Annotated in this window: 114 protein-coding genes, 1 tRNA gene, 1 other RNA gene, 2 pseudogenes and 1 riboswitch (1 of these 119 cut by a window edge); of the genes and pseudogenes, 39 read left to right on the top strand and 79 right to left on the bottom strand. The window is 39.5% G+C overall.

Going from position 1 to position 115,343, the window contains the following annotated elements:
- Both secD and secF read left to right on the top strand, forming a co-directional pair.
- Window positions 1-928, top strand: the 3' portion of a protein-coding gene (gene secD, locus HMPREF3263_RS03370; protein WP_070852961.1) for a protein translocase subunit SecD. 923 nt of this gene lie to the left of the window's left edge; only the last 928 of its 1,851 coding nucleotides appear in the window; its start codon lies beyond the left edge, outside the window; the stop codon is at window positions 926-928.
- 10 nt (window positions 929-938) lie between these two features.
- The gene (secF, locus tag HMPREF3263_RS03365) at window positions 939-1,913 is read left to right on the top strand and encodes a protein translocase subunit SecF (protein WP_005697896.1); all 975 of its coding nucleotides are present in this window, start codon (window positions 939-941) and stop codon (window positions 1,911-1,913) included.
- An 82-nt stretch (window positions 1,914-1,995) separates the two neighbouring features.
- Here the strand turns inward: secF and HMPREF3263_RS03360 are convergent, their stop codons facing one another.
- The 7 genes from HMPREF3263_RS03360 to HMPREF3263_RS03330 form a co-directional block, all read right to left on the bottom strand.
- Complete coding sequence (locus HMPREF3263_RS03360; protein WP_070852960.1) at window positions 1,996-3,036, bottom strand: AI-2E family transporter; 1,041 nt, start codon at window positions 3,034-3,036, stop codon at window positions 1,996-1,998.
- Complete coding sequence (glnB, locus tag HMPREF3263_RS03355) at window positions 3,036-3,374, bottom strand: nitrogen regulatory protein P-II (RefSeq protein ID WP_005697836.1); 339 nt, start codon at window positions 3,372-3,374, stop codon at window positions 3,036-3,038. The genes HMPREF3263_RS03360 and glnB overlap by 1 nt, the downstream gene beginning before the upstream one ends.
- Before the next feature lies 1 nt (window position 3,375).
- Window positions 3,376-3,969 (bottom strand): molybdopterin adenylyltransferase, encoded by a 594-nt coding sequence (gene mog / locus HMPREF3263_RS03350; RefSeq protein ID WP_049376158.1) that lies wholly within the window; start codon window positions 3,967-3,969, stop codon window positions 3,376-3,378.
- Window positions 3,970-4,081: 112 nt separating this feature from the next.
- Entirely contained in the window at window positions 4,082-6,652 is a 2,571-nt protein-coding gene (gene clpB / locus HMPREF3263_RS03345; protein ID WP_070852959.1) for an ATP-dependent chaperone ClpB, read from the bottom strand.
- A gap of 135 nt (window positions 6,653-6,787) precedes the next feature.
- On the bottom strand, window positions 6,788-7,360 hold the full coding sequence (locus HMPREF3263_RS03340; RefSeq protein ID WP_070852986.1) for a 5-formyltetrahydrofolate cyclo-ligase: 573 nt from the start codon (window positions 7,358-7,360) through the stop codon (window positions 6,788-6,790).
- 26 nt (window positions 7,361-7,386) lie between these two features.
- A non-coding RNA gene (ssrS, locus tag HMPREF3263_RS03335) (6S RNA) lies at window positions 7,387-7,584 on the bottom strand.
- Window positions 7,585-7,675: 91 nt separating this feature from the next.
- Window positions 7,676-8,467, bottom strand: a complete 792-nt coding sequence (locus tag HMPREF3263_RS03330) for an outer membrane protein assembly factor BamD (RefSeq protein ID WP_049376160.1) — start codon at window positions 8,465-8,467, stop codon at window positions 7,676-7,678.
- 109 nt (window positions 8,468-8,576) lie between these two features.
- On the opposite strand from HMPREF3263_RS03330, the gene rluD reads away from it, so the two are divergent.
- Both rluD and pgeF read left to right on the top strand, forming a co-directional pair.
- Window positions 8,577-9,551: a 23S rRNA pseudouridine(1911/1915/1917) synthase RluD gene (gene rluD, locus HMPREF3263_RS03325; protein ID WP_049376161.1), complete on the top strand. Its 975-nt coding sequence runs from the start codon at window positions 8,577-8,579 to the stop codon at window positions 9,549-9,551.
- A gap of 1 nt (window position 9,552) precedes the next feature.
- Window positions 9,553-10,290, top strand: coding sequence for a peptidoglycan editing factor PgeF (gene pgeF / locus HMPREF3263_RS03320; protein ID WP_070852958.1), 738 nt, complete (start codon window positions 9,553-9,555; stop codon window positions 10,288-10,290).
- A 48-nt stretch (window positions 10,291-10,338) separates the two neighbouring features.
- Here the strand turns inward: pgeF and ruvX are convergent, their stop codons facing one another.
- The 4 genes from ruvX to fadR are packed head-to-tail and all read right to left on the bottom strand — an operon-like array spanning window position 10,339 to window position 12,839.
- Window positions 10,339-10,758 carry a Holliday junction resolvase RuvX gene (gene ruvX / locus HMPREF3263_RS03315; protein ID WP_005695457.1) on the bottom strand — a complete coding sequence of 140 codons (420 nt, stop codon included), beginning with the start codon at window positions 10,756-10,758 and terminating at the stop codon, window positions 10,339-10,341.
- Window positions 10,758-11,318, bottom strand: coding sequence for a YqgE/AlgH family protein (locus tag HMPREF3263_RS03310; RefSeq protein WP_070852957.1), 561 nt, complete (start codon window positions 11,316-11,318; stop codon window positions 10,758-10,760). Before HMPREF3263_RS03310 ends, ruvX begins: the two co-directional genes overlap by 1 nt.
- Entirely contained in the window at window positions 11,318-12,052 is a 735-nt protein-coding gene (rsmE, locus tag HMPREF3263_RS03305; RefSeq protein ID WP_070852956.1) for a 16S rRNA (uracil(1498)-N(3))-methyltransferase, read from the bottom strand. The genes HMPREF3263_RS03310 and rsmE overlap by 1 nt, the downstream gene beginning before the upstream one ends.
- A 58-nt stretch (window positions 12,053-12,110) precedes the next feature.
- A complete protein-coding gene (gene fadR / locus HMPREF3263_RS03300; RefSeq protein WP_070852985.1) occupies window positions 12,111-12,839 on the bottom strand; it encodes a fatty acid metabolism transcriptional regulator FadR in 729 nt (242 codons plus the stop codon).
- Between the two features lie 134 nt (window positions 12,840-12,973).
- On the opposite strand from fadR, the gene nhaB reads away from it, so the two are divergent.
- Together nhaB and dsbB are read left to right on the top strand one after the other, a co-directional pair.
- Window positions 12,974-14,512 carry a Na(+)/H(+) antiporter NhaB gene (nhaB, locus tag HMPREF3263_RS03295; RefSeq protein WP_049371602.1) on the top strand — a complete coding sequence of 513 codons (1,539 nt, stop codon included), beginning with the start codon at window positions 12,974-12,976 and terminating at the stop codon, window positions 14,510-14,512.
- Window positions 14,513-14,531: 19 nt separating this feature from the next.
- Window positions 14,532-15,065 (top strand): disulfide bond formation protein DsbB, encoded by a 534-nt coding sequence (gene dsbB / locus HMPREF3263_RS03290; RefSeq protein WP_049371601.1) that lies wholly within the window; start codon window positions 14,532-14,534, stop codon window positions 15,063-15,065.
- A gap of 74 nt (window positions 15,066-15,139) precedes the next feature.
- Here dsbB and HMPREF3263_RS03285 read toward each other — a convergent pair whose 3' ends face one another.
- The 8 genes from HMPREF3263_RS03285 to HMPREF3263_RS03250 form a co-directional block, all read right to left on the bottom strand.
- Window positions 15,140-15,415, bottom strand: coding sequence for a DUF1294 domain-containing protein (locus tag HMPREF3263_RS03285; protein WP_049371600.1), 276 nt, complete (start codon window positions 15,413-15,415; stop codon window positions 15,140-15,142).
- Window positions 15,415-16,677, bottom strand: a complete 1,263-nt coding sequence (glyA, locus tag HMPREF3263_RS03280; protein WP_070852955.1) for a serine hydroxymethyltransferase — start codon at window positions 16,675-16,677, stop codon at window positions 15,415-15,417. The genes HMPREF3263_RS03285 and glyA overlap by 1 nt, the downstream gene beginning before the upstream one ends.
- A 116-nt stretch (window positions 16,678-16,793) precedes the next feature.
- On the bottom strand, window positions 16,794-17,363 hold the full coding sequence (locus tag HMPREF3263_RS03275; protein ID WP_049371598.1) for a hypothetical protein: 570 nt from the start codon (window positions 17,361-17,363) through the stop codon (window positions 16,794-16,796).
- A gap of 63 nt (window positions 17,364-17,426) precedes the next feature.
- Window positions 17,427-18,650: a DUF711 family protein gene (locus tag HMPREF3263_RS03270; RefSeq protein ID WP_070852954.1), complete on the bottom strand. Its 1,224-nt coding sequence runs from the start codon at window positions 18,648-18,650 to the stop codon at window positions 17,427-17,429.
- Between the two features lie 24 nt (window positions 18,651-18,674).
- On the bottom strand, window positions 18,675-19,964 hold the full coding sequence (purD, locus tag HMPREF3263_RS03265) for a phosphoribosylamine--glycine ligase (RefSeq protein ID WP_070852953.1): 1,290 nt from the start codon (window positions 19,962-19,964) through the stop codon (window positions 18,675-18,677).
- Between the two features lie 97 nt (window positions 19,965-20,061).
- Window positions 20,062-21,660 carry a bifunctional phosphoribosylaminoimidazolecarboxamide formyltransferase/IMP cyclohydrolase gene (purH, locus tag HMPREF3263_RS03260; RefSeq protein ID WP_065243058.1) on the bottom strand — a complete coding sequence of 533 codons (1,599 nt, stop codon included), beginning with the start codon at window positions 21,658-21,660 and terminating at the stop codon, window positions 20,062-20,064.
- 172 nt (window positions 21,661-21,832) lie between these two features.
- Window positions 21,833-22,231, bottom strand: a complete 399-nt coding sequence (locus HMPREF3263_RS03255) for a DoxX family protein (RefSeq protein ID WP_005695441.1) — start codon at window positions 22,229-22,231, stop codon at window positions 21,833-21,835.
- A gap of 116 nt (window positions 22,232-22,347) precedes the next feature.
- Entirely contained in the window at window positions 22,348-24,114 is a 1,767-nt protein-coding gene (locus HMPREF3263_RS03250) for a protein-disulfide reductase DsbD (RefSeq protein WP_070852952.1), read from the bottom strand.
- 180 nt (window positions 24,115-24,294) lie between these two features.
- Between HMPREF3263_RS03250 and arcA the strand changes: the two genes are divergently transcribed.
- The 4 genes from arcA (at window position 24,295) to ykgO (ending at window position 26,177) form a co-directional block, all read left to right on the top strand.
- On the top strand, window positions 24,295-25,008 hold the full coding sequence (gene arcA, locus HMPREF3263_RS03245; RefSeq protein WP_005695439.1) for a two-component system response regulator ArcA: 714 nt from the start codon (window positions 24,295-24,297) through the stop codon (window positions 25,006-25,008).
- A gap of 112 nt (window positions 25,009-25,120) precedes the next feature.
- Window positions 25,121-25,603, top strand: a complete 483-nt coding sequence (smpB, locus tag HMPREF3263_RS03240) for an SsrA-binding protein SmpB (protein ID WP_014064114.1) — start codon at window positions 25,121-25,123, stop codon at window positions 25,601-25,603.
- Window positions 25,604-25,763: 160 nt separating this feature from the next.
- Window positions 25,764-26,030, top strand: a complete 267-nt coding sequence (locus tag HMPREF3263_RS03235; RefSeq protein WP_005695437.1) for a type B 50S ribosomal protein L31 — start codon at window positions 25,764-25,766, stop codon at window positions 26,028-26,030.
- A gap of 9 nt (window positions 26,031-26,039) precedes the next feature.
- On the top strand, window positions 26,040-26,177 hold the full coding sequence (gene ykgO / locus HMPREF3263_RS03230; RefSeq protein ID WP_005695435.1) for a type B 50S ribosomal protein L36: 138 nt from the start codon (window positions 26,040-26,042) through the stop codon (window positions 26,175-26,177).
- Window positions 26,178-26,226: 49 nt separating this feature from the next.
- Here the strand turns inward: ykgO and cgtA are convergent, their stop codons facing one another.
- From cgtA to rplU, 4 genes and pseudogenes are all read right to left on the bottom strand, one after another.
- Window positions 26,227-27,399, bottom strand: coding sequence for an Obg family GTPase CgtA (gene cgtA, locus HMPREF3263_RS03225; RefSeq protein WP_070852951.1), 1,173 nt, complete (start codon window positions 27,397-27,399; stop codon window positions 26,227-26,229).
- Between the two features lie 27 nt (window positions 27,400-27,426).
- Window positions 27,427-28,343, bottom strand: a pseudogene (locus HMPREF3263_RS03220) (DMT family transporter).
- 176 nt (window positions 28,344-28,519) lie between these two features.
- Entirely contained in the window at window positions 28,520-28,777 is a 258-nt protein-coding gene (rpmA, locus tag HMPREF3263_RS03215; RefSeq protein ID WP_005539872.1) for a 50S ribosomal protein L27, read from the bottom strand.
- 20 nt (window positions 28,778-28,797) lie between these two features.
- Window positions 28,798-29,109 (bottom strand): 50S ribosomal protein L21, encoded by a 312-nt coding sequence (gene rplU / locus HMPREF3263_RS03210; protein WP_005695431.1) that lies wholly within the window; start codon window positions 29,107-29,109, stop codon window positions 28,798-28,800.
- Between the two features lie 230 nt (window positions 29,110-29,339).
- On the opposite strand from rplU, the gene ispB reads away from it, so the two are divergent.
- Window positions 29,340-30,329 carry an octaprenyl diphosphate synthase gene (ispB, locus tag HMPREF3263_RS03205; RefSeq protein ID WP_049380004.1) on the top strand — a complete coding sequence of 330 codons (990 nt, stop codon included), beginning with the start codon at window positions 29,340-29,342 and terminating at the stop codon, window positions 30,327-30,329.
- Window position 30,330: 1 nt separating this feature from the next.
- Window positions 30,331-31,071 carry an epoxyqueuosine reductase QueH gene (locus HMPREF3263_RS03200; RefSeq protein ID WP_049379906.1) on the top strand — a complete coding sequence of 247 codons (741 nt, stop codon included), beginning with the start codon at window positions 30,331-30,333 and terminating at the stop codon, window positions 31,069-31,071.
- A gap of 48 nt (window positions 31,072-31,119) precedes the next feature.
- Here the strand turns inward: HMPREF3263_RS03200 and HMPREF3263_RS03195 are convergent, their stop codons facing one another.
- Window positions 31,120-31,425 carry a cell division protein ZapA gene (locus tag HMPREF3263_RS03195; RefSeq protein ID WP_049372795.1) on the bottom strand — a complete coding sequence of 102 codons (306 nt, stop codon included), beginning with the start codon at window positions 31,423-31,425 and terminating at the stop codon, window positions 31,120-31,122.
- 160 nt (window positions 31,426-31,585) lie between these two features.
- On the opposite strand from HMPREF3263_RS03195, the gene polA reads away from it, so the two are divergent.
- The 5 genes from polA (at window position 31,586) to HMPREF3263_RS03170 (ending at window position 37,472) form a co-directional block, all read left to right on the top strand.
- Complete coding sequence (gene polA / locus HMPREF3263_RS03190; protein ID WP_070852950.1) at window positions 31,586-34,384, top strand: DNA polymerase I; 2,799 nt, start codon at window positions 31,586-31,588, stop codon at window positions 34,382-34,384.
- 11 nt (window positions 34,385-34,395) lie between these two features.
- Window positions 34,396-34,710, top strand: a complete 315-nt coding sequence (locus HMPREF3263_RS03185; RefSeq protein ID WP_070852949.1) for a cupin domain-containing protein — start codon at window positions 34,396-34,398, stop codon at window positions 34,708-34,710.
- Between the two features lie 18 nt (window positions 34,711-34,728).
- A complete protein-coding gene (locus tag HMPREF3263_RS03180) occupies window positions 34,729-36,033 on the top strand; it encodes an L-cysteine desulfidase family protein (RefSeq protein ID WP_070852948.1) in 1,305 nt (434 codons plus the stop codon).
- Between the two features lie 164 nt (window positions 36,034-36,197).
- Entirely contained in the window at window positions 36,198-37,241 is a 1,044-nt protein-coding gene (locus HMPREF3263_RS03175) for a YeeE/YedE family protein (protein ID WP_070852947.1), read from the top strand.
- Window positions 37,242-37,250: 9 nt separating this feature from the next.
- The gene (locus tag HMPREF3263_RS03170) at window positions 37,251-37,472 is read left to right on the top strand and encodes a sulfurtransferase TusA family protein (RefSeq protein WP_005631077.1); all 222 of its coding nucleotides are present in this window, start codon (window positions 37,251-37,253) and stop codon (window positions 37,470-37,472) included.
- A 67-nt stretch (window positions 37,473-37,539) separates the two neighbouring features.
- Here HMPREF3263_RS03170 and nanQ read toward each other — a convergent pair whose 3' ends face one another.
- The gene (nanQ, locus tag HMPREF3263_RS03165) at window positions 37,540-38,007 is read right to left on the bottom strand and encodes an N-acetylneuraminate anomerase (RefSeq protein ID WP_070852946.1); all 468 of its coding nucleotides are present in this window, start codon (window positions 38,005-38,007) and stop codon (window positions 37,540-37,542) included.
- A 242-nt stretch (window positions 38,008-38,249) separates the two neighbouring features.
- Here nanQ and pnp point away from each other — a divergent pair, with 242 nt between their 5' ends.
- From pnp to HMPREF3263_RS10730, 5 genes are all read left to right on the top strand, one after another.
- Window positions 38,250-40,388: a polyribonucleotide nucleotidyltransferase gene (gene pnp / locus HMPREF3263_RS03160; protein WP_005695417.1), complete on the top strand. Its 2,139-nt coding sequence runs from the start codon at window positions 38,250-38,252 to the stop codon at window positions 40,386-40,388.
- Window positions 40,389-40,452: 64 nt separating this feature from the next.
- On the top strand, window positions 40,453-41,394 hold the full coding sequence (gene nlpI / locus HMPREF3263_RS03155; RefSeq protein ID WP_070852945.1) for a lipoprotein NlpI: 942 nt from the start codon (window positions 40,453-40,455) through the stop codon (window positions 41,392-41,394).
- A gap of 76 nt (window positions 41,395-41,470) precedes the next feature.
- A complete protein-coding gene (locus tag HMPREF3263_RS03150) occupies window positions 41,471-43,309 on the top strand; it encodes a DEAD/DEAH box helicase (RefSeq protein ID WP_070852944.1) in 1,839 nt (612 codons plus the stop codon).
- 95 nt (window positions 43,310-43,404) lie between these two features.
- On the top strand, window positions 43,405-44,799 hold the full coding sequence (gene mltF / locus HMPREF3263_RS03145) for a membrane-bound lytic murein transglycosylase MltF (RefSeq protein WP_005697863.1): 1,395 nt from the start codon (window positions 43,405-43,407) through the stop codon (window positions 44,797-44,799).
- A 55-nt stretch (window positions 44,800-44,854) separates the two neighbouring features.
- Entirely contained in the window at window positions 44,855-44,998 is a 144-nt protein-coding gene (locus HMPREF3263_RS10730; RefSeq protein ID WP_005697833.1) for a hypothetical protein, read from the top strand.
- A 46-nt stretch (window positions 44,999-45,044) separates the two neighbouring features.
- Here the strand turns inward: HMPREF3263_RS10730 and hpf are convergent, their stop codons facing one another.
- From hpf to HMPREF3263_RS03125, 4 genes are all read right to left on the bottom strand, one after another.
- Window positions 45,045-45,368 (bottom strand): ribosome hibernation-promoting factor, HPF/YfiA family, encoded by a 324-nt coding sequence (gene hpf / locus HMPREF3263_RS03140; RefSeq protein ID WP_005697849.1) that lies wholly within the window; start codon window positions 45,366-45,368, stop codon window positions 45,045-45,047.
- 241 nt (window positions 45,369-45,609) lie between these two features.
- Window positions 45,610-46,983: an alanine/glycine:cation symporter family protein gene (locus HMPREF3263_RS03135; protein ID WP_032804030.1), complete on the bottom strand. Its 1,374-nt coding sequence runs from the start codon at window positions 46,981-46,983 to the stop codon at window positions 45,610-45,612.
- A gap of 87 nt (window positions 46,984-47,070) precedes the next feature.
- A riboswitch (glycine riboswitch) is annotated at window positions 47,071-47,192 on the bottom strand.
- A 308-nt stretch (window positions 47,193-47,500) separates the two neighbouring features.
- Complete coding sequence (gene tkt, locus HMPREF3263_RS03130) at window positions 47,501-49,498, bottom strand: transketolase (protein ID WP_005697845.1); 1,998 nt, start codon at window positions 49,496-49,498, stop codon at window positions 47,501-47,503.
- Window positions 49,499-49,583: 85 nt separating this feature from the next.
- Entirely contained in the window at window positions 49,584-50,261 is a 678-nt protein-coding gene (locus HMPREF3263_RS03125; RefSeq protein WP_032804031.1) for a YtjB family periplasmic protein, read from the bottom strand.
- A 68-nt stretch (window positions 50,262-50,329) separates the two neighbouring features.
- On the opposite strand from HMPREF3263_RS03125, the gene serB reads away from it, so the two are divergent.
- The 3 genes from serB to HMPREF3263_RS03110 all read left to right on the top strand — a co-directional run bounded on the left by serB (window position 50,330) and on the right by HMPREF3263_RS03110 (window position 52,421).
- The gene (gene serB, locus HMPREF3263_RS03120; protein ID WP_005697857.1) at window positions 50,330-51,274 is read left to right on the top strand and encodes a phosphoserine phosphatase; all 945 of its coding nucleotides are present in this window, start codon (window positions 50,330-50,332) and stop codon (window positions 51,272-51,274) included.
- 20 nt (window positions 51,275-51,294) lie between these two features.
- Window positions 51,295-51,786 (top strand): YajQ family cyclic di-GMP-binding protein, encoded by a 492-nt coding sequence (locus HMPREF3263_RS03115; protein ID WP_005697922.1) that lies wholly within the window; start codon window positions 51,295-51,297, stop codon window positions 51,784-51,786.
- Between the two features lie 119 nt (window positions 51,787-51,905).
- Entirely contained in the window at window positions 51,906-52,421 is a 516-nt protein-coding gene (locus HMPREF3263_RS03110) for a hypothetical protein (RefSeq protein WP_141762782.1), read from the top strand.
- A gap of 28 nt (window positions 52,422-52,449) precedes the next feature.
- Here the strand turns inward: HMPREF3263_RS03110 and HMPREF3263_RS03105 are convergent, their stop codons facing one another.
- A complete protein-coding gene (locus HMPREF3263_RS03105) occupies window positions 52,450-53,061 on the bottom strand; it encodes a hypothetical protein (RefSeq protein ID WP_070852942.1) in 612 nt (203 codons plus the stop codon).
- Window positions 53,062-53,263: 202 nt separating this feature from the next.
- Between HMPREF3263_RS03105 and HMPREF3263_RS03100 the strand changes: the two genes are divergently transcribed.
- Window positions 53,264-53,740 (top strand): hypothetical protein, encoded by a 477-nt coding sequence (locus HMPREF3263_RS03100; RefSeq protein ID WP_256337381.1) that lies wholly within the window; start codon window positions 53,264-53,266, stop codon window positions 53,738-53,740.
- Between the two features lie 58 nt (window positions 53,741-53,798).
- Here HMPREF3263_RS03100 and argH read toward each other — a convergent pair whose 3' ends face one another.
- A complete protein-coding gene (gene argH / locus HMPREF3263_RS03095; protein ID WP_005695394.1) occupies window positions 53,799-55,172 on the bottom strand; it encodes an argininosuccinate lyase in 1,374 nt (457 codons plus the stop codon).
- Window positions 55,173-55,403: 231 nt separating this feature from the next.
- Between argH and rho the strand changes: the two genes are divergently transcribed.
- Entirely contained in the window at window positions 55,404-56,666 is a 1,263-nt protein-coding gene (gene rho, locus HMPREF3263_RS03090) for a transcription termination factor Rho (protein ID WP_005695393.1), read from the top strand.
- Between the two features lie 60 nt (window positions 56,667-56,726).
- On the opposite strand, the gene rplS is transcribed toward rho, so the two are convergent.
- The 14 genes from rplS to HMPREF3263_RS03020 all read right to left on the bottom strand — a co-directional run bounded on the left by rplS (window position 56,727) and on the right by HMPREF3263_RS03020 (window position 69,762).
- Window positions 56,727-57,077 (bottom strand): 50S ribosomal protein L19, encoded by a 351-nt coding sequence (rplS, locus tag HMPREF3263_RS03085; RefSeq protein WP_005697000.1) that lies wholly within the window; start codon window positions 57,075-57,077, stop codon window positions 56,727-56,729.
- A gap of 36 nt (window positions 57,078-57,113) precedes the next feature.
- A complete protein-coding gene (gene trmD, locus HMPREF3263_RS03080) occupies window positions 57,114-57,854 on the bottom strand; it encodes a tRNA (guanosine(37)-N1)-methyltransferase TrmD (RefSeq protein WP_005697001.1) in 741 nt (246 codons plus the stop codon).
- 37 nt (window positions 57,855-57,891) lie between these two features.
- Window positions 57,892-58,419 (bottom strand): ribosome maturation factor RimM, encoded by a 528-nt coding sequence (rimM, locus tag HMPREF3263_RS03075; protein ID WP_049375798.1) that lies wholly within the window; start codon window positions 58,417-58,419, stop codon window positions 57,892-57,894.
- A gap of 44 nt (window positions 58,420-58,463) precedes the next feature.
- A complete protein-coding gene (gene rpsP, locus HMPREF3263_RS03070; RefSeq protein ID WP_049375799.1) occupies window positions 58,464-58,709 on the bottom strand; it encodes a 30S ribosomal protein S16 in 246 nt (81 codons plus the stop codon).
- Window positions 58,710-58,935: 226 nt separating this feature from the next.
- Window positions 58,936-60,285, bottom strand: coding sequence for an NADP-specific glutamate dehydrogenase (gene gdhA, locus HMPREF3263_RS03065; RefSeq protein WP_049375800.1), 1,350 nt, complete (start codon window positions 60,283-60,285; stop codon window positions 58,936-58,938).
- Between the two features lie 233 nt (window positions 60,286-60,518).
- The gene (gene hemB / locus HMPREF3263_RS03060; RefSeq protein WP_049363661.1) at window positions 60,519-61,541 is read right to left on the bottom strand and encodes a porphobilinogen synthase; all 1,023 of its coding nucleotides are present in this window, start codon (window positions 61,539-61,541) and stop codon (window positions 60,519-60,521) included.
- Window positions 61,542-61,597: 56 nt separating this feature from the next.
- Window positions 61,598-62,392, bottom strand: a complete 795-nt coding sequence (tatC, locus tag HMPREF3263_RS03055; protein ID WP_070852941.1) for a twin-arginine translocase subunit TatC — start codon at window positions 62,390-62,392, stop codon at window positions 61,598-61,600.
- 9 nt (window positions 62,393-62,401) lie between these two features.
- Window positions 62,402-63,007: a Sec-independent protein translocase protein TatB gene (gene tatB, locus HMPREF3263_RS03050; RefSeq protein ID WP_070852940.1), complete on the bottom strand. Its 606-nt coding sequence runs from the start codon at window positions 63,005-63,007 to the stop codon at window positions 62,402-62,404.
- A 2-nt stretch (window positions 63,008-63,009) separates the two neighbouring features.
- Complete coding sequence (tatA, locus tag HMPREF3263_RS03045; protein WP_070852939.1) at window positions 63,010-63,240, bottom strand: twin-arginine translocase TatA/TatE family subunit; 231 nt, start codon at window positions 63,238-63,240, stop codon at window positions 63,010-63,012.
- A 222-nt stretch (window positions 63,241-63,462) separates the two neighbouring features.
- Window positions 63,463-63,945: a hypothetical protein gene (locus tag HMPREF3263_RS03040; RefSeq protein WP_005699987.1), complete on the bottom strand. Its 483-nt coding sequence runs from the start codon at window positions 63,943-63,945 to the stop codon at window positions 63,463-63,465.
- A 28-nt stretch (window positions 63,946-63,973) separates the two neighbouring features.
- Complete coding sequence (locus tag HMPREF3263_RS03035; RefSeq protein WP_005700026.1) at window positions 63,974-65,065, bottom strand: IS1595 family transposase; 1,092 nt, start codon at window positions 65,063-65,065, stop codon at window positions 63,974-63,976.
- Window positions 65,066-65,694: 629 nt separating this feature from the next.
- Window positions 65,695-67,158: a restriction endonuclease subunit S domain-containing protein gene (locus HMPREF3263_RS03030; RefSeq protein WP_005698724.1), complete on the bottom strand. Its 1,464-nt coding sequence runs from the start codon at window positions 67,156-67,158 to the stop codon at window positions 65,695-65,697.
- An 11-nt stretch (window positions 67,159-67,169) separates the two neighbouring features.
- The gene (locus HMPREF3263_RS03025; RefSeq protein ID WP_005698725.1) at window positions 67,170-69,299 is read right to left on the bottom strand and encodes an HsdM family class I SAM-dependent methyltransferase; all 2,130 of its coding nucleotides are present in this window, start codon (window positions 69,297-69,299) and stop codon (window positions 67,170-67,172) included.
- Between the two features lie 130 nt (window positions 69,300-69,429).
- On the bottom strand, window positions 69,430-69,762 hold the full coding sequence (locus HMPREF3263_RS03020; RefSeq protein ID WP_032827365.1) for a helix-turn-helix domain-containing protein: 333 nt from the start codon (window positions 69,760-69,762) through the stop codon (window positions 69,430-69,432).
- 131 nt (window positions 69,763-69,893) lie between these two features.
- Between HMPREF3263_RS03020 and HMPREF3263_RS03015 the strand changes: the two genes are divergently transcribed.
- Together HMPREF3263_RS03015 and HMPREF3263_RS03010 are read left to right on the top strand one after the other, a co-directional pair.
- Entirely contained in the window at window positions 69,894-70,931 is a 1,038-nt protein-coding gene (locus HMPREF3263_RS03015) for an IS1595 family transposase (protein ID WP_005699614.1), read from the top strand.
- A 4-nt stretch (window positions 70,932-70,935) separates the two neighbouring features.
- The gene (locus HMPREF3263_RS03010) at window positions 70,936-71,358 is read left to right on the top strand and encodes a hypothetical protein (protein ID WP_005699622.1); all 423 of its coding nucleotides are present in this window, start codon (window positions 70,936-70,938) and stop codon (window positions 71,356-71,358) included.
- Window positions 71,359-71,386: 28 nt separating this feature from the next.
- Here the strand turns inward: HMPREF3263_RS03010 and HMPREF3263_RS03005 are convergent, their stop codons facing one another.
- From HMPREF3263_RS03005 to HMPREF3263_RS02945, 13 genes are all read right to left on the bottom strand, one after another.
- A complete protein-coding gene (locus HMPREF3263_RS03005; RefSeq protein ID WP_005699609.1) occupies window positions 71,387-71,884 on the bottom strand; it encodes a hypothetical protein in 498 nt (165 codons plus the stop codon).
- A gap of 124 nt (window positions 71,885-72,008) precedes the next feature.
- Entirely contained in the window at window positions 72,009-74,036 is a 2,028-nt protein-coding gene (locus HMPREF3263_RS03000) for a BCCT family transporter (RefSeq protein ID WP_005698056.1), read from the bottom strand.
- A 273-nt stretch (window positions 74,037-74,309) separates the two neighbouring features.
- A complete protein-coding gene (locus HMPREF3263_RS02995; protein WP_005699612.1) occupies window positions 74,310-75,128 on the bottom strand; it encodes a hypothetical protein in 819 nt (272 codons plus the stop codon).
- Window positions 75,129-75,210: 82 nt separating this feature from the next.
- Window positions 75,211-76,362: a tRNA 2-thiouridine(34) synthase MnmA gene (gene mnmA, locus HMPREF3263_RS02990; protein ID WP_005698113.1), complete on the bottom strand. Its 1,152-nt coding sequence runs from the start codon at window positions 76,360-76,362 to the stop codon at window positions 75,211-75,213.
- A gap of 120 nt (window positions 76,363-76,482) precedes the next feature.
- Window positions 76,483-76,743: a (Na+)-NQR maturation NqrM gene (gene nqrM, locus HMPREF3263_RS02985; protein WP_005697994.1), complete on the bottom strand. Its 261-nt coding sequence runs from the start codon at window positions 76,741-76,743 to the stop codon at window positions 76,483-76,485.
- 2 nt (window positions 76,744-76,745) lie between these two features.
- Window positions 76,746-77,786 carry an FAD:protein FMN transferase gene (locus HMPREF3263_RS02980; protein ID WP_005698110.1) on the bottom strand — a complete coding sequence of 347 codons (1,041 nt, stop codon included), beginning with the start codon at window positions 77,784-77,786 and terminating at the stop codon, window positions 76,746-76,748.
- A gap of 132 nt (window positions 77,787-77,918) precedes the next feature.
- Window positions 77,919-79,154, bottom strand: coding sequence for an NADH:ubiquinone reductase (Na(+)-transporting) subunit F (gene nqrF / locus HMPREF3263_RS02975; RefSeq protein WP_005698140.1), 1,236 nt, complete (start codon window positions 79,152-79,154; stop codon window positions 77,919-77,921).
- Between the two features lie 10 nt (window positions 79,155-79,164).
- Window positions 79,165-79,761 (bottom strand): NADH:ubiquinone reductase (Na(+)-transporting) subunit E, encoded by a 597-nt coding sequence (nqrE, locus tag HMPREF3263_RS02970; protein ID WP_005695377.1) that lies wholly within the window; start codon window positions 79,759-79,761, stop codon window positions 79,165-79,167.
- Between the two features lie 3 nt (window positions 79,762-79,764).
- Window positions 79,765-80,394 (bottom strand): NADH:ubiquinone reductase (Na(+)-transporting) subunit D, encoded by a 630-nt coding sequence (locus HMPREF3263_RS02965; protein ID WP_005698154.1) that lies wholly within the window; start codon window positions 80,392-80,394, stop codon window positions 79,765-79,767.
- On the bottom strand, window positions 80,394-81,185 hold the full coding sequence (locus HMPREF3263_RS02960; RefSeq protein WP_005698023.1) for a Na(+)-translocating NADH-quinone reductase subunit C: 792 nt from the start codon (window positions 81,183-81,185) through the stop codon (window positions 80,394-80,396). Before HMPREF3263_RS02960 ends, HMPREF3263_RS02965 begins: the two co-directional genes overlap by 1 nt.
- Window positions 81,178-82,413 (bottom strand): NADH:ubiquinone reductase (Na(+)-transporting) subunit B, encoded by a 1,236-nt coding sequence (locus tag HMPREF3263_RS02955; RefSeq protein ID WP_005698039.1) that lies wholly within the window; start codon window positions 82,411-82,413, stop codon window positions 81,178-81,180. The genes HMPREF3263_RS02960 and HMPREF3263_RS02955 overlap by 8 nt, the downstream gene beginning before the upstream one ends.
- A gap of 2 nt (window positions 82,414-82,415) precedes the next feature.
- On the bottom strand, window positions 82,416-83,759 hold the full coding sequence (locus HMPREF3263_RS02950; RefSeq protein WP_070852938.1) for a Na(+)-translocating NADH-quinone reductase subunit A: 1,344 nt from the start codon (window positions 83,757-83,759) through the stop codon (window positions 82,416-82,418).
- A 399-nt stretch (window positions 83,760-84,158) separates the two neighbouring features.
- Window positions 84,159-84,470 (bottom strand): BolA family protein, encoded by a 312-nt coding sequence (locus HMPREF3263_RS02945; RefSeq protein ID WP_014064159.1) that lies wholly within the window; start codon window positions 84,468-84,470, stop codon window positions 84,159-84,161.
- Window positions 84,471-84,554: 84 nt separating this feature from the next.
- On the opposite strand from HMPREF3263_RS02945, the gene HMPREF3263_RS02940 reads away from it, so the two are divergent.
- The 7 genes and pseudogenes from HMPREF3263_RS02940 to holA all read left to right on the top strand — a co-directional run bounded on the left by HMPREF3263_RS02940 (window position 84,555) and on the right by holA (window position 91,658).
- Entirely contained in the window at window positions 84,555-85,154 is a 600-nt protein-coding gene (locus HMPREF3263_RS02940; RefSeq protein WP_070852937.1) for a YajG family lipoprotein, read from the top strand.
- A 312-nt stretch (window positions 85,155-85,466) separates the two neighbouring features.
- Window positions 85,467-86,414, top strand: coding sequence for a magnesium/cobalt transporter CorA (gene corA, locus HMPREF3263_RS02935; RefSeq protein WP_070776148.1), 948 nt, complete (start codon window positions 85,467-85,469; stop codon window positions 86,412-86,414).
- A pseudogene (locus HMPREF3263_RS02930) lies at window positions 86,414-86,958 on the top strand (YggT family protein). Before corA ends, HMPREF3263_RS02930 begins: the two are co-directional and overlap by 1 nt.
- 77 nt (window positions 86,959-87,035) lie before the next feature.
- A complete protein-coding gene (yggU, locus tag HMPREF3263_RS02925) occupies window positions 87,036-87,323 on the top strand; it encodes a DUF167 family protein YggU (RefSeq protein WP_049371702.1) in 288 nt (95 codons plus the stop codon).
- Window positions 87,324-87,441: 118 nt separating this feature from the next.
- Entirely contained in the window at window positions 87,442-90,030 is a 2,589-nt protein-coding gene (leuS, locus tag HMPREF3263_RS02920; protein WP_070852936.1) for a leucine--tRNA ligase, read from the top strand.
- 87 nt (window positions 90,031-90,117) lie between these two features.
- Window positions 90,118-90,621 (top strand): LPS-assembly lipoprotein LptE, encoded by a 504-nt coding sequence (gene lptE, locus HMPREF3263_RS02915; protein ID WP_049379879.1) that lies wholly within the window; start codon window positions 90,118-90,120, stop codon window positions 90,619-90,621.
- The gene (gene holA / locus HMPREF3263_RS02910) at window positions 90,621-91,658 is read left to right on the top strand and encodes a DNA polymerase III subunit delta (RefSeq protein ID WP_065285571.1); all 1,038 of its coding nucleotides are present in this window, start codon (window positions 90,621-90,623) and stop codon (window positions 91,656-91,658) included. The genes lptE and holA overlap by 1 nt, the downstream gene beginning before the upstream one ends.
- A 30-nt stretch (window positions 91,659-91,688) precedes the next feature.
- On the opposite strand, the gene HMPREF3263_RS02905 is transcribed toward holA, so the two are convergent.
- From HMPREF3263_RS02905 to secM, 4 genes are all read right to left on the bottom strand, one after another.
- Window positions 91,689-93,353 (bottom strand): sulfatase-like hydrolase/transferase, encoded by a 1,665-nt coding sequence (locus HMPREF3263_RS02905; protein WP_065285572.1) that lies wholly within the window; start codon window positions 93,351-93,353, stop codon window positions 91,689-91,691.
- A gap of 22 nt (window positions 93,354-93,375) precedes the next feature.
- A complete protein-coding gene (gene mutT, locus HMPREF3263_RS02900) occupies window positions 93,376-93,780 on the bottom strand; it encodes an 8-oxo-dGTP diphosphatase MutT (RefSeq protein WP_005695359.1) in 405 nt (134 codons plus the stop codon).
- Between the two features lie 86 nt (window positions 93,781-93,866).
- Entirely contained in the window at window positions 93,867-96,563 is a 2,697-nt protein-coding gene (gene secA / locus HMPREF3263_RS02895; protein ID WP_005698148.1) for a preprotein translocase subunit SecA, read from the bottom strand.
- 73 nt (window positions 96,564-96,636) lie between these two features.
- Window positions 96,637-96,954, bottom strand: coding sequence for a secA translation cis-regulator SecM (gene secM / locus HMPREF3263_RS02890; RefSeq protein WP_005698080.1), 318 nt, complete (start codon window positions 96,952-96,954; stop codon window positions 96,637-96,639).
- A gap of 72 nt (window positions 96,955-97,026) precedes the next feature.
- Here secM and HMPREF3263_RS02885 point away from each other — a divergent pair, with 72 nt between their 5' ends.
- Complete coding sequence (locus HMPREF3263_RS02885; protein WP_005698014.1) at window positions 97,027-97,347, top strand: DciA family protein; 321 nt, start codon at window positions 97,027-97,029, stop codon at window positions 97,345-97,347.
- Window position 97,348: 1 nt separating this feature from the next.
- On the opposite strand, the gene HMPREF3263_RS02880 is transcribed toward HMPREF3263_RS02885, so the two are convergent.
- From HMPREF3263_RS02880 to HMPREF3263_RS02820, 13 genes are all read right to left on the bottom strand, one after another.
- A complete protein-coding gene (locus HMPREF3263_RS02880) occupies window positions 97,349-98,203 on the bottom strand; it encodes a Dam family site-specific DNA-(adenine-N6)-methyltransferase (protein ID WP_005698050.1) in 855 nt (284 codons plus the stop codon).
- Between the two features lie 14 nt (window positions 98,204-98,217).
- The gene (gene aroB, locus HMPREF3263_RS02875; RefSeq protein WP_005698121.1) at window positions 98,218-99,306 is read right to left on the bottom strand and encodes a 3-dehydroquinate synthase; all 1,089 of its coding nucleotides are present in this window, start codon (window positions 99,304-99,306) and stop codon (window positions 98,218-98,220) included.
- A gap of 9 nt (window positions 99,307-99,315) precedes the next feature.
- On the bottom strand, window positions 99,316-99,858 hold the full coding sequence (gene aroK / locus HMPREF3263_RS02870) for a shikimate kinase AroK (RefSeq protein ID WP_005698062.1): 543 nt from the start codon (window positions 99,856-99,858) through the stop codon (window positions 99,316-99,318).
- A gap of 307 nt (window positions 99,859-100,165) precedes the next feature.
- Window positions 100,166-101,833, bottom strand: coding sequence for an anaerobic C4-dicarboxylate transporter (locus HMPREF3263_RS02865; RefSeq protein WP_005698043.1), 1,668 nt, complete (start codon window positions 101,831-101,833; stop codon window positions 100,166-100,168).
- A gap of 282 nt (window positions 101,834-102,115) precedes the next feature.
- Entirely contained in the window at window positions 102,116-102,346 is a 231-nt protein-coding gene (gene acpP, locus HMPREF3263_RS02860) for an acyl carrier protein (RefSeq protein WP_005544465.1), read from the bottom strand.
- 218 nt (window positions 102,347-102,564) lie between these two features.
- A complete protein-coding gene (gene fabG, locus HMPREF3263_RS02855; RefSeq protein ID WP_005695317.1) occupies window positions 102,565-103,293 on the bottom strand; it encodes a 3-oxoacyl-ACP reductase FabG in 729 nt (242 codons plus the stop codon).
- A gap of 13 nt (window positions 103,294-103,306) precedes the next feature.
- Window positions 103,307-104,245, bottom strand: coding sequence for an ACP S-malonyltransferase (gene fabD / locus HMPREF3263_RS02850; RefSeq protein WP_005698031.1), 939 nt, complete (start codon window positions 104,243-104,245; stop codon window positions 103,307-103,309).
- Window positions 104,246-104,337: 92 nt separating this feature from the next.
- Window positions 104,338-105,288 (bottom strand): beta-ketoacyl-ACP synthase III, encoded by a 951-nt coding sequence (locus HMPREF3263_RS02845; RefSeq protein ID WP_005698064.1) that lies wholly within the window; start codon window positions 105,286-105,288, stop codon window positions 104,338-104,340.
- An 18-nt stretch (window positions 105,289-105,306) separates the two neighbouring features.
- Window positions 105,307-106,326 (bottom strand): phosphate acyltransferase PlsX, encoded by a 1,020-nt coding sequence (gene plsX / locus HMPREF3263_RS02840; protein ID WP_005698022.1) that lies wholly within the window; start codon window positions 106,324-106,326, stop codon window positions 105,307-105,309.
- Window positions 106,327-106,347: 21 nt separating this feature from the next.
- A complete protein-coding gene (gene rpmF, locus HMPREF3263_RS02835; protein ID WP_005544470.1) occupies window positions 106,348-106,518 on the bottom strand; it encodes a 50S ribosomal protein L32 in 171 nt (56 codons plus the stop codon).
- Between the two features lie 22 nt (window positions 106,519-106,540).
- Window positions 106,541-107,065 carry a 23S rRNA accumulation protein YceD gene (yceD, locus tag HMPREF3263_RS02830; protein ID WP_005698071.1) on the bottom strand — a complete coding sequence of 175 codons (525 nt, stop codon included), beginning with the start codon at window positions 107,063-107,065 and terminating at the stop codon, window positions 106,541-106,543.
- A 133-nt stretch (window positions 107,066-107,198) separates the two neighbouring features.
- Entirely contained in the window at window positions 107,199-109,043 is a 1,845-nt protein-coding gene (locus HMPREF3263_RS02825) for an ABC transporter ATP-binding protein (protein ID WP_005698126.1), read from the bottom strand.
- A gap of 77 nt (window positions 109,044-109,120) precedes the next feature.
- On the bottom strand, window positions 109,121-110,011 hold the full coding sequence (locus HMPREF3263_RS02820) for a cupin domain-containing protein (RefSeq protein ID WP_005698099.1): 891 nt from the start codon (window positions 110,009-110,011) through the stop codon (window positions 109,121-109,123).
- 103 nt (window positions 110,012-110,114) lie between these two features.
- On the opposite strand from HMPREF3263_RS02820, the gene HMPREF3263_RS02815 reads away from it, so the two are divergent.
- The gene (locus HMPREF3263_RS02815) at window positions 110,115-110,459 is read left to right on the top strand and encodes a carboxymuconolactone decarboxylase family protein (protein WP_005698020.1); all 345 of its coding nucleotides are present in this window, start codon (window positions 110,115-110,117) and stop codon (window positions 110,457-110,459) included.
- Between the two features lie 70 nt (window positions 110,460-110,529).
- Here the strand turns inward: HMPREF3263_RS02815 and HMPREF3263_RS02810 are convergent, their stop codons facing one another.
- Window positions 110,530-111,585 carry a glycosyltransferase family 9 protein gene (locus HMPREF3263_RS02810; protein ID WP_005698111.1) on the bottom strand — a complete coding sequence of 352 codons (1,056 nt, stop codon included), beginning with the start codon at window positions 111,583-111,585 and terminating at the stop codon, window positions 110,530-110,532.
- Between the two features lie 77 nt (window positions 111,586-111,662).
- Here HMPREF3263_RS02810 and HMPREF3263_RS02805 point away from each other — a divergent pair, with 77 nt between their 5' ends.
- Window positions 111,663-112,388 carry a 3-deoxy-D-manno-octulosonic acid kinase gene (locus HMPREF3263_RS02805; RefSeq protein WP_005698160.1) on the top strand — a complete coding sequence of 242 codons (726 nt, stop codon included), beginning with the start codon at window positions 111,663-111,665 and terminating at the stop codon, window positions 112,386-112,388.
- Between the two features lie 53 nt (window positions 112,389-112,441).
- Here the strand turns inward: HMPREF3263_RS02805 and HMPREF3263_RS02800 are convergent.
- The 3 genes from HMPREF3263_RS02800 to HMPREF3263_RS02790 form a co-directional block, all read right to left on the bottom strand.
- A tRNA-Ile gene (locus HMPREF3263_RS02800) sits at window positions 112,442-112,518 on the bottom strand.
- A 91-nt stretch (window positions 112,519-112,609) separates the two neighbouring features.
- Window positions 112,610-114,775 carry a glycine--tRNA ligase subunit beta gene (gene glyS / locus HMPREF3263_RS02795; RefSeq protein ID WP_005698044.1) on the bottom strand — a complete coding sequence of 722 codons (2,166 nt, stop codon included), beginning with the start codon at window positions 114,773-114,775 and terminating at the stop codon, window positions 112,610-112,612.
- A gap of 46 nt (window positions 114,776-114,821) precedes the next feature.
- Window positions 114,822-115,292, bottom strand: a complete 471-nt coding sequence (locus HMPREF3263_RS02790; RefSeq protein WP_005698093.1) for an OsmC family protein — start codon at window positions 115,290-115,292, stop codon at window positions 114,822-114,824.
- Between the last annotated feature and the right edge of the window lie 51 nt (window positions 115,293-115,343).

Below are 115,343 nucleotides of genomic sequence, written 5' to 3'. Positions count from 1 at the left end.
TCAAGGTCGACCTGTTGCGCTTTACAAACGTGCGGTATTGGGTGGTGAACACATTATCAACTCAAGCTCGGGCTTAGACCAACACACCAGCACGCCACAAGTAAGTGTAACCTTGGATAGCGAAGGCGGCGAAATCATGTCGCAAACTACCAAGAAATACTACAAAAAACCAATGGCAACCTTGTATGTAGAATACAAAGACAATGGTAAAAAAGACGAAAATGGCAAAACCATTTTAGAGAAAAGTGAAGAAGTGATTAACGTTGCTACCATTCAGGGTCGCTTCAGTTCTAACTTCCAAATTACAGGCGTAAGCAGTTCTGCAGAAGCACAAAACCTTTCTATGTTATTAAAATCAGGTGCTTTAATCGCGCCAGTGCAAATTGTTGAAGAACGTACAATCGGTCCTTCTCTTGGTGCACAAAACGTAGAACAAGGTATCAATGCAAGCTTCTGGGGCTTAATTGCCGTTATTGTCTTCATGCTGATTTACTATAAAATCTTCGGTATCATCGCAAGCTTTGCCTTGGTGATTAATATCGTTTTATTAGTCGGTTTGATGTCTATCCTACCAGGTGCAACACTCACCATGCCGGGGATTGCGGGTATCGTATTAACCCTGGGGATGTCGGTGGATGCCAACGTACTTATTTTTGAGCGTATCAAAGAAGAAATTCGTAATGGTCGTCCAATCCAGCAAGCCATTAACGAAGGTTATAACGGTGCATTCACCTCCATCTTCGATGCGAACTTAACCACAATTTTAACGGCAATCATTCTTTATGCAGTAGGTACCGGCCCAATTCAAGGCTTTGCGGTAACGCTTGCATTAGGTGTGGCAATTTCAATGTTTACAGCAATTACCGGAACACGTGCTATCGTGAACTTCCTATACGGCGGTAAACGTCTTGAAAAATTATCAATTTAGGTAGGATAAGATGAGATTATTTGCAAAAGATAAAAACGGACATTTTATCCGTGAAGTGAATGGGATTAAATTGCCATTCCCTCTCACTGAGTTTATGAAAGTGAGATTTGTGGGATATGCATTTTCTGCGATTTTAATGGCGATTTCCCTCTTCTTCATTGTGACAAAAGGCTTCAACTGGGGCTTGGATTTTACCGGTGGTGTGGTGTTTGATACGCACTTCTCACAACCGGCTGATTTAGAGAAAATCCGTGGCACATTAAATCAAAATGGTATTGCAAGCCCAATTGTACAAACAACCGGTTCTGTACAAGACGTGATGATTCGCTTACCGGCTGACAATAACGATTCTGCTATTGGTGATCACGTAAAAAGCATGCTCCAAACGATTGATCCAAATATTCATATTAACAGTATCGAATTTGTGGGTCCAAACGTCGGTGAAGAACTGGCTCAAGGTGCGGTTTATGCCACCCTTGCGACTTTGGCAATGATGTTAATTTACGTTGGCTCACGTTTTGAATGGCGTTTAGGTTTTGGTGGTATTGCCTCACTTGCGCATGATGTGGTGATTACACTCGGTGTATTCTCTGCATTACAAGTCGAAATGGATTTAACCTTCGTGGCAGCAATTCTTTCCGTTGTAGGTTATTCCATCAACGATAGTATCGTGGTATTCGACCGTGTGCGTGAAAACTTCCGCAAAATTCGCCGTGTAGAAACCATTGATATTATTGATATTTCCCTAACGCAAACCTTATCGAGAACCATCATGACATCTCTCACAACGCTTCTTGTTGTGATTGCCTTGTTCTTCTTTGGTGGTCCATCAATTCATAACTTCTCATTAGCGTTATTAATTGGTATCGGTTTTGGTACTTACTCATCAATCTTTATCGCGATTGCGATTGCTTATGATATCGGCCTACGCCGCGAACATATGATTCCACCAAAAGTGGATAAAGAAGTCGATGATTTACCTTAACCTATCGAACACAAGATAAAAAGAAAGCCACCATAGCGGTGGCTTTTTTATTGCTAAAATAATGTCATTTTATGACCGCACTTTATTCGTTTACATCACCTAATAAAGCCGCATATTTCTTCGTTGATTCGGAACTTTCCAGGGTAATTTTAAACGCCATTGTCAGCGGCACAGAAAGTAACATACCTACATTACCAAGTAACCATCCCCAGAAAAGTAATGAAAAGAATACGACCAAGGTGGAAAGGCCTAAGGTTTTACCCATCATCTTCGGTTCAATAACATTACCGAACACAATATTTAATGCAATAATACCGACGGTTACGCCCATTCCTACACCAAATCCATTCAGCAATAACGCTTGAACAATAATAGGCACTGCTGCAATAATCGAACCAATATTCGGAATATAATTTAATAGGAAGGTTAAGGTTGCCCATAAAATCGCATATTGCACACCCGCTACGTCCAACAAAATCCAAGTCGAGATACCGGTAAGCAAACTAATCACTGTTTTCACGCCAAGATAACTAATCACACCGTCTAAAATACGATCAATATGATGTTCTTCCGCGACAACATCATTTTCATTGTCACTTAACACTAAAGCAAGTTTATGCTTCATCGTCGGTGCTTCAAGTAGCATAAAAATCACTGCTAAAATCAGCATAAAAACATTCGTCACCACACCAGAAAAGTTTAATAACAAACGGCTCACAAAGTTCATAATCACACTCGGATCAAAATGCTCCATAATGGCTTCGCGAGAAATCACAATTGGCAATTTCAGTTTTTGAGCTAACGCCATGATGTCATTTATACGCTCCGAAAGCAGCACTCTATATTGCGGAATAGAGCGTGTAAATTCTTGCACACTGCTGTTAATTAATCCCGCCAGGAAAAAGAAGACAATTAAAATTAAGATAAACAACAAGGCAATAGCAATACCATGTGGCACTTTGCGTTGTATCATTGCTTTAATCACTGGCGAACAAATAATGGCGATAAATAATGCCAATAAAAAAGGCACGACAATCTCCGCCGCCAATTTAATTCCCGCAAACACAATCACTAAAGCCGCCATAGCGACTACAGTGCGGTTAAAATTTAAGTTTTTTTCCACTAAATGGCTTCCTCATTTTCTTCACCTGTACGAACGCGGATCACGCGTTCTACATCATAAACAAAGATCTTCCCATCACCGATTTTCCCTGTTTGGCAAGTTTCAACAATGGTTTCAAGACATTGTTCAAGTAAATCATCCGGCACGACAATTTCCATTTTCACTTTAGGTAGAAAATCCACCATATATTCCGCACCGCGATAAAGCTCTGTATGCCCTTTTTGACGACCAAAACCACGAACTTCAGTTACTGTCATGCCACTGATACCGATATCAGATAAATTTTCACGCACATCGTCTAATTTAAATGGCTTAATAATGGCTTCGATTTTTTTCATCTTATTTCTCCAAATTTTCACGGCGTGCGGCTTTCGGGCGGAAGCTTGTAATCACTTCAGGCTTGGTATCAATATAAATACCATCGATTAATTGCAAGCAGTAAGGCACTGCGCTAAAAATCCCTTTCACTAAGACGTTGCCTTGCTCATCTTTTACGCCTTCTAACGTTTCTTTGATGGCTTTTGGCTGACCCGGTAAATTCAAGATTAGGCTATTTTTACGAATCACGCCAACTTGACGAGATAAAATCGCTGTAGGCACAAAATGTAAACTCACTTGACGCATTTGCTCACCAAATCCAGGCATTTCACGATCAGCTACCGCTAACGTTGCATCAGGTGTCACATCACGTTTTGCCGGCCCTGTACCACCCGTTGTAAGCACTAAATGACAATGATGCTCATCCACTAATTCTTTCAAGGTTTGTTCAATTAATGGCTGCTCGTCTGGAATTAATCGAGTTTCCACTTCAAAAGGATCCACCAACGCTTGTTCTAACCATTGTTGTAATTCGGGAATCCCTTGATCTTGATACACACCACTTGATGCACGATCTGATACTGAAACTAAACCTATTTTTAAAAGTGCAGTCATTTTTTTCCTCATTTTTATACACAATAAATAGCGTCATTCTACCCTATTTTATCTTTTACCAAAGCATAAAAAAGCCATTTAGCTTTCACTAAATGGCTTTTCATTTTATAGCTTATTGTCTCGCTTGAACTTTGCCGTCAGTATAATCAACGGTTACCACTTTACCTGGTAATAATTGACCAGATAGAATTTGTTGTGCCAAGCTATTTTCGATCTCTTGTTGAATCGCACGTTTCAATGGACGCGCACCATAAATTGGGTCATAACCCACTTCAGCAATGAAATCTAATAAAGCGTCGGTAAACACTAATTCGTAGCCACGAGTTTCCATACGTTTTGCTAAGCGTTCTAATTGGATGCTTGCAATCGCACGGATGTTGTCTTTACCAAGTGGGTGGAATACCACTGTTTCATCAATACGGTTGATGAATTCCGGACGGAAATGTTGGCTCACCACAGACATCACTAAGGCTTTCATTTCACCATAGCTTTCATCTTTGCTACCTTGGATTAAATCAGAACCCAAGTTAGAGGTCATAATCACGACTGTGTTACGGAAGTCCACAGTACGACCTTGACCATCAGTTAAACGGCCATCATCCAACACTTGTAATAAGATATTGAATACATCCGCATGGGCTTTTTCCACTTCATCTAACAAAATCACTGAATATGGACGACGACGTACCGCTTCAGTTAAGTAACCACCTTCTTCATAGCCTACGTAGCCTGGAGGTGCACCCACTAAACGAGATACGCTATGTTTTTCCATAAACTCTGACATATCAATACGCACCATCGCATCTTCGCTGTCAAAGAGGAATTTCGCCAACGTTTTGCAAAGCTCAGTTTTACCTACACCAGTTGGACCTAAGAATAAGAAAGAACCAATTGGGCGGTTAGGATCAGAAAGCCCTGCACGGCTACGACGAATTGCGTTTGCGACGGCATCAACGGCTTCTTCTTGACCGATCACACGTTTGTGCAATTCTTCTTCCATACGTAAGAGTTTTTCTTTCTCACCTTCCATCATTTTAGAAACTGGAATGCCTGTTGCTTTAGAAAGCACTTCCGCAATTTCTTCATCAGTCACACGATAGCGCAATAAGGTCATTTCTTTGCCTTCACCAGTTTCAGCGGCAGCAAGTTGTTTTTCCAATTCTGGAATACGACCGTATTGAAGCTCAGACATTTTACTTAAATCGCCAGCACGACGCGCTTGTTCCATTTCAGTTTTCGCTGCATCTAACTCTTGTTTGATGTGTTGTGAACCTGAAAGAGTCGCTTTTTCTGATTTCCAAACTTCTTCAAGTTCAGCATATTCACGTTCTTTATCAGCAAGCTCTTTTTCTAACATATCTAAACGCTTACGGCTTGCTTCGTCTTCTTCTTTTTGTAATGCCTGTTGTTCCAATTTTAATTGGATAATACGGCGTTCAAGACGATCAAGCGGCTCTGGTTTAGAGTCAATTTCCATACGGATGCTTGAAGCAGCCTCATCGATTAAGTCGATGGCTTTATCCGGCAATTGACGATCGGAAATATAACGATGTGAAAGTGTTGCCGCTGCCACGATTGCTGGGTCAGTAATATCTACATGGTGATGGATCTCATAACGCTCTTTCAAACCACGTAAGATCGCAATGGTATCTTCTACACTTGGTTCATCTACAAAGACTTTTTGGAAACGGCGCTCAAGTGCTGCATCTTTCTCGATATATTGGCGATATTCGTCTAATGTGGTCGCACCCACACAGTGTAATTCACCACGTGCTAGACTTGGTTTTAATAAGTTACCTGCATCCATCGCACCGTCAGTTTTACCTGCACCAACCATGGTATGGATTTCATCAATAAAGAGGATCACTCGACCTTCTTCTTTTGCAAGTTCATTTAATACCGCTTTTAAACGTTCTTCAAATTCACCACGATATTTAGCACCTGCAATCAAGGCACCCATATCTAAAGAAAGGACACGTTTGTTTTTCAAGCCTTCCGGTACTTCACCATTGACAATACGTTGTGCCAAACCTTCTACAATAGCGGTTTTACCTACACCAGGCTCACCAATTAATACAGGGTTGTTTTTGGTACGACGTTGTAATACTTGAATGGCTCGACGAATTTCTTCATCACGACCAATAACCGGGTCGAGTTTGCCACTTTCAGCACGAGCTGTTAAATCAATCGTATATTTTTCAAGAGCTTGTCTGCTTTCTTCTGCATTTTGATCGTTCACGCTTTGTCCTCCGCGAATATGTTGAATCGCTTGTAAAATTTGTTCTTTTTTCGCACCACATTTTTTCAAAATGTCATTTAATGCACCACGCTCTTCAAGCGCCGCCAATAAGAACAATTCACTGGAAATAAATTTATCTTGTTTTTGTTGTGCTAATTTGTCACATAAATTCAATAAGTTGAGTAATTGACGAGAAATTTGCACGTCTCCGCCATTACCTGACACTTGTGGCAATTTATTCAATTCTGCGTTTAATTCATTACGTAATAACGCGACATTCACGCCACTTGCTGTCAAAATCGGTGCAATTGAACCGTCTTGTTGATTTAAAAGTGCGGCCAATAAATGCACTGGTTCGATAAACTGATTATCTTTACCAAGCGCTAATGACTGTGCTTCACTAAGTGCTTGTTGGAATTTAGTGGTAAATTTTTCAATATTCATATCTTATCTTCTCCTGCATAAAATCCTTGGGGTCATCCCCTTTATGAGTAATTAAATAAGACCCTTTTTTGGTATTTCAAGAGAAAAAATAGACTATTTTTAATTTTTTCTATCAAATTTTACTTCTTGATAGGTTTAAGCAACTAAAATTTGATGAAGTGGCACGTCCCACGCTTCTGTGGGAAGCTGTTCGACTTGCTGACATTGATGGGCTAATCCCACAGGGATAAAAGAAGAATTTCGCCAATTTTGTAAGGTACGATCATAAAAACCCCCTCCCATGCCAAGGCGATTACCTTGTTTATCAAAAGCGACAAGTGGTGTAAAAAGAATATCTAATTCCTCTAAAGGCAATACGCTCTGAACATTGAGTTTTGGCTCCCAAATGCCAAATTTATTTTTCAGCATCGGTGTATCTGGCAAATAACGTAAAAACAAAAGATGATTCGGATTGAAAGGGTGTAATACCGGCAAATAAACCTGTTTACCTTGCGCCCAAAGGATTTTGATGAGTTTATCCGTGGAGATTTCTCCATCAAAGGAAAGATACAAAGCAATATGCTGCGCATTTCGTTCTTCAATTAACGCAAGTGCTTGTTGAGTGATAGAATCTTCCGCCTGTTGCTGCTGAAGAGCGGTCAAATTTGCTCGTGTTTTACGAATTTGTTGACGGAGTTGATTGCGAAGCGTTTGCTGTGTTGATTTCATTCGATTGGAAAGAATGGATTTTAAAGGAAGGTCCCAGAGTGCCGCTACGAGTAGTAGTCCTTGAACCCGACGGTCCAAGGAAACCGGTAAGGCCATTTTTAGGTTTCTTTAGTCCAATGACAAAGTCAAAGGTCAAGCCTACACACCAATGGCGGGAAACCGATTTATAAAGTTCTAAGTATCGGCTCAGGGACATAACCCATCCACGAACACCCCAGGAAATCTTTTAAATTTATACTAGCTCAATTTGATTAGTTTGACTAGCCTTTATTTGAATAATTTTGCTTATTCAAGCACGTCCCACAAGGGACGGGATTATTTTTTAACCGGTTGAATTAAATCAGACTCTTCCGGTTTTTTCACGTCCGCAAATTGTTTATCTTTATTCGCATCGATGACTTGTTGAGTTTGACTCGCTAATTGTTGTAAACCCATTTTTTCATAGGCTTCTTTCATTAAGAATAAACCTTCGTAAGTCGCTTTGGCATCTGGATATTGTTGTAACATACCCACTACACGGTTTGCTACAGCTACCCATGCATCACGTTTTGCATAGAATTTTGCAATTTCTAATTCATGACGAGCTAATGAATCTTTGATGTATGCCATACGTGCTACTGCATCTTGTGAATATGGGCTATTTGGGAACGCACGCACTAAGCTTTGGAAGTTTGAAAACGCCGTTTTCATTGAAGTGGTTTCACGCGTTGCACGATCGATACCAAAGAAATCTTGGATCATGTTATCGGCCGTTGCTAAGTTTGTTAAACCCGCCATATACACTGCATAGTCACGGTTTGGACTTTGTGGGAATTGGTGTAAGTAGTTATCTACGGTTACCAACGTTGAGGTGTAATCTTGCGTTTTATAGTTTGCATAAATTAAATCAAGCATTGCTTGCTCTTGGTAAGTACTACCAGGGAAACGCTCTGTTGCTGCTTTTAAATAACGAATCGAGTCAGAATAGCTTCCTTCTTGTAATGCAGCCGCGCCTTTTGCATAAAGGTCATCAACAGAAGCTTGTTCCACTTCTTTATTACCACTGCTACAAGCTGCAATCGCGAATGAGGTCAATGCAATTAGTGCAAGAGATTTTATTTTACGCATTCTTTTTTCCTTAATTTTTACGAAAATCAATAAATAAGTTACAATTAACGAATATTGTATAGAACATTACACAATAAGCCAACTTTTTAAATTTTTAGATGGATTTTTTATGCCACAAATTACCTTAACGGCTGAAATTCAGCCCGAACAAATGGGACAGCGTTTAGATCAAACCCTAGCAGAGTTGTTCCCAGAATATTCCCGTTCGCGTTTAAAAACCTGGATTGAAGCAAAACAGGTAAAAATGAACGGTGAAATTGCCGATATTCCACGTGCAAAAGTTTATGGCGGAGAGCAAATTGAAATTTCGGTAGAAGTAGAAGATGAAAACCGTTTTGAGCCACAAAATATTCCACTTAATATCGTTTATGAAGATGACGATATTATCGTGATTAACAAACCTAAAGATCTCGTGGTTCATCCCGGTGCAGGCAATCCGGATGGCACGGTACTTAACGCACTACTCTATCACTATCCACCTATTGCCGAAGTACCACGCGCAGGGATTGTGCATCGTTTAGATAAAGATACGACGGGTCTCATGGTTGTTGCTAAAACGATCCCCGCACAAACTAAGCTCGTGCGTGACTTACAAAAACGTAAGATCACTCGTGAATACGAAGCTGTCGCAAGTGGCATTATGACCAAAGGTGGTACAGTAGATCAGCCAATGGCTCGTCATGCGACAAAACGCACATTGATGGCGGTTCACCCAATGGGTAAACCAGCTGTGACACACTATCGCATCATGGAAAACTTCCGTAATTACACACGTTTACGCTTACGTTTAGAAACAGGCCGTACTCACCAAATTCGTGTGCACATGGCACATATCGCACATCCATTATTAGGTGATCAAACCTACGGTGGTCGTCCTCGTCCACCTAAAAATGCAAGCGAAGCCTTCAATGAGGTTCTGCGTAATTTTAAACGCCAAGCCTTACATGCGGTTATGTTGCGTTTAGCTCACCCAATTACAGGTGAAATGATGGAATGGTATGCGCCATTGCCGGATGACTTTATTGAATTACTGCATGCCTTAAAAGCGGATTACCTCGAACACAAAGACGAATTGGATTATTAAGATGAAAACCATTGTTCCAAACTGGAATGTTCCACCACATATCCAAGCTTTTACAACCACAAGAGAAGGTGGCGTAAGCCTACCGCCTTTCGAGAGTTTCAATTTGGGTGATCATGTCGAAGATGATAAAAGTGCGGTCAAAACTAACCGCACTTTATTGGTCAAAAAATTTAATCTGCCGCACTTTCCATTGTTTTTAACTCAAACACACAGTACTCGTGTGATTACAGTACCTTATGAAGGCAATAATTTTGAAGCTGATGCAGTTTACGCCAACCAACCTAACCAAGTCTGTTTGGTGATGACAGCTGATTGTTTACCGGTTTTATTCACCAATAAACAAGGCACTGAAGTGGCTGCAGCACATGCGGGCTGGCGTGGACTCTGTGATGGTGTATTAGAGGAAACCGTGAAATGTTTCCAATCAGCCCCCGAAGAGATTATTGCGTGGTTTGGACCTGCTATCGGCCCCAATGCATTCCAAGTTGGCAAAGAAGTGATTGCGCAATTTATGGCTTTTGACCCGATTGCAGAAACGGCTTTTCGACCCGATCCGAATGTGGCAGGAAAATACCTCGGCAATCTTTATCAAATCGCCACACAACGCCTCAATAAATTAGGTATTACCCAAATTTACGGCAGTGAACATTGCACATTCACAGAAAAAGAGACCTTTTTTTCCTATCGTCGAGATGGTAAAACAGGCCGAATGGCGAGTCTGATTTGGATAAAAAAATAAACTTATAAATACAACAAACCGCACCTTAAAGTGCGGTTTATTTTTGGCTTATTCTGAATAACTTTCGAACCAACTTTCCAAGATTAAGCAAGCAGAGATCCCATCGACTTTACCTTTATTGAGAGCGCGATAACCACCACGCTGAAAAATTTCATCGCGAGCAGAAACTGTTGTTAAACGTTCATCTTGCAATTCTACTTTGATACCGAAACGACCATTTAAGCGATTGGCAAATTTTTTCGCACGAAGTGTTAAATCTTGCTCGGTACCATCCATATTTAAAGGCAATCCCACCACAATGACATCGGGCTTCCAGTCTTTTAAGCATTTCTCAATAGCATCCCAGTTTGGAATCCCATCTTGCGCTTTAAATGCAGGCAAGGCTTGCGCTGTCCCCGTAATACTTTGCCCGACCGCACAACCGATACTTTTTGTGCCAAAATCAAACGCAATTGCCGTGATGCCCATTAACTATGTCCCACTTGTGAAAAGATGAAATTATGAGGATTAATCCCTAATAATTGATTTGCTGCAGGATAACGATCTTCATAAATGGTTTCAAACAAAATGGTGTCTGACGCTGGCGCGACCAGCCACGCATTATCTGCAATCTCTTGTTCAAGCTGCCCGGCTGTCCAACTTGCACAACCGAGCGCAACAAGATATTTCTCGGGCGCATCCGCTGAACCAAAGGTTTCCACAATATCTGCCGAAGTGGTGAGATACATCTCATCGGTAATTTTATAGCTGTGTTCAAATTCTTTCGCGGTTTTCTTATGAAGAATAAAACCTCGCTGAGAATGTACTGGACCACCTGCAAGTACAAGTTCATTGCTAAAAGTGCGGTCATTTTTCATCATAAAATTCATTTTTGAATACAGTTCAGCAATGCTTAAATCAGTAGGTTGATTAATCACTAAGCCCATTGAGCCTTGTTCATTATGCTCACACATATACACCACGGTATTTTGGAAATAATCCTCTAACTGTGGCATCGCAATTAAAAATTCCCCTTGTAAATCCATCATTATCCCAAATCTCCAAAACAAATTTGTAACGCACTGATCGCTGCCAAAGAGGCAGTTTCTGTACGCAATACTCGCTTTCCTAATAAAATTTCAGTAAATCCTTGTTGTTCAGTTTGAGCGATTTCTTGAGGTGATAAACCACCTTCTGAACCAATAAGCAAACGAACACCTTCTTTTGGAATTGAAGGTAAGGTTTTAATTGAATATTGAGCTCTTGGATGTAAATTCAATTTCAGCGCGCCATCATTTTCTGCACACCAATCTTGTAATTTCATTAACGGACGAATTTCTGGCACAACGTTACGGCCACATTGTTCACAAGCCGCAATGGCAATTTTTTGCCATTGTTGGATTTTCTTATCCATGCGTTCGCCGTCTAGCTTCACGCCACAGCGTTCTGACCACAATGGTGTAATCACGTTAACGCCCAACTCTACAGATTTCTGAATGGTGAATTCCATTCGATCACCACGTGAAATAACTTGTCCTAAATGAATCGATAAATTTGACTCTTTATCACTCCATTCACACCCCAAAATCTCCACTTTAACGGCTTTTTTACTCGCTTCAATAATTTTGGATGGATAAATATGATTACTTCCATCAAATAATTCGATTTGTTCGCCTTCTGTCATCCGCAGTACACGTCCTACGTGATCAGTCGCATCTTCTGAAAGCTGGCAAGTGGATTGTTCTTTAAGGGATTCTGGATGATAAACTCTTGGAATACGCATAATGTTAAATCTTTAATATAAGGAAAAAGTGCGGTCATTTTCAACCGCACTTTTCATATTATTCTGTAGCTAGATCTCTTGGCAAGCTTTCTAAAATCGCTCGCCAGTAAGTAGAGGTCACTTGCTTGTGTTTGCGAATACAACCTACTACTAAATCAGATTGACCACTTTCACAAATATCGCGCAATTCTACATAGAAATCATAAGTAACTTGGCGATGTTTTTCTTCACTGAAAAACAATAAGCCAATTTTATGATAAACCCCACGTAAGCTATTAAAAATTAAACGATAGAAAGGTTTATTAGCCATTACTGTAAACTGACGGAATAAGGCATAGTCAAATTCCATATAGCTCTCTGCCGTATTTTCTAATGAATCCAACCCTTTAAACAAAGCAACTGAAGCTTTAGGTGAGTTTTTGATGGCTTCATAAATATAAGATTCAGACATGCGACTACGCAATGAGAGCATATTTTCAATGATTAATGGCGCACTTTGACGATCTAAGGTAATTAAGGTTTCAATAATGCTTGGACCTGCTGTATCCCAAATATCATTAACTTTTGTTGGCTTGCCGTGTTGAATGGTAAGCCATCCATCGCGTGCTAAACGCTGCAATACTTCGCGTAATGTGGTGCGTGTTACACCAATTTTATCAGCTAAATCACGCTCAGAAGGAAGATTGGTGCCTGCGGGAAATACATTATCCCAAATACTTCTAACAATATATTCTTCGGCAAGAGCGGCTGGGCTTTGTGCCCGTAAAAGGGTATTATCTGTTTGCATAAATATAAAATAAATATAAAAAAGCTTAAAAAGATCAAAAAAATGTGATTTATTCAATAAATCTTTAACTGGTCTATTATCCTTTAAAGCAGTATATATTACAATGACAAGACTATAAAAAAACGGAGTTCGATATGACTTACACACAAGCATTTATGAAAAACTTTCTGGGCGCAAGTCCAGATTGGTATAAATTAACCATTATTGCCTTCTTGGTAATTAATCCAATTTTATTCTTTTTCGTCAGCCCATTTATTGCTGGCTGGCTACTCGTAGCTGAGTTTATTTTCACCCTAGCCATGGCATTAAAATGCTACCCTCTTCAACCAGGTGGTTTATTAGCATTTGAAGCCATTGCCATTGGCATGACGAATGCCGAACACGTTAAAGCGGAGATCGTGGCAAACTTTGAAGTGGTTTTACTTTTAATCTTCATGGTGGCCGGTATTTATTTTATGAAGCAACTTTTGCTTTATGTTTTCACCAAATTATTAGTGCGTATTCGTTCTAAAATCGTTCTCTCTTTAGCATTCTGTTTTAGTGCTGCATTTCTTTCAGCTTTCTTAGATGCACTAACTGTTGTAGCAGTTATCATTAGCGTTGCCATGGGTTTCTATGGGGTTTATCACAAAGTCGCATCAGGAAAAAACCTACAGGATGCAGTTGATATTACCGATGATAACAAAATCAAAAATCATGAAACTTTAGAAAAATTCCGTTCTTTCTTACGTAGCTTAATGATGCATGCAGGTGTGGGTACCGCTCTCGGTGGTGTCATGACCATGGTGGGGGAACCTCAAAACTTAATCATTGCAGAACAAGCTAAATGGAATTTCATTGAATTTTTCTTCCGTATGGCACCAGTGACAGTCCCTGTATTTATCTGTGGATTACTCACTTGTATTTTAGTCGAAAAATTTAAATTATTCGGCTATGGTGAAAAACTACCGGAAGAAGTATGGCAAGTCTTAGCGGATTTAGATCGTGAAAACGCACAAAAAATGTCTAAACAAGATAAGATTCGTCTTTCTGTTCAAGCAGTTATCGCAGTTTGGTTAATCTTAGGTTTAGCTTTCCACTTAGCGGCCGTAGGCTTGATTGGTTTAAGCGTAATCATTCTTGCGACAACCTTTACTGGTGTAACCGATGAACACGCAATTGGTAAATCATTCCAAGAAAGTTTACCTTTCACTGCACTATTAGTGGTGTTTTTCTCTGTCGTTGCAGTGATTATCGATCAAAAACTCTTTGCGCCAATTATTCACTTTGTATTAAGTTCTGAAGAGAAAACACAGTTAGCATTATTCTACTGTTTCAACGGTTTACTGTCTGCGATTTCTGATAACGTATTCGTAGCAACAGTTTATATCAATGAAGCGAAACATGCCCTTGCGACAGGCGCAATTGCACCGCACCAATTTGAATTACTTGCAGTAGCAATCAATACAGGTACAAACTTACCTTCTGTCGCTACACCAAACGGTCAAGCAGCATTCTTGTTCTTATTAACATCATCGCTTGCACCGTTAATTAAACTTTCTTATGGTAGAATGGTCTACATGGCATTGCCTTACACTATCGTATTAACGCTAGTTGGTTTCCTTGCAATCGAATTTATTCTACCTGAAATGACCATTTGGCTTGCAAACCTTGGCTTAATTCTTCCAATTTAATGAAGCATAAGGAGAAAGAATGCTCGACTTTTTTAAGCAATTATCCCTTAAACGTTCAGCGTGGTTCTTTTTGGCATTTACCGCATTTGCCTTAGAATCGACCGCACTTTACTTTCAATACGGCATGGGTTTACAACCTTGCGTACTTTGTGTTTACGAACGTTTAGCTATGGTAGGGTTATTTATTGCTGGTTTTATCGGCGCCTTAGCCCCTAGTTCGCTTATTGTCCGCATTCTTGCTCTTATTGTGGGTTTATTTAGTGCAATCAAAGGATTAATGATCTCCATTCGTCACCTTGATTTACAAATGAATCCAGCCCCATGGAAACAATGTGAATTTATACCAAACTTTCCGGAAACGTTACCATTCCATAAATGGCTACCTGCTGTGTTCAATCCAACAGGTAGCTGTAATGAAAGCCAATGGTCACTTTTCGGCATCACGATGGTGCAATGGTTGGTATTTATTTTCGCTGTCTATGTTATTGTGTTGGGATTAATTACCCTTTCACAAGTGAAGAAAAGTCGAAATCGACGCCTTATTTTTAAATAGTCTAATCACATACTAAAAAGCCTAGAGATATTCTCTAGGCTTTTTTATTACTGAAAGTCATTCTGTACTCAACATTATTCAAGAAAGAAATACCAATAAGACATTAAGATCAACCAAATAAAGGCACTGAGAATAACAACAAATTTAAAACTGAAGTGTTTGGTTTTATGACGAAAGCGTATCATCCCGCAATAAACACCAATAAACCCACCAAGCAGGCTTAATAGAAAGAAAGTATGTTCAGAAAATCGCCAGCCATGGCGAACCGCGCGGACTTTGTCTTTCCACATTAAAAAATAAGCGGCGATATTTACCGCCGCTAACATCACAAATAAAAGCTGAATCAGCATTATGCATAAACTGGAAGACGTTTGCAGATTGCCAATACTTTTTCTTTAGTTGCTGCAATCACTTGTTCTTCGTTTTCTTTGCCTAATGCATCCAATACATCACACATCCAACCGGCTAATTCACGACAGTCTTGTTCGTTAAAACCTCGACGAGTCACTGCTGGTGTACCTACACGGATACCAGAGGTCACAAATGGTTTTTGTGGATCATTTGGTACGGAGTTTTTATTCACCGTGATATTCGCTTTACCTAACGCGGCATCTGCTGCTTTACCGGTTAAACCTTGTTTGATGAAACTGACTAAGAATAAATGGTTTTCTGTGCCATTTGAAACCACGTCATAACCACGTTGTTTAAACACTTCTACCATTGCTTTCGCATTTTTAATCACGTTTGCTTGGTATTCTTTATAAGCAGGCTCTAATGCTTCTTTGAAACATACTGCTTTCGCCGCAATAATGTGAACTAATGGACCACCTTGGTTTGCAGGGAAAACAGAAGATTGTAAGCGTTTATAAAGCTCTTCATCACCACAAGAAGAAAGGATTAAACCACCACGTGGACCACCTAAGGTTTTATGGGTGGTCGTTGTTACAACATGTGCGTATGGCAATGGGTTTGGATATAAACCTGCTGCAATTAAACCTGCAACGTGAGCCATATCCACAAATAAATACGCGCCTACTTCATCGGCGATTTCACGCATTTTTTTCCAATTTACCACTTGAGAATAAGCAGAGAAACCTGCCACGATCATTTTTGGTTTGTTTTCTAATGCTTTTTGACGCACATCTTCATAGTCGATTAAACCATCAGCAGTGATACCATAAAGTACAGAATTATAGATTTTACCGGAGAAGCTCACTTTCGCCCCGTGGGTTAAGTGACCACCGTGTGCTAAATCCATCCCTAAGATGGTATCGCCCGCATTGATTAATGCACCATATACCGCCGCATTAGCTTGTGAACCAGAATGTGGTTGTACGTTTACATAATCCGCACCAAACAACTCTTTAGCACGATCAATCGCTAACTGCTCGACAATGTCTGCGTACTCACAACCGCCGTAGTAACGTTTACCTGGGTAGCCTTCAGCATACTTGTTAGTAAACTGTGAACCTTGCGCTTCCATTACGCGTGGGCTTGCATAGTTTTCAGATGCGATAAGCTCGATATGCTCTTCTTGACGACGATTTTCGCCCTGAATGGCTTGCCAGAGAACCGGATCGTAATCAGCGATGTTCATACTTTTTTTAAACATTGTGTTTTCCCTCGTTGTTTGAATTATTTGTGTATAGTTTACCTGTTTCCAAGTAAAAACTTAATCAAAAATTTCGATCATATTTTTCATTATTACAATGAAAAACATTCATTTATCTAAATCGAGCCTTTTTCTTTCACTAATTTCTCAATTAGTTTAACTTCTTTTGTTTTCTCGCCAGCTCCCAGTTTACGGCATTGGCTGGTTTCTTTCGTATACGTATTAAAATTTGTCATCCTTGTTGGGCTTTTCATTTTAATCTTCATATCCAAATGATTACCGCAGTTATTACAAGGTGAAACAAATTCCTTATCTAATTCTTTAAATTCTGGAGATTGTTCAATAATTTTCGCAACTTGTGGTGAATGCGCAATTTTAAATAGACGATCTGTAAAGTCATAACTTAACTTGCCCTCATTCGCCTGCCATTTGGCTTTAGCTTGCAATAAATAACGCATCCAGCCTTCTTTTGTATCAATCTGTGAAATACCACGTAGAAGCACAGTTTGATCTGCGTGATAGGTGACATAATCAAAATGCTCAACAGGTAAAGGGGATTTTGCCGCTGGTTTCACATGACAAATCCAATCGCCGACTAAGGCTTGTTCTTGTCCAGTTTGCTGATGAGCTACCGTACACCCTGAGAATAATACAGCAACAAAACCACCCAATATTAATTTTCTCATGAGATATTCCTTTTATTGACAGTAGAGATAACATTCATCAATACAAAGTAGGGAAAAATTTTTTTAATCCGGAATATGTAAAAGGCGGCAGTTACATAAATCATCACTCTCAAATTCGGATATTTCACCTGCAACCTTATTCGGAATTGGGAATAAACGCACAGTTAGCGGTTTATTTAAGCGAAATGCCATCGTTCCCGTATCACGCATAATAGCCGCTATACTTTCAGCCTTAGCATTTCCCGCCACAGGAACCGTATCTAAACCGATACCACATACGGCGCTATAAGTCAGTAAAGCGCGAATATCAAAATATTGTTTTTGTGTCCCTTCGGCTAAACCCAAATCTTCTGTCACCGCCAACATTAATCCGGAAAACCCAACCAATGGCACACGTTGGATTGATTTAAACACTTTTGTCAGTAACGCAGAAACCTCTACTGAACCAGCTGCACCAAAATAAGGTAATCCCATTAATTCATAGATTTTTGTTATGGATGAACAATTTTTTGATGGTGCCGCTGAACTATCAATGCCTGCAAATTCAAATTTTCCCGACAATTTGACCGCACTTAACATCTCTAATACTTGATCTACATGATATTGCAGAGCCTGCAACATAGCTCGATAGCAATCAGCATAAAATTGACTATGAGGAGATTTTGGCACAGATTTTAATACTTCTACCAATAGATCTGGTGTTTCTAAACCAATGACAAAACTGTTCGGCAAATGACTTAGATGATAACCTGCTGGGAAATAAGGAATAAATGGCTTGCAGTTAAAATTCACAGTAAAGTTAAAATTACCTTCGCCACGCGGAGTTATATTTGCAATTCGTTGTACGGCATAAACAGATTGCTCGATAAGTTCATTATCTAACACGCCATTTTCATCTAATGGCACATTAACACAAGCATTACACAAGTCGCCATAAGCTGCGATTAACTCTGGCAATAACGCGATTTCCTCTTTATTTCTTGCTGCGCCTATTGCAAATCGAAGACGAATTCCACTTTCATTAAATTTATTCAATAATTCCGTTAAATACTGCAAATCTGCTTTTGCTGTCTGCAAATTGGTTAAATCTAAATATTCACCAAAAGGATTGGTAATCACTCGAATCGATTGCAAGGTATAACCTGCCTTCTGTACAGCTGGTAATAACAAATCCACATCACGTTTAACTGAATAAAGGGTGTCTTCCCATTGCGTTTTATCTTTATGTAACGTTAGAAAAAAACTGATTGTGCGAAGACGACATAATTCTTTATTTTTATAATCCATTCGATCCCTTAACATTAAATGTAGTTATTTTTGCTGCTCACGTTCAACAGCACGGTAACCAATATCTCGACGATAAAAACGTCCAGTCCATTGAATTTGCTCAGCGAGTTTTAATGCTTTTTGTTGCGCTTCAAATACGCTTTCGCCTAACGCAGTAGCACAAAGCACGCGGCCACCGTTGGTGACTAACTTGCCCGCTTTCGCTTCTACGCCTGCCAAAAAAACTTTCTCATTTTCGACCGCACTTTGAGGTAAGCCGCTGATTTCATCGCCTTTACGATAATCGCCTGGATAGCCTTCCGCGGCTAACACAATACCTAAGGACGCTTTTGGATTCCATTGGGATTTCACTTCATCCAATTTTCCCTCGCAAGCTTTAAGGCAAAGCTCAACGAGATCTGATTCAAGGCGTAGCATAATTGGCTGTGTTTCTGGATCGCCAAAACGGCAGTTAAATTCAATTACTTTCGGCTGACCATTTGGCATGATCATCAAACCGGCATACAAGAAACCGGTATAAACATTGCCTTCTGCAGCCATGCCGTTGACCGTTGGATAGATCACCTCACGCATCACCCGATCATGAATTTCAGGTGTCACCACTGGCGCAGGAGAATAAGCCCCCATACCGCCAGTATTCAAACCTGTATCATTTTCGCCCACGCGTTTATGATCTTGGCTGGTAGCCATAGGTTCAACGTTTTTACCGTCCACCATGACAATAAAACTGGCTTCCTCACCATCTAGAAACTCTTCAATCACCACTCGGCTACCCGCTTTGCCAAAGGCATTGCCCGAAAGCATATCACGTACAGCGTCTTCCGCTTCTTGCAATGTCATTGCAACGATTACGCCTTTCCCCGCCGCTAAACCATCCGCTTTAACGACAATTGGCGCGCCTTTCTCACGCAAGTACGCTAATGCAGGCTCAACTTCGGTGAAGTTTTGATATTCTGCCGTTGGGATTTTATGACGCGCGAGGAAATCTTTGGTGAATGCCTTTGAACCTTCCAATTGCGCAGCCGCTTGCGTTGGGCCAAAAATTTTCAGTCCAGCCTCACGAAATGCATCAACCACACCAATCACTAACGGGGCTTCCGGCCCCACAATTGTGAGCCCGATTTGCTTATCTTGAGCAAATTTCACCAATGCAGGAATATCTGTTGCAGAAATATTCACGTTTTCTACTTTATGTTCCAATGCGGTACCTGCATTGCCTGGGGCAACAAAAACTTTATCTGTTAGTGGAGATTGTACTGCTTTCCAAGCCAAGGCGTGTTCACGACCGCCATTTCCGATGATGAGGATGTTCATAATGCTCCTTGTATCTTTTTGAATTCAATCCCCTCTTTAGCAAAGAGGGGGAGGAATAAGTAAAAAAGTCGCTCATTGAGCGAAGTTACGACATAAATTAATGTCTAAAATGTCTCATTCCAGTTAATACCATCACCATATTATGTTCGTCCGCTGCGTCAATGACTTCTTGATCGCGCATTGAACCACCTGGATGGATAACACATTGAATCCCTACTTTCGCCGCTGCATCAATACCGTCACGGAATGGGAAGAATGCATCAGATGCCATCACACAACCGGCTACGGTTAAACCTTCATCCTGTGCCTTAATCCCTGCAATCTTCGCAGAATATACGCGGCTCATTTGGCCAGCACCGATGCCAATAGTTTGATTATCTTTAGCATAAACAATGGCATTCGATTTCACAAATTTTGCTACTTTCCAGCAGAATAGTAAGTCTTTTAGTTCTTGTTCAGTTGGCTGACGTTTACTTACCACTTTTAAATCATCCACACCAACCATGCCTAAATCTGCATCTTGTACTAATAAACCACCGTTTACACGTTTAAAATCTAGACGTTCAGAACGTGAAGTCCATTCACCACATTCAAGTAAACGAACATTTTTCTTACGTTTCACGACTTCTTGCGCTTCAGTTGATACTCTCGGTGCAATAATCACTTCAACAAATTGACGTTCCACAATTTCAGTCGCGGTTTTTTCATCTAATTCACGGTTGAAGGCAATAATGCCGCCAAAGGCTGAGGTTGGGTCTGTTTGATAGGCTCGGTTGTAGGCGTCTAAAATGTCTTTGCCTAAAGCCACGCCGCATGGATTTGCATGTTTAACGATCACACAAGCCGGTTCATCAAATTCTTTCACACATTCAAGTGCCGCATCGGTGTCTGCAATATTATTGTAAGACAAGGCTTTACCTTGTAATTGATGAGCGGTAGCTACGCTTGCTTCTTTCACATTTAAATCAACATAGAAAGCAGCATTTTGATGAGCGTTCTCCCCATAACGCATGGTTTGTTTACGCACGAAGTTAAGGTTTAAAGTACGTGGGAATTGACCGCACTTCGCATTGGCATCTTCTTCCTCTGCCACATGATACGGTTTCACCATTTGTCCAAAGTAGTTAGCAATCATAGAATCATATTGAGCGGTATGTTCAAATGCTTTGATGGCAAGATCAAAACGGGTTTCAAGAGTTAAGCTGTTGTGGTGTTTATCCATTTCAGCAAGAATGGCATTAAAATCATGATTATTCACTACAATCGCCACATCTTTATGGTTTTTCGCTGCAGAACGTACCATGGTTGGCCCACCGATATCTATATTTTCTACCGCATCAGCCAATGTGGAATCTGGTTTAGCCACGGTGGCTGCAAATGGATATAAATTCACGACGACCATATCAATGCCTTCAATGCCATGTTGCTGCATGATCGCATCATCTGTACCACGACGCCCAAGAATCCCGCCATGCACTTTTGGATGTAAGGTTTTTACACGACCGTCCATCATTTCAGGGAATCCCGTATAATCAGACACTTCAGTCACCGGCAAACCATGTTGCTCCAACAATTTTGCAGTACCGCCTGTGGAAAGTAGTTTTACACCACGCTGTACTAAGCCTTGAGCAAATTCTACGATACCGGCTTTATCAGAAACACTCAGTAAAGCCTGACGAATTGGACGATCTGTCATTATATTTTCCTTTCATTAAATGGTTAAAATAAGCGGGATAAATTATAGCGCAAACGTTTGCGTTTATATAGAAAAAATTTTACTGGTAAGCCACACTTAAAAGTGTGTGATTTATTTAATTGATTAAAAAAAAGCCCGCAAAATGCGGGCAATAAATTAATGAAATAATTGATTAACGTTTGCGGTTGTCTAGAGAAAATGCGCCGGCACCAGCAAACACAAAATAGAAGAACACTAAAGAATAAAATAAAGCAAGTTCACCACCGTTCGCGATTGGGAAGAACAAATTCCCTTTACCTGCTACATGCATGAAGAAATATGCATAAGCCATTTGACCTGAAAGGATAAATGCCGCTGGGCGAACAAATAAACCTAAAATTAATAAGATTGAACCTACAATCTCAATTATCCCACCAACGATCATTAGTGGATCGCCCACCGCACCATTACCACCAGTCATTGACACTGGGAATTCCCAGAATTTCGCTGTACCGTGCAAGATAAACATATAGGCAGCGATGATACGTAATAAAGCTAAAACATACGGAGAATATTTTTCTAAGTTTTTCATAAAGTTTACCTCATAAAAATAAAAAGTGATTTGAGAACGGGGTGTATATTAATGATTAACTTAACACTAAACAATACCTTAAATCGAAAAGGACTTTTTACGATTAAGAAATAATTTTATGGTTTACTGATTTTCTCAATCCATTGTAGAAACTCAACAGGCGGCATGAATCCGTTAACACGACTCCCCTCGATTTCTTTTCCATCTTGATTAAAGAACAAAATAGTCGGTAAACCTAGCACTTTATATTTTGTCATTAAAGCACGGTTTTCTTCAGAGTTTTTTGTCATATCAACTTGAAGGAGCAACATATCGCCAAAGGTTTTTTGTATACGAGGATCGCTAAATGTTTCTTTTTCAAACTCTTTACAAGCCACACACCAATCCGCATAAAGATCGAGCATCACCAGTGATTTGTTATTTTCCGCCAGTGCTTGTTGCAATTCAGCTTCACTTTTCACTTGTTTAAATTCAACATGAGAAACCAATTTATTTTCGACTGCACTTTGTGCAGAGCTTTCACCCCAAACCCATGCTTGAAGCGGTTTCACACTAATCATCGCTGCCACTAAAAATAGAATTCGGAATAGCCAACCTGTACCATTCTTCGGCATTTGGAAAGCAAACCAAATAAAAAATGCAGTGCCGAGCATCGCCCATAATCTTGGTGTCCATTCATCTGGTAAAATACGAGAAATTAAGAATACCGGTAATGCGAGCATCACAAAGCCAAAGAGCTTTTTGACCGTTTCCATCCACATACCTGATTTAGGCAGGATTTTATTACCGAATAAGGTGATTAAAATAAGTGGTACGCCCATCCCTAATGCGAGCAAATAAAGCGTAATCGCACCAGTGAATAAATCGCCACTCTGCGCCACATAAAGCAAGGCCCCTGAAAGCGGTGCTGATGTACAAGGTGAAGCGACAAGTCCCGCAATCATTCCCATTAAGAACACTCCACCAAAGGCACCGGCTTTTTGCTGTTGACTAAGTAAAGATAGTTTTGTTTGTAATGAGCTTGGAAGCTGTAAGGTAAATACCCCGAACATCGACAAAGCTAACAAAACAAAGATGATTGATAACCCAATCATCACATAAGGATGTTGCAACGCCACTTGGAATGGCAAACCAATTGCAGCTACAATCAAGCCTAGTAAGGTATAAGTCAGCGCCATCCCCTGCACATATACAAAACTTAATGCGAAAGCACGCCACATATTAGGGCGTTGATTTTGACCAATTACTATCGCTGAAAGCAATGGTAGCATTGGCAACACACAGGGGGTAAAAGCCAAACCTAAGCCCAATAAAAAGAAACCAAATACGGCATATTTGCTATTAAATAAACTTTCCGCTAAACGGTCTTGCTCTGCTTTAGGTTGTGCTGAAAGTGCGGTCGATTTTTCCGATGTTTTTTTAGTATCGGTAACCTGGACAATAGGCAAATCCGCCACTTTAATTTCTTTCACTTCAGGGGGATAACAAAAGCCCTCAGTACAACCTTGGTAAGCAATTTCAATCACATCTTCTGCTTTTAATGGCGGCTGGCTTGCTTTAAAAATAGCTTGTACCGGCTTTTTGAAAATCTTCATTAAGCCAAAATAAGGATCGTTATAATCTTCAGGTGAAATAGAAAATGTCGGCACATCAAAGGATGGGGTTTCCGCTTGGTTAAGTTTCACGGAAATTTTCTCTTGATAGAGATAATACCCTTCTGCAATTGACCACTTGACGATCACATTTTCTTGATTATCGCTTTTCGCAGCTGAAAATTGAAAAGCGTCATCCACAGGTAAGAAAGCTGATTTTTTATCAAAAAGACCGGCTTGAGTGGAAAGTGCGGTAAAAATAAAAAATAAAAAAAGAAGAATTCGCTTCATCATAAAGTTCCATTTGTTGTTCCTGTTAAAATTCTAGCATAGATGAACAGAATGTTAAGAATTTATGACTTAGATCATAAAATTAAATGTAATTTAAAAAAATGACCATACTTTTCTGTTGTTACAGCAATGTTACAATTATAGAATATACTCATAATAAAGTATAACAAGGAGCAATGAATGGCTACCCCAAAAATCCTCATCGTGGAAGATGAAGCGGTAACCCGTAATACATTAAAAGGAATTTTCGAAGCTGAAGGCTATGACGTATTACAAGCACAAGATGGTGCAGAAATGTATCGTCAGCTAAATTCAGAAACGGTTAATCTCATTGTATTAGATATCAACTTACCTGGTAAGAATGGTTTATTACTAGGTCGTGAATTACGTGAAAAAACACCTATCCCTTTGATTTTCCTCACTGGGCGAGATAATGAGGTCGATAAAATTTTAGGTTTAGAAATCGGAGCCGATGATTATCTTACAAAGCCATTTAACCCTAGAGAACTTACTATTCGTGCACGAAATTTATTACATCGCACGATGACATTAAATGGTAAAGAAGCCCATTTACAACGTGAGAACTATCGTTTTAATGGTTGGACGCTGGATTTAAATAGCCATAATTTAATTACACCAGAAGGCGTTGAATTTAAATTGCCTCGTAGTGAATTTCGTGCCATGTTGCATTTCTGTGAAAACCCAGGCAAATTGCAAACACGTGAAGAATTATTGCAAAAAATGACAGGGCGTGAATTAAAACCACAAGATCGTACTGTAGATGTAACAATTCGTCGTATTCGTAAGCATTTTGAAGATCATCCTAATACACCAGAAATCATTGCTACCGTGCATGGTGAAGGCTATCGTTTCTGTGGTGAATTAGAAGAGTAATCTATCATTAAGTAATAAAAGGCTGAGTCAAATCAGCCTTTTGTTTTTTGCTATCCACGGCGAGATTCGGTAAAATCAACGCCAATTTACGATTAATGAACAACGGATAACAATGACCAAGAAGAAAGTCAAAGTCGGCTCCAATACCATTGCGTTAAACAAACGAGCTAGACATGAATATTTTATTGAAGATGAGATTGAGGCCGGCCTTGAATTACAAGGTTGGGAAGTCAAATCAATGCGCGCGGGTAAAGCCAATATCAGCGACAGCTATATCATTTTTAAAAACGGTGAAGCCTATTTATTTGGTGCAACCATTCAACCATTAAGCTTAGCCTCAACTCACGTAGTTTGCGATCCGACGCGTACACGTAAACTTTTATTGAATAAACGTGAACTGGATAATCTTTTCGGTAAATCAAGCCGTGATGGTTTTACCATTGTTGCCCTTTCTCTTTATTGGAAAGGCCCTTGGGCGAAGATCAAAATCGGTCTCGCGAAAGGTAAAAAACAACATGATAAACGTGATGATATTAAAGAACGTGAATGGAAAGTGGCGAAAGAGCGTATTATGAAAAACGCGCATCGTGGATAACTCTCCCTCCAAACAGACAAAATGCCTTTCAACCGAAAGGCATTTTTCTTTTTCTCAATATGAAAAAAATTCTCATTGTTATGAATAAAAATACATTGATAATCATTCTCTTTTAAATTAGTATCTTCGCCCAATTATTTCCGTCATATAAGGAGTTCTAATGAAAAAAGGTATTCATCCTGAAAATTATCGTACCGTTTTATTTTACGATTCCAATGCGAAACAAGGCTTTCTCATCCGTTCTTGCGCTAAAACTAACAACACCATGAAATGGGAAGATGGTAACGAATACCCTGTATTTATGTGTGATACCTCATCTGCATCTCACCCGTTTTATACCGGTAAAACCCGTCAAATTGGGAATGAAGGTCGTGCAAGTGAATTTGCAAACCGCTATGGTAAATTTGGTGCATTTAAATCAAAATAGGAATATTCAATGAAAGTATTATCTTCGCTAAAAAGTGCTAAAAACCGTCCTGGCTGCAAAATTGTTCGCCGCCACGGTGTCGTTTATGTCATTTCGAAAACCAACCCTCGCTTTAAAGCGCGTCAAGGTGGTAAAAAGAAAGGTTAAAGGCAATAAAAAAGAGCGGTCAAATTTCCGCTCTTTTTTCATTTAGGCATTAAGGTTTATAAATAAACTCAACGCCTTCTTCATCTTCTTCGTCCCAATCATCCCAGTCGTCATCTTCATCATCAAATTGATGTTCAGCGAGCTGTTCTTGATGGTAGTCTTCCCATTTGAATTTCACTTCTTCCGGTTTATTTTCTTCTACTTCTGCATCACGTGGATTGGCTTCAATGAAATCCATAATATCACGACAAAGTGGTGGCACATTTTTACCCGTTGCGGCAGAAATAAGGTGATAGCCTTCTTCCCAACCAAGACGTTCCGTAATCTCCTGTGCTCGTTCATGCGCCTCTTCTTCAGTCATCGTATCAATTTTATTAAAGACCAACCAACGAGGTTTATCTGCCAATTTTTCGCTATATTGGAATAATTCTGACTCGATGATCGAAATATTATCAGCAGGATCGGATTCATCAATTGGGTTAATATCTACTAAATGAATTAACACACGACAACGTTCTAAGTGTTTTAAGAAACGAATCCCTAAACCCGCACCATCCGATGCACCTTCAATCAATCCAGGAATATCTGCCACCACAAAGCTATGGCTCTCATCCACTTTCACTACGCCTAAACTTGGCACTAAAGTAGTAAATGGATAATCTGCAACTTTTGGTTTTGCAGCTGAAACCGCACGGATAAAGGTCGATTTACCTGCATTCGGCAAACCAAGCATCCCGACATCCGCAAGAAGCATTAATTCTAATAATAAATCGCGTTTTTCCCCTGGTGTCCCCATGGTTTTTTGGCGAGGAGCACGGTTTACTGAAGATTTAAAACGCGTATTACCTAAACCATGATAACCACCTTTCGCCACTAACATTTTGGCACCATGCTTTGTTAAATCGCCAAGCACTTCTTTGGTGTCATTATCAATTGCACGCGTTCCCACTGGTACACGTAATGTAATATCTTTACCTCGGCGACCGGTACAATCTGAGCTATGTCCGTTCTCACCACGCTCTGCGGCAAAACGTTTTGTAAAGCGATAATCGATCAAAGTATTTAAGTTTTCGTCTGCAACCAAATAAACATCACCGCCATCGCCACCATCGCCACCATCTGGGCCGCCTTTAGGGATAAATTTTTCACGGCGGAAACTTACACAACCGTTTCCACCATCCCCTGCTTCCACACGAATCAAGGCTTCATCAATAAATTTCATAAAAACTCTCCAATATTTAACCGCACTTTATTTTGATTGCGGTAATAACTTATGTCCGATTGCCGACAAAATTGCTCCGCATACTACAACAAACGCCCCAATATAGCTAATCATATTTAATTCTGGTGCGGCAAAATTCTCAGGGCTCACTAATGGGCAAGATAGGCAAAGAAAATGGTAAAGAGTGGTACTAAGGTTATCACTACACTTACTTTAGAAACCTCCCAACGATTAAGCGCCTCAGCATAAGCCCCATAACCAAATAAGGTATTTAAGCAGCAATAAACAAAACAACCGAATGCAAACGGGGTGAGGTTACTCACTTGTGAGAATTCAGCTACAGGTATAAAGACTAAAAGACAGCCGAAATACATCATTAATAAAATTTGTTGCGAACTAAAACGACGGAGCATAAGCTTTTGTGCCATACCATAAGCCACCCAAACTAATGAAGCAGTCAGGCTGAGTAAGACACCTGTTAAATAACCACTCTCTCCTTTAAACACATCAAGCTTGTCATTGAAGAAAAGCACCAACCCAGCCAATAAAAGACCTAAACCAATCTTTTGATGTAATCCGAGCTTTTCTTTAAAGACAAAAATACCGCAAATTAACATACCAAAAGAAGAAAAATGAATAAAAATTTGGGCTGAAGAAGGATCGATAAACTTAAGTGAGCTATTAAATAAAAAGAAATTACCCGCTAATCCTGCTACACCTATGAGTACAAGCCAAATGAAACGACCACCTTTCGAAAATTGTGGCAATTTTTTCTTGTAACCTAACAGAATCAATAGTGCAAGAGAAGCTACCGCAAATCGATACCAGACGATCGTTTGTGGTGTCATCACTGATAGAACCTGTTTTAACGCAATAGGTAAAGATCCCCACGCCATCGCCGTAATTAAAGCGAAGAGAAAACCTAAAAGCGGTTGTTGTTTCATGATATCTTCCTTTATTTTACTAAAGTGCGGTTAGGAATTAAGATAAATTTCGACTAAGAAATATCAAGATAAGCAATAGTGCCAGAATAACAAATGTGATTGATGATTGTAAATTACAGATAAAAAAGAAAACGCCCCACAGATAATGCGGGGCGTTTATCAAATCAGATGTAAAATTATTCAGTTACAATACTTACGTATTTACGGCTTTTCTCGCCTTTAACTTCAAATTTTACTTTACCGTCAGCGGTAGCAAATAAGGTGTGGTCACGACCCATACCTACGTTGTTACCTGCGTGGAATTTAGTACCACGTTGACGTACAATGATGCTACCTGCTAATACAGATTCGCCACCGAAACGTTTAACACCAAGGCGTTTAGCTTCAGAATCACGACCGTTACGAGTTGAACCACCAGCTTTTTTAGTTGCCATCTACTTGATCTCCTCTGAAATTATGCTTGAATCCCAGTGATTTTCACTTCTGTGAACCACTGACGATGACCTTGTTGTTTACGGCTGTGTTTACGACGACGGAACTTAACGATTTTAACTTTATCGCCACGACCTTGTGCCACAACTTCAGCCACTACTTTCGCGCCAGCTACTACTGGTGCACCAATTTTAACATCTTCACCATTAACGACCATTAACACTGAGTCGAACTCAACTGTTGCGCCAGTTGCAAGTTCAAGTTTTTCTAAACGAACGACTTGACCTTCGCTCACACGGTGTTGTTTACCGCCACTTTGGAAAACTGCGTACATAAATACTCCGCTATAATTGTGCTTCTCCGTTACTATTTTTCGGTCCGCACTTCAAAATTCATATAAATAGGTCGCAAATTCTACGGAAAAAACAACTCGATCGCAAGCACTTATTTGCAATAAAATAAAAAAAAGCGCTTTTCCTCGAGTTTAATTTCAGAAACCTTGAAAAATCGGGTAAAATTCACCGCACTTTTCTTTTATATACACAACCATCGAACCAAATGAAGATGAACAAACAAGATTTAATGGATATGCATGCCATCCAAGCATTAACAGATGCGGATATGCAGAAAGTCAACCAAGCCATTTTAGCACAAATTAACTCCGATGTGCCGATGGTTAATCAGCTTGGTTTTTATATTGTACAAGGTGGCGGAAAACGTATTCGACCACTTATTGCGGTTTTAGCGGCACGTGCATTAGGCTATGAAAGCGATAAAGTGGCCACTTGTGCTACCTTTGTAGAATTTATTCACACCGCTTCTTTATTACATGATGATGTGGTAGATGAATCGGATATGCGTCGTGGTCGCGCAACGGCAAACTCAGCCTTTGGTAATGCCGCTAGCGTATTAGTAGGTGACTTCATTTATACTCGTGCATTCCAATTAGTGGCGCAGTTACAATCGCTAGATATTCTTCGTATTATGGCGGACGCCACTAACGTATTGGCTGAAGGTGAAGTTCAACAACTAATGAACGTGAACGATCCCGATACCACAGAAGAAAGCTATATGCGTGTGATTTATAGTAAAACAGCACGCTTATTTGAAGTGGCAGCACAATCTGTTGCGATTGTTGCGGGTGCTGAAAAATCAATTGAAACCGCATTTCAAGAATATGGTCGCTATCTTGGTACCGCATTCCAATTAGTAGATGACGTGCTAGATTACAGTGCTAATGCGGCTGCATTAGGTAAAAATGTGGGTGATGACCTCGCTGAAGGTAAGCCTACTCTTCCTTTATTACACGCAATGCGTCACGGCAACCCACAACAAGCCGCGCTTATTCGCGAAGCCATTGAACAAGGCGGAAAACGTGATGCGATCGATGACGTACTTGCGATCATGGCTGAACATAAATCCCTTGATTACGCAATGGATCGCGCGAAACAAGAAGCCCAAAAAGCGGTTGATGCCATTGCCTTATTACCTGAAAGCGAATACAAAAAAGCCTTAATTTCACTGGCTTATTTATCGGTAGACCGAACTTATTAATATGACTGAAGAACAAATTCAACCGCAAAGTGCGGTCGATTCTCAACCTAAATTTCAAAAACCACGCAAACAAAAAGTGCGCAAGGATCCCAATGCGCCTTTTATTCGTGAAAAACTCGAATTACCTGAAGGGCATAATAAGCTACTTCTCCACTCTTGCTGTGCGCCTTGTTCGGGTGAAGTGATGGAAGCCATTTTGGCCTCAGGTATTGAGTTTACGATTTATTTTTACAATCCGAATATTCATCCATTAAAAGAATATTTAATTCGTAAAGAAGAAAACATCCGCTTTGCCCAAAAATTCGGGATTCCATTTATCGATGCAGACTACGATCGCCAACAATGGTTTGATCGCGCAAAAGGTATGGAGTGGGAGCCAGAACGTGGCATCCGTTGCACCATGTGTTTTGATATGCGTTTTGAAAAAGCCGCTGAATATGCTCATGAACATGGCTTCCCTGTATTTACCAGCTGCCTTGGTATTTCTCGCTGGAAAGATATGGATCAAATTAATGGTTGTGGTCACCGTGCGGCTGAAAAATATGATGATGTGATTTATTGGGATTACAACTGGCGTAAAGCTGGCGGATCGCAACGCATGATCGAAATTAGTAAACGTGAACGTTTTTATCAACAGGAATATTGTGGCTGTGTTTATTCTTTACGAGACAGCAATAAATGGCGTGAAGAAACAGGACGACAAAAAATTGAAATTGGTAAACTCTATTACACACCCGATTAAAAATACATAAAAAAAGAACCGCACTTTTAATATGCGGTTCTTTTTTTATTAATCCACAATGGAACGGCCACCTAATGCATTCTCTAAAGAATGATCTAACTGCTGAATTCGCGTACATAACACGTTTTCAATCTGGGCATTTTTATTCTTTTCTTGGGTTAATTCAAAACTTAAATTCAAGGCAACAATAGAAAGCACTCGGTCTAATTGCAATAACCCTGTACGTTCTTTCATTTCAGACACTTGAAGATCTAAATTACGCGCCGCTTGACGCAAAATCTCTTCTTGTTCAGCAGGGACATTCAAGCGCAACACTTGCCCTAATACAACAACTTCAACCAGTTTTAATGACATATTATTCCCTTATGTTGAATGCTCAAGTACTCCTATTATGCCACAGCCAAATGCCTTCGTCATAATTTTTACGTTTAATTGACCGCACTTTATCCGTTCGCCCCATTTCGCAATTTACGCTATAATGCGACACTTTTCATTATTTTTGAACGGAATATTTATGCTAACTATCGCTCCTAATCCATTAGTCCTAGTGGACGGTTCATCTTATTTATATCGTGCTTTTCATGCTTTTCCACCGCTCACCAATTCTGCTGGCGAACCGACAGGCGCCATGTACGGTGTATTAAACATGCTTAAAAGCCTGATTTCACAAGTGCAACCGAGCCATATTGCAGTGGTCTTTGATGCAAAGGGCAAAACGTTCCGTGATGAAATGTTTGAACAATATAAATCCCATCGTCCACCGATGCCAGACGACCTACGCAAACAAATTCAGCCGTTACACGATATTATCCGAGCCCTTGGCATTCCTCTTTTAGTTATTGAAGGTGTAGAAGCCGATGATGTCATCGGTACTCTAGCGGTAGCGGCTTCCAAAGCGAATCAAAAAGTTTTGATCAGTACCGGCGATAAAGATATGGCACAGCTAGTGGATGACAACATTATGTTGATCAACACCATGAATAACACCTTATTAGACCGCGATGCTGTGATTGAAAAATACGGTATTCCGCCAGAACTCATTATTGATTACTTAGCGCTAATGGGCGATAGTGCTGATAATATTCCAGGTGTAGCGGGTGTCGGTGAAAAAACCGCACTTGGTCTCTTGCAAGGTATCGGCAGCATGGCAGAGATTTATGCCAACTTAGACAAAGTGGCTGAGTTGCCAATTCGTGGGGCAAAAAAATTAGGGGATAAATTATTGGCTGAAAAAGAAATGGCCGATTTATCCTATCGCCTTGCCACGATCAAAACCGATGTCGCTCTCGATATCACTCCGGAACAACTTACCCTTGGTGCAAGCAATAACGAGCAACTTACCGAATATTTCGGTCGTTATGAATTTAAACGTTGGCTCAATGAAGTGATGAATGGCGCTGATTCCATCACCAATAACAACGAACAACCAACCAAGATTAATCACTATCAAGTTACACCAGTGCCCGCTCAAGACAATAGCGATGAAGCATTGCCGGCAATTCAAATTGATCGCAGCCGTTATGAAACCTTGCTCACTGAAGCAGATTTAAATCGTTGGGTGGAAAAACTCAATCAAGCCAAACTTTTTGCCTTGGATACAGAAACCGATAATTTAGATTATATGGCTGCCAACTTGGTGGGTATTTCCTTTGCGTTAGAAAACGGTGAAGCCGCTTATTTACCGCTACAATTAGATTATTTAGGCGCACCAAAAACTCTCGAAAAAACAACCGCACTTACGTTGTTAAAACCGATTTTAGAAAATCCTACTATTCAAAAAGTCGGGCAAAACTTCAAATACGATCTCACCATCTTCGCCCGTAATGGCATCGATGTGCAAGGTGTGGCTTTCGACACTATGCTTGAATCCTATGTACTCAACAGCACAGGCCGTCATAATATGGACGACCTGGCGAAACGTTATTTAGGGCATCAAACCATCAGCTTTGAAGAGATTGCAGGCAAAGGTAAAAATCAGCTGACCTTTAACCAAATTCCGTTGGAAAAAGCCGCCGAGTACGCAGCGGAAGATGCTGATGTAACAATGAAACTGCAGCAAGTGCTATGGGAAAAACTCTCCAAAGAACCCACTCTGGAAAAACTCTTTAAAGAAATGGAATTGCCGTTGTTAGGCGTGCTATCCCGTATGGAACGTCGCGGTGTTTTAATTGATAGCGATGCGCTATTCCTACAATCTAACGAAATTGCTAACCGTTTAAGTGAATTAGAAGAACAGGCCTATGTCTTGGCGGGGCAACCATTTAATTTAGCTTCCACCAAACAATTACAAGAAATTTTGTTTGATAAATTAGGTTTGCCGGTTATTCAAAAAACACCAAAAGGTGCGCCATCCACCAACGAGGAAGTGTTGGAGGAACTCGCATTTAGTCATGAATTACCGAAAGTGTTGGTAGAACATCGTGGTCTCAGCAAACTAAAATCCACCTACACCGACAAATTACCGCAAATGGTGAATCCGCAAACGGGTCGAGTGCATACTTCCTACCATCAAGCGGTGACCGCCACCGGTCGTCTTTCATCAAGCGATCCGAATCTGCAAAACATTCCGATTCGTAATGAAGAAGGCCGCCGTATTCGTCAGGCATTTATTGCGTGCGAAGGCTTTACTGTTGTGGCAGCTGACTATTCGCAAATCGAGCTGCGCATTATGGCACACCTATCACAGGATCAGGGCTTAATTAACGCCTTTACTCAAGGCAAAGATATTCACCGCTCTACTGCGGCAGAAATCTTTGGTGTCGCACTGGATGAAGTGACGTCAGAGCAACGCCGCAATGCCAAGGCAATTAATTTCGGTTTAATTTACGGCATGTCAGCCTTTGGCTTATCGCGTCAACTCGGTATTGGCCGTGCCGATGCCCAAAGCTATATGGATTTGTATTTCAAACGCTATCCGGGCGTACAAACTTTTATGCACGATATTCGTGAAAAAGCCAAAGCCCAAGGCTATGTGGAAACCCTATTCGGCCGTCGTTTATATTTACCTGATATTAATTCTAGCAACGCAATGCGTCGTAAAGGGGCTGAACGTGTCGCGATCAATGCACCAATGCAAGGTACAGCCGCAGACATTATCAAACGTGCCATGATTCAATTGGATCAAAAACTGCAAAACGATCCCGATATTGCGATGATTATGCAGGTGCACGATGAATTGGTGTTTGAAGTGCGGTCAGAAAAAGTCGCGTTTTATAGCGAACTCATCAAAACACAAATGGAAAGCGCGGCTGATTTAGTGGTGCCACTGATTGTAGATGTGGGGCAAGGCACTAACTGGGATGAGGCTCACTAACAAATTTAGTCATGAATAAAGTTATTAGAAGTCACCTCTTTACGGCAGAACGCGCTTGGGGAGCTCTTGATATTACCAATATGAATGGCATTTCCGTGCGCCTGCACTGGACAGATAAACCTTACAAATGGCATATCAATGACGGTGAAGAAGTCTTTGCTGTCATGGATGGTAAGGTGGAAATGCGCTACAAGGAAGAGGGCCAAGAGAAAGCCGTATTGCTCCATACGGGTGATATTTTTTATGCGAGTATCGGTACCGAACATGTTGCTCATCCACAAGGCGAAGCGCGCATATTAGTCATAGAGAAAGAAGATAGCATTTAACAGATTAAAAAGAATTTTATGAATCAAGAAAGACTCAACGAAATCGAAAAACCATTAATTCAAATTGTAGAACGTGATGTGGTTCCCGCACTTGGCTGTACTGAACCTATCTCTTTAGCGCTTGCTGCAGCAACGGCAGCCAAATATTTAGGCAAAACACCGGAGCGTATTGAAGCCAAGGTGTCGCCAAACTTAATGAAAAATGGATTGGGCGTTGCAGTGCCAGGAACCGGCATGGTGGGTTTACCTATTGCCGCAGCGATTGGTGCTTTAGGCGGTGACCCAGAAGGTGAATTGGAAGTATTAAAACACATCACGCCAGAGCAAGTTTCCCAAGCCAAGGCAATGCTTGATAAAAAACTCGTTAATATCGATATTCATCAAACTGAGCATATTTTATATTCGGAAGCCGTGTTGTTCGCCGATAACGACCGAGTGAAAGTAGCCATTCAAGATCAACATACCAACATCATTTTGATTGAAAAAAATGGTGAAATTATTTTTAAGAAAGAACATGATGAATGTGCTGATTGCGATCCTTATGATATTTTTAAACAGGTGAGCTCACGTGAAATCTTTGAATTTTCTTGTGAAGTCGAACTCGATAAAATCCGCTTTATCGGACAAGCTGCCGCGCTCAACCGCGCGCTGTCTAACGAAGGATTGCGCGAAAATTATGGTTTACATATTGGCAGAACGTTACGCAAACAAGTTGGTAGTGGCTTAATGTCAGATGATTTACTCAGTAAAATCATGATTGAAACCACCGCAGCCTCCGATGCGCGTATGGGGGGAGCCACATTACCAGCGATGAGTAATTCAGGTTCAGGTAACCAAGGTATTGCCGCCACTATGCCCGTGGTTGTGGTCGCCGATTATTTAAACGTGAGTGAAGAAAAACGTCTCCGTGCCCTCTTCTTATCACACTTAATGGCCATTTATATCCACAGTAAATTACCCAAACTGTCAGCCCTTTGTGCGGTAACAACCGCATCGATGGGAAGCTGTGCGGGTATCGCCTATTTACTTACGGGTAAATTCGAAACCGTGAGCATGGGGATTTGCAGCATGATTGGTGACATCAGCGGAATCATCTGCGATGGCGCATCCAATAGCTGTGCAATGAAAGTGTCCACCAGTGTGGCATCTGGCTATAAATCAGTTCTCATGGCAATGGATGAAACCCATGTTACGGGTAATGAAGGTATCGTTGAACACGATCTCGATCGCACTATCGACAATCTATGTTCGATTGCATCTAAGAGTATGCACCACATCGATCGCCAAGTAATTGAAATTATGGTAAGTAAACCCTGCCCTTAATATCGTGATAACTTACGATAAAGTGCGGTCAGAAAAATATATAAATTTCTGACCGCACTTTTTTATATCAAAAAAACATATTTTCTAGCTAAAAGTTATTGGCGTTATCTTCTTCTTTTTTTAGAAAATACTGCCCTACTTAGTTCTAAAAGAAAGGAATAGTTATGCTTTTAACCGGATTACTTTGCGGAATTTTACTCGGATTTGTCATGCAGCGTGGACGCTTTTGTATTACTGGTGCATTTCGCGATATGTATGTCACCAAAAATAACAAAATGTTTGTAGCCCTTCTATTGGCGATTACCGTGCAATCCATCGGTTTCTTCCTCTTAAAAGAAATCGGTGTATTAAATGTCGATCCAGCTGAAAATTTTGCCTTTTTAGCGGTGATTATCGGTGCCTTTGTGTTTGGTATCGGCATTGTTCTTGCTGGCGGTTGTGCGACAGGTACATGGTATCGTGCTGCAGAAGGCTTAGTCGGCAGTTGGGTTGCTTTATTCACTTATATGTTGTTAAGTGCCATCATGCGTACTGGTCCATTAGGGGAATTCAATAAAACTTTACGCAGTATCAATATCGAACAACGCAACATTTACGATACATTCGGCATTTCACCTTGGTGGTTAGTCACATTATTAACTTTAGTGACAGCTTTCTATGTGTACAAATATCTCAGTAAACCAAGCGTAAAAGTCGCGGCATTAAAACCAAAGAAAACAGGACTTGCCCACTTATTATTTGAAAAACGCTGGCATCCATTTTTCTCTGCTGTGTTAATCGGATTAATCGCGCTTGCGGCTTGGCCACTCAGTGTTGCTACTGGCCGTGAGTTTGGACTTGGGATCACTGGTCCATCAGCTAATATCATGCAATTCCTCGTTACTGGCGACGGTAAATTTATTAACTGGGGCGTATTCTTAGTTTTAGGGATTTTTATTGGATCATTCATCGGCGCTAAAGCAAGCAATGAATTCCGTGTCCGTGTACCGGATGCCACTACGATTCTACGCAGCGGACTCGGCGGTATTCTTATGGGTATTGGTGCAACGCTTGCGGGTGGCTGTTCTATCGGTAATGGCTTAGTCGAAACCGCCTTTTTCTCTTGGCAAGGCTGGGTCTCATTGCCATTGATGATTCTCGGTACTTGGGTGGCCGCCTACTTCACCATTATCCGTCCACAATGTTTAAAATTAGCAAAAGCATCATAAGGAGCTTATATGATCGTTAAATTACCAACACTTGGCCTTGTTTGCCCATTTCCTCTCGTTGAAGCTAAGGAAGCCATGGCTAAGTTAAATAAAGGCGATGGCCTAGAAATTGAATTCGACTGCACACAAGCCACTGAAGCCATTCCTGCTTGGGCTGCAGAAGAAGGCTATGAAGTCACAAACTTCGAGCAAATTGACGATGCCAAATGGTCAATTACGGTGATTAAATAATAAAAAAGTGCGGTCAGAAAAATACATAAATTTCTGACCGCACTTTTGCTTTAATGAATCGAAATAATTAAATCAATTCTACTGGTACTTTCACCACCAGTTTTTTCACAAAACTTGATTTGCCGTTTACGGTGCAACCTGGTTTATGTGGCTCATAAGGGAAAAAGACGGCGAACATTTTTGGTAAAAGTGTCACGGTGCTTTTATCTTCAATTTGCGGGGTAAGTTGGTAGTCATCGGCATCACGATATTCATCGTATAAGCTGAGGTTTGGATAGCTAGCACTTACTTCAACATTCTCTTCACCACGAATAAGTAATTGAATATCCAAATATTTATGGTGAAGTTCAGCTTGTTTGCTATCCGCTTCAACCGTATCAAATTCCATGACATTCATATAAACTTGCTCGCTTAAATCATGACGGCCATTTTCTAATGCTTCAAGATCTAAGGTATTGAGATGATCGCAAATGTCCGCGATAACTTTTGGTAAACCCACTTTGAAATTTGGGTTATTTAATGCACTGATAATCATAGTGTCTCCTTACGTATGTATTTGTATGAGAATATGATAACAAGTTGCTTATATTAAATAAAGTTACCAATAAATTTAAAACTCTGTATAATAAGCGAGCTTTATTTTCTGCATTAGCGTGCGGCTATCAAAAGAGATTTTTAAACGCCCAAAGTGCGGTCATTTTCTCGAAAGATTTCTTTTGCTAGTCGCAATCTGGAAAATAAAGCTTTGTTTTAAATATTATTTTGAAGGAAAACATTGTGAATCCAATTGTTAAACAATTTAAATACGGTCAACATACCGTTACTCTAGAAACCGGCGCAATTGCACGTCAAGCAACTGCTGCGGTTATGGCAAGCATGGACGATACCACGGTATTCGTGACTGTTGTGGCTAAAAAAGATGTGAAAGAAGGTCAAGACTTCTTCCCATTAACCGTAAACTACCAAGAGCGTACTTATGCAGCAGGTAAAATCCCTGGTGGTTTCTTCAAACGTGAAGGTCGTCCATCTGAAGGCGAAACCTTAATCGCACGTTTAATCGACCGTCCAATTCGTCCATTATTCCCAGAAGGTTTCTTCAACGAAATCCAAGTTGTGGCAACTGTAGTTTCTGTAAACCCACAAATCAGCCCTGACTTAGTGGCAATGATCGGTGCTTCTGCAGCATTAACCTTATCTGGTGTACCTTTCAATGGCCCTATCGGTGCAGCGCGCGTTGGTTTTATCGACAACCAATTCGTATTAAACCCAACTATGGCCGAACAAAAACAAAGCCGTTTGGACTTAGTGGTTGCAGGTACTGACAAAGCCGTATTAATGGTTGAATCTGAAGCTGACATTTTAACTGAAGAACAAATGTTAGCGGCAGTGGTATTCGGTCATCAACAACAACAAGTTGTAATTGAAGCAATCAAAGAATTTGCCAAAGAAGCAGGCAAACCACGTTGGGATTGGGTTGCGCCACAACCAAACACAGATTTAATCAACAAAGTAAAAGCGATTGCTGAAGCACGTTTAGGTGATGCATACCGCATTACTGAAAAACAAGCACGTTATGAACAAATCGATGCAATTAAAGCAGATGTAATTGCACAAATCACAGCTGAAGATGAAGAGATCAGCGAAGGTAAAATCGTGGATATTTTCACCGCACTTGAAAGCCAAATCGTTCGTGGTCGTATCATCGCCGGTGAACCACGTATTGATGGTCGTACCGTTGATACCGTTCGTGCATTAGATATTTGCACTGGTGTATTACCACGTACTCACGGTTCTGCAATTTTCACCCGTGGTGAAACGCAAGCATTAGCCGTAGCGACTTTAGGTACTGAACGTGATGCACAAATCATTGATGAATTAACAGGTGAACGTCAAGATCACTTCTTATTCCACTACAACTTCCCTCCATACTCTGTAGGTGAAACGGGTATGATCGGCTCACCAAAACGTCGTGAAATCGGTCACGGCCGTTTAGCAAAACGTGGTGTCGCTGCGGTTATGCCAAGCCTTGCAGAATTCCCGTATGTAGTACGTGTTGTATCTGAAATCACTGAATCTAACGGTTCTTCTTCTATGGCATCTGTATGTGGTGCGTCTTTAGCATTAATGGATGCGGGTGTTCCAATCAAAGCCGCTGTTGCGGGTATCGCAATGGGCTTAGTGAAAGAAGAAGAGAAATTCGTGGTGCTTTCAGATATCTTAGGTGATGAAGACCACTTAGGTGATATGGACTTTAAAGTAGCAGGTACACGTGAAGGTGTCACTGCACTTCAAATGGACATCAAAATTGAGGGTATCACCCCTGAAATTATGCAAATTGCATTAAACCAAGCGAAAGGTGCACGTATGCACATTCTTGGCGTAATGGAACAAGCAATCCCTGCACCACGTGCGGATATTTCTGACTACGCGCCGCGTATTCACACCATGAAAATTGATCCGAAGAAAATCAAAGATGTTATCGGTAAAGGTGGTGCAACTATCCGTGCATTAACTGAAGAAACCGGTACTTCTATTGATATCGATGATGATGGTACAGTGAAAATTGCTGCAGTAGATAGCAGTGCAGCTAAAAATGTGATGGTACGTATTGAAGAAATTGTTGCTGAAGTTGAAGCGGGTGCAATTTACAAAGGTAAAGTGACTCGTCTTGCTGATTTCGGTGCATTCGTGGCTATCGTAGGAAATAAAGAAGGTTTAGTTCATATTTCTCAAATCGCAGAAGAACGCGTAGAGAAAGTGAGTGATTATCTTCAAGTTGGTCAAGAAGTGACGGTTAAAGTGGTTGAAATCGATCGCCAAGGTCGTATCCGCTTAACCATGAAAGATCTTGCACCAAAACAAGAAACTGAAGCAGAATCTGCACCTGCAGAAGACATTTCAGAAGAACAAGAATAATCTCACAGGGTGTGTGAATTCAATTTACACACCCGTTTTGATTATCAAGCTAACTTATAAAACAATGCAATATTTTCGGTTCTTCCGTTTTCTAGTTTCGTTATCTAGCCTAAGTCTGACTTTATTTATTTCCGGTTGTGTACAATCGGGAAACGTGTTTGTCGCGCCAAATAAAGTCGTACTAGCAGATCAAACACCGAATAGTCATTTCGAACAAGAAGTGATGATTACCCGAATCAGCCAAGTTTTATTAGTTGGAAAAATGAGTAATGAAGAACGAGCGACGCTTCACTTTGAACGTGGCGTTTTATATGATTCCCTCGGTTTGTGGGGCCTCGCACGTTATGACTTTACACAAGCCCTCTCGTTACAGCCAAAGATGGCTTCCGTTTACAATTATCTAGGGCTTTACTTACTGCTTGAGGAAGATTACGACAGCGCATTAGAAACCTTTAATGCGGTGTTTGAATTGGATCCAAGTTATGACTATACCCACCTTAATCGTGGTTTAAATTTTTATTACGTCGAACGCTATAATCTTGCTGAAGACGATTTGATGAAGTTTTATGAAACCGATACCAAAGACCCTTATCGTGTACTCTGGCTCTATTTGAACGAACAAAAATTAAAACCACAAGAAGCCCATGCCAACCTTGTTGAACGAGCTAAAGGGCTATCTAAGGACTTCTGGGGGACAAATATCGTTCAATACTATTTAGGTAATATTTCTGTGGGCGAGTTGCAAGAACGGGCAACTAAATTTGCAGAAAACTCACAGCAATATGCAGAAATATTAACTGAAACCTACTTTTATCTAGCAAAACAAAAACTCAATTTGGGGCAAATTGATGAGGCTGCGGCTTTATTCAAACTTGCTATTGCGAATCAGGTGTATAACTTTGTTGAGTATCGTTTTGCCGTGTTAGAGCTGATGAAATTGAAACCGGCTCAAACTGACGACGAAAAAGAAGAAAAAAGTGCGGTCACAAAAACAGCTGTTTTTTAGACTTGCCTCTTTCTTTATGTAACAAATAAACCTGAAAGCGAAATTGAGCTTTCCTTACTTACATTCGAGTATTTTAATGACAGACAAAATCACTTTTAATGATTTAGGCTTGCCTGAATTCATTCTAAAAGCCGTTTCTGACCTTGGTTTTGAAACACCTTCGCCAATCCAACAAGCTTGTATTCCTGCTCTTTTAGAAGGCAGAGATGTACTTGGTATGGCACAAACTGGTAGTGGTAAAACTGCCGCATTCTCTTTACCTATTTTGGCTAAAATTGATCCTGCCGCAAAACATCCACAATTATTGGTGATGGCACCAACACGCGAGCTTGCTATTCAAGTTGCGGATGCTTGTGAACACTTCATGAAATATGCAAAAGGCATCAATATCGTGACACTTTATGGTGGTCAACGTTATGACATCCAATTACGCGCATTAAAACAAGGAGCACAAGTTGTTGTGGGTACACCGGGTCGTATTTTGGATCACATCCGTCGTAACACATTAAATCTATCTGAATTAAAAGCAATCGTACTTGATGAAGCAGATGAAATGCTTCGTATGGGCTTTATTGATGATGTAGAAACCGTTATGGCTGAATTACCGGAAGAGCACCAAACTGCGCTTTTCTCAGCAACTATGCCTGAGCCAATTCGTCGCATCACAAAACGCTTCATGAATAATCCACAAGAAGTGAAAATCAAAGTAAATAATGATAATGCACCTGATATTGAACAAAATTGTTGGTATGTTCAAGGTTTCCGTAAAAATGATGCGTTATTACGTTTCTTGGAAGTAGAAGAGTTTGATGCGGCAATCATTTTTACTCGCACTAAAACGGGCACACTTGATGTGACTGAATTATTAGAAAAACACGGTTTCCGTGCTGCGGCATTAAACGGTGATATGACTCAACAATTACGTGAGCAAACCTTAGATCGCTTACGTAATGGCAGTCTTGATATCGTCGTTGCAACCGATGTGGCTGCGCGTGGTATCGATATTGAACGAATCAGCCTTGTGGTGAACTATGACATCCCACTTGATGCAGAGTCTTACGTTCACCGTATCGGTCGTACCGGTCGCGCAGGTCGTTCTGGTCGTGCATTATTATTCGTTGAACCACGTGAACGCCGTTTACTTCGTAATATCGAACACTTGATGAAAAAACCAATCAATGAAGTTGAATTGCCAAATCATGAAGTGTTACAAGCTTGTCGTCGTAAGAAATTCCAAGACAAGATTACCAAGCAATTGGAACATCACGATCTCGAAATGTATCGCAGCTTATTGGAAGATTTATTCACCGCTGATCAAGATCAAGAAGATATTGCTGCAGCGATGTTAATGTTGCTTCAAGGAAAACAAAAACTGATTCTTCCACCTGATCCTCCGATGGATAAACGCCGTGGTGACCGTAATGATCGCGGTGATCGTCGTGAAAATCCACGTTCGGCTGAACGTCGTGGTGAACGTAAAGGCTACGGCACACCACAACCGATGGATTTATATCGTATCGAAGTGGGTCGTGCGGATGGCGTAGAAGTACGTCATATCGTAGGTGCAATCGCAAATGAAGGTGATATTAACAGTCGTTATATTGGTCATATCAAACTTTATGATGACTACTCTACCGTTGAATTACCACAAGGTATGCCAAAAGAATTGCTCCAACAATTCGGTAAAACGCGCGTTTTAAATAAACAAATGCAAATGAGCTTTATGGGCGCAGCACAGTCAGACAATAGACGTGGTGGCAATGACTTTGGTGGAAAAGGTCGCCGTAATGAACGTGGAGACCGAGGCCAAGATCGCTTCCGTGGTGAACGTAACGGCGAACGTCGTCAACGTAAATTTAACGATAAAAACGACCGCACTTTTAATGAACGTGGTCGCCGAGATCGCCAACATTAATCCTTATTTAACAGCCCCTTGAAGTAAAAGGGGCTTTTTTATTGTCTTAATTCTCGTTACAATCCTCTCTTATCTCAATTTATAAGGTTTATCTATTGAAAGGTCTATTTTTACGTATTATTGCTGCTTTTGCATTATTACTTTGGGCAATTGATATGGTCTTCCCTTGGCAAAAAATTATGCAATCGGAGCAAAACCCTTACACTGCGATCAAAAATCGCGGTAGCCTTATTGTCGGCACCATTAATAATCCCATTTACTATTTTATTGGGAATGAAGGCGAATCAGGCTTAGAATATGAATTAGCAAAAAACTTTGCTGATTATTTAGGGGTTCGCTTACAAATTAAAACCTTAGAAAATAACGATCAACTTTTTAACGAATTAGAAAATAATAATATTGATATTGCGGCTGCGAATCTTTTGTTCCAACCTCAACGTGCAGAAAAATTTCAGTTAGGGCCATCTTATACTTCCGCTTCTTGGCAGCTTGTGTATAAAAAAGGGGAAAATCGCCCGAAAGATTTAGCACAAGTCCAGCAAGAAATTATTATTTCTGCAGGAGAAGACTTAGAAAAATTATTATTCCTTGCACAGAAGAAACTCCCTGCACTTAAATGGCAGAATAACAAGCAGTTGACCCAAGAAGAATTGTTAATTCAAGTAGCGGAAGGCAAAATTCCTTATACCATTGCAAATAGTATTGATGTGGCGGCCGCACAACAAATTCGCCCTAACTTAGCCATTGCATTTGACCTAACGGATGAAATGACCGTGCATTGGTATCTTTCCAATAAATCCTATAATGAGCTACAAGCAGGCTTGTTGGATTTTATGAATAATGCCATTGAAACAGGATTAATTGATCGTATTGAGGAAAAATATTTCCGCCATATTACCGCCTTTGATTATGTAGATACTCAGGCTTATTTAGAGGCTGTAGAAAAAATTCTACCTCAATATCAACCGCTCTTTGAAAAATACAAAGGGAATTTAGACTGGCGGTTATTAGCTGCCGTGGCCTATCAAGAATCGCATTGGGACCCTTATGCCACCTCTCCAACGGGTGTACGCGGAATGATGATGCTCACCAAAGATACAGCTGTGCGGATGAATATTAATAATCGCACAGATGCCGAACAAAGTATAAAAGCGGGATCGGAGTATTTGCATTGGCTACTCGCTCAAATACCTGACAGTATTCCAGAAGAGGATCGAATTTGGTATTCTTTAGCAGCATACAACATGGGATTAGGGCATATTTTAGATGCTCGTCGCTTAACAAAAAAATTGGGGGGCAACCCAGATAACTGGTTAGATGTAAAAAATAATCTTCAACTATTATCAGAAAAGCGTCATTATTCAAACTTAAAATATGGCTATGCTCGCGGCTATGAAGCCTACCAATATGTCGAGAATATCCGCCGTTACATGAACAGTATTGTGAATTATCATCGCGTTCAAGAAAACCAAGCGACTGCAACAGAGTAAGTGCGGTCAGAAAACACAACGTTTTATTGAACTCAAAGAAAACAAGGAGAAAAAGATGTTAAAAAGAAAAACTTTTTTAAAGAAAAAAGCATCAAGAGATATCTCTGCTTCACGTAACTTACGTTTACGACGTTTAAAACACCGTAAAGCAAAACAATTCCAACGTCATGCGTTACAATTAGTGATTCAAGATATCTAAAAAAGGGCGAACATCATGTTCGCCCTTTCAATTTATTCATTATCCTTTATTTTTCAAAAGAATCTTTCAAACGCTCATCTGCTCGGCGGGATTCGCCTTTATGTTGAAGTTTATTTAATTGACGTTCTAATTTTTCTTCGACTTCATTAATCGCTTTATACATATCATCTGCCGTTGCAGTGGCTAACAGATTACCTAATGGAGTTCCAATTGAAGCCTCTACGGAAAAGCCGTTCGGTACTTTACTTAAAACAAAGTGTGGGCTAATCAGTTGAGTGTGCCATTTCTCTAATTTTGCAAGTCTTCCCTCCACATGTTCACGAATTGCAGGGGTGATATCCATTTGTTTACTTGTGATATTGAGTGTCATAGCATTTACCTCTTTTGCTTAAATGAACCCTTCGGTTCCGTTCATCTTTAATAACAACATATCGACCTTGAACCACTTTTTCAAGTGCTTTTAGGTAAATAAAAAAACAAATGTTCAAAAATATGATCGGGATCTAATTTCTGAAAAAATGTGATTTCATTTCCGTGTAAACTTGTTATGATGTAAAGCTGTAAACAACAAAGGGAAGCGTTCTGCTTCCCTTTTCTTTTTATGAGATGAATTAGGCTAATTCATCTTGATCATGTTGCGTGGCTTTTAAACGCTCAAAGTAATCTTTGGTTTCTGAAATAATCTCTTTACGTAAACCAATTAATGCCACTAAGTTCGGGAAGGTCATTAAACCATTCACAATATCCGCTAAAATCCAAATTAAATCTAAAGTAAGGAATGAACCAGCCCCAACTAGAACAATAAACACGAAGCGATACAATTTAATACCACGGATACCAACTAGGTAAAGGAAACAACGTTCACCGTAGTAGCACCAACCTAAAATTGTGGTAAAAGCAAAGAATAATAAGCCAACTGTCACAATCGTTGCACCAAATGATGTACCTAATCCCTGAGCAAAAGCATAGTTAGTCACGCTTGCGCCTGAAAGCTCAGGGTTACTCCATGCTCCTGTAATCACAAGCACTAAGCCCGTCATCGTACATACGATGATGGTATCTAAGAATGTCCCTGTCATCGAAATTAAACCTTGGCGAACAGGCTCTTTCGTTTGCGCCGCTGCAGCAGCAATAGGCGCACTCCCTAAACCAGATTCATTTGAGAAAATACCGCGCGCAACACCCGATTGAATGGCTTTCATCACGGTAAAGCCAACTGCACCACCTAAAGCAGCCTGTGGATTAAACGCACTCTGAATAATTAATGAAATTGCAGCAGGTAATTTATCGTAATTAACGATTAAGATGATAATTGAGGTCGTCACATAACCCAGTGCCATAAAAGGCACAATGACGGCAGAGGCTCTCGCAATACGTCTTACCCCACCGAGAATAATCATAGCGACCAATACCGTCACCACTGTTGCAGTAATCACAACAGGCACGTTAAAGGTGTCTTGCATCGCATGCGTAATCGCATTAACTTGAGGGAAAGTACCGATACCGAAAAAGGCCACCAACACCCCAAATAGCGCAAATAATTTCGCTAACCACTTAATACCAAGACCACGTTCGATGTAGTACATTGGCCCACCAGCCATAAAACCGTATTTATCGCGTACACGATATTTCACTGCAAGTAAACATTCAGCGTATTTAGTTGCCATGCCTAATAATGCAACTAGCCACATCCAAAAAATCGCGCCAGGTCCTCCCGCTTGTACGGCAGTCGCTACACCCACGATATTCCCTGTACCAATGGTTGCCGCTAATGCGGTACAAAGTGCAGCAAAAGAAGACACGTCCCCTTTGCCTTTATTTGCACCTCGAGCAAATAAATAGCCCAAGGCACGAGGCAAATAACGAATTTGCAAAAAGCCTAAACTAAGGGTGAGATAAAGTCCGGTTCCGGACAAAAGAATAAGTAGGGGCGGCCCCCATATAAAGCTACTAATAGCCGATAAGATTGTCTGTAATGATGACATTAATGATTCCTCGTCGTTTAAAATACAAATAAACTCGACAAGGAGACAAGAAGAATCCCGATAGAAATATATTGATAATACGGATTGTCTTTTGCCCCTGTCCTTTTGCCTGAGCGTTTGGAAAACAATCGAAAAATCGACCGCTCTTTTGCGCCTTCGGCGTCCATTTACATCAATAAAATGCAATGGATCTCTCCAAGGGTTCGTCCAGTAACAGTCCCTGCAATCTTGCGATTGCGCCTGAAAGATTTTACCTCGTCGGCGTAGGGGCAATTCCCTACTCTCCAGCTACCTTCTTCCGAACTCACTTTTTACGTTTTATTTTTATCGCAAAAAGCGCTATAAATTCTAACAAACTTAAAAAGCGAACTCAATGGATTGACGAAAAAAGGCTTAGATAACAAGGTGAAATCAGATAAAAACAAAGTGCAGTCAAAAATTTTCTTATTTTTTGACCGCACTTTTTCAAATCAAAAAATAAAGGCAGGTCATTACCTGCCTTTATCCATTTTAATAATTATAAAATCTCTTTTGCTTTTGCCACCACGTTATCTACGGTGAAACCAAAGAGTTTGAATAATTGATCTGCCGGTGCTGATTCGCCAAAGCTATTCATACCTACCACGCGACCTTCAAATCCAACGTATTTATACCAGAAGTCTGCAATACCTGCTTCAATCGCAACACGTTTAGTTACAGCTGCTGGTAACACACTTTCACGGTACGCTGCATCTTGTTTATCGAAACGATTAGTGCTTGGCATAGAAACAACACGTACTTTTTTACCTTCAGCAGTCAATACATCTGCTGCTTTCACTGCTAATTCCACTTCAGAACCTGTCGCGATGAAGATTAACTCAGGTGTGCCATCACAGTCTTTTAACACATAAGCACCACGTTTAACTGCATCTAATTGTGCAGACGTGCGGTCCATTTGTGCTAAGTTTTGACGGGTAAAGATCAACGCACTTGGGCCATCTTTACGCTCAACCGCTTGTTGCCATGCGATAGCTGATTCCACTTGATCACAAGGACGCCATGTTTCAAGATTTGGAATTAAGCGTAATGATGTGGTTTGCTCAACTGGTTGGTGAGTTGGACCATCTTCGCCTAAACCGATCGAGTCATGAGTATAAACGAATAAAGAACGTTGTTTCATTAATGCTGCCATACGCACCGCATTGTGTGCATATTCGTAGAACATTAAGAAGGTTGCGCCATAAGGAATGAAACCGCCATGTAAAGCAATACCATTCATGATCGCTGACATACCAAACTCACGTACACCATAGTTAATATAGTTACCACCTACGTTTTCGTGTGCTCGAATTGGTTTAGAACCGCTCCATAACGTTAAGTTAGAGCTTGCTAAGTCTGCGGATCCACCTAAGAATTCAGGTAACACATGTGCATAAGCTTCAATGGCATTTTGTGATGCTTTACGGCTTGCAATGCTTGCAGGATTCGCTTGTAATTTTTCAATAAACGCTTTAGATTCTGCTACCCAATTTGCTGGTAATTCACCGTTTACACGACGTGTAAATTCTGCCGCAAGTTCTGGGTATGCTTTTGCATAAGCGGAAAATTTTTCTTCCCACGATTTTTCTGCTGCAGAGCCTTTTTCTTTCGCTGACCATTCTGCATAGTACTCTGCTGGAATTTCGAATGGACCATATTCCCAACCAAGTGCTTTACGGGTTAGTGCGATTTCTTCATCACCTAATGGCGCACCGTGGCAATCATGAGAGCCTGATTTATTTGGTGAACCGAAGCCAATGATGGTTTTACAAATAATTAACGTTGGTTTTTCTTTTTCTGCCTGAGCAAGAATGGTTGCGGCACGAATTTGTTCTGCATCATGGCCATCCACATTGCGGATTACTTGCCAGCCATAAGCTTCAAAACGTTCTGCGGTATCATCGCTGAACCAACCATCAACATGACCATCAATCGAAATGTTGTTGTCATCGTAGAATGCGATTAATTTACCTAGACCTAATGTGCCCGCTAAAGAGCAAGCTTCGTGAGAAATCCCTTCCATTAAACAGCCATCACCTAAGAACACATAAGTGTGGTGATCGACAATTTCATGACCTTCACGGTTAAATTGACCTGCTAATGTTTTCTCTGCAATTGCCATACCCACTGCATTGGTAATACCTTGGCCTAGTGGACCCGTTGTAGTTTCAACACCTGGTGCATAACCATATTCTGGGTGGCCAGGAGTTTTAGAATGTAATTGACGGAATTGTTTTAAATCTTCGATAGAAAGATCATAGCCTGTTAAATGTAATAAGCTATAAATCAACATTGAACCGTGGCCGTTAGAAAGCACAAAACGGTCGCGATCAGCCCATTTAGGATTGTTTGGATTGTGTTTTAAGAAATCGCGCCATAATACTTCAGCGATATCTGCCATTCCCATTGGTGCGCCTGGGTGGCCTGATTTTGCTTTTTGTACTGCATCCATTGATAGCGCACGAATTGCGTTGGCGAGTTGTCTACGAGTTGCCATGTTTTTCTCCTATCTAAATAATTCTCAGTATTCTACCCTATTTACTGATTGGCTTAACCAATATTTGCAATTTTATTTAACTTGATCAAATTCTTCGACGACGTTGATGGAAACGTTGACTACTTGATTTACCTTGTAAATTAACCACGGTTTTAGTTTCCACTGGTTTTCGATATGTTCGACGATAATGACTTAAAAAATAATGAATGGAACTGGCGAATAACGCGCCTAATAAAAAGACCACGACAATTTCACCATATAAGCGGTGAAAGACTTGATTGATTTTGTTCTGTGTTGTTTGAGCATATTGGGCGTCAAACGTCACACGCAAAAAGCCACGAACCGCGTTATTAGAAGCAGAATAAATTGGCTCAACAATTTGTTGTGTTGAAAACTCACCTTCATTTTTATGTTCTAGGCCAAGTTGCTCACGAAGGTTGCCTGTATTGGTACTTTGTGCCAATTCTTTGCCGTTATAATCGTAAATAGTCGCATCGAGCACAAAGTTTTCTTTGACTAAATTATCTAAATTTTCGACGAGCTGATCGGATTTCGCATTATTGGTTAATAAAACTGAAAATAAATTGGCTTGCTGACGAACCAAAGTATGCGATAAATTCGCTACTTGATTCACACTTGAAAGCTGTGAACCAATCTTAAATTGTTTCACGCCAAACAAAATCACGGCCATAGCACCGATACAAAGCAGCACAATGAGCCCAAACATCAGTGATTTTTGAAGTTTTTCTTTAATTAATTGCACGTTGTTTTTCCATTTTTTCGCCAAGATCGGCTAGAATAGACGAGTATTCACAATTTACAGGATTTTCTATGCAAATTCAAAACCTTGCAAGTATTACCCAAAAATATCCCCAATTTCCCACCGCACTTTCATCTGATTTGCCTCGCTCCGATGAATCGCATGCGTTTATTTTATACGGCACAACGCTGAATTTAGCCAAATTACTCGAATTCCAACAAAAGTGCGGTCAAACTTTCCTGTGTTTTGATGCATGGAACGTTGAAAAAAATACCGTTGTCCTTTTAAAAGGCAAATGGCTCGCCGATTTTATTGCCCATGCTCACGACCTGCAATTAGACATCACTAAACTGGATTTTGATGCAAAATTATCAGAAAAAGGTTTATTGGTGATGGATATGGATTCTACTGCCATTCAAATTGAATGCATTGATGAAATCGCCAAACTGGCCGGCACAGGTGAATTAGTTTCTGCCATTACTGAAAGTGCCATGCGTGGCGAGCTTGATTTTGAACAAAGTTTGCGCCGTCGAGTGGGAACACTTAAAGGAGCGCCAGAAACTATTTTGCAACAAGTGCGTGAAAAATTACCGTTAATGCCCGGCTTAATTGAAACCATTAAGACATTACAACAACATGGTTGGAAAACTGCCATTGCTTCTGGTGGTTTTACCTATTTCGCCGATTACTTAAAAAGTTTATTAAACCTCGACTTTGCGGCGTCTAATCAATTTGAAATTATTGATGGCACGCTTACCGGCAATGTGAAAGGTAGCGTGGTCGATGCGCAATACAAAGCGAATACCTTGCAAAAACTCGCTGAAGAATACAACATTCCACGCAAAAACACCATTGCTATTGGTGATGGAGCCAATGATTTGGCGATGATGAAGGTCGCAGGATTAGGCGTAGCATTTCATGCCAAACCGAAGGTGCAACAACAAGCACAAATTGTGGTAAACTTTGCTGACTTAACCGCACTTTTATGTCTTTTAAGTGCAAATGATCGAATTTAATTCATTTTGGGAGAAAACTTATGCCATCTTTTGACATCGTATCTGAAATTACTATGCACGAAGTGCATAATGCGGTTGAAAATGCAAACCGAGTATTAAGTACACGTTATGATTTCCGTGGCGTGGAAGCCGTCATTGAATTAAATGAAAAAAGCGAAACCGTGAAAGTGACCACCGAATCTGATTTCCAATTAGAGCAATTAATTGAAATCTTAATTGGTGCGTTTGTAAAACGTGGTATTGAGCATAGCTCATTGGATATTCCAACAGAAAGTGAACATCACGGTAAACTTTACACTAAAGAAATCAAATTAAAACAAGGGATTGAAACAGAGATGGCGAAGAAAATCACTAAATTAGTGAAAGATTCAAAAATCAAAGTTCAAACCCAAATTCAAGGTGAGCAAGTACGCGTAACCGGTAAATCACGTGACGATTTACAAGCCGTTATTCAATTGGTGAAAGGCGCTGAATTAGGCCAACCATTCCAATTCAATAACTTCAGAGATTAAAAAATCTAGGTATAATCTACTTTGTTTTTTATAACACGATATAATTATTTTATTGGTCTCGATGTTCTCAAAACATGATATTGAGAACATCAACTTAACTAAACTTATTAGAGGTTACAATGAAAAGAATTTTAATGGTCATCGTTGCAGTTTTAACATTAGCGACAGCGAATATCACTATGGCGGAAGATGTCTATTATTGGAAAGATAGAACGTTAACCACAACTGGTGAAGATACTTTCCGTGTGAATAAACCACAAGTGAATACCGAAGAAGATCGTCGTTTACTTGAAGAAGATAAACAAAAATTAAGAAATATCATCACCTATTATAAAAAAATCAATGCCGTTATCAAAGAGAAAAATAAAAAACCGTCATTAGCAGCACCTTATTATGACGATATGTTTAATAAATTTGTAGATATTGTGTCTGAATCCGTATCCAAAAAACGATATGATAAAGAATATGTCACATTATTTAGAGAGATTGCTCAAATTACTACCGATTACTATCTTTCGGTGTATAATGAATTAGGAACCGATCTGGTAAAAAATGCAGTGGAAGAAAAAGCACATTTTTTAGATAAAACTGTTATTTTAAGATTTGTGACTGATAATCCTAATTATTATAAATAACAAAAAGGCGGAATTCTCCGCCTTTTTGTTATATTGTGGCGCTAATATTTTTGAAATCATCATTATCAGCTAATTCGGCTACCTTACCTTTATCCAGCTCATTAGCTATATTAGTTTTGATATTCCCTTTTTTGTATTGATCGGCAAACTCATTTTCTTGCGCATAGAATTCGGACGTTGATTTAAACTCACCGCTCAATAACTTATCGGCAACTAAATTTAAATACTCTTCACTCGGTGTCTCATTTCTTTCCGCTTTGATTTGTGTCATCAAACCTTCTTTTAATTGAGTACGCAATTGTTCATTCTTTAAAAGATATTCTAAATTAAGATGATTTGCGACATCTAAGTTCTCATTAACAAAAGCTCTAACTGACGTTAATTTCATTAACACAGCATTAAGTTTACTCACTACCACTTCATTACTATTAGTTGCATTTGGCACTATAGTCATTTTTGGATCTGACGCTAAATATTGAGAAAGATAACTACTCACAAAACCAATATATTGACGATCGTTTCTTTGGAAACCTAAAAATTCTGGATCTAAAGCCGTCTTTAAATATTTATCACCTACCGTTGAGACAATTGTTCGCATTGCTTCCGCACTATTACCAGGTTGGTTTGTATATACTTGCATTTCGATAAATTTACCTGGGTGAGCGGGTGTAGCATTTTATGCCAAGCTGAAGGTGCAATAACAAGCATAAATTGTGATAAAATTTACACCAACGAAATCAAATTCAAGTAAGGAATGGAAATGCCGAAGAAAATCACTAAATTAGTGAAAGGCGCGGAATTAGGCCAACCATTCCAGTTTAATAACTTTAGAGATTAATTTAATGAAAAAATATCTTTGGGTATTTTGGGCTGCCGTTCCAGCATATTCGCTCGCAAATGAGAATGCCATGAATCTCGGTGATAGCGTCATTGATATTGTAAAATGTGAAAGCACCAAAGGCGAAAAAATTTGGGTTGCACTGAATAATCTTAAAACATTCACTTACATGAAAAATAATGCGAATGTGGCCTCTCAAACAATAGATAATGCCTACTTACAAGCTTATGCAACGGAGACGACTCTTTTTCTTCCACCAACGGAAAATCATCACTTGTGGACGATAATAAAAGAGAACGCAGCAGATAAGACGGGCGTCAATCAAGTTACTATCGATTTGCGTAATGAGAAAGGTAAGCTAATTTCTCATGCTGCTTGCAAACGAAATGATGAGACTTTTTCATTATTAATGGAATCGAGTTTCGATATAAAAGAGCCTACCGATAAAGTCCTTGAATTAATGGATCCACCTACGCCATAAAAACGAAAGAGCGGTCAAAAACACAATATTTTTTGACCGCTCTTTTTATTTACGCTAATTAAGCCAATCTCGCTTTTGCTTCTGCAATCGCTTCTGCTACACGAAGTGGTGAAACCCCACCTTTCGCACAACGTTTATCTAAACAAGATTGTAGCGAAAGAATGTCATAGACATCATCCCCTACTACATCACTGAATTGACGGAACTCAGGAATGGTTAAGTCTTCCAAGGCTTTACCTTTTTCAATGGCATAAACCACGGTTTCACCGACAATATGATGAGAATCACGGAATGGTACACCTTTTGCTACAAGGTAATCTGCTAGCTCTGTTGCATTTGAATAACCTTTTAAGGCAGCTTCGCGTGTACGATCGGTATTCACTTTTAACTCATCTAACACGAAAGTCGCCATATCTACGCAATCTTGCCAGGTATCTAATGCATCAAAGATCCCTTCTTTGTCTTCTTGCATATCTTTGTTATACGCTAATGGTAAACCTTTTAAGGTCATCAACATACCGGTTAATGCACCCATGACACGGCCCGCTTTACCACGAATCAATTCACAAGCATCTGGATTTTTCTTTTGTGGCATTAAAGAGGAACCAGAAGTCACACGATCCGATAATTCCACAAAATTCGCTTCACCACTGTTGAAAATAATCATATCTTCTGCGAAACGAGAAAGGTGAGCCATGCTTAAAGATGCCGTTGAAAGTAATTCCACAATATGATCGCGATCTGATACGCTATCCAAACTATTACGCGTCGCAAAAGCAAAACCAAGATCGGCGGCTAATTGTTCACGATCGACCGCATAGGCTGTCCCCGCAAGTGCACCACTGCCTAATGGACAGCTATTCATGCGTTTATAAGCATCGGCGAGACGTGAATAATCACGCTCAAACATTTCCACATAAGCCATGCACCAATGAGCAAAAGTGATTGGTTGTGCACGTTGTAAATGAGTATAACCCGGCATCACCGCATCTTGTGTATTTTCCGCCGTTTGAACCAAATGGCGTTGAAGATTACGAACGGACTCTTGTAACTCGATTACACGCTGTTTGCACCACATTTTGATATCAAGTGCAACTTGGTCATTACGGCTACGACCCGTGTGTAATTTTTTACCTAAATTACCCACTTTATCAATAAGCTTACTTTCCACCCAGCTATGAATATCTTCTGCATCATCTTGCAAAATCGCTTGTGGATTTGACCGCACTTCGATTAATAATTCATTTAAGGCAACCTCTAGCTGTTGTTGCTCTTCAGCACTTAATACACCAACATTCACTAAAGCTTTAGACCAACCAATTGAGCCTTCAATATCTTGCTCTGCCAAGCGATAATCAAAACGCAGGCTATCATTAAAATCTTTAAAACGTTTGTCTGCCGCTTGTGTAAAACGACCACCCCAAAGAGCCATAGGTTATCCTTCTTTTAACATTAAAACATGATTAATTATTCAATTATCACGCATAATTAATCAATATGCAATAATAATCTCTTCATGACTGGTTATTTTACCCTGTTTTTTCTAACAAAAACTAGACAGTATTAGATTTTAGTGGTAATTTACGCACCATTCTTAAGGGCATTGCCCACCATTCAAACATTTCAGTATTATCAACTCTTATTCGTTCCAACATTATTAATTATGCATCTTACAGAACTTAAAAATACGCCTGTTTCTGATCTTGTGAAACTTGGCGAAGAACAAATGGGTTTGGAAAATCTTGCCCGTTTACGTAAACAAGATATTGTTTTTGCTATTTTGAAACAACACGCCAAGAGCGGTGAAGATATTTTTGGCGGCGGCGTGTTAGAGATTTTGCCCGATGGTTTCGGTTTCTTACGCTCCGCAGACAGTTCCTACCTTGCTGGTCCTGATGACATCTACGTCTCTCCAAGTCAAATTCGTCGTTTCAATCTTCAAACTGGTGATAAAATCGAAGGTAAAATCCGTCCACCAAAAGAAGGCGAACGCTATTTTGCACTTTTAAAAGTCGACCAAGTCAACGATGACAAACCTGAAGTCTCTCGTAGCAAAATCCTTTTCGAAAACTTAACGCCATTACATGCTAATTCTCGTTTAAGAATGGAACGTGGTAATGGTTCAACTGAAGATTTAACAGCACGTATTTTAGATTTAGCCTCTCCAATTGGTAAAGGTCAGCGTGGTCTTATCGTGGCTCCGCCAAAAGCAGGTAAAACCATGTTGTTACAAAATATTGCACAAAGCATCACGCACAACTATCCAGAATGTGAACTTATTGTGCTTTTAATCGATGAGCGCCCCGAAGAAGTAACAGAAATGCAACGCTCAGTTAAAGGTGAAGTAATTGCCTCAACCTTTGATGAACCAGCTGCTCGTCACGTTCAAGTGGCAGAAATGGTTATCGAGAAAGCAAAACGTTCTGTAGAGCACAAAAAAGACGTGGTGATTTTACTCGACTCTATCACGCGTTTAGCTCGTGCTTACAATACTGTTACGCCAGCATCTGGTAAAATTCTTTCTGGTGGTGTGGATGCAAATGCTTTACATCGTCCAAAACGTTTCTTTGGTGCAGCGCGTAACGTAGAAGAAGGTGGTAGTTTAACCATTATTGCAACCGCACTTGTTGATACGGGTTCAAAAATGGATGAGGTTATCTTTGAAGAATTTAAAGGTACCGGTAACATGGAATTACATCTTTCTCGTAAAATTGCAGAAAAACGTGTGTTCCCAGCAATCGACTTCAACCGTTCAGGTACGCGTAAAGAAGACTTACTTACCACACCAGATGAATTACAGAAAATGTGGATTCTTCGCAAAATCCTTAACCCAATGGGTGAAGTGGAAGCAATGGAATTCCTCATTGACAAACTTATGGTGGCGAAAACCAACGATGAGTTTTTTGAAATTATGAAGCGGTCTTAATATTGGCCGCACTTAAAAACAAAAAAGGCTTGGAAAACCAAGCCTTTTTCATTTTGCGAATTATTCGCCCAAACGCTCTTTAATACGAGCAGATTTACCTGAACGTTCACGTAAGTAGTAAAGTTTAGCTTTACGTACTGCACCTTTACGTTTAACAACGATAGAATCTACAGCTGGAGAGTGAGTTTGGAATACACGCTCAACACCTACGCCGTTAGATACTTTACGTAAAGTGAATGCTGAGTGCAAGCCACGGTTACGAATTGCAATAACCACGCCTTCGAATGCTTGCAAACGACGTTTGCTACCTTCAACTACCCATACTTTAACTTCTAAAGTATCACCTGGGCGGAAACTAGGTACGTTTTGTTTTAATTGTTCTTGTTCAAGTTGTTTGATAATGTTAGACATTGTTTGATCCTTTATTGATCCTAGATGTAACTGAAACTAACTGTTATATTCGGCTTGCGCTTCTTTTAACAGCTTACGTTGTTCGTCAGTCAGAGCTAGGCCTTCTAAGAGCTCAGGGCGTCGGAGCCACGTTCTTTGTAGCGATTGTTTTAATCGCCATTTCCGAATTTCTTCGTGGTGTCCCGACATCAGCACGGGCGGTACCGTTAATCCTTCTAACACTTCCGGTCTGGTGTAATGCGGGCAATCTAATAAACCATCTGCAAAAGAATCCTCTTCTGCCGAAGCTTGTTTGCCTAATACACCGGGAATAAATCGCGCAACAGCATCAATTAATGTCATTGCCGGCAATTCCCCACCGGTCAGAACGTAATCGCCGATTGACCATTCTTCATCAATTTCAGTTTGAATCAATCGCTCATCAATACCTTCGTAACGTCCACATACCAAAATCAATTTCTGATTTTGAGCAAGTTCCGTTATGCCACCTTGATCGAGTTTACGTCCTTGTGGCGAAAGGTAAATCACCTTTGCGCCTTCTCCTGCAGCTGCTCTCGCAGCATGAATCGCATCCCGTAAAGGTTGCACCATCATCAGCATTCCCGGACCACCACCATAAGGACGGTCATCCACGGTTTTATGCTTGTCGAATGTAAAATCTCTTGGATTCCAACATTCCACTTGCAGAAGATTGTGTTTTACGGCTTTACCTGTAACCCCAAATTCCGTAATCGCTTTAAACATTTCGGGGAACAATGAAATTACCCCTATCCACATAAAAAGCCTACTACATTACGTTTGTGCATACTTGAGATTAGAAACCAGCGTCCCAATCCACTTCAATTGTTTTCGTGGTGAGATCGACTCTTTTAACTACTTGTTCATACAAAAACGGAATTAACCGCTCTTGTTTCCCAAAAGCATCTTTAGTATTGGCTTTAACCACTAACACATCATTAGAACCGGTTTCCATCATCTCTGTTACAGTTCCCATTGTGTAACCTTCTAGGTTGACGACTGAACAACCGATTAAATCGTGCCAGTAATAATCCCCTTCTTCCAGTTCTGGGAAAACAGATAAATCCACACCAATTTCAACATTCGCTAAAGTTTGTGCAACTTCACGATCATCAACGCCTTTTAATTTAACGATGATTTCGTGATTATGATGACGCCAGTTTTCTAATTCAGTTGGCTGCCATTCACCTTTGATTTTTAAAAACCAAGGTTGATAATCAAAAATGCTTTCAGCTTGTTCTGTTGATGAATAAATACGTAACCACCCACGGATACCGTAGGTTGAGCCTAATTTGCCCACAACTTCAATGCGTTGTTGTTCCATATTTTTCACCTATCTTAGTTTAAGAACTAAATCAAAAAGCGAGATTATGCTTTTTGAGCTTCTTTTACCAAAGTTGCAACACGATCTGAAAGTGATGCACCTTGAGCAATCCAGTGGTTTACACGCTCAAGATCAACACGAAGACGCTCTGCGTTACCTTGTGCGATTGGGTTGAAGAAACCTACACGCTCAATGAAACGACCGTCACGTGGTGAACGACTGTCAGCTACTACGATTTGATAAAATGGGCGTTTTTTAGCTCCGCCACGAGATAAACGAATGGTTACCATAACCTTCCTCTAAATGTTTAATTACTAAAAGAATATTCTCAAACTCGAAAGTGATTTAAGAATATAGCTTACTTTTTTCTCTGTATATATAGACAAAAAGCCTGAAGATTTTACACTTTTTGAGCAAAAAAGCAAGCCAATAGCCTATTTCTACTTGAGAAATTCACCATAAAAAATGACCGCACTTCATCACAAAGTGCGGTCAATTTTTCATTAATTTATTGGATTAATAAACCCCTTGAGCCAACATTGCATCGGCTACTTTTACAAAGCCTGCTACGTTTGCGCCAACTACGTAGTTAATGTTTGCTCGGCCTTCTGCTGAACCGTATTTTTTACAGTTTGCATGAATATCTAACATGATTCGATGAAGCTGTTTATCCACTTCTTCAGCTGTCCAGTATAAACGTTGTGAACTTTGCGCCATTTCTAAGCCGGATGTCGCAACACCACCCGCATTAGCTGCTTTACCTGGGCCAAATAATACACCAGCTTCTAAGAATGCTTCTGTCGCTTCGATAGTGGTTGGCATGTTTGCACCCTCAGCAACCAATTTCACACCGTTTGCAATTAGAGCTTTAGCATCTGAAATCTCTAATTCGTTTTGGGTTGCGCAAGGAAGTGCAATATCTGCTTTCACTTCCCAAGGGCGTTTACCTGCAAAATATTGAAGACCAAATTGTTTTGCAAACTCTTCTACTCGACCACGTTTTACATTTTTGAGCTCTAATAACGCTTCTAATTTTTCACGATCGAATCCTTCTGGTAAATACACGTAACCCGCAGAGTCAGAACAGGTTACGACTTTCGCACCTAGCGCCATCGCTTTTTCAATCGCATATTGCGCCACGTTACCCGAACCGGAAACTAAAACGGTTTTACCTTGGAAGCTATCACCTTTCTCTGCAAGCATTGCTTGGGCAAAATAAACCAATCCATACCCCGTTGCTTCTGGGCGAATTAAACTACCACCAAATGAAAGACCACGACCAGTAAACACGCAAGCCGCTTGGTTTGATAATTTTTTCATATAGCCTGCAAGATAGCCTACTTCACGACCACCTACACCAATATCACCGGCGGGCACATCGGTATCTGGGCCAACATGACGATACAATTCAGCCATTAACGCTTGGCAGAAACGCATCACTTCAGCATCTGACTTTCCTTTAGGATCAAAATCTGAGCCCCCTTTCGCACCGCCCATTGGCAATGTAGTTAAGGCATTTTTAAAGATCTGTTCAAAACCTAAGAATTTTAAGATTGATAAGTTAACGGATGGATGAAAACGCATCCCCCCTTTAAAAGGACCAATTGCACTGTTGAATTGCACGCGGAAAGCACGGTTTACTTGAACTTGACCTTTATCATCAGTCCATGCCACACGAAATTGGATTGCGCGCTCTGGCTCAACTAAACGCTCCAGTAAAGCTTCTGAACGGTATTTAGGGTTTGCTTCCAAGAAAGGCCAGATTGACGTGAAGACTTCACGAACGGCTTGTAAAAATTCAGGTTGGTTGCCGTCACGTTGAGCCACTTTTTCAAGAAATGCGTCTAATGATGCTACTGCTGACATAGGATTTTCCTTCTAGTAGTGAGTTAATATGATGTGTGTAACGTTATTTTATTTATCACCGTCTTGTTGCGGCGTGTCATCAATATAACAATAGAAAAATCAACTAGGCAATAGTTTTTTTATAGAAAAAATGAAGAAAAAATAAAAAACGAGAAAACATTTAATATTTTCTCGTTTTTATTAGATAAAATCTAAAATTAGCACCTGGATTAGCACTTCAACTTAAAAAATGCTTATTTATTTTTACCTTCTAAGTAAAGCCATTCAGCGACTTGCTTCGCAAAATACGTTAAAATACCATCCGCACCAGCACGTTTAAAGCAAAGCAATGATTCCATGATGCATTCTTTTTCTTTCAACCAACCATTTTGAATGGCCGCCATATGCATCGCATATTCACCAGAAACTTGATAAGCAAAGGTTGGCACACCAAAATAGTCTTTCACGCGATATACCATGTCTAAATATGGCATACCTGGTTTCACCATCACCATATCTGCCCCTTCTTGTAAATCAAGAGCCACTTCTTGCAAGCCTTCATTACCGTTGGCTGGATCAAGTTGATAGGTTTTCTTGTCACCACCTTTCAGGTTGCCGGCAGAACCGACTGCATCACGGAATGGACCATAATAATTAGACGCATATTTTGCTGAGTATGCCATAATTTGTGTATTGATATGACCATTTTCTTCCAACGCCTGACGAATACGGCCAATACGACCATCCATCATATCACTCGGTGCCACAATATCAGCACCCGCTTCAGCGTGTGAAACAGCCTGTTTAATCAGGATATCTGTTGTAATATCGTTTAATACATAGCCTTCTTCATCAATGATCCCGTCTTGTCCATGTAGTGTATAAGGATCGAGTGCGACATCGGTTAATACCCCTAATTCTGGATAAGCGGCTTTCAATGCTCTCACTGCACGCTGTACCAAACCATTCGGGTTAAATGCCTCATCAGCCATTAAAGATTTTTTATCTTGCTCAACTACAGGGAATAATGAGATCACTGGCACGCCGTATTTCACTAAAAGGCCTGCTTCGATTAATAACTGATCGATCGTTAAACGTTCAACTTTAGGCATAGAAGGGACTGGTTCACGATGATTTTCACCTTCAATGATAAATACCGGATAAATTAAATCATTCGCGGTTAAAGTATTTTCTGCCACTAAACGGCGACTAAAATCATGTTTACGTAAACGACGAAGGCGACGGGTTGGAAAACCGCCTAAAATTTGTTGAGTCATAATAATATTTCCTGTTTTTATGATGTTAAAAGGGCGTATCACCTACGCCCATTTTCTTAATCTTTGTGATTCAAATCACCCTGATTTTCTACCGCACTTTCCTCATCAGTTGCCTCTTCTTCATCCTCTTTCGGTTGATAGAAACGTGCAACTAACAAGCCTAATTCAAAAAGAAGACACATTGGTACAGCAAGTAAAGTTTGAGAGAACACGTCTGGTGGCGTTAAGATCATGCCAACAAAGAATGCTCCCACAATAATATAAGGGCGTTTTGCAGCTAATGCTTTCGTGGTTGTGACGCCTGTCCAGCAAAGCAAAATAATGGCAACGGGTACTTCAAAACACACACCGAAAGCCAAGAATAATGCTAGCGCAAAATCAAGGTAACTGCTGATATCCGTTGCGATAGCGACCCCTTCTGGTGCAGTTTGCGTAAAGAAACTAAACACGAAAGGGAAAACAACATAATAAGCAAACGCTACACCGCAATAGAATAAAACGGTACTGGAAAATAATAACGGATAAATTAAACGTTTTTCATGTTGATACAGTGCTGGTGCAACAAACGCCCAAATTTGATAAAGCAAATAAGGCACCGAAATAAATACCGATACAATCGCGGTTAATTTAATTGGCGTAAAGAATGGCGTTTGAATATTGGTTGCAATCATGGTTGCCCCCTTTGGCATTACTGCCGTTAAAGGTGCGGCGACAAAATGATAAATATCATTAGAAAAATAAACCAACGCCACAAAAACCACTAAAATACAAATTACACAACGTAATAAGCGGTTTCTGAGTTCAACAAGATGGGTAATTAACGGTTGGGAATCGTCCGTCGTATTGCTCATAATTATTCTCTAGGACTTAGCTTCAGATTTAGGTGCTGGTTGCAGTTCCACATCATCCGGCGAATAGTAATCAGATAAACGCTCGGTTAATTCAGCTTGTTCATGGGCTTCAAGTGCGGTCAAATCTACTTCTGCTTTTTCAGATTCCAAAACGTCGGTAGTTTCATTCTCTGCATGTTCTGTCGATACTGTTTCAACTGGTTTTTCTGCTGTTTCTTGTGAGTTTACCGCAAGTTTTTCAGCAGAATCAGCAGAATTTTCAGCCGCACTTTTAATTTCTTTAATTTGCTCTTCCACCGTTGTGCCCGCAGCAGCCGCTTTTTCTTCTAGCTCTGCACGCATTTTTTGAGCCTGTTCTTTCAGCTCTTCAACGGTTTTACTTAAGTCTGGGGAAAGCTGTTTTAGATTCAGTTGTTCCGCTTTCTTGATACTATCTTGCAATTCTTGCAATTTAAGCTCTTGTTTTAATTCATTTTGAACATTAGCTGCCAACCCACGGATCGTTTTCACCCAGCCCATTACCGTGCGAATAGCCACAGGTAAACGCTTAGGGCCTAGTACCACTAAGCCCACAAGCATCAATAAAACAAGTTCGGAAAAACCAATATCAAACACGGTTATGCCTGTTCTTTATCTTTTACAGTTTCAGTTTTTTCAGCGGTTGTTGTACAGTCTTTAATTTGAGTAAATTCCGCATCTTTTTTCGGTTCGTCGTCAGACATCGCTTTTTTAAAGCCTTTTACTGCTGCGCCAAGATCAGAGCCCGCATTGCGTAATTTTTTGGTACCAAATACTAATAAAATCACGACTAATAAAATAATCATTTGTGCCGGGGATAAACCAAACATAGAAAAACTCCGTTAGAATTAAATTGAAAATTTGGGCTTGAATATACTCTTTTTATGCATTTGTCTCAAGAGGTAATTTTAAAAGTGCGGTCAAAAAATACGGTATTATGTAGCAGTTGCACAAAGACCAAAATTTAAACAAAACCATACAAAAATGCCCTTATTTCGATAAGGGCATTATTTTTTATAAATGTATTTTACAGAATTCTACTTATTTTTACGTTACTCACTTTTCCGTTTTCTTCTAAACAGTCTTTCTCGTTGCTCCTCTAGCAGCATTTGTTCCATCATTGCAGGGTAAACTTGTTCACAAAGCACAACATATTCTGGTTGAGTAAGATGTTCTCTGACTTTTGTTGGGCAACGTAAATAGACTTTATCTTCTGCAAAACTGCTAATAATAGAAAGCATCTGATAAGGTTTCCCATCTTCGGTTTCAAACACTTCATCGGTAAATTGCATTTCAAATATCGCCACGACCACCTGATTATTGGCGATTTCATAAGCTCCGTAAAATATCAATGGATTACGGGGTAAAGTACTGACTTCTTTCGCAAGGTCTCGCAAATTGTGATAGAACAACAGATAGGCATCATCTTTTACGTTTGAATACATCTGAGCCAGTTCACGCATAAAAGTTTTGAATGTTTCATAGTCCATCTTTTTTAAATCCACGTTAAGTGGCGTGTGTGTCATGGTTTCCATCATTGTTCCTTATATTGTTTTAAATTATTTAGGCTACGGCTAAATATTGGTTATCGTTTGAGGCTTCCAAACATAAACTTTCCAATCCAAATTTTGCCGTAGGCTTCTTATTTCCCTGCCAGTAGCCAGTTAAATCTCGTGAAGGTCTGGCTTTCAAACAGCGTTTTAGTACGTTGTCGAATTTGTCTTTATCTGACTGGTAACGAAAATCCTCACGCCATGCGGTTTCATTCGCATAGTGCATCATGTAATTATTTCCCATCTTATGATACACACCCATAATCATTCTTCTAAATCTTGCAAAGAAGGATTCTGCTAGGTTATTGGTGGTGCCGTCAATCGAGCAATATTCTTGCGAATGATTTACGCGACATAAGTCATAGTGAAATGCCAAGCCATCATAAGCAGGATTTTCATCAGCGCAAATTGTAGATTTTGGTGCGACTAAGCGATGTGTTAAAGCAAGCATATCATCAGCATTTTCCTCTTTAACTAATGCAACGAGTGTGCGGTCGGTTCCTTTTATTATTTCCTGATTTGCAGCTTGTTGACGGAAAACCATAACGCAGGATTTATCTTTACGTTGGTGACATCTCTTACGTCTATCAATTCGCTTATGTTTAAAATTTTTGGGGCGAAGGTAGTTATTCACATAACAACCATCAATATGAATAATGCCCGTGAGTGGTGTGTAATCTTGCATTTTTTCAACTGCTTCACGAAATTTATGTAGTAATGCCCATGACGTTTTATATTGCACGCCAATATGACGAGATAAGTTAAGCGCAGAAATCCCTTTACTATTGATAGTGAAATAATAAACCGATAACAGTAGCTTTTTTAGGGAAAGTTTAGTGTGCTGAAAAATCGTACCACTTTTTACAGAAAAACGATGTTGGCAATGTTTGCACTGCCATTGCTTACGAGAAGAAATAAAATAGGCTTTATGCTCAATCTGACAACGAGGACATTGAACTGTATGAAAACAATGAGAATTTCCCCAACGAGCATTTTTTAGAAGAATGAGTATTTCTGTATCAGATAAATCGTAAATAGCGAACGCAGAGAGGTTGCGAAGTGCAGAAAGTAAAAGTGGTGATGTTTTCTTGTTGTTTTTCATTTTTTCGTTCAACGTGCATAATCAACTTTCAACTTATTGTTTTGTAGCCAATAAGTCATGTTTCTCTTGCTAAATTGGTTGAACGAATTAAATATGAAAAAAAGCAAACGAGAAAATTTGCTTAAGACAGGGAATATTCTAGATCAAAATTTACTTAGCTAGCAAGAAGAATATATCCTTTAAAGATCTTATCGCCATTACTATAACAACAAAAATGTTGATTAATTCTACTTTATGAAAATCAAAAAATCATATTGATGTGAGATATGAAAATGGTGTTTACAATTTATGTAATGAAGTGAAATTGTTTAAGGCTGAGCGTTTCAGATTTGCTTTAAAGTAGATGATGTTGAGCTATCTAAATTTCCTTGTGTTACAAGGTATTTGCCAAACGCTAAAAACGAAAGAGTACCGACTCGAAAATTAGAGTTGGCTTAAAGCATTTGAGTTTTGAATACTTATGTAAACCACAAGGAAATTTCGATGGAAATTCGATAAACTGAAAGGTATGTACAAATTCCTGTTAGCCCAAATAGTTAGGTTCTGGCTAAGTTATTTATTTAACCTGATAATAAATATCGAATAATAGGAAATAAAATAATTCACAATATAAGTATATTCAAGCAATTTCATAATATATATAAATGCTCAGGTTTTAATGAATCATTCTTTATATCACTTAATATTTCTTCAATTATATTATTTCCTTTTATAATTAAATTATTCAACTGATATATTCCAAGTGTCTTAATATCTTCAAAATTAAATGAGAATAAATCAACATCTTTTGCATTATTATACAATTTAGCTATCAACTTAAAAGAGTCTATACTGATGTTAGGAAATCTTAATATATCCCAATATTGAATAGCAAAACTACCACCTTGCCCACCAACTGACAATTTATCCATAATTCCTATATGCTTCATATAATATAGAAAAGTAGCCACAAATATACTACGGTCTAAATTCAGTTCTTTTTCGTTTTTAATTGGTTGAATGATTATCCCATGGAAATTTGTTGTAAAATTAAGATTATCACAAATAACAAATGTTTTACCTACATTTCCTTCCCCTGAAAATAAAATATCTCCTTGAGATAACTGCCATATTTTATTTGAAGTACCTAAATAGGTTTCTTTTACAATGCGACCAGAATCAGATATATCACTTGGATATATTAGCCTATAATATTTCTTATTAGGAATATTTGTTTGAATTGATCTACCTAAATCTCTTTTAGCTAGATTTGGACCTCTTTTTATGATAAAACCTAAGTCCTTTAGAGTATTACTACCAATAGCTTCTACTTTATAGAAAAAATCATTAACTGAAGAAGAATAGAATCCAGCATCAATCCTTTTGTTTTTTAAAATTTTACTAATTAGGTTTTTATGTTCAGTAGAATCGAATGAATTAAGCTCATTATCATAAATAGAAAATATCTCTAATAATTTATTTCTACATAGATATTCCATATGGCATATATTTTTCATGACATTAGATAGTTTTTTAATAACCCATTCATTATCATTATGAGGCAAAAAACATTCTAAAAACTTATCACCAGAATGTTTTAAAGTCGCACCTTTAGGAGTTACTGCTAAAAGTTGTTCCTTGAAATAATTATCTCTTAGTAGGGTCAAAAGATAATATTTATCAATATTATCTTTTATATTTAACTTTACTACACCAGAAGAAAAAGTATAGTCAATATTATTGTCTGTTAGTTTAATAAAAATTGCAGAATCTGAGATATTCGCATCTGTAACGACTAAAATATCTTCATGTGCTATTATTCTATTCTCATCTTTCACCATCGGTTTTAAGAATATACACGAATCATTGTTAACTATAGATGATATTCTATTTATATTGCTAGTTCTTATAAAAGCTAACTTAGAATTCTCTACATATGCGGAACTACCTGTTTCATATCCACGCAGAAATGGTAAATCCTTTAAAAATGATCTGATTTTTAATTTCTTATTATTTTTAATATTAATATCTCTATAGTTTGATGGAGATAGTGAGTTATTATTGGAAACTATTTTTGAAATATTAATTTTTTCTGGTTTTATTATGTTAATCATGAATTTCCCCACTAATCTAAAAATAGTTCTTTTAGTTCTTCTTCTTGGAAAAGACACCAATCTTTAAATTTTTTGATGTTTTCTGAGAAATCTTCATTTAAAACTTGATCCCCAGTTGTTGGATCTATTACAGTTTCAAAAGTTTCCAAATCTAGCTTATAATTCTTCTCAAATATAACATTTCTATCTGATGTTCTTTTTGTATATCCGACATTATCTATTTCTGATGTGAAAATTTCATAGTCAGATTTTATCAATTTTTTAAGAGAATATTGATTTTTAGGTTTATACCCTATAATAATAGTCGTATTCACTCCTGTTTCTGCAAAAATATTACTTGGAAGGTCAAATAATGCAACCAATCTTACTTTCTCAAGTAACCATTCTCTAACAAATTCAAAGTTTTTGTTTGATGCTATAGAATTACTTATAATTATTCCAAATCTACCACCATCTTTTATGCTTCTCACTGCATTTTCTAAAAAAACCACACCTAAATCTAAACCATCTTTAGGGTTAGTTTCTATGTATCTATCATAAGTCTCATAAAATTTAGCAACTCTTATATCTTCGGCAGAAGATAAATTTAGACTCCTTCCTTTACCAAATGGTGGGTTAGTTAAAATAATGTCATACTTCATTAATTCTGTTTGATCTACCCAATTATCCCAATTCCCAGATTCATGATATTTAGGATTTAATTTTACTAATTTTTTTTCAATGCTTAATTTTTGATCTATAGAGCCTTTGTCTGACGCCCAAAAAATGTTTGCATTACCATCTCCATTAAGTAGCATATTTAATTGAGCTAATATAGTCATATTATGATCATTATCAATTCCAAACAAATTACTATCATTTAACTTAAAGTTTGAATTGACATAACTAACAGATAGAAAGTCTGATATACCACAACAAGGATCGCAAACAGACTCATCTCTTTTAGGGTTTATTAATTTTACAATAAAATCAATAATAGGAATTGGAGTTAAAAATTGTGCATTTTCAGCTTTCTTAAATTTAGTCGCAAAATTATAAAAAACAAGTTGATATAAATCACTTTTTTCTGAACGTGTAAATGAATATTTCTGGAATTCTTTAACAATAACTTGAGAAACTCTAATCTTTCTAGGGTTTTTCCAATCAATAGAATGCTCTGACAATATATTAATATATTGTTTCTTCGCTAAATCAAAAATATTTTTTAATCTAGTAATAAAAGCTTGAACTTCTTCAGTTGAAATATCACTATTTACCATCAATTCATTTTCTGAAATAAAGAAATCTAGATCTTGTCCATATTTATCAGAACGATGTTCATCATAAATTTTTAATGATAACAACTGTATTAGGAGGATATATCCTTCTTCATTAAAAAGAGAGTCCTCAGTAAGCTGTCTAAGGATTTTATTTAGAGAATCTGATAAGTTTTTATCTGATATTCTATCAATTATATCTAAATCATTAACTTTTAAATTTCCTCCTTTTATATCAACGCCTAGTATTTTCTTTTCTAATTCAGAATAAGATGGTATTAAATAGTAAGGATCTGTTATTTCTAATTGGTATTGTTCTAATATTCTTTGACTTTTTTCAAAATTTTTCCCATTATCATATCTTGAAATTACACCATCAACCTTTTTGAAAAGATATAATCTCCCAAAATTATAATATATACCCAGTGTAAAATTAGAATCAGACTCTTTTATTGTTGCTTTAATTTGAGAATTAAATACTTGTTCAATCCGCTTGTTATCTTCATCTTTAAACTCAATCATTACTATTGCATTTTTTCTTAGACGATCTAATGCTGATTGATCTTTCTTGTCTCTATATAGTTTATAATCATCAATCCAATTCTTATTATTGAATATTACAGCGTCAATCTTAATCGGAGCTGAGTTAATATTTCCTTTTGGAAAATAAATCTCAGTTCCTATATAATCTTTTGAGAATAGCCCAGAATCAATTATAGAATAAATAAATTCCCATTTATAATATTCTTCATTAAACTCATTGTTTTCCCTTCTTAAATTAATTTTTTCTATCCAATTACCATCAACTGTAACAATAGATCTCTCTAAATAATTTTTATTAGAATACTCATTCTTCCATTTTAATCTTGATTCAGAAAAACTCATTTTAAACCTCCAATTTTTCTTGAAGGCTCAAAATAAAATGAAATACTAGGCTTGTAGGCTTGTAGGCTTGTAGGCTTGTAGGCTTGTAGGGACATTTTTGTTCCTTATTGAGTTAGTGTCAAATTAGTATTTATTGTTTTTCTGATATTTCTTTAAAAGAAATAGCAAAGGCATCCTTTAAATTTTCAGGCATAGTACGATAGTCTGCAATCAGTTTTTCTTCTTGCTCTGAGATAGTATTTTTTAGCGTTACAGCTTGAAACATTTCACCTTCACCACTCACAAGCCAGTTCAAATTCACTCCTGCTTTAGCTATGCCTGACATTCCTTCTGCATTAGGCTCACGTTCACCACCGATATAACCTTGCATCGTACGATAAGCTATTCCTGCCTGCTCTGCAAAATCTGTAATTTTCCAATTTTTAGCTTCACATACTTGTCTTAATCTTTCTGATATACACATTTGAGCGTTCCATTTTCAATTTATAATTGACAAATTACGCAAGTGAGCGTATATTTGTTTTAAATTCAAACGCATTTTATCACGTTTGAGCATATTTAAAATCTCTATTAACATAAATTTTAAACAAGACGATGACTCAGCATTTCTTACTTTCTAGCAAAGCTCGCTCGCTTTCCTCTTACGAGATTGCACAACTCTCAGAAGAGGAAGCGTATGATTTGCTTTGTGAATTAAGATGGGGTGGAAAAGAGTTTATCACTTGTCCTAAATGTGGGGTACAACACAAGCCTTATTATATTTCTACACGCAAACAATGGCGTTGCAAATATTGTAATCATACTTTCAGCGTCACTTCTGGCACCATTTTTGCCAATCGCAAGAAACCGATTAAGGTTTATCTCTATGCTTTAATGGAGTGGGTAAATGCCGTCAAAGGCTTATCTTCCCTTCAATTAGCGCGTAATGCAAAACTTAATCCTCGCACGGCATTTGTTTTATCACATAAATTCCGCAAGGCGTTATTAGAAAGTCGTGATATGAAACCCCTTTCAGGTGTAGTGGATATGGACGGTACTTATGTTCATCCTGCACCACGTAAAGCAAATAAGAAATCTGACCGCATTGACTATCGCTTAAAGGAAAATCAGAATCCTGATAAACGTTGTGTAATGGTTGCACGTGAGCATTATTCACCAGAAGAAAAAGCCAGTAATGTGCTGCATTGTGGGGCAAAACGCTCTCACGTTTTTGTGGCGCATACGGAATCGCAATCGGTAGTGAAAAGTTTTGCCGATAAATTTATTAAACCGAATACGCAAATCAATACCGATGAAAGCACTGCTTATGATGTCTTGTTGCCTTACTATAACTTGAGAACTGTAAACCATAAGGAAGAATATCGCAGTGATTTGGGCGTAACGAACAATCAGGCAGAAAGTTTATTCAGTCGTTTCAAACGTATGTACTACGGACAAGTTCACCGTATCAGTAACGAATACTTACTCAACTATGCGAATGAAATTGCCTACCGTGAGGACAATCGCCGTACCTCAAATAAAGCGCAGTTTATTGATGTATTAAGTCGATGTTTGAAAACCACCAACGATAACAATGAATGGTGTGGTTATTGGCAACGAAAAATTATTCATCAAGAAGTGATTTGGCAGTAGATATATGGCATATAACCTAGATAAGAAACTCAAAGAATTTGAGTTTGAACGTAAACAGGTATTACATCATCTCGCGTTACTTGATGCGAACATTGCCACATTAAAACGTGCTATTGAGCTTACTCAACAGGAAAGTGATGTAGCCCTTTATAATACGGACAACTTTGTGTACCGTTCCAAATATAAGCTCTTTAAAGGGAAAATTCGTAAATACATCGTGCAAATGATGCGAGAAGTACCCAATAAAGCCTTTACAATTGCCGAACTCACGCAGCGCATTTTCGATATTGAACAAAATCCTGACACGCCATCTGAAAAGCATCTTGATTCCGTTCGTAAACAACTGAATGAGTTTTATAAAAGAGAATGGATTAATAGAGTTCAAATCAGCCGAAATGAGGTTCACTGGCAATGGAAACAAAAATAGCGGTATTTCTACCGCTACTTATCCATTTTTACTCAAGAGGTTTTAATCGCCATTCAGAACGCCTGAAAAATCTTCGCTTTAGTGTCCGTTTATGTAATTCAACTTCTTTCCGTTCAATAATTCCTTTCTTATACAGTTCTTTCAATACCCGAGCAACAGCTAATTTATGTTCTATTTGGGGTAGAGGATAATTTTTGCCAGTGTCTAATTCCAACGCCGCCTCTGTAATAAAGTATAATGTTTTCCAACTATCACTTTGCTTTAATACTCTTGCAACCAACAATTGAAGATTTTGCTTAAACAATCGAGGTTTTATTAGCCTTGAAACATTGAATTGTGTTTTGATTTGCCTTAAATCGAAATTGGGTTCAATGTATATCAAGGTATTCTCAAAACAAAGTATTTTATCCTCTAAATCTGATTTCTGTTGTTTTAATTGATCAAGTTGATGTTCAAGAATTGCTTTTTCTTTATAGCTACTTTCGATTAATTTGGTAAGTTGAGAAATAAGGTGGGATTCTGCCATAATAAAAATCTCCATTGAGTTAAACTTTCAATGGAGATTCTAGTATTTTCAAGCGGTTAGGTCTTTGTGCAACTGCTACATAATACCGAAAAAATAAGGCATTTTCAACCGCACTTTAGTCTTATTATTCAGCCAGTTCTGTTTGCTCGTGTGCCATCAATTCTTGACCCACATCGTCTAGTAAACTTAAGTAGCGTTCATAATGTTTCAACATATCAGCAATCAATTCATCTTGATCCATATATTGCACATCATAACCTACTCGACCATCAAAGAAATAAGTATATGGCTCATAGGTCATACTATGTTGGATATGTGGCAAGTTATCGTCATTAATTAATTGCTCTGACACCTCACGACCGATAGATTTCACCCCATACATAAAGTCTCGCATCAAATCTTTCTGAATGACTAACTCGACTGCAGGTTCATCTTGATCAAATAACGTGTTAATTTGCACGCTCAAGTCATATTTGCCAATCAACTCTTGACGTAATTCGCGCATAGCCGGTAATACCGTATGTTTAAGGAAACGTAAAATATCTTTTTCTTGTGTTTGGTTCATCATTTGTTCCAAACGTTCTTTCCACTTATCTCCCGTCCAGAAAATACTGGTTGGATTAACTTTAGTATCAAAATATTTTTTATCTGCATTCAAGCCTTTCCATAAACTAAAGCACATCAGTAACATCAACATCGCAAAAGGTAACGCCACCAACAAGGTCATTGTCTGCAGATTTGCTAACCCCCCCGCTTGCATCAAAACAATCGCGACAACTGACATTAAAATCCCCCACATCATTGCTTGCCAACGAGGTGCAACAAGGCTTTTATCACGTGATGCAATGTTATTTAAGACATAAATACCCGAATCCGCAGAAGTGATAAAGAATAAAGAAATCACCACTAAGCTGACTAGGCCAGTCACGCTGGAAAATGGTAAATAATCCAAGAATTTAAAAAGTAATGTCTCAGGCGAGGAAATCATTTGCCCTAATATACCTGCAGCTTCACCATTATTTAACCAAATGGCCGTATTACCAAATACGGTGAACCACAAGATACCGAACATACTAGGAATGACTAATACGCCAAAAATAAATTCGCGAATTGTGCGCCCTTTCGAAATACGAGCAATAAATAAACCGACAAATGGCGCCCAAGAACACCACCATGCCCAATAAAGAATTGTCCAACCGCTAAACCAATCTATATGTTCTTGTTCATAGACATAGGTTTTGAAGCTTAATTGTACTAGGTTGCTGAGATAAGTTCCGATGTTATCGCTAAAAGCAGATAACAAATAAAGTGTTGGACCAGCCACTAATACAAAAATTAACAAACATAAAGCCAATGTTAAATTTAACTCACTTAAAATTTTCACCCCCTTTCCAACTCCAGAAATAGCGGAAAATGTGGCTAAACTCATTACGACGGCAATCACGACAATTTGCAAGCTGAAGCTATTTTCACTAATCCAGCCTAATTGATGTAAACCTGCCCCCAATTGAGAAGCACCAAAACCTAACGTTGTGATAATACCGAATAAGGTGGCAAGTAATGCCATAATGTCAATAAGATCGCCTAACTTACCATTAATACGCTCTTTCAATAGTGGATAGAAACAAGAACGTAATGCCAAAGGCAGTTTGTAGCGAAATCCAAAGTAAGCCAATGCTAACGCAATCATGCCATACACGGACCAAGCATGAATCCCCCAGTGGAATAAGGTGTGTAACAAGGCTTCTTGCTGCTTATGCTGTGCGCTACCAGTGGTAATGTCAGATAAGTAATGCGTTAACGGCTCCGCGACACCAAAGAACATCAACCCGACTCCCATACCGGCAGCAAATAACATTGCTAACCAAGAGAGGAAACCGAATTCAGGCTCTTCTTCATCATTGCCCAATTTGATATTACCTAGACTACTAACTGATAAAATGACTAAAAAGCCCAAAAACACTGAGAATGCTAAGACGTAAAACCAACTAAAGTTAGCAAAAATGCCCGATTTGGCGGTATTTAATAAAGTTTGCGTTTGTTCCGGTGCGATTAAAATCATCGCGACGAGTAACACCACAAAAAATAATGTTGCGCCAATCACTAAAGGATTGAACGATGTTTGCCTTTCCATAAATTTAGATAAAAACAATGCTTTCCCCTTAAAAATTAAGTGAATAAAAATAAAATCAGATTAAATAAAACAAGGCTTTAAGCCCTACATGGTGCGATGGAACCATTGCAAATGACAGCACGGAGAAGTGCGATTTTGAAGGAAACGCTCAGTAGGATTCGAGTGGATTGTTTCCAAATACGAAATTTATATTAGCAAAATATCAGCATTTTTTCAAATTCACGAAAATTGAAATACAATAAAAGAAAAAGTGCGGTCAGAAATTTAGAGATTTTCTGACCGCACTTTAAATTAATAGTATTCATATGAATTTTCAATTATTGAACTCAGATGGTTAACATCATCAAATTGTTCAATCTTCACCATATTACCATACTCATCCACCACATTTTTCCAACGTTTTATAGAAGATATGCTACCATCGCCAAATCCATAAGGCGGAAACTCTTCAAGTTTTATCTGATATCCATTCGCATCAAAAGTTCTCACAATCTTTCCACCATACATGTATTCCGTTTGTTCCACTAATTTGCCATCAATATATTTATTGGTATATTTGGTAGACTCATGATTAAAAAGCTCATTTCTAATTTCTACAAGATTTCCCTGTTCATCATAATGGTGACTATATTTATTCATGCCATTTTCAAGTTTTTCACACCCTTCCTCACAAGACTCATCTTCCGTTTTTTCAATGATGAGTAATCCATTTTTATCATAAGTATTTTCAGATATGAGCCTATCAGGCATACCTTTCGCTTTATACTTATGAATTACTGTCAATGAATTATCAGCATTCGTGTGATAAAGATATTCGATAGCATCATTATCACCTTCTATAAAAGATTTAATCAAACGTCCTTTTTCATCATACACAAAGTTTTGTATCTGAGCGAAGTTCCCTAAGGTTTCTTCTTTAGTTTTAAATCCTTGCGGATTAAAAAAAGTAATCTTATGCTCCAAAATGGAAGAATCCTTGGGATCGATCAATTTCATTTCCCATTTTTTTACAGGACCTTTCAAATTTAACAAGGCTAAGTCTGTTTTTATTTGTGCCAAAATAACCGTAGAGAATAAGGTCAGGATACATCCGAATATAATACGTCGCATAAAAAACTCCAATTAGCAAAATAATTAAAAAGTGCGGTCAGAAAAACTATTGAATTTCTGACCGCACTTTATTGAATATTGATTAAATTCGTTCTTCGATAATGCCGCCACCCAAGCAGATTTCATCTAGGTAAAACACGGCTGATTGACCTGGTGTAACTGCTGCCTGAGGCTCATCAAAAATCACTCGAATACAATCGTCATCAATCGGCTCAACCAAACAAGCAATATCCGTTTGACGATAGCGCGTTTTCACCGTACAACGGAACGCTTCACGCACGGGTTCACGATTTACCCAATGTAGCTGTTTAGCAATTAAGCCTTTAGAGAACAAGCGTGGATGGTCATGTCCTTGCGCAACAATCAATTCATTGTTTTCGACATCTTTATCCACTACATACCAAGCTTCATCACCAGCATTTTTTAATCCACCAATACCCAGCCCTTTACGCTGTCCTAGAGTATGATACATCAAGCCTTCATGGCGACCAATAATCTCGCCATCCACGGTACGGATGTCACCTGGTTGAGCCGGCAAATAACGCGCTAAGAAATCCTTAAACTTACGCTCACCGATAAAACAAATTCCTGTAGAGTCTTTTTTCTTTGCGGTAATTAAACCTAAATCTTCAGCAATAGCACGTACGATCGGCTTTTCAATTTCGCCTACAGGGAAAAGGCTTTGACCAACCTGATTTTTACTCAACGTGTAAAGGAAATAGCTTTGATCTTTGTTACTATCTAAACCACGCAATAATTCAGCCTGATCATCAGCCCCACGACGACGTACATAATGGCCGGTAGCAATATAGTTAGCGCCCAAATCTTCCGCTGCATATTCCAAGAAAGCTTTAAATTTAATTTCTTTGTTACACAGAATATCGGGATTTGGTGTACGGCCAGCTTTGTATTCTGTTAAGAAATGCTCAAATACGTTATCCCAATATTCCGCGGCAAAATTAATTTTATGCAGTTTAATGCCTAGTTTGTCGCATACTGCCTGCGCATCAGCAAGATCCGCAGCGGCTGTACAATAATCGGTATCATCATCTTCTTCCCAGTTTTTCATAAACAAGCCTTCCACTTGATAGCCTTGCTGTTGAAGAATAAACGCAGAAACGGAGGAATCCACTCCACCAGACATGCCACATATCACTTTTTTAGTGGCATTTTCGGCAAGTTGTTCTGCACTCAAGGGTGCGAAATGTTGATTATAAGTATTTGAAGTTAACATAAGTCTCCCGTAACTTCGGTTAAGGCGAAGCACATTGGTGATAATGATTGAACCATAGCGGAATAACTTCCACCCCATAAATTAAGGTTATTGCACAAAGTGCGGTTAGTTTTAAGTGAATTATTTCACTTCATAAAAGTGCGAGTCATCGTCTTTCTTCGCAAACTTTTGTTCATATTCAGCCTTGGCATTTTCATCACCTGCATCTAATTTTTCTTGCAAGGTATCACAAGGCTTATCGCAATCGCAGGCTTTGGCAATACCTAGTGATGAAAGTCCGCCACAGCTGCCCTTTAAGCTTTGTTTTTTAAAGATAAAGCCCACAGACATTAATACAATAATGGCCACAAAAGCGATTAGGGTAAAAAATAAAGTTTGCATGATTATTCCTTATTTGCGAGTAATTTTTGGAAGGCTGAGGACATTTTCGTTTCAAAGCCTTGTTCGGTTTTCATAATTAAATAAACCGGAATATTCTCTTTCTCGGCCACTTCAAGTGCTTTATTTTCACCGAGTACAAATAAACCTGTAGATAAACCATCAGCCGTCATTGAACTTGGTGCAAGCACGGTAATTGAGGCCAAATGATGCTGAATTGGATAGCCGGTTTTCGGGTCAATTTCATGTGCAAAACGTTGGCCATTTTCCTCAAAATAAATACGGTAATCGCCTGAAGTGGCCATCGCCATATTATTTAAACCAATCACTTCTTGAACGGCTCTTTCACCCGTATTATTCGGTTTTTCAATAGCGATTTGCCACGCTTTATTTTCGGCATTTTTACCTTTTGCACGGATTTCTCCGCCAATTTCCACCATATAGTTTTGCACGTGGTTTTGCTCTAAGACATCCGCAACTTGATCCACGCCAAAACCTTTAGCAATAGACGATAAATCAATATAAATCTGTGGCAAGGCTTTACTTAATGTTGGGGTTTTACCGCTCATATCAAGGTGAATCTTATCAATCCCCACCCAACTTTGACGTTCAGCAAGTTGCTCTGGGGTTGGCTTACGTTCTGGGCGTTTTTCTGGCCCAAAGCCCCATAAATTTACTACAGGCCCGACTGTCACATCCAATGAACCTTCAGTAACCTTATTTAAACGGATCGCTTCTTGTAATACTTTGGCAAAGTCCGCAGAGATTTCAATTGGCGTATTCACTTGTGTATTTTGATTAAAGCGACTTAATTCGGAATCTTTAATGTAAGTGGACATTTTCTGATTCACATCTTTTAAAACTACTTCAATCTGCTCATGTGTTTTTTCAGCATTTTCTTTAACTGAACCGTCATCAATGTAGCGGATATGGTAAGTGGTTCCCATGGTTTTGCCGCTAAGTGAAATAATTTCTGGATCTTTTTTACAAGCACTTAATGAACAAGCCAAGGCAATTGCAATCAATCCGCTTAATATTTTTTTCATCTATTCCTTCCTAAATATATGAATTACAGGCAAACCGACTCTTCCATCAGCTTGCCTGTAATCCATCTTAAATATTGACCGCACTTCATCACAAAGTGCGGTCAGTTTTCATGATGTTTTGATTAACTAAAATCAACCACCGAAGTCATCTAATAAGATGTTTTCATCTTCAACACCGAGGTCTTTCAACATTTTGATTACCGCAGCGTTCATGACTGGAGGTCCACACATGTAGTATTCACAATCTTCTGGTGCTTCATGATTTTTCAAGTAGTTTTCATAAAGTACGTTGTGAATAAAGCCAGTGTAACCTGTCCAGTTATCTTCTGGTAACGGATCAGATAATGCCACGTGCCATGTAAAGTTAGGATTTTCGGCTTGAAGCTGATCAAAATCTTCTACATAGAACATTTCACGTTTAGAGCGTGCACCATACCAGAATGACATTTTACGTTTAGAGTGTAAACGTTTTAATTGGTCAAAGATATGAGAACGCATTGGTGCCATACCTGCACCACCACCGATGAAGACCATTTCGTTATCAGTTTCTTTCGCGAAGAATTCACCGAATGGACCAGAAATTGTCACTTTATCACCTGGTTTTAATGACCAAATGTAAGAAGACATTTGACCTGGAGGCGCATCAGGTTGACGTGGTGGTGGCGTTGCAATACGCACGTTAAGCATAATGATGCCTTTCTCTTCTGGGTATGAAGCCATTGAGTAAGCACGGATAATATGCTCATCCACTTTAGACACATAACGCCATAAATCGTATTTGTCCCAATCTTCGTGGTATTCTTCTGGAATATCAAAATCTTTATAGTAAACCGTATGTGGATCAGCTTCGATTTGGATATAACCACCTGCGCGGAAAGGGACTTCTTCGCCTTCAGGAATCGCTAATTTAAGCTCTTTAATGAAGGTTGCTTTGTTATCATTAGAAATAACGGTACATTCCCATTTTTTCACGCCGAAGATTTCTTCTGGAAGTTCAACGTCCATATTGCCTTTTACATTCACTTGGCAAGCTAAACGATAACCTTCTTTTGCTTCACGTTTATTAATGTGAGAAAGTTCGGTTGGTAGAATTTCACCACCGCCACTTTTTACTTTCACTACACATTGACCACAAGAGCCACCGCCACCACAAGCAGAAGAAACGAAGATACCTTTACTTGCTAATGCACCAAGCAATTTGCCACCAGCAGGTAAAGTGATCGCTTTTTCAGGATCGTCATTAATAGTAATGGTGATATCACCAGAATCCACTAATTTTGATTTAGCGAATAAAATAATCGCAACGAGCACTAAAAGGATAACCGTAAATGCCGCAACACCTAATAATAAAATTGAAGATTCGCTCATTTATGCCTCCTTATAACTGAATACCAGAGAATGACATAAAGCCAAGCGCCATCAAGCCTGCAGTGATAAAGGTAATCCCTAATCCTTTTAAGCCTGCCGGTACATCGGCATATTTCATTTTTTCGGTTAAGCCTGCAAGCGCAACGATTGCTAACATCCAACCAAGCCCTGCACCCACACCGTAAACTGCAGATTCTGCAAACGTGTATTCACGTTGTACCGCAAAAGATACACCACCAAAGATCGCACAGTTTACGGCGATAAGTGGAAGGAAGATACCTAATGCGTTATAAAGTGCTGGGAAGAATTTATCTAAAGTCATTTCAAGAATTTGAACGATACCTGCGATAATCCCGATAAACGTAATAAAGCTTAAGAAGGATAAATCTACCCCTTCAACTAAGGCGCTATCTTTTAACACATGTTCAAACACAAATTGGTTCGCCGGCACAGAAATACCAAGCACCACTGTTACTGCAACCCCTAAGCCGAATGCTGTTGACACTTTTTTCGATACGGCAAGGAAAGTACACATCCCTAGGAAGAAAGAAAGCGCCATATTTTCAATGAAGATCGCCTTCACAAATAGGCTAATATAATGTTCCATTGATTATTTCTCCTGTTGCTCAGGTTTCCACGTTCTTAAGCCCCAAATGATGAAGCCGATAATAAAGAACGCACTTGGTGCAAGAAGGAATAAACCGTTCGGTTGATACCAACCACCATCTTGAATAGTTTGGAATACAGGGAAACCAAATAAACGACCAGAACCGATTAATTCACGTAATGTGGCGACAATTAATAAGATCGCACCATAACCTAAACCATTACCGATACCGTCTACAAAGCTTTCTAACGGTGGAGATTTCATCGCAAACGCTTCTGCACGTCCCATTACGATACAGTTTGTAATGATAAGACCGACGAATACAGAAAGCTGTTTAGATAAACCATAAGCATAAGCTTTTAATACTTGGTCAACCAAGATTACTAAAGATGCGATAATTGCCAGTTGCACAATGATACGGATACTATTTGGAATATAGTTACGAATCAATGAAATGAACAAACTGGAGAAACCGGTTACCAAACTTACCGCAATCGCCATAACGATCGCGGTTTGTAATTGGGTTGTTACCGCTAATGCAGAACAGATACCCAAAATTTGCAAGGCAATCGGGTTATTTTTAACAATAGGATCGAATAAAAGACCTTTTAAGTTTACTTTTGCATCAGCCATTATTTGATTTCTCCTGCTTTAAATTTCGCTAAGAATGGACCAAAGCCATTTTGGCTGAACCAATAATCAAATGAACCTTGAACACCGTTACTGGTTAACGTTGCACCTGATAAACCATCTACACCGTGCTCTTTATCTGCAGCAGAGCTACCTTTGTAGATTTTGAATTTTTGGTTACCTTGTTCATCGAATAATTTTTTATCAACGAACTGTGCTTGCCAACGTGGGTTCGCAATTTCGCCCCCAAGACCAGCTGTTTCACCTTGATCATAGTAAGTAATACCTTTGATGGTATTCGCATCTGGTGCAACAGAAACAAAACCATACATGGTTGACCATAAACCACGGCCATACATTGGTAATACCACTTGGGTTACATTGCCTTGTTCATCTTTTACAAGATAAACACGTGCTTGGTTTGCACGAACCTTGATCCCTGCGTTATCTACCTCAGCTGGGATAGCTTGGCTCTTAGCTGGATCTTTAACGGCATCTTTAGGATCAAATTTATTAATTTCTTCAGCTGAAGCTTGAACGTAATCACCACTTTGCAAATCCACCAAACGTGGTTCAATAAATTTGCTGTAAGTGTCTTTAATTACTGATGCATTATCTTCTTTCATTAAGCCAGCAACAGTTAAAATGTTACGTTGAACGTCGAGTGCTTTTTGTTCATCTTGTTTGGATTTTAATGCTACTGCAGCACCAGAAACCACGATAGAACACACTAAACTTAGCAACACAACAACGGTAACTGTACCGCTAACGCTATCTTTATTAAATTTAGCCATTTGTTCTTGCTCTCCGACGTTTGATATTTGCTTGAACCACGATGTAGTCGAAAATTGGTGCAAATAAGTTTGCAAATAAAATCGCTAACATCATCCCTTCTGGATAAGCTGGGTTCACTGTACGAATTAATACCGCCATCACGCCAATTAACGCACCGTACCACCATTTACCGGTATTGGTAAATGAAGCGGATACAGGATCGGTTGCCATAAAGATCATACCAAGTGCAAAACCACCTAATACAAAGTGCCAATGCCAAGGCATTGAGAACATTTGGTTAGAATCAGAACCGATTAAGTTGAATAAGGTTGCTGTACCAATCATACCGATCATGACACCAGCCATAATGCGCCAAGAAGCAATTCGAGTGAATACAATCACTGCACCACCGATTAATAACGCAAGCGTTGAAACCTCACCCATTGAACCTGGGATATTACCAATGAATGCATCCATCCAAGTAATTGGTTGACCAGTTACGGTGTGTTGTAATGCCGCTTGACCACCTTGAGACCATTGTGAAAGTGCGGTTGCGCCTGAGAAACCATCTGCAGCAGTCCATACTAAGTCACCGGAAATTTGAGCCGGATAAGCGAAGAATAAGAATGCACGACCAGCAAGTGCAGGGTTCATAAAGTTACGACCTACACCACCAAAGATTTCTTTCGCAACCACGATACCAAAGGTGATACCTAGTGCGGCTTGCCATAATGGCAATGTTGGTGGAACGATTAACGCAAATAAAATGGTTGAAACGAACATCCCTTCATTAACTTCATGACCACGTACTACTGAGAACAATAATTCCCAAATTGTACAAACGGTAAATACCACTAAGTAAATTGGTAAGAAGAAGATCGCCCCTAACGCCATTTTTGAGCCCCAAGTTGCATTATTGGTCAAATCTAAACCTAATGAACTTGCAAGCGCATAGTGCCAATCGTTAGCAATTAATTGATCTAAATTGCCTAATTGATTTAAGGCAGGGATAGCTTGGTTACCCACATTGTACATCCCGTAGAAAATCGCAGGGAACAACGCAAGGAAAACCGTAATCATCATACGTTTTGAGTCTAACGCATCACGAACGTGTGTGTTTTTGTGCGTTACCGTACCTGGTGTATAAAGCAAGGTATAAATCGATTCAAAGATCGGATAAAACTTGCTGTATTTACCGCCTGGTAAAAACGCGGGTTCCATTTTTTCAAAAAGATTTTTTAAACCCATTTTTAACCTTCCTTCTCAATCTTATCTAATACTTGACGCAAGATTGAACCGTATTCATATTTGCCCGGGCAAACGAAAGAACATAATGCTAAGTCTTCTTCATCTAATTCAAGACAACCTAACGCTTGTGCGCCATCGGTATCGCCCACGATTAAATCACGTAATAATAATGTCGGTAAAATATCCAACGGCATGACGCGCTCATAGCTACCGATTGGTACCATTGCACGCTCACCACCATTCTCTGCGGTAGTGAAGTTGAATAATTTCTTACCAAAGTGACCTAATACGGTACGGGTAATCGAATATTTGTTCGATTGTGGTGTGATCCAACCTAAGAACTCTTTCTCATTACCTTCTGCAATCACAGAAACTTGTAATGCATAACGACCTAAATAGTCGTGAGCATCTTTTGCTGTTTCACCACAAAGCACAGAACCAGAAATCACACGGTTATTACCGTCTTTTAACTCGCCTGCCGTTAATTGAGAAAGGTTAGCACCGATTACGGTACGAACTAAACGAGGCTCTTTCACTTGCGGACCAGCAAGAGAAATAATGCGTTCTACATAAAGTTCGCCCGTGGTGAATAATTTACCTACAGCAATCACATCTTGGTAATTGATATGCCATACGGTTTTATTCACACCAACTGGATCGATAAAGTGAATATGAGTACCCACTAAACCAGCAGGATGAACACCGCCAAAATCATGTACTTTTAGGTTAGGTAAATCCACGGTCGGGATATTGCTATCACCCGCTTTACATAGATTTAATGGTTTATTTGGGAATAGACGACTTAATACCGTTAAACCGTCAATAAAATCTTGCCAATGCTCTTTTAATACCACCTCTGGATTTGCAGCCAAAGGATTGGTATCCATCGCATTTACAAACAGAGAAGAAGGTTCTGCATCTAAGGCAGGCACTTTGCTGAACGGACGAGTGCGGAACGCTGTCCACAAACCAGATTCAACGAGGTTTTGTTTAACTTGTTCAGAAGAAAGCGTATTGAGCTCATCTGCGTTATATTTAGCGAAAGTAACTTGATCGTTACCTTGCACATCAATGACCACAGATTGTAATACACGTTTTTCGCCACGATTAATTACAGTGATAGTACCACTAGCAGGGGCAGTAAAAACCACTCCAGGGTTTTTCTTATCTTCAAAAAGCACTTGGCCTTTTTTCACGACATCGCCTTCGCGAACCTTCATAGAAGGACGCATACCCACATACTCTTCACCAAGAATCGCAACCTGATTCACAGCGTTACCGCTATGGATTACTTGTGCTGGTTTTCCTGCAATAGGAAGATCCAAGCCTTTTTTGATTGTAATCATACTGTTTGCACTACTTTTCTAGGTTAAAAACACGATTGCGATTAAAGCATATACTCTAAAAGCAATCTCGCGATTGAGCGTGACAGAAAACACTTTTAAGATCAAAGCATTATTAACTGACACATAAATTTAAAAACTCAAATCTATTTAATTCCTCGACGAGTAAGGAATCACTTACACATCCAGAAATTGAAATTCGAAAATTAAAAGCGCCCCATTTTATCTAAAATTGAGCTTTTATGCCACTTTATACCCTTACTTTTTGTGAAATATTTGTGAATATTTCTAAACCAACGTTTATCAAGAATACGGATAAAATGATTTTAAAATAAAAAGAGAGAAGGATAGCCACCTTCTCTCTTCTTATGAAAATCTAATACAGGGAACGTAAGGAAATACTTACTGTCCAACACCAAGACAATTTGGTGATTTTGGAAATGCTTCACCTAGGCTTTCCCATTCGCTTTTTGTATAAAGGTGAAGCGCTAATGCGTGAATGCCATTTTTTAAATCATCGGCAAAAAGTTGGTAAAGTTTTTGGTGGCGCTGCACCTTGCGCATGCCTTCAAAAGCATCGCTGACAATCACTAATTTAAAATGAGAATCAGCTCCTCGACCGGAACTGTGCATATGGCTTTCATTTTCTACGGTGGCAAAGTGCGGTTGAAATTCGGTCTGAATTCTCTCTAATAATTCTTGCTGTTTTGACATAAATAAACTCCCTAACTTTTTGCTATACATTCAGCGTTAAGTTTGTAAGAATAACACAAATTAACCTAATTCAATGAGGAAATTATGAAAGTAACAAACAAAATCAAAGCATTATCAGCAATGACGTTGGCCGCTGCGACATTATTTTTAGCGGGTTGCCAAGCACAATCCAATACCTTAACTTTTGCGCCTCAATCACCGACTGCATCAATGAATATTAACCAATCAGCAGTGGTAACAGTCAATACTCGTGATTCTCGTCCACAACAAGAAATTGCAACTTATACTAAATCAGGTGAGCTTATTAAATTAAACGCATCACCAAGCGTTACTCAACTTTTCCAACAAGTGATGCAACAAAATTTAGTTAGCAAAGGTTTCCGTATTGGGCAAGCTAATAATGCGAATGCGGGTGTAACCGTTGAAGTGAAAGAATTCAATACTCACGTAGATCAAGGTAATTTACGTTATACCTTGAACAGTAAAATTCAAGCGGTTGTTTATGTACAAGGTCCACGCGGACAATACAATAAAACCTTTAATGCGACCCGTTCACAATCTGGCGCATTTAATGCGAGCAATGACGAAATTCAAAAAGTGTTAGGCGAAACCTTCAAAGATATTGTTAATAATATTTATCAAGATCAAGAAGTTACTAACGCAATTAATCAATATACTAATTAATTAAAAGTAATGTGTCCTTTTCAATAATACTTGACGAAAGCGCCTTTCAAGCGTAACATTCGCCCGATTTTTTAACGAGAAGGACACACACTTTGGACAGTCATAGTCGATACCGAATATCGCTTTAGACTCTCGCCTCTTATCAGCGAGAGTTCGCTGGTAATCAATTTACCTTTCTTCGGCATCTTTTATCGAACGAAACCCATTTTTAAAACATACAAAAATTTAACCGCACTTTTCTCTAGTGCTAATTTCGTTTGATCTTTTTTTGTTCACAGTTGGATCTTCATAATCCCAAAAGGAGTATGACCAATGATTAACGCTTTTGCCATTAACGATTCCCGCTTGCTTCGTATTGATGACGAACCAGCCGATCTCAGTTCTGCCATTTGGTTAGATTTGCTGGAGCCGACAGGGGAAGAACGTGAAATGTTGCAAGAAGGCTTAGGACAAAGTCTCGCCTCATTCCTCGAATTGGAAGACATCGAAGCATCTGCACGTTTCTTTGAAGACGAAGACGGCTTACACTTGCACTCATTCTTTTATTGTGAAGATGAAGAAAACTACGCCGACCTCGCAAGCGTGGCATTTACTATTCGTGATGGTCGCCTATTTACCCTGCGTGATCGCGAATTGCCGGCATTCCGTTTATATCGTATGCGTTCTCGTAGCCAGCGCTTATTCGAATGTAATGCGTATGAAGTCTTACTCGACTTATTTGAAACCAAAATTGAGCAATTAGCGGATGTTATCGAAAACGTTTATGCAGATTTGGAAAAATTAAGTCGCGTGATTTTAAATGGCACGCAAGATGAAGCTTTCGATGAAGCTTTAAATACCTTAACAGAACAAGAAGATACCAGTTCTAAAGTGCGTTTGTGTTTGATGGATACACAACGTGCATTGGGTTTCTTGGTGCGTAAAACACGCTTGCCGCCAAACCAGTTAGAACAAGCACGAGAAATCTTACGAGATATTGAATCCTTGCAACCGCATAATGAGTCTTTGTTCCAAAAAGTAAACTTTTTAATGCAGGCGGCAATGGGTTACATTAATATTGAGCAGAATAAAATCATGAAATTCTTCTCGGTGGTGTCGGTGATGTTCCTACCGGCAACACTTGTGGCATCTACTTACGGGATGAACTTTGAATTTATGCCGGAGATCCATTTTAAATATGGTTACCCAATGGCTATTGGATTAATGATTGGTGCGGCGCTTACGCCTTATATCTATTTTAAACGGAAGGGTTGGTTATAATGGAAATTTCCCAAACTGCATTATTTTTAGGATCGATTATCGATCTGTATTGTTTAGTGTTAATTTTACGCGTATGGTTACCATTAGCGAATGTAGATTACTACAATCCTATTTCTCAATTTACACTGAAATTTACCCAACCGGTTATTGCACCATTGCGTAAAGTTTTTCCTGCGGTGAAAAAAGTGGAAACCGCTGCACTGGTTTTAGCCTTCTTGCTTTGCGGACTAAAATCGATTCTCTTTGGCGGATTAAATCTCAGTCTCTTCTTACTATTGGGCATACTAGGGCTGATCAAAAATATCGGTGTGGCTATTTTCTATGTATTAATCGCCGGTGCAATTTTAAGTTGGTTTAATCGTGGCAATAATCCTGCATTCTATGCGTTATATCAACTTACCGAACCCTTGTTGAAACCAATTAAACGCATTTTACCAACTGTGGGCGTGATTGATTTTCACCGATGGTTATCGCCATTGTTCTATTATTTTTGAATAATCTCTTTTACGACTACTTCCAGGTTTTATGGGCAATCGCCGCTTAAAGTGCGGTCAAAAATAACATTATTTTTTGGGCTGGATTTTCCAGCCCTTATTGTAAATGTGGTGAGTAAATTTAGTTATGTCAGCAATCGAACAAACACCTGAAGGGCTACGTCTTAAAATTATTCTGCAACCCAAAGCCAGTAAAGATCAAATCGTGGGATTGCATGATGATGAACTTAAGATCGCGATCACCGCACCACCTGTTGATGGTCAAGCCAATGCTCACTTACTGAAATTTTTGAGTAAAGCATTCAAAGTACCTAAAAGCTCAATAGTTCTTGAAAAAGGTGAATTAAACCGACATAAACAAGTTTGGATTCCTTCGCCTAAATTAATTCCATCTGAAATTCAAAATCTCTTATAAAATCAGCAAAAAAATCACCGCACTTTCTACCAATTTTCCCTGTTTTACGCTATCCTATATCACATTTTACAAATCAAAACATACCGCAAAGTGCGGTCAAAATTTAAGGTGATTTTCTATGCAACAACATTACCGTCCCGATTTGATTGAACCTGCAGTTCAACAATATTGGGCTGAAAATAAAGTCTTCAAAGCAATCAAAGATACGTCTAAAGAAAAATATTACTGCCTTTCTATGTTCCCTTACCCATCTGGTCGTTTACACATGGGCCACGTGCGTAACTACACGATCGGTGATGTGGTTTCTCGTTATCAACGTATGAACGGCAAAAACGTATTACAGCCAATTGGTTGGGATGCATTCGGTTTGCCGGCTGAAGGTGCTGCGATTAAAAATAAAACCGCGCCCGCAAAATGGACTTACGAAAACATTGAATACATGAAAAAACAGCTCAAAATGTTGGGCTTTGGTTATGACTGGGATCGCGAAATTGCGACCTGCCGTCCAGAATACTACAAATGGGAACAATGGTTCTTCACCGAGCTTTATAAAAAAGGCTTAGTTTACAAAAAAACCTCAACTGTAAACTGGTGTCCGAACGATGAAACCGTATTGGCTAACGAACAGGTGCACGAAGGTTGCTGCTGGCGTTGTGATACTCCGGTCGAACAAAAAGAAATCCCACAATGGTTCATTAAAATCACCGACTATGCAGAACAATTATTAAGTGGATTAGACCAACTTCCACAATGGCCAGACATGGTAAAAACCATGCAACGTAACTGGATTGGCCGTTCTGAAGGGGTAGAAATTACTTTTGATGTGGCAGATACCGCAGAAAAAGTTGCGGTTTATACGACCCGTCCAGATACCTTCTATGGTGTAAGTTATTTAGGTATTGCAGCAGCGCACCCATTAGCCGACTTAGCGGCAGAAAAGAATCCTGAATTAGCAGAATTTATCCGTGAAGCGAAAAATGCCAAAGTGGCAGAAGCAGACCTTGCCACGATGGAGAAAAAAGGGATGGCAACTGGCTTATTCGCTATTCATCCATTAACCGGTGAAAAATTACCAATTTGGGTCGCTAACTTTGTATTAATGCATTACGGTACTGGTGCAGTCATGGCGGTTCCAGCACATGACCAACGTGACTTTGAATTTGCTCAAAAATACGATTTACCAATTAAACAAGTGATCGCACCGCTTGCGGATGAAGAAATTGATTTAACCAAACAAGCTTTCGTTGAGCACGGTAAATTAGTGAACTCTGCTGAGTTTGATGGTTTGGATTTTGATGGCGCATTCAACGGTATCGCAGACAAATTAGAAAAATTAGGCGTAGGTAAACGCCAAGTTAATTATCGTTTACGTGACTGGGGCGTTTCTCGTCAACGTTATTGGGGTGCACCAATTCCAATGCTGACCTTGCCAAACGGTGAAACCGTACCAGCACCAATCGAAGATTTACCGATTATTCTGCCTGAAGATGTGGTCATGGATGGCGTGAAAAGCCCAATTAAAGCCGATCCAAACTGGGCGAAAACCACCTTCAACGGTGAGCCTGCATTAAAAGAAACCGATACCTTTGATACCTTTATGGAATCTTCTTGGTACTACGCACGCTACACTTCACCAAGCTATGCAGAAGGCATGTTGGATAAAGAGGAAGCTAATTACTGGTTACCGGTGGATCAGTATATCGGCGGTATTGAGCACGCGACAATGCACTTGCTCTACTTCCGTTTCTTCCACAAATTATTGCGTGATGCAGGTTTCGTAACGAGCGATGAGCCGGCACAAAAATTATTATGCCAAGGCATGGTGTTAGCTGATGCGTTTTACTATACCAGCCCGACTAACGAGCGTATTTGGGTGAGCCCAACGCAAGTGACTCTTGAGCGTGATGAAAAAGGTCGAATCATCAAAGCAACTGATCCGGAAGGCCGTGAATTGGTACATACTGGTATGACTAAAATGTCGAAATCCAAAAACAACGGTATCGACCCACAAGAGATGGTGGAAAAATACGGTGCAGATACTGTGCGTCTATTTATGATGTTCGCGTCTCCTGCAGAAATGACGCTTGAATGGCAAGAATCCGGCGTAGAAGGTGCGAAACGTTTCTTAGGTCGCGTATGGAATTTAGTGTATGAATACAGCCAAAATCCTGCAAAAACCGCTTTAGATGTGACCGCACTTTCTGCAGGCCAAAAAGCACTTCGCCGCGATGTGCATAAAACGATCGCGAAAGTAAGCGATGATATTGGTCGCCGTCAGACTTTCAATACCGCTATCGCGGCAGTAATGGAGTTAATGAATAAATTAACTCGTGCACCATTAGAAAGCGAACAAGATCGTGCGGTTATGGCAGAAGCATTAAGTGCTGTCGTGCGTATGCTTTACCCAATCACACCACATATCTGCTTTGAGTTATGGAAAGCTTTAGGTAACGAAAGCAATATCGACCATGCAGAATGGGTGAAAGCTGATGAAGCAGCGATGGTAGAAGATGAAAAACTTATCGTGGTGCAAGTCAACGGTAAAGTACGTGGTAAAGTGACTGTTGCAGCTGATGCGGATGAAGAAACCGTGAAAACAGTTGCATTTGCAGATGAAAATGTGAAGAAATTTACTGACGATACACAAATCGTGAAAGTGATTTATGTGCCAGGTAAATTGTTAAATGTGGTGGTTAAACCGCAATAATCCATAAAATAACCGCATTTTATTCTAAGTGTTGCATAAACGACTCTTAAACAAAATAAAGTGCGGTGAATTTTACAGGTAATTTTTATGATGAAATCAATCAAAACGCTCTGCTTAGTTGGGGCGACAGCCTTTTTAACTGCTTGTGGTTGGCACTTCGATAATGGTGCTGCTGTTCCTGCAGAATTAAAAACAATGGCTCTTGAAAGTAGCGACCCATACAGTGAAATGTCAATGGCAATGCGTAAGCAACTGCTTAGCAACAACGTAAACCTTGTTCCTGCAAAACAAGGTGTGCCAGTGTTGCGTTTAAATAAACAGACTTCAAGCGATAAAGTGGCGTCAGTCTTTAAACAAGGCCGTGAAGCAGAGAAAGTATTGACCCTTGATGTTGAAGCAAGTGTACGTTTAGCAAACGGAGAAACCTATCCAATCTCTGCAAAAATCAACCGCACTTTCTTTGATAACTCACGTGCTGCATTAGCAAAATCAGCTGAACGTGATGTGATTTGGAATGATATGCGCGAACAAGCGGCTCGCCAATTAATTAATAAAATGGCCGCCTTGCAACATCAAGTTCAAGGAAAATAATGAATCGCATTTTTCCTGAGCAACTGGCCTCTAACCTGAACAGCCATTTAGCAAAAGTCTATTTTTTGGTTGGGACAGATCCCCTGTTGCTCAGTGAAAGTGAAGATCTCATTCATCAAGCAGCCCTTCTTCAAGGTTTTGATGAAAAAAATCAAATCACCATAGATACTAATACTGACTGGCCTGCATTAATTGAGGCCAGCCAATCTATGGGGCTCTTCTTTAATAAGCAAATTTTCATTCTCAATTTACCCGAAAATTTAACCGCACTTTTGCAGAAAAACCTTCAGCAATTTATTAGTGGATTAAATGAAGATAGCTTGCTTGTTCTCACCTTGACTAAATTGTCTAAAGCAGCCGAAAAACAAGAGTGGTTTATTCAGGCAAATCAACTTGAGCTACAAGCTGTTATTGTTAACTGCCAAACACCGAATTCAGAACAACTTTCTCGTTGGGTGAAGCATCGTACAAAAAACATGGGGTTATCAGCGGATGAGGAAGCCGTTCAACTACTTTGTTATAGCTATGAAAATAATCTACTGGCATTGAAACAAGCATTACAGCTTTTAGATTTGCTTTATCCTGATCACAAACTCACGTATAACCGCGTTAAATCAGTCGTAGAGCAATCTTCTGTCTTTACCCCTTTCCAATGGATTGATGCATTGTTATCAGGCAAAGCAAACCGCTCAAAGCGAATTTTGCGAGGTTTACAAGCTGAAGATGTGCAACCCGTTATTTTATTGCGTACTTTACAACGTGAACTGGTCACCTTGTTAGAATTAACAAAACCACAGCTACGCAATCCATCTCTTCAAACGAGTTTGTCTACACAGACACTCAAAGCGGATTTTGACCGTCTCAAAGTTTGGCAGAATCGTCGTCATCTTTATACAGCAGCGATACAACGACTCACCTATCAAAAGCTCTTTGAAATATTGCAAGAATTGGCAGATATTGAGCGCATAACCAAACAAGAATATGGCCAAGACGTATGGGTAAAATTGGCAGACTTATCGGTTAAAATTTGTTTATAAAAAAATCTCGGCGTTAACCGAGATTTTTTATTATTGCGCAATTTTCAAATCTTGATACAGATAATTTCGATAGCTATTCACTAAATACATATCCTCGAAATCTTCTAGCTTACCTTGGCTTAACTGACGCATAGCAATATTCGCTCGCATAAAGTCATCTTTCGGTGATAAACCTGCCACATCAAGTAATACACCACCAACAAAGGCTAAATCTAAGAAATCTTGCTGTTGAACAAAGTCAGTCTTACGATTAGTTCTAACTACAAATTGAGTCACATAATCTGGATTCGCAAAGTTACCTTTTTTCGGTGGAAGCTGATTATCAAAAGCGACTTGGTGATCACCAAAATAACCGAATACATAAGGCGTTTCTCGTGCTTTCAAATAATCATTCAAGCCTTCGATTGCCTCATTAAGGCTAGCAATGCGATCAATATAATCATTTAGGCAAGAAATCGCTTTTCCCCCTAAACGCTTACTCGCCAAATTAAAATGATTTGGCATGTTCGTGTTGTAAGGGCCATGCTCTTTCATGGTTAGCACATAGACAAACATGGGCTGTTTCACATTTTCCAATGATGGATGCTGTTTCTGCAGAATCAGTTTGGTGTAATACATCATCTCTTCACTGGTGATGTGCCAGAGATTTTTACTGATTGATGCGGGATAGCCTAAATCTTGTGGTTGCAACATCAAATCAAAACCAAAGTGGTCATAGGCAGGTTTGGCGTTGTAGTTACCTTTCGTAAAAGGCGATAACGCCACACAAAAATAGTCTTGCTCACGGAGGTTCTTAATAAAACCAGTCTGTAAGTGTGGTACAACAGAATAAAACACCCCACTTGCTAAAGCACCAAAATCGGTTGAAGGCACCCCTGCAAGGAAAGCAAATTCAGATTTCCACGTTGCGCCACCCACCGTATGCACACGCAATGGACTCACAAACGCAGTGTCTTCTTGCTTATTAAACATTGAAAATGGCGGGATCGTTTCTGCATCAAAATCAAATTGATGCGGATTCAAAGTTGATTCTTGTAGACACACCACCATGTCTGGCTTTTCTTCACTTTCAGTTTTACTCTCAGCCTTTTCATTTAAAAGTGCGGTCATTTTTTCTTTAAATTTTTGACTATTACCTTCAAATTCTGGCACTTTAAAGAATACGCCACGACAAGACATTGGTAAGTTTAAAAAGACATCTCGACCATCATCCGGCAATGAATCTAGCCAGACTTTTGTCGCATCCGGATCTTTAGAATAATGCCACATTAATGCAAAGCTCATTGCAGCAAGTATTGCTGCGAATACACGAAATCCATTTGAAACACTTTCTACATCTGACCAACCAAATATAGCATAACCCAATAGACCTAATAACCCTAACACGCCGAAAATCGCCCCTTTATAATGTAAGAGGGTTTCCCAATTTCGCCAGTCTGTCACAAGCCAAAAATCTGAAATGAGTAAAGGTTGTTTGTAGTAATGAATTTTCATTCGATGGAATAACATCAACACTACAAAAAGTACAGACGCAAAATTCAGTCCGCGTTGCCATTGACCGGTTCTTGCAAACATAATGCTAAATAATAAAACGAATAACGCAATCGCAAAAAAATACGTCCAACGATAGTGCGAATTGACGATAAAAATCACCGTCGCAATAAAAAATAAACTCAGAAAAATACTTGGAATCATAATAAATAAATTTGATTAAATGTTATTTGACACTTTCAGCCACTAAACGCTGAATCAGCTTTAAATTAGCTGGGGGGAATTGCCCTGCATCAAGCTCACTTTGTTCAAGCCAAAAACCTTCCTGACCTTCTCGACCAAACGGCTCGCCAATCCATTCAGTGACCAGATAAAAACTAAAATCTAAAATTTTGGTTGGATATTCAAATTGAAAACGTTCGTACAGCTCAGCATTTAAAATGTGAATGCCAATCTCTTCTTCCAATTCTCTTTTTAAGGCTTCTTCAGGGGTTTCATCTGCATCAACTTTGCCACCCGGAAATTCTAATGCTTGCGCAAAATCTTGCCCTTCTAAGCGTTGGGTCAAATATAGCTGCCCAAATTCATTACGAATAATTCCTGCCGCAACTTGAATGATAGGCTTACTCATCGTCTTTCCTTATCTCAAAAGTAGAAAGAGCGGTCATTTTTAGCGGTGTTTTAAACACGCAAAAATTTAACTGCTCTTTACCTTAACTAAGCATATCGGGCTTTACTGCCGTGACAATGCTTGTATTTTTTACCTGACCCACAAGGACAAGGTTCATTACGTCCAATATGGCGATCAGAATAGTCCTCGCTTTGAGCTTGCTCTGTATTTTCATCTACAGGTTGATGTGTTAATGCTTCACGTTCAGCCATTTCCTGACGTGCACGTTCCGCTTCTTCAATCTCTTCCTGTGTACGGACTTTTACTCGAGTAAGTGTGGTAATCACATGATGTTTTAAAGAATCCAACATTTCAGTAAACATACGGAAAGATTCTTTTTTGTACTCTTGTTTTGGATCTTTTTGCGCATAACCACGTAAATGGATACCTTGACGTAAATAGTCCATTGCCGCCAAGTGCTCTTTCCAAAGCTCATCAAGAGTTTGTAACATCACACCTTTTTCGAAATGACGCATGGTTTCTTCACCCGCAAGCGCTTCTTTCGCTTTGTATTCATCTTCGGCTTCTTGAATAATGCGCTCACGCAAGTTTTCTTCATGAAGATTGTTATTTTCTTCCAACCAATGTTCAATTGGTAACTCAAGACCAAACTCTTGTGCTAAACGCTCTTCTAAGCCTTTAATATCCCATTGTTCTTCCAATGATTGTGGTGGAATATATTGGTCAATCACATCGTTAAATACATCGCTTCGGATAGCTTTGATAGTCTCTGAAATATCATCGTTATCGAGCAAGTAATTACGTTGTTCGTAAATCGCATGACGTTGGTCGTTAGCCACATCATCATATTCAAGCAAGTTTTTACGACCATCAAAATGGAAAGCTTCCACTTTCGCTTGTGCCGACGCGATCACTTTAGCAAGAAGCTTAGACTCCATCGCTTCGCCTGGTTGAGTGAAGGCTTTACGCATCATATTTAATTTACCTTCATTTAAATAAATACGCATTAAGCCATCTTCTAAAGAAAGGTAGAAACGTGAAGAACCTGGGTCACCTTGACGACCTGAACGACCACGCAACTGGTTATCAATACGGCGTGATTCGTGACGTTCTGTCCCGATAATGTGTAAACCACCGGCTTGCATCACGATCTCGTGATTTTTCTCCCACTCAGCTTTAAGTGCCTCAATTTGCTCTGGAGTTGGGTTCTCTAATTTTGCAGCTTTTGCTTTCCAGTTACCACCGAGGATAATATCGGTACCACGACCCGCCATGTTGGTTGCAATAGTTACTGCACCTAGCGCCCCTGCTTCCGCAACAATTTCCGCTTCTTGTGCGTGGAATTTTGCATTCAATACGTTGTGTTTGATGCCCGCTTTATCTAACGCTTGAGAAAGCATTTCAGATTTTTCAACAGATACGGTACCCACAAGAACAGGTTGATTGCGAGCGACACAGTCTTTAATATCTTCAATAATTGCATTGAATTTGTATTCTTCATTCTCAAACATAACGTCCGTACGATCATCACGAATCATTGGACGATTGGTTGGGATAACGACAGTTTCCAAACCATAAATTTGTTGGAATTCAAAGGCTTCGGTATCTGCGGTACCCGTCATTCCCGCTAATTTGTCATAAAGACGGAAGTAGTTTTGGTAAGAAATCGACGCAACAGTTTGGTTTTCACTCTTAATTTCTACGCCTTCTTTCGCTTCGATCGCTTGGTGTAAACCATCAGACCAACGACGACCCGCCATAGTACGACCAGTATGTTCATCGACGATCACGATCTCGCCATCTTTCACGATATAGTCTACATCGCGCTCAAATAAGGTGTTCGCACGTAATGCCGCCATGACATGGTGTAACAATACAATACGTGCAGGCGAATAAAGTGAATCACCTTCTGGCATTAAACCTTGTTCAATTAACCAATTTTCAACTTTTTCTTGACCACGTTCAGTCAAATACGCTTGTTTGGTTTTAAGATCTAAGGTGTAGTCGCCTTCGCCTGTATATTCTTCCGTATCTTCTTTTTCTTGCTTAATTAAATTCGGAATTAATTTATTTACCGCAATATAAAGCTCAGAGCTGTCTTCTGCCTGACCCGAAATAATCAATGGTGTACGCGCTTCATCAATTAAGATAGAGTCCACTTCATCCACTAAGGCATAGCCTAAATGACGTTGGAAACGCTCTTCTTTAGAATGCGCTAAGTTATCACGAAGGTAATCAAAACCTAGCTCGCTGTTTGTCGCGTATGTAATATCTGCCGCATAAGCTTCACGTTTTGCTTCAGGCGGTAAACCAGGGATATTCACCCCAACAGTCATACCTAAGAATTCAAATAATGGGCGGTTAGTTTCCGCGTCACGACATGCTAAGTAATCATTCACTGTCACAACGTGTACGCCTTTACCTTCCAACGCCATCAAATAACAAGGCAAGGTTGCGGTTAAAGTTTTACCTTCACCCGTACGCATTTCTGCGATACAACGGTTTGTTAGCACCATACCACCGATTAATTGCACATCGAAATGGCGCATACCGAGTACACGTTTACCTGCTTCACGCACGGTAGCAAACGCTTCAGGTAAAAGTTGTTGTAAGGTTTCACCATTAGCTAAACGGCTACGGAATTCTTCTGTTTTTGCTCTTAATTCATCATCACTTAATGCTTCAAAAGCGGGCTCCATTTTGTTGATTTTCGCAACTTGTTTTCTTAATCTGCGTAAAATACGTTCGTTACGGCTGCCAAAAATTTTTGTTAAAAAACTCATAATTTCTCTTTCAAATAAAAAATAAAAAGGATCATCCGATTAAAAAATCGGCTCGTTCAAATATAAAGGAAAATTAAATGATAGCTGGACCGGCGCGAATAGGAGCAAAAACAGGAAACTCTGCCGCGATAAAGTGCGGTTGAATTTTTTCGTGTTTTTGATTGGAATGGGTTTTGTGATTTGTTGGCTGAGGTTGAACCTGCAATGCTTGACGAATTTCACGCACTGCAATCAACATATGTTGTTCAGATGATGTTTGGTAATTTTCGCCACTCATATTTGATGAAGGCGGCGCCTCCAATCCCTGAGCAACAGGTAAAGCAAAAATCGCAATCATGCTTAACAGCAACTGCGACCAGAAATTTGTTTTACCTTTGTTTGATTTCATCATCTTATTGTCTCTGACAAAATTTGTGTGTATTGTATCGGAAATTCAACGTAAAGTCATTATTGGGGTATTTTTGTGGAAAACAAGCATGAGCGTTATCAAAAAGCCATGAATATTATTGATGTGCTGGAAGGATCTCAATTTGCCAAAATCATGCAGAAAGGGTTAATGTTGAATGAACTGAACCAAAACATCAGCCGCCTTTTTCCTCAAGAATTTAAAGGACTTTTTCGTTTAGGCTCCATCACAGATGGGAAACTCTTTATCGAAGTCAAAAGTGCGGTCGTTCGCCAAGGGATTTTATTTCGCCAAAGCGAATTACTCGCCACAATTCAACCGACTTATCCCGAAGTAAAAGGCTTTGAGATTAAAATCAATCCCGAACTAACCAGCTAAACTAACCTTTAAAGATGGCGATTAATTCTTTTACTTTAACTCGTTTTTCTGAAGATTGACTGATCGAGCGCTGTACTTTAACGCGTTTAAATTTTGCCCCTTTATAAATCTCACGCGTAAATTTTGTATCGTGGTTAGAAATCACAACAGAAATTTGCTTTTCTTTTTGCGCTTTCTTTGCACATTCCGCTAAATTCTTTTGATGTTCAAGGCCAAAAGCATTCCCCGCATATCCAGTAAAATTGGTATCTTGCGGAAGCGGTGCATAAGGCGGATCACAATAGATCACGCTGTGTTTATCCGCTAATTCAAAGGTCTGTTGAAAATCAGCGCATAAAAAGACCGCGCTTTGTGCTTTATGGGCGAAATAGCGCAATTCATCTTCAGGGAAATAATGGGTTTTATAAGCGCCAAAGGGCACATTAAACTCATTTTTACTGTTATAACGGCACAATCCATTAAAACCAAAACGGTTCAAATAAAGGAATAACACCGAACGCTCGAAAGGATCACTTGATTGATTAAAGGCATCACGCTGGGTGTAATAATAGTCGGCTGTATTGGCATTCTCTGCAAAGAAAATTGGCTTACAAGCCTCAATATAGGCATCTACATTTTCCTTGACGATATTAAAGAGATTAATTAAATCGGGATTAATATCCGCCAAAATGTAACGTTCAAAATGGGAATTCAAAAAAACCGCGCCCGCCCCCACAAAAGGTTCGATTAAGCACTGTTTTCTTTTTGGGAAGACTCGGTTGAGATCATCCGTTAAACGAAATTTACCGCCCGCCCATTTTAAAAACGGGCGGTGTTTAATTCGAGGTTTCGTTTTGTTATTTTTTGGACGCAACATGAGAGCAATGACAGTTAGTCATGTTGTGTGCAACGCTCAATCGCGTTTAGCACAAGAGATTTGTCAGTATCAGTTGCCACATAGGCTTGTCCAAGCGCTTTTAACAACACAAGACGCAACTTGCCCGTCAGTACTTTTTTATCTCGCATCATATGCGGTAAATAATCTTCTGGCTGCATGGTATCAGGCGAGACGGTCGGTAAATTAGCGCGCGCTAAGAGTTTTTCTAAACGTGCAACATCTTCAAAAGAAAGATCGCCTAATTGTTCAGATAATACCGCTGCCATCATACTTCCAGCCGCAACGGCTTCACCGTGTAACCAGTTTCCGTAGCCTAAATGTGTTTCAATTGCATGACCAAAAGTATGACCAAGATTTAGTAATGCACGATCGCCTTTTTCAGTTTCATCGCGTGCAACAACATCAGCTTTAATCTGACAGCAACGCGCAATACAATGCTGCAGTGAATGTTGATTTAATGCGACCAATTCATCAATATGCGCTTCAAGCCATTCAAAAAAGGCATAATCTAAAATTGCCCCATATTTAATGACTTCCGCAAGTCCCGCATTCACTTCACGTTTTGGCAAGGTATTGAGTGTAAGGGTGTCAATAATCACCGTAGAAGGTTGATAAAACGCCCCAATCATATTTTTGCCTAACTCATGATTAACGGCTGTTTTGCCACCAACAGAAGAATCCACTTGAGCTAATAATGTGGTAGGAATTTGAATAAAACGCACGCCACGCTGATAGCTTGCTGCGGCAAAACCTGCCACATCACCAATCACTCCACCACCTAATGCAATAATGGTGGTATCTCGCCCATGATTATGCTTTAAAAGTGCGGTAAAAATGAGGTTTAAAGAATCGAGCGTTTTATATTTTTCGCCATCAGGCAATAATACCGATTCAACCTGACAGCCGATTTTTTCTAGCGTTTGTGTAACGGTTTCAAGATAATATTGTGCGACGGTTGGATTAGTCACGATCATCGCTTTATCCCCTTTTTTCAGCGGATAGCAGGTTTCATCTTTTAATAAACCTTCGCCGATATAAATGGGATAACGACGTTCTTTTAATTCAACATTTACGCACAACATTTTTAATCCTTAGAGTGAACCGTTTAAGCCGTTTAGATTATCAATTAAATCAACAATTTGATTAACCATTACTTTGGCATTTTGCTCATCTGTTGGCAAAGTAATATCCGCAATTTCTTCGTATAACGGATTACGCACTTTAGCTAAATCTTCAAGCACTTGGCGTGGGTCATCAGCCCCTTGTAATAATGGGCGCTTTTTATCACGTTGTGTACGTTGATATTGCTTATCTACCGTGGTTTCTAAATAAATGACAATGCCACGAGCAGAAAGATAATTACGACTCTCTTTTGACATCACTGCTCCACCACCAGTGGAAAGCACGACGCCCTGTAATTGAGTCAATTCATTGATAATACGTTCTTCACGCTTACGAAAGCCTTCTTCGCCTTCTAAATCAAAAATCCAGCTAATGTCTGCTCCCGCACGTTCCTCAATTACTGCATCTGAATCGACAAAATCCATATTCAATTGTTGCGCAAGCTGACGGCCAATGGTGCTTTTACCCGCGCCCATCGGACCCACTAAAAAAATATTACGTTTTTCAGCCATTGTTATTCTTCTAACTTAAATAATGTTCAAATTAATCTTTCCTAATAAAAACTGGCCACCTGAAAAAATGGCAGCCCGAAAGATCACCCAAAAAATAATGAAGATTATCGCAATAAATCCCCCTATGTTTCAACCTTTAGCGGGAATTTATTTTAAGAAGCGCAAAAGTGCGGTCAGTTTTTGAGGGATTTTAATGAATGATAAAGTCAAATAGAGCATCGAGATAAAGCATCCTAAAATTTAACCGCACTTTACAAACAAAAAAGGCTATTCAAGCGAATAGCCTTTTCTTTTATCAGTAAGTTAATTATAGATAACCAAACAAGCTTGTGAAAATGTAACCAAAGATACATGAAGTGATTACACCGATTAAGCCCGGTAAAATAAAGCTGTGGTTAATTACAAACTTACCAATGTGGGTTGTACCTGAACGGTCGAATTGGATTGCCGCAAGATCACTTGGGTAAGTAGGTAAAATGTAGTAACCGTAACAAGCTGAAGCAAAGGCTAAGATAACAGCTGGATCAACACCGATACCTAAAGCGAGTGGAACGAATGCAACCAATGCTGCCGCTTGCGAGTTTACGAATTTAGAAATTAATAATAACATCACCGCGTAAGTCCAAGGATGTGCTTTTACCACATCACCAAGTGCTGCTTTCATCATCGGTGTATGAACGGTAAACATGGTTTCCGCCATCCAAGAAATCCCGAATACAGCGACTAACGCAATCATACCTGAACGGAAAATTTCATTTTTACTGATTTTGCCCGCATCAGTTTTTGTAAAGATAACAATTAATGCACCCGCTAATAACATGAAGATTTGAATAACGTGAACCATACTTAAATTCACTTTTTTCTTCGCCGTATCTTTTAATACGATTGCAGCATTATCGATAGTTTCGGTTTTATCTCCCGCTGTGATCACAACTCTGTTATCTTGAGCGGTAATTGTTTGAGCAACTTCACCTTTATCGTTATAAATCGCGACGTTGTTATAGGCTGTTTTTGCTTTTGCTTTACTGTCTTTAACATCAAGCACTAATGTACCGTCTTTTGCTAAAGCAACGATTTTACCGTCTTTAACATTAAAGGTTTTCACAGCTTTATCAGCAGAAACGATTTCAACCACTTGAGCTGGTGCTGATTTTTCAAAGGCTGGGCGTAAATCTTTAAAGTAACCTAATAGCGCTACCACTAAAATCGCACCAAAGAAGATCCACATCGCATTCCAGCTAGATTGTGGCAATTTTTTGTCTAACAATGATGTGCTATCACCATAAACATATTTTTTGAATTCGGGATCTTTTAATTTCTCTTGGAATTCTGGGTCTTTATCTAAATCTTTACCACGGAACCAACTGAAAATACCGATAGCTAATACACCACAAAGGGTTGAAGGCACAGTAATTTTTAATAAATCTAAATAGCCATCAAAACCTGCTAATGGGGTTTTAGCATTCACTAAGAATGTGGTTAAAGTCACTACTGCTACAGAAACTGGTGACGCAATGATACCCATTTGAGAAGCTATTGAACTTGCCGCCATTGGACGTTCAGGACGAATATCATTTTTGATCGCGATATCATAGATGATTGGCAACATGGTATAAACCACGTGACCTGTACCACATAAAATGGTTAAGAAACAGGTTACAAACGGCGCCAAAATACTGACATATTTCGGGTTACGACGAAGCATTTTCTCCGCGATTTGTAACATGACATCTAAACCACCACTGGCTTGTAATGTTGCTGATGTCACCACCACCGCAAGGATGGTTAACATAACATCGATAGCTGGCTTACCTGGTTCAATACCAAAGCCGAAAACAAGAACAATTAAGCCTACTCCACCGAGCATACCCAGTGCGATACCACCTTTTTTTGCCCCGTAAAATAAACAGATAAGAACAATAGCAAGCTGAATCGCAAACTGGCTACCTTCACCTAGGTTCATTAGAAAATCCATAAGATACTCCGAATCATTTTATGGTTAATTAGAAAAAAATTTGGACCAAATACTAGCACTAAAATTAACTCATAATAAGTATTTTTAGGGTAAATTTTGTTTTAAATCAAAAAATAGGGGAACCAAACAATAAAAGCAAATCTGAGAAAGATTAAATAAAGGAAAGTGCGGTCGGAAATTTAAGAGATTTAGATATATTTTGTTTTATTTAAAGATAAAGAATTTAGAAAAGAAATTTAAAGAAAAAAATTAGGCGACCTAAAAGATCGCCCAACTTAAAAATTACTGATTGTTTTGAACGTAGTCAATCGCAGATTGAACAGTTGTGATTTTTTCAGCTTCTTCATCAGGAATTTCGATATCGAATTCTTCTTCTAAAGCCATTACTAATTCAACTGTATCTAAAGAGTCCGCACCTAAATCTTCAACGAAAGAAGCTTCTGGTTTTACGTCTTCTTCTTTAACACCTAATTGTTCAACGATGATTTTTTTCACGCGTTCTTCAATACTCATTTGTTTTTCCTATTGTTGTTTTAACTCATTTAAGAGCGGTTAGTGTATGCATTTTTGATAAAGTTGCAACTATTTCTTAGGTGGTCGCACCACAAAAAAATAGGCAATGTAAAAACACATACAGAGAAAAAGTTACATTGCGATTGGGATTTTATCATTAACTAAACTGCTTTGCTATATTTTATAGACAAAATCCCAGATATATCTCCCTTAAAGGGTTAGCTCATATATAAGCCGCCATTCACATGTAATGTGGTACCGGTAATATAAGCCGCATCGTCAGAAGCTAAAAACGCTACTGCTTTTGCGATATCTTTTGGCTCACCTAAACGACCTGCAGGAACATTACCAAGAATACCTGCTTTTTGTTCTTCAGTAAGCACTTCTGTCATATCCGTTGCGATGAAGCCCGGCGCCACAACGTTTACAGTAATGCCACGTGATGCCACTTCTTTCGCTAAACCTTTAGAGAAACCAATTAAGCCCGCTTTTGCTGCACAGTAGTTAGATTGACCCGGATTACCCATTGAGCCCACAACTGAACCGATTGTAATGATACGCCCAAAACGTTTTTTCATCATGGAACGTAACATTGCTTTAGAAAGATGGAATACAGAGGTTAAGTTGGTTTGCATAATATCGAACCATTCTTCATCTTTCATACGCATTAATAAATTATCACGAGTGATACCAGCGTTATTCACGAGGATATCAATATCACCGAATTGTTCTTTAATTTGTTCTAATACGGCATCAATACTTTCTTTGTCTGCCACATTTAATACTAAACCTTTACCTTTATCACCAAGGTAAGCAGAAATGGTATCAGCACCTTTTTCAGAGGTTGCGGTACCAATTACAAATGCACCTTTTGATGCTAATTCTTCTGCAATTGCGCGGCCAATACCACGTGTTGCACCTGTCACTAATGCGATTTTATTTTGCATTTTTAATCCCCTTTTATGCTAATAATGCTTCAACAGCATCTAATGATGCCACATCGTTTACTGATGTTGCTTGTAATTCTGCCACGATACGTTTTGTTAAACCGTTTAATACTTTACCTGGACCTATTTCAACTAAAACCTCTACACCATCTTGTGCCATTTTCTCAACGGTTTCAGTCCAACGAACAGGGCTATATAACTGACGAATAAGTGCGGTACGAATTTCAGCACTTTCTGTTTCCGCTTTGACATCCACGTTATTTAATACAGCAGTTGCTGGCGCATTAAGCGCAATGCTTTCAAGTGTTACAGCTAATTGGTCTGCTGCAGGTTTCATTAATGCGCAATGTGAAGGAACACTTACTGCTAATGGTAAAGCACGTTTTGCGCCCGCTTCTTTACATAATGCAGCAGCACGTTCTACTGCCTCTTTCGCTCCAGCGATGACTACTTGACCTGGTGAGTTAAAGTTTACCGCAGATACTACTTCACCTTGCTCAGCTTGTTTACATGCATTGATAATCGCGTCATTGTCTAAACCAATAATCGCATACATTGCACCAGTACCTTCTGGTACTGCTTGTTGCATTAATTTACCGCGTAATTCCACTAATTTGATCGCGTCTTTGAAATCAATGACACCAGTACAAACTAATGCTGAATATTCACCTAAACTGTGACCAGCCATCACACTTGGTTGTAATTGTGGGTATTTTTCTTTCCATACACGGAAGATCGCAACGGATGCCGCTAATAATGCAGGCTGAGTTTGCCAAGTTTTATTTAATTCTTCTGCTGGACCTTGTTGAACCAAGTTCCATAAGTCATAGCCAAGCGCTTCAGATGCTTGTTTAAAAGTCTCAGTGACTACCGGATATTCGTTAGCAAGATCAGCTAACATGCCAACAGCTTGAGAACCTTGTCCTGGAAAAACCATTGCGAATTTTTTCATGTTTTCTTCCTATTTCTTCATCGTTTAAATGTTGAAAGTGCGGTCAAATTTAACCGCACTTTTAAAATTCTGTCGGGATTCTAACAAATTAATTAGAATCGCACCAATGCGGAACCCCAAGTCCAACCACCGCCAAAAGCTTCGAGTAGAAGCAATTGACCACGTTGAATTCGGCCATCACGCACCGCTTCATCTAAAGCCGTTGGCACAGTCGCCGCACTGGTATTGGCTGTACGATCAAGCGTTACTACTACTTGCGACATATCCATCTCTAATTTTTTTGCTGTCGCCGTAATAATACGTAAATTCGCTTGATGCGGCACAAGCCAGTCGATATCTGTTTTTTGGAGATTATTGGCAGAAAGGGTTTCTTCCACCACATTAGAAAGCTCACGCACCGCTAATTTAAAGGTTTCGTTACCTTGCATTTCAATATAACCAGATTTCTCCACACCACGTTCAGCTTGTGGAAGTAGTAATGCTGCATGGTTATCTGGCGATGCATGTAAATGCGTTGAAATAATGCCTTCTTGCTCTGATGCTTCTAAAATCACCGCACCCGCACCGTCACCAAATAACACGACAGTGCTACGATCGGTTTCATCTAATTTACGCGAGTTAAGATCTGCACCAATCACAAGGGCTTTTTTCACGCTACCTGAACGAATAAATTTATCCGCTACACCTAAAGCATAAACAAAACCGGTACAAGCTGCCGCTAAATCAAAAGAAATCGCATCTTCAATGCCTAATAAACCTTGAACTTGGCAAGCTGAACTTGGATAAGCGTGAGAACCACTGGTTGTTGCAACGATGATCAACTCAATTTCTTGAGGATCAAGATTGGCCATTTCAAGTGCTTTTTTGGCTGCTTCACATCCCATTGTTGCGACAGTTTCATCTGCTGCTGCAATACGACGTTCACGAATGCCCGAACGCGTCACGATCCATTCATCTGAAGTATCAACCATTTTTTCCAAATCCGCATTGGTACGAATATGGCTCGGCAAATAGCTACCGGTGGATAAAATTCTACTATTCATAATATCAAAACTTATTAATTAATAACGTTGTAAACCCGCTAAGATTTTTTGTGGAATTTGCAAACGAGCTTGTAAAGCTGCATCCGCAATTGCACGAGCAAATGCATCCACATTTGCGCTGCCATGGCTTTTCACCACAACAGCCGTTAATCCGAGTAAAGATGCCCCATTATATTCATCAGGGTTAATGCGTTTCAAGCGATGATAAGCATCCTTAAAGAAAAAACGCAGAATAAATTTGGCAAATGATTTAAAAACAGGCTGTTTTTCTTTTCCTTTCAGAAGAGATAACAGATTCTTAGCTGCCCCTTCAAGGGTTTTTAATGCAATATTTCCCGAAAACCCATCACTCACAACCACATCAGCCACTCCATTTAATAAAAAGTTACCTTCAATAAAGCCGGTATAATTAAGTGCGGTCGATTTTTCTAATAAATTCGCGGCTTCACGAATGGATTGATGCCCTTTAATTTCTTCCACGCCGATATTGAGTAAGGCAATGCGTGGATAAACTAAGTTCAATCGGTTTTCGGCAAAGATCGAGCCCATGATGGCAAATTCATAAAGATTTTGAGCAGAACATTCTACGTTTGCTCCTAAATCTAACATCACAGTTTTATCACCCGTCATCGACGGTAATAAGGATACCAACGCTGGGCGTTGAATTCCCTCTAAAGGCTGTAAGAGAACCTTTGACAATCCCATCAATGCGCCCGTATTTCCTGCGCTGACACAACCTTGTGCCTCACCTTTCTGAACCATTTCAATAGCTAAACGCATCGACGTGCCTTTGCTATGACGCAATGCATGAGAAATACCTTGATTGTTATCAATAGTCTTAGTGCAATGATGAATTTGAATACGTTCTAAAAGAGAAGAAGGTGCATTTTCCAGTAAAGGGGAAATTTGTTGGCTATCGCCAAACAGCACTAAAGAAAGCATTGGATCTGCTTCCAACGCTGAAAGAGATGCGGGGATAGTAATACGGGGACCAATGTCCCCGCCCATCACATCTAACGCTAAGGTTAGACGGTTCAAGTGAATACCTTATAAGTAAAATTACTTATTAATCACTTTGCGACCACGGTAGTAACCGTCAGCAGTTACGTGGTGGCGTAAGTGAGTTTCACCGCTTGCTTTATCCACTGATACTGCAGCAGTAGTTAATGCATCGTGTGAACGACGCATATCACGACGTGAACGAGATTTTTTGTTTTGTTGAACAGCCATTGGCTATACTCCTAAATTTAATTTACTTTTGCTTTAAATTAGCTAATACAGCGAACGGGTTCGGTTTTTTTGCCAATTCTTCAGGCAATTCGCCAAAAACCTGTTCGTGCGCGGACACTTCACAGTGTTCAGATGAATGCATTGGAACAAGCGGTAGAGCTAAAATAAGTTCGTCTTCCACTGCACCAAGTAAATCTATTTCACCAAACTCATTAAATTCGATTGGCTCATAAATTTCCGGCAAGTCATCAGCCTGATCCCAATTAGCCACTGGACTATACATAAAATGACATTCCAATGTTTGTTTGAATGGCTCGCCACAACGTTGACACTCTAATTCAACATCAACTTGTACTTGCCCTTTCATCACCACTAATTTTTGTGGATCAATATAAAACGATAATGTTACCTGTGCATCGCTGAGCACTTTCCCCGTAGATTCAGCTAAACGCACTAACTGAATAGCGGTATAATAACCATCATAATCAATTCTTTGTTGAGCGTCTTTAACCGGATCAACGGTTAGGGGTAGTTTTACCTTTTGCATAGGGTGCAAATATTACCTGTTGTCAATAAAATAGTCAAAGGAAATTCACACTAATTATGAGAAAAGTTCAATCGCTATCTAAACTCTCTCAAGATTTACACCTTTACAAAGTGCGGTCATTTTTTCCTGTATTTTACTCAGCATGCTCACTCAAGAAGCCACCGCTTTGATGTTTCCAAAGGCGAGCATAAAGCCCATTTTGTTCAAGCAATTCTGCATGAGTCCCTTGCTCGACAATTTGTCCTTTATCTAACACAATTAAACGATCCATTGCCGCAATAGTGGATAAACGGTGAGCGATAGCAATAACCGTTTTATTTTCCATCATCTTATCAAGACTTTCTTGGATCGCGACTTCCACTTCGGAGTCTAGCGCACTGGTCGCTTCATCCAAGAGTAAAATTGGCGCATCTTTTAACATGACACGCGCAATGGCAATACGCTGGCGTTGTCCACCCGAGAGTTTCACCCCACGTTCACCAACATGGGCATCATAGCCTTTTCTGCCTTGAGCATCGCTGAGATAAGGAATGAAATCAGCCGCCTCCGCACGTTTAGCTGCATTGATCATTTCTTCATCTGTCGCAGTTGGACGACCATAAATAATGTTATCGCGAACAGAGCGGTGTAAAAGCGAGGTATCTTGCGTCACTAAACCAATTTGGCTACGAAGACTTTCTTGGCTCACATCTAAAATATTTTGACCATCAATGGTAATAAAACCCTCTTGGGCTTCATAGAAGCGTAAAAGTAAATTAACAATAGTTGATTTGCCCGCGCCAGAACGACCTATTAAGCCAACTTTTTCACCTGGTTTAATAGTGAGATTAAAATGGTTAAGCAACGGTTTATTCGGATCATAAGCAAACGAAATATCGTTAAATTTGATTTCGCCTTGTTTTACTTCTAATGCAACACAATTTGGCTTATCAACAATGGTATGTGGTTTGGTTAGCGTTGCCATACCATCATTCACTGTCCCGATATTTTCAAATAAACGAGCTGATTCCCACATAATCCAGCGGGAAAGCCCATTTACACGTAACGCCATAGCAGTTGCTGTGGCTACAGCCCCCACACCAACTTGACCATTTTGCCATAACACCACGCCTAAAATTGCGGTGCTTAACGTTAAGAAGATATTGGTTGCATACGTTAAGGTATCTAATGAACTCGCCAAACGCATTTGTGCATGCACGGTGACCATAAATTCTTCCATGGAACGTTTTGCATAATTGGCTTCTCTCGCATCATGTGAAAATAGTTTTACCGTTGCAATATTCGAGTAAGCATCCGTGATACGCCCCGTCATAAGAGATCGCGCATCAGCCTGTCGTTGTGCGGTTTTCGCTAAGCGTGGTATAAGCAAACGTAAAATAGTCACAAAGGCCACAATCCATAAGAAAAACGGCACTAAAAACCAGGTATCTAAAGCCGCAAGTACCAAGCCTGAAGTAATAAAATATACGGCAACATACACCAGCATATCCGCAATGGTCATGACGGTATCACGCACCGCAAGAGCAGTTTGCATCACTTTCGCCGATACACGGCCTGCAAATTCATCTTGATAGAAGCTTAAGCTTTGTCCTAGCATCAAACGGTGGAAATTCCAACGCAAACGCATTGGAAATACCCCTTGTAGCGTTTGTAAGCGTACATTCACACCTACGAATAACCATACAATACTGAAAATGAGCAAAGCTGCCATGCCAGCAAGCAAATGCCCTTTTTCTTGCCAAAGCGTGCTTGGTGTATAAGCGCCTAGCCAGTCCACCAATAACCCCATAAATTGGAAAAGTAAGGCTTCCATTACACCAATACCGACCGTCAATACCGCAAGTAAAAAGATCCAGCCTTTCATGCCATCAATACTTGACCAAATAAAACGGAACAAGCCTTTTTCAGGCGTAGTAGGATTGCTTTCCGGATAAGGATTTAAACGGTTTTCAAACCATGAAAATATTTTATTAAACATAACAATACCTTAAAAAAATTAAAGGCGACAGAGCCGCCTAAAGTGCGGTCATTATATCGTAAGTTTTGAACGATGGGCTAAGTTTTGCGAAATTGACTCGGTGAAATCCCATAAATTGCTTTAAATGCTTTACTAAAATGCGCTTCGGATTGATACCCTACTTCAAGGGCAATCGCTAGAATAGTCCTTTGCGTATTTTTCAATAAAACAGCCGCCATTTCTAACCGCACTTGTGTAAGAAATTTCCCTGGTGGCATCCCGAGTTGCTGTTGAAAGATCCGCATAAAGGTCGCACGAGACATGGAAGCCAACTCTGCTAATTGTTCAATATTCCAATCTAATTGAGGTGAAAACAGGATTTTTTCAAGGACTTGATTCAGCCTTTTATCCTGCAACGCAGCTAATAAGCCTTGATTAAGCAAACCTATTTGCTGTGCATGGCGCAAAATATAAATAAACAACACATTTGATAGTGCGTCTATCACGGATTTTGTGCCTTGCTCCGGTTTCTCGGCTTCTTGTAAAAAAAGTGAAACCAAAGGCTGCACAGGCGTATTTTGCAGCGAAAGATGTAGATAGTCTGGTAACGAATCAATTAATAATGATGGTTTTTGGTAATAAAACGTCCCACAAAACATCTTCAGATCGGGCGTACCTGCTCCTATTTGATGGACATTAAAAAGTGCATTTGATTGCTCTTTCTGTAGACTATTCTCTCTTTTTTGTTGAGAACTGCCCAAAAAGTGCGGTCGATTTTGAGGGAGAAAAAAGAGATCACCTTTCTTCAAATGAAACTGTTTTCCCGCAAAGGTTACCCAGCACTCACCTTGCTCGATTAAATGAAATAAACCTTGGTATTCCGCCGCTTCTGGCTGATGTTCAACTTGCCAATCCCCTTGAAACAAGCAGCGAATATTAATTTCCCCACGCACTTGCGCCAGCTGTGTTAATTTATCTAAATAATCCATTGTGAGATTTTCCGTCTAAAAGTTAAGACAATTTGACAAGTATCATACGCTAATCTGCTTATAATTCCTCTCGAAATTTATACTAAATTTAAGGAGAAAAACAATGTTTGCAGATTGGAAAAATGATGTAGCACACGTTAAAAAATCATTCGGTGCATTAGGTAAAAAATACCCTAAAATGTTACAAGCTTATGGTGCATTAGGTGCGGCTGCGGCAGAAGGTAACGTATTAGATGCCAAAACCCGTGAATTAATTGCATTGGCTGTTGCAGTCACAACACGTTGTGAAAGCTGCATTGGCGTGCACGCTGATGAAGCGGTGAAAGCAGGTGCAACTGAAGAAGAAGTGGCAGCAGCATTAGCGATGTCTATCGCATTAAATGCCGGTGCAGCTTACACCTACTCTCTTCGTGCATTAGAAGCTTACAACGCACAAAAAGGCGAATAATTCGCAAGGAACTTTATGATTCTTTTAGCCCTCATTTGAGGGCTTTTTTATCTCTAAAATTGACCGCACTTTAAAATAAATTCAAGGCTCTCATCTGAGCAACCACTTGCTCTACCTGAATTTCAGCCATTAAATTTTTGCCTTTTAATTTGGTCACCCAAGGCAATTCACTTGAAGGCTTACCTTGTTCTTTCTGCACATTTTCTTCATATACTGACACCACATTATCCAGATTATGATAAGGTGCGGTACGCAATGGGTTGTGATAAGCATACAATCCAATCACTGGCGTGCCTTGCGTGGTGGCAATATGAGCTGGACCTGAATCGGGCGAGATGACTAAATTTGCTTGATGAATTAATGCAGCAAGTTGTTTCAAACTGGTTTTTCCAGAGGCATCAACTGGTTGAAAATCACAAAGTGCGATAATTTTTTTCACCATTTCTAATTCGCGTTTTGCTGGTGAGCTACAAAAAATTACATTCACATTATGTTGATGAGCAATATTTGCTACTTCCGCATAACGCTCAACCACCCAATCTTTCTCAGCCTTACTGGAGCAAGGAGAAATAATCAGATTTTTGCGCGTTGGATCGATAAATTGTTTAGCGTATTCTCGATCTGAATCAGAAATTGCCAATTGCCAAGAAAGCATTTTCGCCGGTGGCACGCCTAGATAATCCGCAAAAGCCATGAAACCATCTAGCACATGAGGCGTTTCAGGATCTTGAACTCGACAGTTTACAAACAACCACTGCCCTTCTCGAGAACGTTTTTTGCCAAACCCAATTTTATATTTTGCTTGAATACCAAGAGAGATAATCGAAGCACGAAATGCCGTCTGCATATTTAAAAGCGCATCAAATTGATTGTTTTTCAAAAACATCCATAAATTCCACACGCCTTTCCAACCGCTCTTTTTATCGTAAGGAACAAGCTCAACACCTTCAATACCAGAAAGCAAGCCCATTTCAGTTTTCCCCACAATCCACGTTAATTTGGTTTGCGGCCAATACCGTTGAATATGCTGCACCACAGCCAGTGCATGACAAACATCGCCCACCGCAGACAAACGCAAAATACAAAGTGATTTAGGAGGTGAAGTAAAAAGTGGAGAATGGGACATTTGAGTTCCTCGCGCATTTAATTTCCGCCTATTTTAAAGTAGAATGAGGGCATTTTCTATTATTCAGTTCAACTAAAATGCTTGAATTCCAACAAGATAATCAATTCTTTCTTTTTAATCTCACGGAAAAACCAACAGAGCCCGCTTCATTTTTTGAATCGGCTTTTTGGGAAAAACAACAACGGATTACCGGTTCAGCCATAGGACGCGGCACAACCTACTTCCTAAATACAAAAGATCTGTTTGGGGTAAACACTGCCCTTCGTCATTATTATCGAGGTGGTTTATGGGGAAAATTCAACAAAGATCGCTATCGTTTTCAATCATTGACTGAAACACGTAGCGTGGCAGAATTTCAGCTGTTAAATCAACTCCATCAAGCTGGTGTAGCCGTACCTAAACCGATTGCTGCACGTGTTAAAAAAGGCAAATTAGGAATTTGCTACCAAGCGGATATCTTGATTGAAAAGATCGAAAATGCCCAAGATCTAACCGCACTTTTACAAACACAGCAACTGCCGAATGACATCTGGCAAGCTATTGGTAAATTAATTCGCCAATTACATGATTTGCAAATTTGCCATACGGATCTCAATGCTCATAATATTCTTGTTCAACAACTCGAAAATGAACAAAAATGTTGGCTTATTGATTTCGATAAGTGCGGTCAAAAATCAGGAGATTCTTGGAAACAAGGCAACCTAGAAAGATTACACCGCTCTTTTGTCAAAGAAGTCGGCAGAATGAATATTCAATTCAATGAAGAAAATTGGGATGAATTGTTGAAAGGATATAACGCCTAAAACACATTAGAAAAAGGCAATAAAAAAAGATCGCTTAATGCGATCTCAATAAATGGTCCCCCCTACCGGACTTGAACCAGTGACCAAGCGATTATGAGTCGCCTGCTCTAACCGACTGAGCTAAGGGGGGAAAGTGCGGTTGATTATAGAGAAATAATTATTTGAAGTCTATACAAAAAAGGATGGTCGTTGGAAATTTGACCACCCTTTTTTCAAATGAATTATTGCAATACCGAAATATCCGCCACTTGTAAGAACAAGTCTTGTAACGTGTTTAAAATCGCTAAGCGGTTTTGGCGTAATGCTGGATCTTCAGCATTTACCATCACGTTATCAAAGAAGTTGTCTACCGGTGCGCGTAAGTTCGCTAATTTATCTAATACTGCCGTGTAATCACCTTTTGCAATAAGCGGTTGTACTTCAGTACGTAATGCAAGTACCGCTTCAGCAAGGGCTTTTTCTGCTGGCTCTACGCAAGCGGTCAAATTGATCTCGCCAATTGCAGCATCCGCTTTCGCTAAGATATTACTTACACGTTTATTTGCTGCCGCTAAGGCTTCCGCTGAATCTAAAGTACGGAAGTGGGAAACCGCATGCACGCGCGCATCAAAATCAGCAGGACGAGTTGGACGACGCGCCAATACCGCTTGAATTACATCCACCGCAATGCCTTTATCTTGATACCACGCACGGAAACGACCGAGCATAAAATCAACCACTTCTTTAACGACATTAGCATTAGTTAAAGGACTTGCTACAGATAACTTACTTTCCCCATCTTTTTGAATAGCAAAAATAGGACGAGGATTTCCCTTACCTAAATTTTCTTCAAACTTAGTTTGAGCTACACTCTCGTAGCTTTGAACAGATTTTTTGACTAAATCTTCTAAATCTAGCGGTAAGTTTTTCTCAACAATAATGCGTAACGCACCTAATGCTGCACGGCGCAATGCAAATGGGTCTGCGCTGCCTTTTGGTGCTTGACCAATACCGAAGATACCCGTTAAGGTGTCAAATTTATCCGCTAAAGCGACCGCACTTGCAACGAGTGATTTTGGTAATTCATCCCCCGCAAAGCGTGGCATATATTGCTCATTTAACGCTACCGCGACTTCTTCGTCTTCACCATCATGACGAGCATAGTGCATACCCATTACACCTTGCGTATCGGTGAATTCGAATACCATGTTGGTCATTAAGTCACATTTTGACAGTAAGCCAGCACGTTTTGCTTTTGCTTCGTCTGCACCGATTTGTTTTGCAATTTCGCCTGCTAGTTGCTCAATACGGTCGGTTTTGTCTTTCAATGTACCCAGTTGTTGTTGGAACAACACGGTTTCTAAACGCGATAAACGATCAACGAGTTTTTGTTTTAAATCCGTTTTGAAGAAAAATTCCGCATCAGTTAAACGTGGACGAACCACTTTTTCGTTCCCCTCGATAATCGCCGTTGGATCTTCTGGGTTGATGTTCGAGACAAAAATAAAGTGCGGTAATAATTTTCCGTCTTTGTCATAAATTGGGAAATATTTTTGGTCGCCTTTCATGGTGTAAACCAACGCTTCCGCAGGCACGGCTAAGAAGCGCTCTTCAAATTTCGCCGCTAACACATTTGGATATTCCACCAAGGAAGTGACTTCTTCAAGCAGACTTTCTTCAATATCAGCCACACCGCCAAGTGCGGTCGCTTTTGCTTGAGATTTTGCCAAAATTTCTGCTTTACGCTCGTTGAAATCGGCTACTACTGAACCTTTTTCACGCAATAATTGCGGGTATTGGTCTGCATGTTGAATTTCAAATTCTTTTTCACCTAAGAAACGGTGACCGCGGATGGTGCGCGCACTTGCTACACCTAAAATTTCGCCTTCGATTAACTCATCGCCTAACAGCATGGTCACCGTGTGAACCGGACGGATAAACTGCACGGTTTTATCTGCCCAACGCATCGGTTTTGGAATTGGCAATTTCGCTAACGCATTGGTCACAATATCGTTCAGCAAGTTTTTGGTCGGCTGACCTTCAATTTTTGCACGGTGAACTAACCATTCGCCTTTATCAGTTGCAATGCGTTCTGCTTGTTCAACAGTAATGCCACAACCACGCGCCCAGCCTTCCGCCGCTTTTGTTGGTTTGCCTTCTGCATCAAAGGCTGCTGACACTGCAGGTCCGCGTTTTTCGATTTCTTTGCTTGGCTGTTGTGTGGCTAAGTTCAACACTTTCACCGCCAAACGACGCGGCGCCGCAAACCATTCGATTTTATCGAAGGTTAAACCTGCTTGGTTCAATTCCGCCTCAACGTTATCCGCAAAAGAAGTCGCTAATGTTTTGAGAGCTTTTGGCGGCAGCTCTTCTGTGCCTATTTCTACTAGGAAGTTTTGGGTTGTCATTTTGTTTTCTCTGGTAAGGTGCACCTTGGCACCATTTTATTTTAATTTAATCTTTTTCAATAATAGCTTCACATTTCACTGGAAAATTAAGTGAATTTGCAATAAAACACGCGTGATGCGCATTTTCATGTAATGCCAATGCCTTAACAGCATCCGACTCACTTGAAATTCTTACACGAGGTTTTAATGTTGCTGAAATAAAACGTCCTGCTTGTTCAGAACTGCCTTCATCCATAATTGCGATAGCCTCATCACGGTATGCTTGCACAATAATGTTATTAACGGCACAAAAATGTAAATACCATAATTTATGGCAAGCAGAAATAGAGGCTAATAACATATCTTCTGGATTCCAACGTGTTTTATCACCACGAAAAGCTGGATCAGCAGAACCTAAAATATTAGGTTTATTCAATGCCGAAGCAATAAAATCCCGCTCATACGCGGTATAAGAAGAAGTGCCTCGCCCTGAATTTCCAACCCACTCTACGGTAGTTTGATAAGTATGTTGCTTCATTATATTTTCTTCGTTTTCACTTCTGCCAAATCTCCCCTACCCCTCTTTGCT

Origin of the sequence: Haemophilus sp. HMSC61B11 (assembly GCF_001838615.1) — a bacterium.
In the GTDB taxonomy this organism is placed as follows: Bacteria; Pseudomonadota; Gammaproteobacteria; order Enterobacterales; family Pasteurellaceae; genus Haemophilus_D; species Haemophilus_D parainfluenzae_AD.
This window is presented reverse-complemented; position numbering and strand designations above follow the sequence as displayed.

Bases quoted from the DNA above. Each gene is read 5' to 3' on its own strand.
- secF (WP_005697896.1), top strand. From the start codon at position 939: ATGAGATTATTTGCAAAAGATAAAAACGGACATTTTATCCGTGAAGTG.
- glnB (WP_005697836.1), bottom strand. From the start codon at position 3,374: ATGAAAAAAATCGAAGCCATTATTAAGCCATTTAAATTAGACGATGTG.
- mog (WP_049376158.1), bottom strand. From the start codon at position 3,969: ATGACTGCACTTTTAAAAATAGGTTTAGTTTCAGTATCAGATCGTGCA.
- clpB (WP_070852959.1), bottom strand. From the start codon at position 6,652: ATGAATATTGAAAAATTTACCACTAAATTCCAACAAGCACTTAGTGAA.
- HMPREF3263_RS03340 (WP_070852986.1), bottom strand. From the start codon at position 7,360: ATGAAATCAACACAGCAAACGCTTCGCAATCAACTCCGTCAACAAATT.
- HMPREF3263_RS03330 (WP_049376160.1), bottom strand. From the start codon at position 8,467: ATGCGTAAAATAAAATCTCTTGCACTAATTGCATTGACCTCATTCGCG.
- rluD (WP_049376161.1), top strand. From the start codon at position 8,577: ATGCCACAAATTACCTTAACGGCTGAAATTCAGCCCGAACAAATGGGA.
- pgeF (WP_070852958.1), top strand. From the start codon at position 9,553: ATGAAAACCATTGTTCCAAACTGGAATGTTCCACCACATATCCAAGCT.
- ruvX (WP_005695457.1), bottom strand. From the start codon at position 10,758: ATGGGCATCACGGCAATTGCGTTTGATTTTGGCACAAAAAGTATCGGT.
- HMPREF3263_RS03310 (WP_070852957.1), bottom strand. From the start codon at position 11,318: ATGATGGATTTACAAGGGGAATTTTTAATTGCGATGCCACAGTTAGAG.
- rsmE (WP_070852956.1), bottom strand. From the start codon at position 12,052: ATGCGTATTCCAAGAGTTTATCATCCAGAATCCCTTAAAGAACAATCC.
- fadR (WP_070852985.1), bottom strand. From the start codon at position 12,839: ATGCAAACAGATAATACCCTTTTACGGGCACAAAGCCCAGCCGCTCTT.
- nhaB (WP_049371602.1), top strand. From the start codon at position 12,974: ATGACTTACACACAAGCATTTATGAAAAACTTTCTGGGCGCAAGTCCA.
- dsbB (WP_049371601.1), top strand. From the start codon at position 14,532: ATGCTCGACTTTTTTAAGCAATTATCCCTTAAACGTTCAGCGTGGTTC.
- HMPREF3263_RS03285 (WP_049371600.1), bottom strand. From the start codon at position 15,415: ATGCTGATTCAGCTTTTATTTGTGATGTTAGCGGCGGTAAATATCGCC.
- glyA (WP_070852955.1), bottom strand. From the start codon at position 16,677: ATGTTTAAAAAAAGTATGAACATCGCTGATTACGATCCGGTTCTCTGG.
- HMPREF3263_RS03275 (WP_049371598.1), bottom strand. From the start codon at position 17,363: ATGAGAAAATTAATATTGGGTGGTTTTGTTGCTGTATTATTCTCAGGG.
- HMPREF3263_RS03270 (WP_070852954.1), bottom strand. From the start codon at position 18,650: ATGGATTATAAAAATAAAGAATTATGTCGTCTTCGCACAATCAGTTTT.
- purD (WP_070852953.1), bottom strand. From the start codon at position 19,964: ATGAACATCCTCATCATCGGAAATGGCGGTCGTGAACACGCCTTGGCT.
- purH (WP_065243058.1), bottom strand. From the start codon at position 21,660: ATGACAGATCGTCCAATTCGTCAGGCTTTACTGAGTGTTTCTGATAAA.
- HMPREF3263_RS03255 (WP_005695441.1), bottom strand. From the start codon at position 22,231: ATGAAAAACTTAGAAAAATATTCTCCGTATGTTTTAGCTTTATTACGT.
- HMPREF3263_RS03250 (WP_070852952.1), bottom strand. From the start codon at position 24,114: ATGAAGCGAATTCTTCTTTTTTTATTTTTTATTTTTACCGCACTTTCC.
- arcA (WP_005695439.1), top strand. From the start codon at position 24,295: ATGGCTACCCCAAAAATCCTCATCGTGGAAGATGAAGCGGTAACCCGT.
- smpB (WP_014064114.1), top strand. From the start codon at position 25,121: ATGACCAAGAAGAAAGTCAAAGTCGGCTCCAATACCATTGCGTTAAAC.
- HMPREF3263_RS03235 (WP_005695437.1), top strand. From the start codon at position 25,764: ATGAAAAAAGGTATTCATCCTGAAAATTATCGTACCGTTTTATTTTAC.
- ykgO (WP_005695435.1), top strand. From the start codon at position 26,040: ATGAAAGTATTATCTTCGCTAAAAAGTGCTAAAAACCGTCCTGGCTGC.
- cgtA (WP_070852951.1), bottom strand. From the start codon at position 27,399: ATGAAATTTATTGATGAAGCCTTGATTCGTGTGGAAGCAGGGGATGGT.
- rpmA (WP_005539872.1), bottom strand. From the start codon at position 28,777: ATGGCAACTAAAAAAGCTGGTGGTTCAACTCGTAACGGTCGTGATTCT.
- rplU (WP_005695431.1), bottom strand. From the start codon at position 29,109: ATGTACGCAGTTTTCCAAAGTGGCGGTAAACAACACCGTGTGAGCGAA.
- ispB (WP_049380004.1), top strand. From the start codon at position 29,340: ATGAACAAACAAGATTTAATGGATATGCATGCCATCCAAGCATTAACA.
- HMPREF3263_RS03200 (WP_049379906.1), top strand. From the start codon at position 30,331: ATGACTGAAGAACAAATTCAACCGCAAAGTGCGGTCGATTCTCAACCT.
- HMPREF3263_RS03195 (WP_049372795.1), bottom strand. From the start codon at position 31,425: ATGTCATTAAAACTGGTTGAAGTTGTTGTATTAGGGCAAGTGTTGCGC.
- polA (WP_070852950.1), top strand. From the start codon at position 31,586: ATGCTAACTATCGCTCCTAATCCATTAGTCCTAGTGGACGGTTCATCT.
- HMPREF3263_RS03185 (WP_070852949.1), top strand. From the start codon at position 34,396: ATGAATAAAGTTATTAGAAGTCACCTCTTTACGGCAGAACGCGCTTGG.
- HMPREF3263_RS03180 (WP_070852948.1), top strand. From the start codon at position 34,729: ATGAATCAAGAAAGACTCAACGAAATCGAAAAACCATTAATTCAAATT.
- HMPREF3263_RS03175 (WP_070852947.1), top strand. From the start codon at position 36,198: ATGCTTTTAACCGGATTACTTTGCGGAATTTTACTCGGATTTGTCATG.
- HMPREF3263_RS03170 (WP_005631077.1), top strand. From the start codon at position 37,251: ATGATCGTTAAATTACCAACACTTGGCCTTGTTTGCCCATTTCCTCTC.
- nanQ (WP_070852946.1), bottom strand. From the start codon at position 38,007: ATGATTATCAGTGCATTAAATAACCCAAATTTCAAAGTGGGTTTACCA.
- nlpI (WP_070852945.1), top strand. From the start codon at position 40,453: ATGCAATATTTTCGGTTCTTCCGTTTTCTAGTTTCGTTATCTAGCCTA.
- HMPREF3263_RS03150 (WP_070852944.1), top strand. From the start codon at position 41,471: ATGACAGACAAAATCACTTTTAATGATTTAGGCTTGCCTGAATTCATT.
- HMPREF3263_RS10730 (WP_005697833.1), top strand. From the start codon at position 44,855: ATGTTAAAAAGAAAAACTTTTTTAAAGAAAAAAGCATCAAGAGATATC.
- hpf (WP_005697849.1), bottom strand. From the start codon at position 45,368: ATGACACTCAATATCACAAGTAAACAAATGGATATCACCCCTGCAATT.
- HMPREF3263_RS03135 (WP_032804030.1), bottom strand. From the start codon at position 46,983: ATGTCATCATTACAGACAATCTTATCGGCTATTAGTAGCTTTATATGG.
- tkt (WP_005697845.1), bottom strand. From the start codon at position 49,498: ATGGCAACTCGTAGACAACTCGCCAACGCAATTCGTGCGCTATCAATG.
- serB (WP_005697857.1), top strand. From the start codon at position 50,330: ATGCAAATTCAAAACCTTGCAAGTATTACCCAAAAATATCCCCAATTT.
- HMPREF3263_RS03115 (WP_005697922.1), top strand. From the start codon at position 51,295: ATGCCATCTTTTGACATCGTATCTGAAATTACTATGCACGAAGTGCAT.
- HMPREF3263_RS03110 (WP_141762782.1), top strand. From the start codon at position 51,906: ATGAAAAGAATTTTAATGGTCATCGTTGCAGTTTTAACATTAGCGACA.
- HMPREF3263_RS03105 (WP_070852942.1), bottom strand. From the start codon at position 53,061: ATGCAAGTATATACAAACCAACCTGGTAATAGTGCGGAAGCAATGCGA.
- HMPREF3263_RS03100 (WP_256337381.1), top strand. From the start codon at position 53,264: ATGAAAAAATATCTTTGGGTATTTTGGGCTGCCGTTCCAGCATATTCG.
- argH (WP_005695394.1), bottom strand. From the start codon at position 55,172: ATGGCTCTTTGGGGTGGTCGTTTTACACAAGCGGCAGACAAACGTTTT.
- rho (WP_005695393.1), top strand. From the start codon at position 55,404: ATGCATCTTACAGAACTTAAAAATACGCCTGTTTCTGATCTTGTGAAA.
- rplS (WP_005697000.1), bottom strand. From the start codon at position 57,077: ATGTCTAACATTATCAAACAACTTGAACAAGAACAATTAAAACAAAAC.
- trmD (WP_005697001.1), bottom strand. From the start codon at position 57,854: ATGTGGATAGGGGTAATTTCATTGTTCCCCGAAATGTTTAAAGCGATT.
- rimM (WP_049375798.1), bottom strand. From the start codon at position 58,419: ATGGAACAACAACGCATTGAAGTTGTGGGCAAATTAGGCTCAACCTAC.
- rpsP (WP_049375799.1), bottom strand. From the start codon at position 58,709: ATGGTAACCATTCGTTTATCTCGTGGCGGAGCTAAAAAACGCCCATTT.
- gdhA (WP_049375800.1), bottom strand. From the start codon at position 60,285: ATGTCAGCAGTAGCATCATTAGACGCATTTCTTGAAAAAGTGGCTCAA.
- hemB (WP_049363661.1), bottom strand. From the start codon at position 61,541: ATGACTCAACAAATTTTAGGCGGTTTTCCAACCCGTCGCCTTCGTCGT.
- tatC (WP_070852941.1), bottom strand. From the start codon at position 62,392: ATGAGCAATACGACGGACGATTCCCAACCGTTAATTACCCATCTTGTT.
- tatA (WP_070852939.1), bottom strand. From the start codon at position 63,240: ATGTTTGGTTTATCCCCGGCACAAATGATTATTTTATTAGTCGTGATT.
- HMPREF3263_RS03040 (WP_005699987.1), bottom strand. From the start codon at position 63,945: ATGGAAACCATGACACACACGCCACTTAACGTGGATTTAAAAAAGATG.
- HMPREF3263_RS03035 (WP_005700026.1), bottom strand. From the start codon at position 65,065: ATGAAAAACAACAAGAAAACATCACCACTTTTACTTTCTGCACTTCGC.
- HMPREF3263_RS03030 (WP_005698724.1), bottom strand. From the start codon at position 67,158: ATGATTAACATAATAAAACCAGAAAAAATTAATATTTCAAAAATAGTT.
- HMPREF3263_RS03025 (WP_005698725.1), bottom strand. From the start codon at position 69,299: ATGAGTTTTTCTGAATCAAGATTAAAATGGAAGAATGAGTATTCTAAT.
- HMPREF3263_RS03020 (WP_032827365.1), bottom strand. From the start codon at position 69,762: ATGTGTATATCAGAAAGATTAAGACAAGTATGTGAAGCTAAAAATTGG.
- HMPREF3263_RS03015 (WP_005699614.1), top strand. From the start codon at position 69,894: ATGACTCAGCATTTCTTACTTTCTAGCAAAGCTCGCTCGCTTTCCTCT.
- HMPREF3263_RS03010 (WP_005699622.1), top strand. From the start codon at position 70,936: ATGGCATATAACCTAGATAAGAAACTCAAAGAATTTGAGTTTGAACGT.
- HMPREF3263_RS03005 (WP_005699609.1), bottom strand. From the start codon at position 71,884: ATGGCAGAATCCCACCTTATTTCTCAACTTACCAAATTAATCGAAAGT.
- HMPREF3263_RS02995 (WP_005699612.1), bottom strand. From the start codon at position 75,128: ATGCGACGTATTATATTCGGATGTATCCTGACCTTATTCTCTACGGTT.
- mnmA (WP_005698113.1), bottom strand. From the start codon at position 76,362: ATGTTAACTTCAAATACTTATAATCAACATTTCGCACCCTTGAGTGCA.
- nqrM (WP_005697994.1), bottom strand. From the start codon at position 76,743: ATGCAAACTTTATTTTTTACCCTAATCGCTTTTGTGGCCATTATTGTA.
- HMPREF3263_RS02980 (WP_005698110.1), bottom strand. From the start codon at position 77,786: ATGAAAAAAATATTAAGCGGATTGATTGCAATTGCCTTGGCTTGTTCA.
- nqrF (WP_005698140.1), bottom strand. From the start codon at position 79,154: ATGAGCGAATCTTCAATTTTATTATTAGGTGTTGCGGCATTTACGGTT.
- nqrE (WP_005695377.1), bottom strand. From the start codon at position 79,761: ATGGAACATTATATTAGCCTATTTGTGAAGGCGATCTTCATTGAAAAT.
- HMPREF3263_RS02965 (WP_005698154.1), bottom strand. From the start codon at position 80,394: ATGGCTGATGCAAAAGTAAACTTAAAAGGTCTTTTATTCGATCCTATT.
- HMPREF3263_RS02960 (WP_005698023.1), bottom strand. From the start codon at position 81,185: ATGGCTAAATTTAATAAAGATAGCGTTAGCGGTACAGTTACCGTTGTT.
- HMPREF3263_RS02955 (WP_005698039.1), bottom strand. From the start codon at position 82,413: ATGGGTTTAAAAAATCTTTTTGAAAAAATGGAACCCGCGTTTTTACCA.
- HMPREF3263_RS02950 (WP_070852938.1), bottom strand. From the start codon at position 83,759: ATGATTACAATCAAAAAAGGCTTGGATCTTCCTATTGCAGGAAAACCA.
- HMPREF3263_RS02945 (WP_014064159.1), bottom strand. From the start codon at position 84,470: ATGTCAAAACAGCAAGAATTATTAGAGAGAATTCAGACCGAATTTCAA.
- HMPREF3263_RS02940 (WP_070852937.1), top strand. From the start codon at position 84,555: ATGAAAGTAACAAACAAAATCAAAGCATTATCAGCAATGACGTTGGCC.
- corA (WP_070776148.1), top strand. From the start codon at position 85,467: ATGATTAACGCTTTTGCCATTAACGATTCCCGCTTGCTTCGTATTGAT.
- yggU (WP_049371702.1), top strand. From the start codon at position 87,036: ATGTCAGCAATCGAACAAACACCTGAAGGGCTACGTCTTAAAATTATT.
- leuS (WP_070852936.1), top strand. From the start codon at position 87,442: ATGCAACAACATTACCGTCCCGATTTGATTGAACCTGCAGTTCAACAA.
- lptE (WP_049379879.1), top strand. From the start codon at position 90,118: ATGATGAAATCAATCAAAACGCTCTGCTTAGTTGGGGCGACAGCCTTT.
- holA (WP_065285571.1), top strand. From the start codon at position 90,621: ATGAATCGCATTTTTCCTGAGCAACTGGCCTCTAACCTGAACAGCCAT.
- HMPREF3263_RS02905 (WP_065285572.1), bottom strand. From the start codon at position 93,353: ATGATTCCAAGTATTTTTCTGAGTTTATTTTTTATTGCGACGGTGATT.
- mutT (WP_005695359.1), bottom strand. From the start codon at position 93,780: ATGAGTAAGCCTATCATTCAAGTTGCGGCAGGAATTATTCGTAATGAA.
- secA (WP_005698148.1), bottom strand. From the start codon at position 96,563: ATGAGTTTTTTAACAAAAATTTTTGGCAGCCGTAACGAACGTATTTTA.
- secM (WP_005698080.1), bottom strand. From the start codon at position 96,954: ATGATGAAATCAAACAAAGGTAAAACAAATTTCTGGTCGCAGTTGCTG.
- HMPREF3263_RS02880 (WP_005698050.1), bottom strand. From the start codon at position 98,203: ATGTTGCGTCCAAAAAATAACAAAACGAAACCTCGAATTAAACACCGC.
- aroB (WP_005698121.1), bottom strand. From the start codon at position 99,306: ATGTTGTGCGTAAATGTTGAATTAAAAGAACGTCGTTATCCCATTTAT.
- aroK (WP_005698062.1), bottom strand. From the start codon at position 99,858: ATGGCTGAAAAACGTAATATTTTTTTAGTGGGTCCGATGGGCGCGGGT.
- HMPREF3263_RS02865 (WP_005698043.1), bottom strand. From the start codon at position 101,833: ATGGATTTTCTAATGAACCTAGGTGAAGGTAGCCAGTTTGCGATTCAG.
- acpP (WP_005544465.1), bottom strand. From the start codon at position 102,346: ATGAGTATTGAAGAACGCGTGAAAAAAATCATCGTTGAACAATTAGGT.
- fabG (WP_005695317.1), bottom strand. From the start codon at position 103,293: ATGCAAAATAAAATCGCATTAGTGACAGGTGCAACACGTGGTATTGGC.
- fabD (WP_005698031.1), bottom strand. From the start codon at position 104,245: ATGAAAAAATTCGCAATGGTTTTTCCAGGACAAGGTTCTCAAGCTGTT.
- HMPREF3263_RS02845 (WP_005698064.1), bottom strand. From the start codon at position 105,288: ATGAATAGTAGAATTTTATCCACCGGTAGCTATTTGCCGAGCCATATT.
- rpmF (WP_005544470.1), bottom strand. From the start codon at position 106,518: ATGGCTGTTCAACAAAACAAAAAATCTCGTTCACGTCGTGATATGCGT.
- yceD (WP_005698071.1), bottom strand. From the start codon at position 107,065: ATGCAAAAGGTAAAACTACCCCTAACCGTTGATCCGGTTAAAGACGCT.
- HMPREF3263_RS02825 (WP_005698126.1), bottom strand. From the start codon at position 109,043: ATGTTTAATAAAATATTTTCATGGTTTGAAAACCGTTTAAATCCTTAT.
- HMPREF3263_RS02820 (WP_005698099.1), bottom strand. From the start codon at position 110,011: ATGGATTATTTAGATAAATTAACACAGCTGGCGCAAGTGCGTGGGGAA.
- HMPREF3263_RS02815 (WP_005698020.1), top strand. From the start codon at position 110,115: ATGTTTGCAGATTGGAAAAATGATGTAGCACACGTTAAAAAATCATTC.
- HMPREF3263_RS02810 (WP_005698111.1), bottom strand. From the start codon at position 111,585: ATGTCCCATTCTCCACTTTTTACTTCACCTCCTAAATCACTTTGTATT.
- HMPREF3263_RS02805 (WP_005698160.1), top strand. From the start codon at position 111,663: ATGCTTGAATTCCAACAAGATAATCAATTCTTTCTTTTTAATCTCACG.
- glyS (WP_005698044.1), bottom strand. From the start codon at position 114,775: ATGACAACCCAAAACTTCCTAGTAGAAATAGGCACAGAAGAGCTGCCG.
- HMPREF3263_RS02790 (WP_005698093.1), bottom strand. From the start codon at position 115,292: ATGAAGCAACATACTTATCAAACTACCGTAGAGTGGGTTGGAAATTCA.